Annotated in this window: 110 protein-coding genes, 1 tRNA gene and 1 pseudogene (1 of these 112 cut by a window edge); 49 read left to right on the top strand and 63 right to left on the bottom strand. The window is 63.2% G+C overall.

The features are described 5' to 3' along the window. Positions 1 to 22 precede the first annotated feature (22 nt). A pseudogene (locus tag C442_RS20955) lies at positions 23 to 160 on the top strand (phosphoribosylformylglycinamidine synthase I); the annotation flags it as partial. A gap of 14 nt (positions 161 to 174) precedes the next feature. On the opposite strand, the gene C442_RS12405 reads toward C442_RS20955, so the two are convergent. The 5 genes from C442_RS12405 to C442_RS12425 all read right to left on the bottom strand — a co-directional run bounded on the left by C442_RS12405 (position 175) and on the right by C442_RS12425 (position 4,625). Beyond that, positions 175 to 1,329, bottom strand: a complete 1,155-nt coding sequence (locus tag C442_RS12405) for an RNA-guided endonuclease InsQ/TnpB family protein (RefSeq protein ID WP_008310946.1) — start codon at positions 1,327 to 1,329, stop codon at positions 175 to 177. A gap of 2 nt (positions 1,330 to 1,331) precedes the next feature. Next, the gene (gene tnpA / locus C442_RS12410) at positions 1,332 to 1,721 is read right to left on the bottom strand and encodes an IS200/IS605 family transposase (RefSeq protein ID WP_008310947.1); all 390 of its coding nucleotides are present in this window, start codon (positions 1,719 to 1,721) and stop codon (positions 1,332 to 1,334) included. A 338-nt stretch (positions 1,722 to 2,059) separates the two neighbouring features. Beyond that, positions 2,060 to 2,875, bottom strand: a complete 816-nt coding sequence (locus tag C442_RS12415) for an ABC transporter ATP-binding protein (protein WP_008310948.1) — start codon at positions 2,873 to 2,875, stop codon at positions 2,060 to 2,062. Further along, a complete protein-coding gene (locus C442_RS12420; RefSeq protein WP_008310949.1) occupies positions 2,872 to 3,576 on the bottom strand; it encodes an ABC transporter permease in 705 nt (234 codons plus the stop codon). Before C442_RS12420 ends, C442_RS12415 begins: the two co-directional genes overlap by 4 nt. Before the next feature lie 5 nt (positions 3,577 to 3,581). Next, positions 3,582 to 4,625: a substrate-binding domain-containing protein gene (locus C442_RS12425; RefSeq protein WP_008310951.1), complete on the bottom strand. Its 1,044-nt coding sequence runs from the start codon at positions 4,623 to 4,625 to the stop codon at positions 3,582 to 3,584. A gap of 120 nt (positions 4,626 to 4,745) precedes the next feature. On the opposite strand from C442_RS12425, the gene C442_RS12430 reads away from it, so the two are divergent. Further along, positions 4,746 to 5,474: a TOBE domain-containing protein gene (locus C442_RS12430; RefSeq protein WP_008310953.1), complete on the top strand. Its 729-nt coding sequence runs from the start codon at positions 4,746 to 4,748 to the stop codon at positions 5,472 to 5,474. 33 nt (positions 5,475 to 5,507) lie between these two features. On the opposite strand, the gene C442_RS22175 is transcribed toward C442_RS12430, so the two are convergent. The 4 genes from C442_RS22175 to arcS form a co-directional block, all read right to left on the bottom strand. After that, positions 5,508 to 5,669 carry a hypothetical protein gene (locus C442_RS22175; protein ID WP_167320675.1) on the bottom strand — a complete coding sequence of 54 codons (162 nt, stop codon included), beginning with the start codon at positions 5,667 to 5,669 and terminating at the stop codon, positions 5,508 to 5,510. Positions 5,670 to 5,746: 77 nt separating this feature from the next. Beyond that, entirely contained in the window at positions 5,747 to 6,823 is a 1,077-nt protein-coding gene (locus C442_RS12435; RefSeq protein ID WP_008310955.1) for an archaeosine biosynthesis radical SAM protein RaSEA, read from the bottom strand. Between the two features lie 38 nt (positions 6,824 to 6,861). After that, positions 6,862 to 7,269, bottom strand: a complete 408-nt coding sequence (locus C442_RS12440; RefSeq protein ID WP_008310957.1) for a VanZ family protein — start codon at positions 7,267 to 7,269, stop codon at positions 6,862 to 6,864. An 80-nt stretch (positions 7,270 to 7,349) separates the two neighbouring features. Further along, positions 7,350 to 9,137 carry an archaeosine synthase subunit alpha gene (gene arcS / locus C442_RS12445; RefSeq protein WP_008310959.1) on the bottom strand — a complete coding sequence of 596 codons (1,788 nt, stop codon included), beginning with the start codon at positions 9,135 to 9,137 and terminating at the stop codon, positions 7,350 to 7,352. Between the two features lie 372 nt (positions 9,138 to 9,509). Here arcS and C442_RS12450 point away from each other — a divergent pair, with 372 nt between their 5' ends. Both C442_RS12450 and C442_RS12455 read left to right on the top strand, forming a co-directional pair. Next, positions 9,510 to 10,655, top strand: a complete 1,146-nt coding sequence (locus C442_RS12450) for an alginate lyase family protein (RefSeq protein ID WP_193363413.1) — start codon at positions 9,510 to 9,512, stop codon at positions 10,653 to 10,655. 61 nt (positions 10,656 to 10,716) lie between these two features. After that, positions 10,717 to 11,592 (top strand): NAD-dependent epimerase/dehydratase family protein, encoded by an 876-nt coding sequence (locus tag C442_RS12455; RefSeq protein WP_008310964.1) that lies wholly within the window; start codon positions 10,717 to 10,719, stop codon positions 11,590 to 11,592. Between the two features lie 27 nt (positions 11,593 to 11,619). On the opposite strand, the gene tgtA is transcribed toward C442_RS12455, so the two are convergent. From tgtA to C442_RS12470, 3 genes are all read right to left on the bottom strand, one after another. Further along, positions 11,620 to 13,092: a tRNA guanosine(15) transglycosylase TgtA gene (gene tgtA, locus C442_RS12460; protein WP_008310966.1), complete on the bottom strand. Its 1,473-nt coding sequence runs from the start codon at positions 13,090 to 13,092 to the stop codon at positions 11,620 to 11,622. 102 nt (positions 13,093 to 13,194) lie between these two features. Then, a complete protein-coding gene (locus C442_RS12465; protein WP_008310967.1) occupies positions 13,195 to 13,452 on the bottom strand; it encodes a hypothetical protein in 258 nt (85 codons plus the stop codon). Positions 13,453 to 13,496: 44 nt separating this feature from the next. Further along, the gene (locus C442_RS12470) at positions 13,497 to 14,042 is read right to left on the bottom strand and encodes an NUDIX hydrolase (RefSeq protein ID WP_008310969.1); all 546 of its coding nucleotides are present in this window, start codon (positions 14,040 to 14,042) and stop codon (positions 13,497 to 13,499) included. Positions 14,043 to 14,127: 85 nt separating this feature from the next. Between C442_RS12470 and C442_RS22910 the strand changes: the two genes are divergently transcribed. Beyond that, the gene (locus tag C442_RS22910; RefSeq protein WP_275039411.1) at positions 14,128 to 14,262 is read left to right on the top strand and encodes a hypothetical protein; all 135 of its coding nucleotides are present in this window, start codon (positions 14,128 to 14,130) and stop codon (positions 14,260 to 14,262) included. A gap of 15 nt (positions 14,263 to 14,277) precedes the next feature. Here the strand turns inward: C442_RS22910 and C442_RS12475 are convergent, their stop codons facing one another. Further along, complete coding sequence (locus C442_RS12475; RefSeq protein WP_008310971.1) at positions 14,278 to 16,395, bottom strand: hypothetical protein; 2,118 nt, start codon at positions 16,393 to 16,395, stop codon at positions 14,278 to 14,280. 128 nt (positions 16,396 to 16,523) lie between these two features. Next, complete coding sequence (gene trmY, locus C442_RS12480; protein WP_008310974.1) at positions 16,524 to 17,120, bottom strand: tRNA (pseudouridine(54)-N(1))-methyltransferase TrmY; 597 nt, start codon at positions 17,118 to 17,120, stop codon at positions 16,524 to 16,526. Positions 17,121 to 17,242: 122 nt separating this feature from the next. On the opposite strand from trmY, the gene C442_RS12485 reads away from it, so the two are divergent. Beyond that, positions 17,243 to 18,763 (top strand): hypothetical protein, encoded by a 1,521-nt coding sequence (locus C442_RS12485; RefSeq protein WP_008310976.1) that lies wholly within the window; start codon positions 17,243 to 17,245, stop codon positions 18,761 to 18,763. A 241-nt stretch (positions 18,764 to 19,004) separates the two neighbouring features. Next, positions 19,005 to 21,410, top strand: coding sequence for an extracellular solute-binding protein (locus tag C442_RS12490; protein WP_008310978.1), 2,406 nt, complete (start codon positions 19,005 to 19,007; stop codon positions 21,408 to 21,410). Between the two features lie 148 nt (positions 21,411 to 21,558). Here the strand turns inward: C442_RS12490 and C442_RS12495 are convergent, their stop codons facing one another. Together C442_RS12495 and C442_RS12500 are read right to left on the bottom strand one after the other, a co-directional pair. Continuing rightward, complete coding sequence (locus C442_RS12495) at positions 21,559 to 22,782, bottom strand: IS701 family transposase (protein ID WP_008310980.1); 1,224 nt, start codon at positions 22,780 to 22,782, stop codon at positions 21,559 to 21,561. Positions 22,783 to 23,144: 362 nt separating this feature from the next. Then, positions 23,145 to 23,217, bottom strand: a tRNA-Pro gene (locus tag C442_RS12500). A gap of 96 nt (positions 23,218 to 23,313) precedes the next feature. Between C442_RS12500 and C442_RS12505 the strand changes: the two genes are divergently transcribed. From C442_RS12505 to C442_RS12535, 7 genes are all read left to right on the top strand, one after another. Beyond that, positions 23,314 to 23,775 carry a GDP-mannose mannosyl hydrolase gene (locus C442_RS12505; RefSeq protein WP_008310982.1) on the top strand — a complete coding sequence of 154 codons (462 nt, stop codon included), beginning with the start codon at positions 23,314 to 23,316 and terminating at the stop codon, positions 23,773 to 23,775. 123 nt (positions 23,776 to 23,898) lie between these two features. Further along, on the top strand, positions 23,899 to 25,071 hold the full coding sequence (locus tag C442_RS12510; RefSeq protein ID WP_008310983.1) for an NAD-dependent epimerase/dehydratase family protein: 1,173 nt from the start codon (positions 23,899 to 23,901) through the stop codon (positions 25,069 to 25,071). Between the two features lie 2 nt (positions 25,072 to 25,073). Beyond that, positions 25,074 to 26,006: an NAD-dependent epimerase/dehydratase family protein gene (locus tag C442_RS12515; RefSeq protein WP_008310985.1), complete on the top strand. Its 933-nt coding sequence runs from the start codon at positions 25,074 to 25,076 to the stop codon at positions 26,004 to 26,006. After that, complete coding sequence (locus C442_RS12520; protein WP_008310987.1) at positions 25,999 to 26,994, top strand: NAD-dependent epimerase/dehydratase family protein; 996 nt, start codon at positions 25,999 to 26,001, stop codon at positions 26,992 to 26,994. The genes C442_RS12515 and C442_RS12520 overlap by 8 nt, the downstream gene beginning before the upstream one ends. A 48-nt stretch (positions 26,995 to 27,042) precedes the next feature. Further along, entirely contained in the window at positions 27,043 to 29,376 is a 2,334-nt protein-coding gene (locus tag C442_RS12525) for an STT3 domain-containing protein (RefSeq protein WP_008310989.1), read from the top strand. 69 nt (positions 29,377 to 29,445) lie between these two features. Then, positions 29,446 to 29,919: a hypothetical protein gene (locus tag C442_RS12530; RefSeq protein ID WP_008310991.1), complete on the top strand. Its 474-nt coding sequence runs from the start codon at positions 29,446 to 29,448 to the stop codon at positions 29,917 to 29,919. Then, positions 29,912 to 30,406, top strand: a complete 495-nt coding sequence (locus C442_RS12535; RefSeq protein ID WP_008310992.1) for a metal-dependent hydrolase — start codon at positions 29,912 to 29,914, stop codon at positions 30,404 to 30,406. Before C442_RS12530 ends, C442_RS12535 begins: the two co-directional genes overlap by 8 nt. A 5-nt stretch (positions 30,407 to 30,411) precedes the next feature. Here C442_RS12535 and aglM read toward each other — a convergent pair whose 3' ends face one another. Beyond that, positions 30,412 to 31,719 (bottom strand): UDP-glucose 6-dehydrogenase AglM, encoded by a 1,308-nt coding sequence (gene aglM / locus C442_RS12540; protein WP_008310993.1) that lies wholly within the window; start codon positions 31,717 to 31,719, stop codon positions 30,412 to 30,414. 88 nt (positions 31,720 to 31,807) lie between these two features. On the opposite strand from aglM, the gene aglF reads away from it, so the two are divergent. Together aglF and C442_RS12550 are read left to right on the top strand one after the other, a co-directional pair. Beyond that, a complete protein-coding gene (gene aglF / locus C442_RS12545; RefSeq protein ID WP_008310994.1) occupies positions 31,808 to 32,563 on the top strand; it encodes a UTP--glucose-1-phosphate uridylyltransferase AglF in 756 nt (251 codons plus the stop codon). A 249-nt stretch (positions 32,564 to 32,812) separates the two neighbouring features. Continuing rightward, on the top strand, positions 32,813 to 34,228 hold the full coding sequence (locus C442_RS12550; protein WP_008310995.1) for a sugar transferase: 1,416 nt from the start codon (positions 32,813 to 32,815) through the stop codon (positions 34,226 to 34,228). A 313-nt stretch (positions 34,229 to 34,541) separates the two neighbouring features. Here the strand turns inward: C442_RS12550 and glmS are convergent, their stop codons facing one another. From glmS to C442_RS12565, 3 genes are all read right to left on the bottom strand, one after another. Further along, positions 34,542 to 36,332: a glutamine--fructose-6-phosphate transaminase (isomerizing) gene (gene glmS, locus C442_RS12555; protein ID WP_008310996.1), complete on the bottom strand. Its 1,791-nt coding sequence runs from the start codon at positions 36,330 to 36,332 to the stop codon at positions 34,542 to 34,544. Then, positions 36,332 to 37,522, bottom strand: coding sequence for a bifunctional sugar-1-phosphate nucleotidylyltransferase/acetyltransferase (gene glmU / locus C442_RS12560; RefSeq protein WP_008310997.1), 1,191 nt, complete (start codon positions 37,520 to 37,522; stop codon positions 36,332 to 36,334). The genes glmS and glmU overlap by 1 nt, the downstream gene beginning before the upstream one ends. Positions 37,523 to 37,681: 159 nt before the next feature. Then, positions 37,682 to 38,542: a CheF family chemotaxis protein gene (locus tag C442_RS12565; protein WP_008310998.1), complete on the bottom strand. Its 861-nt coding sequence runs from the start codon at positions 38,540 to 38,542 to the stop codon at positions 37,682 to 37,684. A 165-nt stretch (positions 38,543 to 38,707) separates the two neighbouring features. Between C442_RS12565 and acs (C442_RS12570) the strand changes: the two genes are divergently transcribed. The 8 genes from acs (C442_RS12570) (at position 38,708) to C442_RS12605 (ending at position 47,882) form a co-directional block, all read left to right on the top strand. Next, a complete protein-coding gene (gene acs / locus C442_RS12570) occupies positions 38,708 to 40,651 on the top strand; it encodes an acetate--CoA ligase (RefSeq protein WP_008311000.1) in 1,944 nt (647 codons plus the stop codon). 140 nt (positions 40,652 to 40,791) lie between these two features. Continuing rightward, positions 40,792 to 42,483: a bacterio-opsin activator domain-containing protein gene (locus tag C442_RS12575; protein WP_008311002.1), complete on the top strand. Its 1,692-nt coding sequence runs from the start codon at positions 40,792 to 40,794 to the stop codon at positions 42,481 to 42,483. 70 nt (positions 42,484 to 42,553) lie between these two features. Next, entirely contained in the window at positions 42,554 to 44,548 is a 1,995-nt protein-coding gene (acs, locus tag C442_RS12580) for an acetate--CoA ligase (protein ID WP_008311003.1), read from the top strand. A 44-nt stretch (positions 44,549 to 44,592) separates the two neighbouring features. Next, the gene (locus C442_RS12585; protein WP_008311005.1) at positions 44,593 to 45,027 is read left to right on the top strand and encodes a DUF4212 domain-containing protein; all 435 of its coding nucleotides are present in this window, start codon (positions 44,593 to 44,595) and stop codon (positions 45,025 to 45,027) included. After that, positions 45,024 to 46,694, top strand: coding sequence for a sodium:solute symporter family transporter (locus C442_RS12590; protein ID WP_008311007.1), 1,671 nt, complete (start codon positions 45,024 to 45,026; stop codon positions 46,692 to 46,694). The genes C442_RS12585 and C442_RS12590 overlap by 4 nt, the downstream gene beginning before the upstream one ends. A gap of 4 nt (positions 46,695 to 46,698) precedes the next feature. Next, positions 46,699 to 47,172: a universal stress protein gene (locus tag C442_RS12595; protein ID WP_008311009.1), complete on the top strand. Its 474-nt coding sequence runs from the start codon at positions 46,699 to 46,701 to the stop codon at positions 47,170 to 47,172. A 54-nt stretch (positions 47,173 to 47,226) separates the two neighbouring features. Continuing rightward, entirely contained in the window at positions 47,227 to 47,442 is a 216-nt protein-coding gene (locus C442_RS12600) for a hypothetical protein (protein WP_008311011.1), read from the top strand. A gap of 215 nt (positions 47,443 to 47,657) precedes the next feature. Then, positions 47,658 to 47,882, top strand: coding sequence for a hypothetical protein (locus C442_RS12605; RefSeq protein WP_008311012.1), 225 nt, complete (start codon positions 47,658 to 47,660; stop codon positions 47,880 to 47,882). Positions 47,883 to 48,182: 300 nt separating this feature from the next. Here the strand turns inward: C442_RS12605 and C442_RS12610 are convergent, their stop codons facing one another. After that, positions 48,183 to 49,049 carry a CheF family chemotaxis protein gene (locus C442_RS12610; RefSeq protein ID WP_008311015.1) on the bottom strand — a complete coding sequence of 289 codons (867 nt, stop codon included), beginning with the start codon at positions 49,047 to 49,049 and terminating at the stop codon, positions 48,183 to 48,185. Positions 49,050 to 49,240: 191 nt separating this feature from the next. On the opposite strand from C442_RS12610, the gene C442_RS12615 reads away from it, so the two are divergent. Continuing rightward, positions 49,241 to 49,846 carry a DUF4382 domain-containing protein gene (locus C442_RS12615; RefSeq protein ID WP_008311017.1) on the top strand — a complete coding sequence of 202 codons (606 nt, stop codon included), beginning with the start codon at positions 49,241 to 49,243 and terminating at the stop codon, positions 49,844 to 49,846. A 22-nt stretch (positions 49,847 to 49,868) separates the two neighbouring features. Here C442_RS12615 and C442_RS12620 read toward each other — a convergent pair whose 3' ends face one another. Then, a complete protein-coding gene (locus C442_RS12620; protein ID WP_008311019.1) occupies positions 49,869 to 50,681 on the bottom strand; it encodes an undecaprenyl-diphosphate phosphatase in 813 nt (270 codons plus the stop codon). A gap of 89 nt (positions 50,682 to 50,770) precedes the next feature. On the opposite strand from C442_RS12620, the gene C442_RS12625 reads away from it, so the two are divergent. The 3 genes from C442_RS12625 (at position 50,771) to rnhB (ending at position 53,936) form a co-directional block, all read left to right on the top strand. Beyond that, positions 50,771 to 51,880 carry a mechanosensitive ion channel family protein gene (locus tag C442_RS12625; RefSeq protein ID WP_008311020.1) on the top strand — a complete coding sequence of 370 codons (1,110 nt, stop codon included), beginning with the start codon at positions 50,771 to 50,773 and terminating at the stop codon, positions 51,878 to 51,880. 84 nt (positions 51,881 to 51,964) lie between these two features. Beyond that, on the top strand, positions 51,965 to 53,242 hold the full coding sequence (locus C442_RS12630; protein WP_008311022.1) for a tRNA pseudouridine(54/55) synthase Pus10: 1,278 nt from the start codon (positions 51,965 to 51,967) through the stop codon (positions 53,240 to 53,242). A 58-nt stretch (positions 53,243 to 53,300) separates the two neighbouring features. Then, positions 53,301 to 53,936: a ribonuclease HII gene (gene rnhB / locus C442_RS12635; protein ID WP_008311023.1), complete on the top strand. Its 636-nt coding sequence runs from the start codon at positions 53,301 to 53,303 to the stop codon at positions 53,934 to 53,936. Between the two features lie 77 nt (positions 53,937 to 54,013). Here rnhB and C442_RS12640 read toward each other — a convergent pair whose 3' ends face one another. Continuing rightward, positions 54,014 to 55,648: a preprotein translocase subunit SecD family protein gene (locus C442_RS12640; RefSeq protein WP_049942971.1), complete on the bottom strand. Its 1,635-nt coding sequence runs from the start codon at positions 55,646 to 55,648 to the stop codon at positions 54,014 to 54,016. Further along, complete coding sequence (gene secF, locus C442_RS12645) at positions 55,645 to 56,532, bottom strand: protein translocase subunit SecF (protein ID WP_008311027.1); 888 nt, start codon at positions 56,530 to 56,532, stop codon at positions 55,645 to 55,647. Before secF ends, C442_RS12640 begins: the two co-directional genes overlap by 4 nt. A gap of 101 nt (positions 56,533 to 56,633) precedes the next feature. Here secF and C442_RS12650 point away from each other — a divergent pair, with 101 nt between their 5' ends. Further along, positions 56,634 to 56,948 (top strand): hypothetical protein, encoded by a 315-nt coding sequence (locus C442_RS12650; protein ID WP_008311028.1) that lies wholly within the window; start codon positions 56,634 to 56,636, stop codon positions 56,946 to 56,948. A 26-nt stretch (positions 56,949 to 56,974) separates the two neighbouring features. Here C442_RS12650 and C442_RS12655 read toward each other — a convergent pair whose 3' ends face one another. Together C442_RS12655 and C442_RS12660 are read right to left on the bottom strand one after the other, a co-directional pair. Continuing rightward, positions 56,975 to 57,442: a DUF5812 family protein gene (locus C442_RS12655; protein WP_008311030.1), complete on the bottom strand. Its 468-nt coding sequence runs from the start codon at positions 57,440 to 57,442 to the stop codon at positions 56,975 to 56,977. Positions 57,443 to 57,536: 94 nt separating this feature from the next. Beyond that, positions 57,537 to 58,085: a hypothetical protein gene (locus C442_RS12660; RefSeq protein WP_008311032.1), complete on the bottom strand. Its 549-nt coding sequence runs from the start codon at positions 58,083 to 58,085 to the stop codon at positions 57,537 to 57,539. Positions 58,086 to 58,211: 126 nt separating this feature from the next. Between C442_RS12660 and C442_RS12665 the strand changes: the two genes are divergently transcribed. The 3 genes from C442_RS12665 to C442_RS12675 are packed head-to-tail and all read left to right on the top strand — an operon-like array spanning position 58,212 to position 60,891. Continuing rightward, on the top strand, positions 58,212 to 59,522 hold the full coding sequence (locus tag C442_RS12665; RefSeq protein WP_008311033.1) for a hypothetical protein: 1,311 nt from the start codon (positions 58,212 to 58,214) through the stop codon (positions 59,520 to 59,522). 23 nt (positions 59,523 to 59,545) lie between these two features. Beyond that, entirely contained in the window at positions 59,546 to 60,688 is a 1,143-nt protein-coding gene (locus C442_RS12670) for a CPBP family intramembrane glutamic endopeptidase (protein WP_008311034.1), read from the top strand. A gap of 56 nt (positions 60,689 to 60,744) precedes the next feature. Beyond that, positions 60,745 to 60,891 (top strand): CopG family transcriptional regulator, encoded by a 147-nt coding sequence (locus C442_RS12675; protein WP_008311035.1) that lies wholly within the window; start codon positions 60,745 to 60,747, stop codon positions 60,889 to 60,891. Here C442_RS12675 and C442_RS12680 read toward each other — a convergent pair. Beyond that, positions 60,888 to 61,346 (bottom strand): NOB1 family endonuclease, encoded by a 459-nt coding sequence (locus C442_RS12680; protein WP_004518436.1) that lies wholly within the window; start codon positions 61,344 to 61,346, stop codon positions 60,888 to 60,890. The two genes, C442_RS12675 and C442_RS12680, sit on opposite strands and share 4 nt — an antisense overlap. Further along, a complete protein-coding gene (locus tag C442_RS12685) occupies positions 61,347 to 61,586 on the bottom strand; it encodes a PRC-barrel domain-containing protein (RefSeq protein WP_004518435.1) in 240 nt (79 codons plus the stop codon). It abuts the gene before it with no gap. A 178-nt stretch (positions 61,587 to 61,764) separates the two neighbouring features. Here C442_RS12685 and C442_RS12690 point away from each other — a divergent pair, with 178 nt between their 5' ends. From C442_RS12690 to C442_RS21540, 3 genes are all read left to right on the top strand, one after another. Continuing rightward, on the top strand, positions 61,765 to 62,298 hold the full coding sequence (locus C442_RS12690; RefSeq protein ID WP_008311037.1) for a plastocyanin/azurin family copper-binding protein: 534 nt from the start codon (positions 61,765 to 61,767) through the stop codon (positions 62,296 to 62,298). Between the two features lie 94 nt (positions 62,299 to 62,392). Then, a complete protein-coding gene (infB, locus tag C442_RS12695) occupies positions 62,393 to 64,198 on the top strand; it encodes a translation initiation factor IF-2 (RefSeq protein ID WP_008311039.1) in 1,806 nt (601 codons plus the stop codon). Positions 64,199 to 64,514: 316 nt separating this feature from the next. Then, complete coding sequence (locus C442_RS21540; protein WP_152418460.1) at positions 64,515 to 65,054, top strand: hypothetical protein; 540 nt, start codon at positions 64,515 to 64,517, stop codon at positions 65,052 to 65,054. A 74-nt stretch (positions 65,055 to 65,128) separates the two neighbouring features. Here the strand turns inward: C442_RS21540 and C442_RS12700 are convergent, their stop codons facing one another. After that, complete coding sequence (locus C442_RS12700) at positions 65,129 to 65,308, bottom strand: hypothetical protein (RefSeq protein WP_049942972.1); 180 nt, start codon at positions 65,306 to 65,308, stop codon at positions 65,129 to 65,131. Positions 65,309 to 65,520: 212 nt separating this feature from the next. Here C442_RS12700 and C442_RS12705 point away from each other — a divergent pair, with 212 nt between their 5' ends. Then, positions 65,521 to 66,078 (top strand): winged helix-turn-helix domain-containing protein, encoded by a 558-nt coding sequence (locus C442_RS12705; protein ID WP_008311041.1) that lies wholly within the window; start codon positions 65,521 to 65,523, stop codon positions 66,076 to 66,078. A gap of 118 nt (positions 66,079 to 66,196) precedes the next feature. Here C442_RS12705 and C442_RS12710 read toward each other — a convergent pair whose 3' ends face one another. Further along, positions 66,197 to 66,484, bottom strand: a complete 288-nt coding sequence (locus C442_RS12710) for a hypothetical protein (protein WP_008311042.1) — start codon at positions 66,482 to 66,484, stop codon at positions 66,197 to 66,199. Between the two features lie 69 nt (positions 66,485 to 66,553). Next, positions 66,554 to 67,813 (bottom strand): DNA cytosine methyltransferase, encoded by a 1,260-nt coding sequence (locus C442_RS12715; protein ID WP_080504309.1) that lies wholly within the window; start codon positions 67,811 to 67,813, stop codon positions 66,554 to 66,556. Positions 67,814 to 68,000: 187 nt separating this feature from the next. Here C442_RS12715 and C442_RS12720 point away from each other — a divergent pair, with 187 nt between their 5' ends. Further along, on the top strand, positions 68,001 to 68,882 hold the full coding sequence (locus C442_RS12720) for a helix-turn-helix transcriptional regulator (RefSeq protein ID WP_008311046.1): 882 nt from the start codon (positions 68,001 to 68,003) through the stop codon (positions 68,880 to 68,882). Positions 68,883 to 69,126: 244 nt separating this feature from the next. Then, the gene (locus C442_RS12725) at positions 69,127 to 69,321 is read left to right on the top strand and encodes a hypothetical protein (protein WP_008311048.1); all 195 of its coding nucleotides are present in this window, start codon (positions 69,127 to 69,129) and stop codon (positions 69,319 to 69,321) included. A gap of 53 nt (positions 69,322 to 69,374) precedes the next feature. Here the strand turns inward: C442_RS12725 and C442_RS12730 are convergent, their stop codons facing one another. The 6 genes from C442_RS12730 to truA all read right to left on the bottom strand — a co-directional run bounded on the left by C442_RS12730 (position 69,375) and on the right by truA (position 75,921). Further along, complete coding sequence (locus C442_RS12730) at positions 69,375 to 69,728, bottom strand: DUF5811 family protein (protein WP_008311050.1); 354 nt, start codon at positions 69,726 to 69,728, stop codon at positions 69,375 to 69,377. Positions 69,729 to 69,812: 84 nt separating this feature from the next. Continuing rightward, complete coding sequence (locus C442_RS12735) at positions 69,813 to 70,283, bottom strand: pyruvoyl-dependent arginine decarboxylase (protein WP_008311052.1); 471 nt, start codon at positions 70,281 to 70,283, stop codon at positions 69,813 to 69,815. Positions 70,284 to 70,325: 42 nt separating this feature from the next. Beyond that, positions 70,326 to 71,540: an outer membrane protein assembly factor BamB family protein gene (locus C442_RS12740; protein ID WP_008311054.1), complete on the bottom strand. Its 1,215-nt coding sequence runs from the start codon at positions 71,538 to 71,540 to the stop codon at positions 70,326 to 70,328. 251 nt (positions 71,541 to 71,791) lie between these two features. Beyond that, a complete protein-coding gene (locus C442_RS12745) occupies positions 71,792 to 73,102 on the bottom strand; it encodes a proteasome-activating nucleotidase (RefSeq protein WP_049942973.1) in 1,311 nt (436 codons plus the stop codon). A gap of 148 nt (positions 73,103 to 73,250) precedes the next feature. Then, complete coding sequence (gene pepF / locus C442_RS12750) at positions 73,251 to 75,041, bottom strand: oligoendopeptidase F (protein WP_008311058.1); 1,791 nt, start codon at positions 75,039 to 75,041, stop codon at positions 73,251 to 73,253. 52 nt (positions 75,042 to 75,093) lie between these two features. Then, on the bottom strand, positions 75,094 to 75,921 hold the full coding sequence (truA, locus tag C442_RS12755) for a tRNA pseudouridine(38-40) synthase TruA (RefSeq protein WP_008311060.1): 828 nt from the start codon (positions 75,919 to 75,921) through the stop codon (positions 75,094 to 75,096). 95 nt (positions 75,922 to 76,016) lie between these two features. Between truA and C442_RS12760 the strand changes: the two genes are divergently transcribed. Further along, complete coding sequence (locus tag C442_RS12760) at positions 76,017 to 76,523, top strand: GNAT family N-acetyltransferase (RefSeq protein WP_008311062.1); 507 nt, start codon at positions 76,017 to 76,019, stop codon at positions 76,521 to 76,523. A 61-nt stretch (positions 76,524 to 76,584) separates the two neighbouring features. Here the strand turns inward: C442_RS12760 and C442_RS12765 are convergent, their stop codons facing one another. Continuing rightward, positions 76,585 to 77,007 carry an SHOCT domain-containing protein gene (locus C442_RS12765; RefSeq protein WP_008311064.1) on the bottom strand — a complete coding sequence of 141 codons (423 nt, stop codon included), beginning with the start codon at positions 77,005 to 77,007 and terminating at the stop codon, positions 76,585 to 76,587. A 61-nt stretch (positions 77,008 to 77,068) separates the two neighbouring features. Continuing rightward, entirely contained in the window at positions 77,069 to 78,376 is a 1,308-nt protein-coding gene (hisS, locus tag C442_RS12770; protein ID WP_008311065.1) for a histidine--tRNA ligase, read from the bottom strand. Between the two features lie 247 nt (positions 78,377 to 78,623). On the opposite strand from hisS, the gene C442_RS12775 reads away from it, so the two are divergent. Beyond that, positions 78,624 to 79,289: an RAD55 family ATPase gene (locus tag C442_RS12775; protein ID WP_008311067.1), complete on the top strand. Its 666-nt coding sequence runs from the start codon at positions 78,624 to 78,626 to the stop codon at positions 79,287 to 79,289. Positions 79,290 to 79,327: 38 nt separating this feature from the next. On the opposite strand, the gene C442_RS12780 is transcribed toward C442_RS12775, so the two are convergent. From C442_RS12780 to C442_RS12795, 4 genes are all read right to left on the bottom strand, one after another. Beyond that, positions 79,328 to 79,945, bottom strand: a complete 618-nt coding sequence (locus C442_RS12780) for a DUF7411 family protein (protein ID WP_008311069.1) — start codon at positions 79,943 to 79,945, stop codon at positions 79,328 to 79,330. Further along, positions 79,946 to 80,290, bottom strand: a complete 345-nt coding sequence (locus C442_RS12785; protein ID WP_008311071.1) for a DNA-binding protein — start codon at positions 80,288 to 80,290, stop codon at positions 79,946 to 79,948. Between the two features lie 87 nt (positions 80,291 to 80,377). Then, positions 80,378 to 80,839, bottom strand: a complete 462-nt coding sequence (locus C442_RS12790; protein ID WP_008311072.1) for a 30S ribosomal protein S19e — start codon at positions 80,837 to 80,839, stop codon at positions 80,378 to 80,380. A 113-nt stretch (positions 80,840 to 80,952) separates the two neighbouring features. Then, positions 80,953 to 81,987, bottom strand: coding sequence for a lysylphosphatidylglycerol synthase transmembrane domain-containing protein (locus tag C442_RS12795; protein WP_049942974.1), 1,035 nt, complete (start codon positions 81,985 to 81,987; stop codon positions 80,953 to 80,955). Between the two features lie 95 nt (positions 81,988 to 82,082). Here C442_RS12795 and thiL point away from each other — a divergent pair, with 95 nt between their 5' ends. Then, positions 82,083 to 82,949 carry a thiamine-phosphate kinase gene (thiL, locus tag C442_RS12800; RefSeq protein WP_008311074.1) on the top strand — a complete coding sequence of 289 codons (867 nt, stop codon included), beginning with the start codon at positions 82,083 to 82,085 and terminating at the stop codon, positions 82,947 to 82,949. A gap of 30 nt (positions 82,950 to 82,979) precedes the next feature. On the opposite strand, the gene C442_RS12805 is transcribed toward thiL, so the two are convergent. Together C442_RS12805 and C442_RS12810 are read right to left on the bottom strand one after the other, a co-directional pair. Then, the gene (locus tag C442_RS12805; RefSeq protein WP_008311075.1) at positions 82,980 to 84,227 is read right to left on the bottom strand and encodes a site-2 protease family protein; all 1,248 of its coding nucleotides are present in this window, start codon (positions 84,225 to 84,227) and stop codon (positions 82,980 to 82,982) included. A gap of 175 nt (positions 84,228 to 84,402) precedes the next feature. Beyond that, complete coding sequence (locus C442_RS12810) at positions 84,403 to 84,651, bottom strand: DUF7123 family protein (protein ID WP_004518404.1); 249 nt, start codon at positions 84,649 to 84,651, stop codon at positions 84,403 to 84,405. 419 nt (positions 84,652 to 85,070) lie between these two features. On the opposite strand from C442_RS12810, the gene pyrH reads away from it, so the two are divergent. Both pyrH and lysS read left to right on the top strand, forming a co-directional pair. After that, positions 85,071 to 85,757: a UMP kinase gene (gene pyrH / locus C442_RS12815; protein WP_008311076.1), complete on the top strand. Its 687-nt coding sequence runs from the start codon at positions 85,071 to 85,073 to the stop codon at positions 85,755 to 85,757. Then, on the top strand, positions 85,758 to 87,395 hold the full coding sequence (gene lysS / locus C442_RS12820; protein WP_008311077.1) for a lysine--tRNA ligase: 1,638 nt from the start codon (positions 85,758 to 85,760) through the stop codon (positions 87,393 to 87,395). It begins immediately after the preceding gene. Between the two features lie 52 nt (positions 87,396 to 87,447). On the opposite strand, the gene C442_RS22180 is transcribed toward lysS, so the two are convergent. Both C442_RS22180 and C442_RS12825 read right to left on the bottom strand, forming a co-directional pair. After that, on the bottom strand, positions 87,448 to 87,624 hold the full coding sequence (locus C442_RS22180; protein ID WP_008311078.1) for a hypothetical protein: 177 nt from the start codon (positions 87,622 to 87,624) through the stop codon (positions 87,448 to 87,450). A 62-nt stretch (positions 87,625 to 87,686) separates the two neighbouring features. Further along, complete coding sequence (locus C442_RS12825; protein ID WP_008311080.1) at positions 87,687 to 88,583, bottom strand: universal stress protein; 897 nt, start codon at positions 88,581 to 88,583, stop codon at positions 87,687 to 87,689. A 96-nt stretch (positions 88,584 to 88,679) separates the two neighbouring features. On the opposite strand from C442_RS12825, the gene C442_RS12830 reads away from it, so the two are divergent. Then, entirely contained in the window at positions 88,680 to 90,446 is a 1,767-nt protein-coding gene (locus tag C442_RS12830) for a site-2 protease family protein (RefSeq protein ID WP_008311081.1), read from the top strand. 72 nt (positions 90,447 to 90,518) lie between these two features. After that, positions 90,519 to 92,258 carry an arginine--tRNA ligase gene (gene argS, locus C442_RS12835; RefSeq protein ID WP_008311083.1) on the top strand — a complete coding sequence of 580 codons (1,740 nt, stop codon included), beginning with the start codon at positions 90,519 to 90,521 and terminating at the stop codon, positions 92,256 to 92,258. A gap of 65 nt (positions 92,259 to 92,323) precedes the next feature. On the opposite strand, the gene C442_RS12840 is transcribed toward argS, so the two are convergent. After that, positions 92,324 to 93,115 (bottom strand): alpha/beta fold hydrolase, encoded by a 792-nt coding sequence (locus C442_RS12840; RefSeq protein WP_008311084.1) that lies wholly within the window; start codon positions 93,113 to 93,115, stop codon positions 92,324 to 92,326. Positions 93,116 to 93,258: 143 nt separating this feature from the next. Between C442_RS12840 and C442_RS12845 the strand changes: the two genes are divergently transcribed. Further along, complete coding sequence (locus C442_RS12845; RefSeq protein ID WP_008311086.1) at positions 93,259 to 93,945, top strand: helix-turn-helix domain-containing protein; 687 nt, start codon at positions 93,259 to 93,261, stop codon at positions 93,943 to 93,945. A gap of 67 nt (positions 93,946 to 94,012) precedes the next feature. On the opposite strand, the gene C442_RS12850 is transcribed toward C442_RS12845, so the two are convergent. Beyond that, a complete protein-coding gene (locus C442_RS12850; RefSeq protein ID WP_008311088.1) occupies positions 94,013 to 94,831 on the bottom strand; it encodes a MinD/ParA family ATP-binding protein in 819 nt (272 codons plus the stop codon). Between the two features lie 366 nt (positions 94,832 to 95,197). Here C442_RS12850 and prf1 point away from each other — a divergent pair, with 366 nt between their 5' ends. Then, positions 95,198 to 96,454, top strand: a complete 1,257-nt coding sequence (gene prf1, locus C442_RS12855) for a peptide chain release factor aRF-1 (RefSeq protein ID WP_008311090.1) — start codon at positions 95,198 to 95,200, stop codon at positions 96,452 to 96,454. Between the two features lie 11 nt (positions 96,455 to 96,465). Here the strand turns inward: prf1 and C442_RS12860 are convergent, their stop codons facing one another. The 13 genes from C442_RS12860 to ahaH form a co-directional block, all read right to left on the bottom strand. After that, positions 96,466 to 97,710 carry an RNA-guided endonuclease InsQ/TnpB family protein gene (locus C442_RS12860; protein WP_008311093.1) on the bottom strand — a complete coding sequence of 415 codons (1,245 nt, stop codon included), beginning with the start codon at positions 97,708 to 97,710 and terminating at the stop codon, positions 96,466 to 96,468. Continuing rightward, positions 97,710 to 98,117, bottom strand: a complete 408-nt coding sequence (gene tnpA, locus C442_RS12865; protein ID WP_008311095.1) for an IS200/IS605-like element ISHko3 family transposase — start codon at positions 98,115 to 98,117, stop codon at positions 97,710 to 97,712. The genes C442_RS12860 and tnpA (C442_RS12865) overlap by 1 nt, the downstream gene beginning before the upstream one ends. 202 nt (positions 98,118 to 98,319) lie before the next feature. After that, positions 98,320 to 98,712: a DUF6276 family protein gene (locus C442_RS12870; protein WP_008311097.1), complete on the bottom strand. Its 393-nt coding sequence runs from the start codon at positions 98,710 to 98,712 to the stop codon at positions 98,320 to 98,322. Between the two features lie 56 nt (positions 98,713 to 98,768). Then, positions 98,769 to 99,461: a V-type ATP synthase subunit D gene (locus C442_RS12875; RefSeq protein WP_008311098.1), complete on the bottom strand. Its 693-nt coding sequence runs from the start codon at positions 99,459 to 99,461 to the stop codon at positions 98,769 to 98,771. A gap of 108 nt (positions 99,462 to 99,569) precedes the next feature. Next, entirely contained in the window at positions 99,570 to 100,322 is a 753-nt protein-coding gene (locus tag C442_RS12880) for a bacteriorhodopsin (RefSeq protein ID WP_080504310.1), read from the bottom strand. Between the two features lie 93 nt (positions 100,323 to 100,415). After that, a complete protein-coding gene (locus C442_RS12885; RefSeq protein ID WP_008311102.1) occupies positions 100,416 to 101,834 on the bottom strand; it encodes an ATP synthase subunit B in 1,419 nt (472 codons plus the stop codon). A 2-nt stretch (positions 101,835 to 101,836) separates the two neighbouring features. After that, complete coding sequence (locus C442_RS12890) at positions 101,837 to 103,597, bottom strand: ATP synthase subunit A (protein WP_008311104.1); 1,761 nt, start codon at positions 103,595 to 103,597, stop codon at positions 101,837 to 101,839. Between the two features lie 2 nt (positions 103,598 to 103,599). Next, the gene (locus C442_RS12895) at positions 103,600 to 103,923 is read right to left on the bottom strand and encodes a V-type ATP synthase subunit F (protein WP_008311106.1); all 324 of its coding nucleotides are present in this window, start codon (positions 103,921 to 103,923) and stop codon (positions 103,600 to 103,602) included. After that, on the bottom strand, positions 103,920 to 104,993 hold the full coding sequence (locus tag C442_RS12900) for a V-type ATP synthase subunit C (RefSeq protein ID WP_008311108.1): 1,074 nt from the start codon (positions 104,991 to 104,993) through the stop codon (positions 103,920 to 103,922). The genes C442_RS12895 and C442_RS12900 overlap by 4 nt, the downstream gene beginning before the upstream one ends. After that, positions 104,990 to 105,574 (bottom strand): V-type ATP synthase subunit E, encoded by a 585-nt coding sequence (locus tag C442_RS12905; RefSeq protein ID WP_008311110.1) that lies wholly within the window; start codon positions 105,572 to 105,574, stop codon positions 104,990 to 104,992. Before C442_RS12905 ends, C442_RS12900 begins: the two co-directional genes overlap by 4 nt. Before the next feature lie 22 nt (positions 105,575 to 105,596). Continuing rightward, entirely contained in the window at positions 105,597 to 105,860 is a 264-nt protein-coding gene (locus C442_RS12910) for a F0F1 ATP synthase subunit C (protein ID WP_008311113.1), read from the bottom strand. Between the two features lie 218 nt (positions 105,861 to 106,078). Next, on the bottom strand, positions 106,079 to 108,331 hold the full coding sequence (locus C442_RS12915) for a V-type ATP synthase subunit I (protein ID WP_049942975.1): 2,253 nt from the start codon (positions 108,329 to 108,331) through the stop codon (positions 106,079 to 106,081). Continuing rightward, entirely contained in the window at positions 108,318 to 108,650 is a 333-nt protein-coding gene (ahaH, locus tag C442_RS12920; protein WP_008311117.1) for an ATP synthase archaeal subunit H, read from the bottom strand. Before ahaH ends, C442_RS12915 begins: the two co-directional genes overlap by 14 nt. Before the next feature lie 115 nt (positions 108,651 to 108,765). Here ahaH and C442_RS12925 point away from each other — a divergent pair, with 115 nt between their 5' ends. Further along, complete coding sequence (locus tag C442_RS12925) at positions 108,766 to 109,386, top strand: methyltransferase domain-containing protein (protein WP_008311118.1); 621 nt, start codon at positions 108,766 to 108,768, stop codon at positions 109,384 to 109,386. 185 nt (positions 109,387 to 109,571) lie between these two features. On the opposite strand, the gene C442_RS12930 is transcribed toward C442_RS12925, so the two are convergent. Next, positions 109,572 to 110,804 carry a DUF7096 domain-containing protein gene (locus C442_RS12930; protein ID WP_008311119.1) on the bottom strand — a complete coding sequence of 411 codons (1,233 nt, stop codon included), beginning with the start codon at positions 110,802 to 110,804 and terminating at the stop codon, positions 109,572 to 109,574. Between the two features lie 155 nt (positions 110,805 to 110,959). On the opposite strand from C442_RS12930, the gene C442_RS12935 reads away from it, so the two are divergent. Beyond that, positions 110,960 to 111,727, top strand: partial view of a helix-turn-helix transcriptional regulator gene (locus C442_RS12935; RefSeq protein WP_008311120.1) — the 5' portion only. It continues 327 nt past the right edge of the window; only the first 768 of its 1,095 coding nucleotides appear in the window; it begins with the start codon at positions 110,960 to 110,962; its stop codon lies off the right edge, out of view.

A 111,727-nucleotide genomic window follows, 5' to 3' on the forward strand; every position in this document is an offset into this window, starting at 1 on the left:
TCAGAGATGTGTATAAGAGACAGGCTCGAAACACAGCGTGGCCGGTGTCACCGGCGAGGACGACCACGTCGCCGTCATGATGCCCCACCCCGAGCGGGCGACGCTTTCGGACCTGGGCCGGACCGACGGCCAGGGCGTGCTCGAGGGCTTCGCCGACTGACATCCTCCACACGGCTAAAGCCGTGGGGTTCCCCCACTGGGGGTTGAATCCACGGAAACAGAGAGGTTCGCAGGTTCGTCGTCGCGTTGGACGATGACCTGCGTTTCGGACTGTGCCAGTACAGCCCCCGCCTCGGACAGCGGTTTCAAGAACTTGCCCAAGGCTCGTTTGCCGATATTCAGCGCACCGTTCTTGTCTGCGTTGTCATCAAGCCCACATTCGGGACACTCGAAACGCCCCTGCGTTGTTCGGACACCTTCGCAGGCACAGCGGTTGCACGTTTTCGACGTGTCGTATTCTTCGACCAGTTGCACGTCGATACCCGCGCCCTGGGCCTTGTACTCGATGTAGTTCAGCAAGCGAGCGAATGGCATCTTGTGGGTCTTGTCGTTGACGTATCGGCCCTTGTCGTTGTCCTTGCGAATCCCGCCAAGGTCGCCCACGACGATGACCGCGTTCCGTTCCTCGGCATCCTCTACAATCGAGCGAGCAATCTTGTGGAGACGGTCGTCTACCTTCCGTGCTTCGGCGTCCCCAATACGCTCAACCACCTGCTGTCCCTGTCGGGGTTTGGCTTTCCCGATGGACTTGCGCAGTTGCTTGTAGTGTTCGCGGATACGGCGCACTTCCTCGCCGTAGAACGTGGTTTTGCGGTCAGAGAGGAACGCGCAGGTAGCGACCCACCGTGCGCCCATGTCGATAGCCAGCACGTCGTCGTACTCGTCTTGGACGGTCACAGATCGCTTGACGACGAGATGCACGTACCAGTCACCGTCACGGCGCACCAGTTCGCTGTCTCGAAGATTCCCCTCACGGACGAGTTGTTCGTCTTTTTGTGGGACGTGGGCCGGACACCAGATGGAGTTGCCTTGTCCTTTCTCAGGGTCGTAGACAGGGACTTTCACCCACCACGACGAGAGAACGGTGTCTTCGTCGTAGGCCACATCGAACACGTCGTTGCGAAGGACGACAGGTTGTTCCGTACCGGGATTTGGGTCTTTCTGCCGTTGTACTTTCGACGCCTGCTGGTCGGTTGCAGAGTACAGGTCAGCGTCTCCACCGTGTACCTCAGTCTGGAACGCCTCATACTCACGGGCGAGCAAGTCAGTCTTCCTGTTTGTCAGTGAGTGGAGTTTAACCCGAACCGTGGTTGAGACGTTCCGTTTCATGGCTACTCACCTGCTTGGGCGTCGATGTACTCCTCGATGACTTCGCTGGATACGTCGCCCGCACTTGAGACGAAGTACGAGCGCGTCCACAGCGACGGCAAACCGAAGTCGAACTCGTCCCGAAGTCGGCGTGAGGAGTAGCCCTTGACCTGTTGCATTATCTTGTTCGGGGCGAGCGTCGGGTCGCCTGTGATGAACAAGTGTACGTGGTCGGAGCGAATCGCCAATTCCAGTATCTCTAACCCGAGCTCGTCGGCTTTCTCTTCGATGAGTTTTTCGAGGCGGGTACGTACCTCGCCCTCAAGCACCGATTTACGGTATTTCGGACACCAGATGAAGTGGTACTGGAGTTTGTGGACGCTGGTACGTTCCCTGTCGAACCCACGAGGCATCGTCAGTATATAGATACTACTCACCTAAAGATGTTAGGCAAACATCTAACCCCAGTCGTGGCTACGAGCGTGGATAGATTCCCAGTTGTCGGCTTCATCCCACGGCTAAAGCCGATGGGCTTTCGCCTCGCTACCGCTGTAACACCGGCAGCTTCGGCTTTCATTGCGGTGGTTTCACAGAAGATCTGACCCGGACGCGTAGTCGCATCGCTATCCGGTTTCGTTTCAAAGGGGAAGGGACCAGCGGAGCGTGTGACATAGTCCGGCGGTCCCTACTCCAGCTTTGTGGGTCAAGCCGTATAAGCACATGCTTACCGGAGTGTAAGTGAAATCGCCAGTTATGGGTCGGCTGTGGGCGACTGCGGCACGCGCGACCTCTCCCGGTCACCGACGAGCAGTTCGCCGTCGAGGAACCGTGCCGTCCGGGCGTCGGTGGGGTCCTCGAACAACTGCTCGGGCGGGCCGGTCTCGACCAGTTCGCCGTCGTGAAGGAAGGCCATTCGGTCTGAGATGCGTTTCGCCTGGTGCATGTCGTGGGTGGCGACGACGACGCCGACGCCGCGGTCCCGCGCCCGCTCGATGGCGTTTTCGAGCAGCGCCGTGTTGTGCGGGTCGAGGTTCGACGTGGGTTCGTCCAGCAGCATGACCGCCGGGTCGACGGCGAGCGCCCGCGCGAACGCGACCCGCTGGGCCTCGCCGCCGGACAGCGAGAGCGCGTTCTGGTCGACCGATTCCACAAGGCCGACCGTTTCGAGCGCAGAGACAACGGTGTCGGCGGGCCGTGATGAACCGACGAGTTCACCGAAGCTCCGACGGAGTCGGGCTTGCCAGGGTTCCCTGACCCGCAGGCCGTAGGAGACGTTCCGATGGACGGGTGCGTTGAACAGGCTCGGCTCCTGAAACACCATACTCACCTGCCGGCGGATACCCAGTCGCTCGTCGTCGGCCATCGCCCAGATATCGTCGCCGTCCCATGCGACCGTTCCATCGTCGGGTCGGCGGAAGGTCGCAAGCAGGCGCAACAGCGTCGTCTTGCCGGTGCCGGACGGGCCGACGACGGTGACGACTTTGCCCGGGTCGACCGCCAGCGAGACGTTCCGGAGGACGGTCGAGCCGCCGAACCCAGCGTTTACGTCGGTCACGGAGAGCGTCATACCGAGCGCTCACCCCGGCCCTGGTTCCGGAGCCACGACCCGAGCCCGTTGACGGCCAGCACGAGCGCGAGGAGTATCACACCGAGGACGAGACCGACCTCGTAGCGGCCCTGCCGAGCTTCGACCGTTATCGCCGTCGTCAGTGTCCGAGTGTAAGACTGGCCGTCGCTGTAGACGATGTTGCCGCCGACGATAAGTATCGACCCGACCTCGCTGATGGCCCGACCGAACCCGGCGAGAATCGCGGTGACGATGCCGAAACGGGCCTCCTTGATGACCGCCAGCCCCACGTCGACTCTGGTTCCGCCCATCGCATAGGCCGCGTCACGCACCGACTGGTCGACGCCCTCGACCGCCGAGAGGCTGACGCTCAGCAGGACCGGCGTCGCGAGGATGAACTGGGAGAGTATCATCGCCCGCGGCGTGAACGCGAGGTCGAGGCTCCCCAGCGGGCCGCTGTTGGACAGGAGGATGAGGACGACCAGCCCGACGACGACGCTCGGGAACCCCATGCCGGTGTTGACGACGGCCGTGACCAGCCGCTTCCCGCGGAAGTCGGTGAAACCGATACCGAGCGCGACGGGCAGGCTGAACAGCGTGCTAAGACCGACGGCGGTGAGGCTGACGTACAGCGAGACGGCCACGATGCTCACGACGTACGTCCAGCCGCCGTCCGGGAGCTGTGCTTGCAGTGGAATCATCGGGGTCAGTAGTCCGCCGGCACCTGCTCGTCGACCCAGTAGAGGTACTCTTTGTCCTGCGGTGAGAGGCTGCTGGCCTGCTGTGCCGTGTACCCCTGCGGGACGTACTGGCCGAAGTTCGGCTCCTCGGCGATGGCATTGGGGAAGAACAACTGCGAGCCGTTGGCAGTGTAGTCGGCGATCATCGACTGTCCGGTCGGACTCGTCAGGAAGCCGATGTAGGCCATCGCCGCCTCGTAGTTCACGTCGTCGTATTTCGCGGGGTTGACCGCCATCACGCCGTAGGGGTTTTTGAGGATGACCGGACCTCCTTGCAGCGGCCCCTGAACGTGAATCGCGAGGTCGATCTCGGTTTGCATCGAGAGGTAAGTCCCGCGGTCGGCGAGCGTATATGCGCCGGTCTGGCTCGCCTGCACGAGCGTATCGCCCATCCCCTTGCCGACGGCGCGGTACCACTCGCCGCTGGGGTCCGTGCCGGCCTCGTCCCAGACGAGCAGTTCCTTCTTGTTCGTCCCGGAGTCGTCGCCCCGCGAGACGAACGTCGACTCGCTCTCGGCGATGGTGGTGAACGCCTCGGTGGCGCTTTCCATCCCGTTGATGCCTGCGGGGTCGTCTTCCGGGCCGACGATGACGAAGTCGTTGAACATCACGTCCCGGCGGTTGACGCCGAAGCCGTCCTGCATGAACTTGTCCTCGGCGTTGCGAGCGTGAACGAGGATCACGTCGGCGTCGCCGTCCCGCGCCGTCCGGAGGCTCGCGCCAGTCCCCTTCGGGATGGTCTTCATCGTCACGCCGTAGTTCTCCTCGAACACAGGATGGAGCGCGTCGAGAAGTCCCGTATCGTAGGTACTCGTCGTCGTGGCGAGGACTAATTCACCGTCGCCGATCTGGCCCGAACCGGTCTGTGCCCCACCGGACTGTCCGTCCGCCCCGCCACCGGTCTGTGTCGCCGTCGAACCGCTGGGGTCGCTCTCGCCAGCACAGCCAGCGAGCCCGACCACGGAGGCGGCCCCCAGTGATGCGAGGAAGCGTCGGCGTTGCATCGACATGGACATAACGACGGCGGCAGGGTTCTTAATTGTTGATGGTGATGTCTGTCACACTGGTCCTCAGCGGGGTCGCAGGTCCCGCGCGGCAACGCCTTTGTGATGGCGCGGTCATGTGGCGGTATGGACGCGACCGCGGACGTCGAAGTGCAGTTGGGGCAGGGCGACGTGGCGCTGACTGCCCGCGACCGGACGCTCCTGCAGGCGGTCGCAGCCCACGGGTCGCTGAACAGCGCCGCCGACGCGCTCGGCCGGTCCTACGCCCACGCCCAGCGCCGAGTCGTCGAATTAGAGGACGCCTTCGGCCCGCTAGTCGACCGCAGTCGCGGCGGCAGCGGTGGCGGCGGCAGCGAACTCACGGACACCGCCGAGCAACTGCTGGCCCGCTTTCAGCGCCTTCAGGCCGAGTTCGACGGCGTCGCCACGGCAGCGGAGACGGTCCTCCGGGGGACCGTCGTGGACCGCGACGGCGAACTGGCGACCGTCGAGACGCCGCCGGGGACAGTCCGGGCCATCGTCGACACCGAAGCGAGCCCCGGCGACACCGTAGAAGTCGGCATTCGCGCCGACACGGTGACACTGAACGCGCCGCCCGAGGCTCCGGAGCCGACGGGGACGAGCGCGCGGAACCAGTTTGCGGGTACCGTCGAGCGTATCGACGAAGGTACCTCTATCGCGCTGGTCGCACTGGCAGTCGACCCGGACACGACGCTGTCGGCGGTGGTGACCGACACGAGCCTCGACAAACTCGATATCACCACGGGCGCAGAACTCGTCGCCTCGTTCAAGGCAACCGCGACCGTCGGCGTCATTCCCGCTATCGAACAGTCGTGGCCGGATGAGTCATCGTAAGCGAGTGAAACACGGTGGCTTCGAAGGGTCGCCTCAGAGACCCCAGTTAGACGGCAGCAGGTCGGACTGGCAGGCACTACAGGCAACCATCCCATCGTCGTCGATACACTGTCGCCGTTCGCCACACAGGTCACATTCCGTGACCGTCCCGCGTGTATTGAAACTGCGCCTGTCCTGGTCACCGTTCGGGGTCATATCGAACAGTCTTAGGCGCGAAAGACTGATAAACGTTGGTCGGCAGGCCGTCACACGGGTTCTCCGGGTCGAAGGGCCTATCGAGCGAGCGGAAGCGAGTAACTCTTCTCACGTTCGATGACGGCGTCCCACGTCGCCTCGCACTCGCAGCTCACCTGCTCAAACACCGACGGGTCCTGTCGGAGGTCGAAGTCCTTGATGGCGCGCTGGACCTTGTCGTCACACTCGCCGCAGTTGTGCGGGCCGCGGTCGCTGCCGTGGCCGACCGGGTCGGAGACGACGATGACATCCTCGTCGGCCGTCGATTCCAGCACGTCGGCGACCGACCAGAGCCACGGCGGCCGGTAGCCGCCGTCGTGGTACAGCTCCTCGACCATCGTGTAGCGCTGGACGTTACAGGGGTTCATCGACACAGTGTGACAGCCGTCGACGGCCGCACAGCGCCGCACGGACCGCTTCATATCCTCGACGGCCTCGGCTTCCGAGAGGAATGGCGGTTTCATCAGCAGATACGCCTTGACGCCGGCACCGGCCGCCTGGGCCGCTTCGGAGGCTTCCTCGAAGTCCGCGAACTCGAAGTACTTGTTCACGCAGTCGTGGCGCACGCGGTCGGTCGCTGTCTCCAGACCCACTGCCACGTCCGTCTCCAGACCCACATCGACGAAGTCGCCGACCGTCTCCTCGTCGACGAAGTCCGGCAGCGACTCGACGACGATGCGCTCGCGGTCGGCGAAGGTTTCGGCGATGGCCTGCCGTGTCTCCGCCGGCACTTCGCGCTCGTCAAGGAAGCTCCCGGAGGTGTAGATCTTGATGAGGCCGCTCTTGTCGTCACTGTTCTCCGCCTCGTGGTCCAGGCAGTGCTGGATCTGGGCCATGAGGTCCTCGTGGGCGACGGTCCCCCCTTCGACGCTCTCGGCGACGTAGCCACACATCGTACAGCCGCCGGCGCGCGCCCACCGGCAGCCGCCGGTGTTCAGGATGATGGTCAGGCTCTGGTAGACGCCGTCCGGAGTGTTGTCCTCGTCGAGCCACACGCGAGTCGGCTCACGAGGGTCGTACGTCGAGTCGTTGCGCGACCGGATGTCACGCATCACGGAGTTGTGGGCGTCCATGCCCTTGCCCTCCTCGTAGACTTCAGGACTGGGCTTGCTCATTGGGGCGAGGTAGCCGATGAGTGCGTAAAGCCGCTTCGTTACTGCCGGGATCGTGGGTCGGTCTGGTCCGAAAGCGCACCAGTTCGGTGAGCCGCGAGCCACGACAGTCCGGCAAGGACGGCCCCGACCGCGTTAGCCACGAAGTCAGCGCCGCTCACACCGCGTGACGGGACGAGCCCCTGTAGCAGTTCGACACCCGTCCCGTAGCAGATAGAGACGGTCACGAGTGCTGCAACTGTGGTGACATCACGGGCCTGTCGGCCCCACGCGAGCAGTGCCGCCAGTATCCCGTAACTCGCCGCGTGAACCCACTTATCCAGCGTAAAACCGAGGAGCGCGGGGACTTGCTCTCCCGCCCCCTCGGGAACTGGGAGAAGCGAGGTGACGAGTAACAACAGCGAAAACCCGACAGCGGGCAGGTAGCGGCGGAATTCCGACCAAGCCATACTGACGGTTCTCCCGTTCGGCAGATAAGTCGCGTGGTCAGGCGCCGCACAGTCTAATCCGGTGACCGGCAAAGACGGCCCTACTGCTCGTCGACGTGACGCATCTGGACGGCGATGCCGCGAGTCGATGACTGCATCTCCGGGCCGCTCATCTGGGCGCGACCGACGCCGAAGGCCGCGTCGCCCCGAATCACCACGTCGTCGCCGACGCGGATGTCGTCGCTGGCGTCCGTGATTCCCGGTGCAAGCACCGAACCGTGGGGGACGAACGGCTCGATTTCGACCGTTTTGGTGTGAACGTCGCTCTCGACCCAGCGGCGCGCCCCAGCGGTGGTCAGCGAGAGGACCCCGTACTGCTGGGCCAGCGCCGCAAGCTGCTCGCCGTCGGCGTCGTCAGCCCGCAACTGCGGATACCGGCCCTGCGTCGACAGGTCGTCGAACAGTTCGTCGCCCGCGCCCGCGCCGAACTGGTAGTCAGCGACAGCACGGATAGTGTTGTGTTCGCGCTCCCGTTTCGGATAGCGGTCCCAGCCTTCCAGTTCGGCGGCGAGGTTCCCCAGCGAGTCCGCCGTCGTCGGGTGGTCGGTGACCGTGTAGGTGAACTCCCGGCCCAGCGAGTCGGCCACGCGCTCGCAGATGTCGCGGTAGCCTTCGCCGGGAATGTGGGCGATAATCTCCGGGTAGTCGGTGCCTTCTAAATAGCGTTCGAGCACGCGGCTGACGAACTCGATTTCGGTGGCGGTCCAGTTGCCCGTGACCACGGAGTCGTAGTGCTGTGCGGGGTAGGTGAGTTCGAGTTCCTGAGGCACGACGCCGATGGGCGAGGTCATCGAGACGACGTGGGCGCGCCACTTGATCGCGTCGTGGTACTGCTTGTGGCTCTGGGAATCGCTGTAGGGTTTCCGTGCCGAACACGGCACCAGCACGAGCGGGCGGTCGTCGAAGCGCGGCACGTAGCGGTCGGTGACGCGCTCGGCGAAGCGCTGGATCTCGACACGGCGCAACGAGTCGTCGCTGGCCGCCGAGAGGTCGGCCCGCCGGATGAGCGGCGTGCGCTCCTCCAGATAGCTGTACTGCTGGTCCAGTCGCCGGAAGGTCGCGGTGAGCCAGTTGTCCTGTCTGGCCTGTCCCTCGATGTAGTCCCGAAGCCTGCCGTCACGAATCCGGCGGCGAACGCGCCGAAGTTCCGCGGCGAGGGCATTGACGTTGTGTTCGACGCAGTCCTCGCGGTCGAACTCATCGCGTGGCTGCTGGCAGGCCGGGCACGCACACGGCAGTTCGTCGAGGTCTTCGAGGAAATACGCCTCGTCGGTCGTGAGATACCGGCCCTCAGTCCCGCGGACGACGGCGCGGTCGGGGTCCACGAGGTCGACGCCGGCGTAAACGAGCGTCGCGACGTTTCGCGGCGTGGCGACGCCAGGCAGGTAGAGCGCGGTGTCGGCGGGGATAGCCTCCCGGACGGTCGAGACGGCATCGACGAACGCCGACGCGTGCCCGACGTAGCCGGGCGCACCAGCGAGCACGTAGGCGTCGCTGCCGTGGTCGGTCGCGGTATCGGACGAGACGACGGCCGCGCTCGGGAACGACACGTCGGGATAGTCGACGGCGAAGGCCTCGGCGACTTCGTCCGGCGTGCCGGCGGGGAGTCCGCGGTGGGGCAGGACAGTGAGCAGCGAGTCGTCGCCATCGGGGGCGTCTTGCTCGGTGGGCCAGCGGCTTCCGGCGTCGTCGAGGACGTGCCGGCAGTCGCCCGGCGTTTCTGTGTCCACGTCGTCGACCAGCGCCGGCGTCGTCACGGAGTCGGCGAGGCGTAACTCACCCACTCGCGCGGCGCTGTCGCGCTCGTGGATCTCGAAGTAGTCGGTCATGCAATGGCGTCAGCCACGCGCGACCAACTATCTTGCCTTTGTACCAGCACCGGCCTCGGTGGCGACCGAAGGTGCGTTCAAACTCAGCATACTTCGTTCCGGTCGACAGTTATGTGGCCATGATTATCGCGGACAGGTCGCTATCCGCTGATTAGCTGGGCCCTAACTAAATCTATAGGGGACGACTGACCGTTCGTGCAGCGACAGACACGACGAGACGTGTTGCTCGCCCTCTCGGGGACAGCCGTAGCGCTGGCGGGCTGTTCGACCGGCCTCTCCTCAGGGGACTCGGACGCGAGGGCCGCGTCACACGAGACGGAGCCGACACCGACGGAACAAGTAGCCGAGTCAACAGTGGAAAGCGGGCCCGCAATGTTCGTCCATCTCGATACACTGGCTGCGATACAGTCCCGTGTCGAGAATGGAGACAGCCCGTGGACAGGGGCCCACGAAGCCTTCATCGACGATGTCCGCGACGCGATGGCAGCGGATCCCGAGAGCGTCACGGACAACGGCGACGGCCACGAGTTCAAAACGAAGGGCCCCGAGGACCCCGAAGCGCGCAAGGACTACGTTGCCGCCATCAGAACAGGAGACAGAATACGGGATCTGGGCCTCGCCTACCAGTACACCGGCGCGGACCAGTACGCCGAGAAAGCCGTCGAACTGCTAGACCACTGGTTCCTGAACTCGGAGACCTATATGGCACCAGTAAAAACGAACAGCATCGAGCAGTTCATCACGCTCCCCAAAATGTGGTGGGGTGCGGAACTCGTTCGCGGCCACGAGGCGTGGAACGACGACAGCGTCGGCACGGAGGCCGACCTGCAGGAGTGGGTCCGGACGTTTCTGGACGACGTGGGCCACGGTATTCCGACCGAGATGGGACAACAGAACATCTTCAACTGGCAGGAGATGACCCACGCCGCCGGTTCCGTGTATCTCCGGGACTGGGACCGGTTCCGGAAGGCCATGCAACGGAACCGCGAGACCGGCTTCAACCAACTCCGCGAGGACGGCCTGCTGGAAAACGAGATTATTCGTGCGTCGAGTCTGGCGTACTCGCTGTACGCGGCGAAGGCACTGGTCACCGCCGCGGAACTCAGCCGACTCTACGCCGACAAACTCGACGGCCCCACACTGTACGAGTACCAGAAGTTCGACGGTGACAGGGGTGCCATCGAACGTATTCTCGACGCCCACGCGCCGTACGTGGCTGACCCGGAGGCCTGGGAAGCGATGGGTGAGGGCGACCCCGACCGGTTCGTCAACAACGACGGCTTCCCCGCCAGAAAGCAGGAGGCTGCGTCCTCACTGTACGAGGTGGCCTACTCGTACTACGAGAAAGACACCTATCTGGAAACACTCAAACAGAGTGGACAGCCGGTGAAGAACGTCCCGACGTACGTCTCGGCCCAGCAGGCGGCAATCGACAACCCCGACCGACCGCATCGCGACGAGCGCATCCTCGGCTGGACGACGTTCACGCACGGCGAGCGGTTCCGGCTCGACACATAAAGTAGCTGGCACCAACGACGCACACCGCCACGCTTTGGATGCCAGCGGCCACAGAGCAGCTATGGATGTTGTCGTGACCGGCGGCCGGGGCAGTTCCGGACGCTGGATCGTCGACCGACTCGCCGGACCGCACGACGTGACAGTGCTCGACCGCCGCCTCCCCGACGATGGGGGGCATCCGGCTGTCGGGTACCGAGCGCTCGACCTGACGGACGCTGGGAGCGTGTTCGACGCGCTCACCGCCATCGACCCAGATGCAGTGGTCCACTGGGCGGCGATTCCGGTCGCTGGGAACCACCCTGGGGTAGACCTGTTCCAGAACAACACCCTCGCGGCACACAACGTGCTCTCGGCGGCCGGCCGCGTCGGCGCTGACGTGGTGCAGGGCTCCTCGGACGGTGCGTACGGCTTCTTCTTCGCCGAAGAGACGCCGGTACCTGACGAACTCCCGATTACGGAACAGCACGCGCTTAGGCCGGAGGACGACTACGGGCTCTCGAAGGTCGTCACCGAGGAAATCGGGAAAACGATTGCTCGCCGGGATGACGTCTCGGTGGCGTCGATTCGTCCCTCATGGATACAGATCCCCGGGGAGTACCCCTGCCGGGCCGAGGAGTACGTCGACGACCTCGCGGCCGGGGCGGGCAACTACTGGTCGTACGTCGACGTGCGGGACGTGGTCGACCTCGTGGAGGCCGCGCTCACGGGCGAGGTTTCGGGCCACGAAGCGTTCAACTGCGTCGGCCCGGACAACGCGCTGGGCCGGCCGCTGGTCGAACTCATGCGTGAGCAGTACGGTACTGTCCCGGACGACTGCACGGTCGAAGGGGACGACGCGGCGTACTCGACGGCCAAAGCCACGGAACTGCTGGGCTGGGAGCCGACCCGTTCCTGGCGCGAGGCGGCCGACGAGAACGTGGCCGTGCCGACGGTCTGACCGGCAGCGGTCGAGACAACTGCGCCGTCAGTCGCGAGCGTGCAGGTCGCGCAGACGGACGCCGTCCGGCACGCGGTCCAGCGCCGTCGCCGGCCAGTCGTCGTAGACCAGCGTGAAGGACACGTCGGGATGGAGTTCGACGAGTCGCCGGACCCCTGTGGCCGCGGCCTCGTAGGCCGCTCGGTCGGTCCGGTCCGGAGTTTCGGCGGTCAACGGATAGGTGTCGGCCAGTTCGCGCGGATACGGGCCAAACGGCGGCAGGATACCCCAGGTTTCGTCGTACTGCGCGCTGGAACTCCCTTCGGTCAGCAGCACCTCGTCGCCCTCGACCGGGAGGCGCTCCAGTCGGTTCTGATGGCGGCGGACTTCGGGCCGGCGAGCGCTTTCATTTGAAGTGTAAAAGAAGGCGTCCTTCGAGACCGGGTCGGTCCGTTCGAGTTGCTCGGCGTGGTCAAGCAACGCTCGATAGCCGTCGAGCATCGCCGGGTGGCCGCGGGCGCGACTGTCGACCAGTTCCATGAGGTTACCCGAGCGAATCGCCTGCTTCACTGTCCGGATTTCGCCGTAGGTGACATGCAGGTTGTGCCGGGCGAGCAGCTCTTCGCGCTGGTCGGCGTCCATCGCGTCGAGTTCTGCCGGCGTGTGGTCGGTACAGACCGGGCAGTGACACGGGAAGTAGGTCAGTTCGTCGAGCAGTTCCGTCCCCTGGACCGTGAGATACCGGTCGTCGCGGGCGTACAGCGCGTACGCCGCGGAATCGAACAGGTCACAGCCCAGCGCCGCCGCCATCGCGAACATCATCGGATGGCCCGCGCCGAACAGGTGGACCGGGCCGACCTCCCCCAGCCCGCGCTTGCAGGCCGCGACGACATCAGCGAGGTCGGCGTAGCGATACTCGTTCATCAGCGGGACAACGGCCCCGAGCGGGAACACGTCCAGCCCGGTGGTGACGGCGTCCGCGGCGGCGCGCTCACGCAGGTCCGGATAGGTCGACCCCTGGACCGGCGCGCTGACGAGCATCTCGCCAGTGTCGACGGTAGTGGCGTGTTCGAGCCGCTCCTGGGTCGTTTTGAGTTCCTCTGTCGCTCGCTCGCGGTCCACGTCCGGCGGCGTCGGGATGTCCACCGGCGTGCCGATGTCAGAGCCGATTTCGTGCTGGAACTCCAGAATCTCCTCGGTAGTCACGTCGATGTCGCCGTATTCGGCGAGCTGGAAGGACCCCGAGTCGGTCATGATAGCCCCATCGAACCCGAGCAAGTCGTGGAGGCCCTGCTCCAGCACCGGCTCGCGGAGGTCGTCGGAGCCGTGCAGGATGTAGCTGTTCGTGATGAGTATCTCCGCGCCGAACTCCGACGCCAGCGTCGCCGGTGCGACCGTCTGGACGTGCGGATTGACCACCGGCAGGATAGTCGGCGTCTCGACGGTGACGCCGGCCCGCGGCACCGTTAGCTCGCCCAGCCGGCCCGCTGCGTCGTACTGGCGGACCTCGAAATTCGTCATTACACGTCGTCGTCGGTCGGCGTGCCTAAGGGTTGTGTTCCCACAATCGTCGCCCGAGAAGTGTCTGAGAGCGGAACAGACGACCCGACCGGCGACCCGCCGCTATTCGTCGGACCGCTCAGGCCCGCCGGGCACCAGTTTGCGCTCGGGACGGTGGACGGTCCCGGAGTCCTCGTCGGCGACGTACGCCTGTGACGTCCGGAACATATCGACCACCTCGTCACGGGACCCGTAGGCGTCCTCGACAAGCCGTTCGAGCAACTCCGCCCGCGAAACCGGCCGGCCGGTCCGACGGCGGACGGCCGCGCGCAGTTTATCCAGCCGGCGTTCCGTCTGTTCGTCGAGTGCAATCGAGGCCATATGCGTAATGGTACCATTCCGCAGAGTTTCAAACTGTCGTCAGTTCAGCGCTCGAACAGGGCATAGTACATGATACCGACGGCAGACCGACTGTCACGGAGCGTCCCGTCGCGCACCGACTGGACCAGCGAGTCGAAGTCGGCGGTGTCGACCCGAATCGATTCGTTGTGGTCCAGATCCTGGTCGGCCGTGGCCACACACCCGCGTGCGACGTAGTAGTGGAACACGTAGTCGGTGTTGCCGTTGGCCGGTTCGCCCGTGTAGAGGTGGTCGAAAGCGTCGGCCTCGTAGCCCGTCTCCTCGCGGAGTTCGCGGGCGGCGGCGACGGTCGGGTCGTCGTCCTCGCCCTCCATCGTCCCGGCCGGCAGGCCGCGGTTGACCCGGCGAACCGGCTGTCGCCACTCCTCGATGACGACCACGTCGCCATCAGCGGTAAACGGGAGCACGATGACGCTCTCGCCGTGTTGCACATAGTCGAACTCTCCCTCGGTTCCGTCGGGGAGGCGAACGGCCTCGCGAATGATATCGAACCCCGGACAGGCGTAGGCGGTTTCGGCACCGAGCGTCTCCCAGGTGAGTTCCTCGTCCATATCAGCAGTGTGGCCCGCACTGGCAAAACCGGCACGGGTCCACGAATATGCAGGCACCAGACCGATACGACGTGGTGCGCTACGTGTGGCTGGAATGAGAATATCGACGCTCGGCCTCCTGCTCGGTGCCGTGTTGTTCGTCCTCCCGGTCCCCGGAACGTTCATCGCCGGGGGACTGGTGCTCGTCGCTGGCGCGCTAGCCCGCTGGGGCGGGCTCTAAGCGCAGAGGAAGAACTTATAGTTTGTCGGCGGCCTGGGCCTGCTCGGTCCGCCGCTCGGCCTGATCGAGGCGCTTCCGGGCTGCGTTCGACAGCGGGTCGGACAGGTCGTCGCTGGCGTCCTCGATTCTGGTCGCGACGCGCTGGAGTCGGTCGGCGACGGCCTGGAGTTGTTTGTCAGCGTTCCCGCGGTCGCCGGCTTCGGCGCGTTCCGTCGCCCGCTTGGCGGCCTCGACGACAGCCGCAAGCGCCCGTTCGAGACCCTGGATAGCGTTCTCGGAGCCACCGCTGCTCCCGGGGTTGTCGTCATCGTCGTCATCGGTGTCACCGTCGTCGCCGTCGTCGTCCATCTCGTCAAGCACCGATTGTCGCGTCTCCTCGGCGATGTCGGCGAGGAACGACGCCAGCGACGCCTTGCCAGTTCGGGGCTCGTCGATTGTTGCGGCAGTCTCGGCTTCGGGGTCCGGGTTGACGCGGAACGCGCCGATCTCGTCGTCGCGGTCCCGGACCTCCGTCGTGTACGCGCCGCCGCCGTGGACGTACACGGCGTCGGGTTCCGAAAGCGGTGCGTCGTACAGCCGGCCGGCGAAGTCGTCCTCCACGGCGAGGTCAGTGAGGTCGCTGTCGGCTCCCGACGGATCGACTTCGAGGCGGGTCGCGTTCTCCCGGGCGACCAGGGGGAGTTTTCCGTCGACACCGGCTCTGGTCGGCCCGTCAGCCGACTCCGCGTCGGGGACCGACACCGTCTCGCTGTGTGGTGCGACACCGGCCCCGTTGACCGTGAATCGGTGGTCGCCCGCGGGCACGTCCTGAACGACGGCTAGCCCAGAAAAGGTCGGGACGGCCTCGGGGTCACTCTCCAGCAAGGCGACGGACTCGACGGACGTGTCCTCGGTCGTGAGCCCATCGTCCTCGGGCGCGTCGTCGTTCGAGACGGCTTCCGAGAGGCTGGCAACGACGGTGCGTATCTCCGCCGGTGCCCCGATGGCGTCGTAGCGCTCGGCCAGCGCCGCCCGGTGGTTCGGCTCAGAGATGTCCGCGGCGGGGTTCTCGTATCGCGGCTGGTTCCAGGGCGCGCCCGTTGTCGTGATGTGGCCCGAGACGGCGTCCTCGACGAACTCGGGCACGGCGAACTCGAAGCTCAACTGCGGGCCGGTGAAATCGGCGATGTACTCCAGTTCGCTGCTCGGCACGAGATCGTACTCGATGTCCGGGTCGGCCTCGCCGCGGTCGGTGTGCTGGAAGACGAGCCCCGTCTCCCGCGTCGGCAGGTCCGTCGGTGGTTGGGTGAGACTGTCGAACGAACGGATCGTGAGCGACTCCGAAATGAGGTCCTCGCGGCTGACCGACGGGAGCCGCTCGTGTTCGTACAGCGGCGCGCCCTCGTACTCCGGAACGAGGTAGGGGAGCCGGGACCCCTCGTCGCGCGGGAGCCCGTAAGCGACGGGGATCTCCGCGAGGTCCTCGATGGTTTCGACGGCGCTGTTCGTGATGTCCGCGAACCGGTCGCCCTCCGGCAGCCGGGTGAACCGGTCGCGAGCGTCGTTGACCGACAGCGCGCTAGAGTGTGACCCCAGTTCCGAGAGGATGCGTGGGACCATCTCCGGGTCGGGGTCGAGGAACTCGTTGTTGGGTACCTTCCGGGAGTGCGAGCTGGCGACGTACAGTTGCGGGTCGCCCGTCCCCGTGTCGACGAACACATGCAGGACCTCCCAGTCGTGCCAGTGGAAGTTCGTCGTGAACTGGTCGAACGCCGAGTAGAACCAGAACTGGACGACGGCGAGCGGCGAGTTCTCGTACTCGACGACGTTGTAGAACGCCGTCGGGTCCGGCGGCTCCCCTTCGGTCATTCGCTCGTGATACCCGTCGAAGGCGTCGAACCCGTCGACGACGGTTTCCCCGTCCTGTTCGCTGGTGTACGGCCGCGGGTCCGTCGGGAACCACGGCTCCGCCTGATCGAAGTACAGCGTCGGCGCGAACCGGCGCGCGAGTTCTTCGGCCCGCTCGCCCTCGACTGTCGAGGCCGCATCGTCGCTCCCGTCTTCGAGCGCCGAACAGCCGGCGACAGACGCGAGGCCGGCCCCGGCGACCGTCTGCAGGACCGCACGGCGGGACAGCGCGTCCCGGTCAGTCATCGATCCCTCGTCGCTTCCATACGTCGTCCGACAGCGCGACTCGTCGCTGTCTCCGAGCCCAATAATCCCATACACTATTCAGCGAACCGCGGAGGAAAACCCTTCTGGCAGTCGCCCAGCGTGCCCCGTCAGTACTGCTCGAACCCGTCCGTATCGAGGTAGTTGTGCGCGACCGTGATCGAGTGGTCAGCGTGGAGGGCCTTCGGCCCGAGCGAGACACACTCGTCCGCGTGGTCGGCCAGCAGCGTCGCTTCCTCGTCCCGGAAGTCGTGATGGTCCGAGAGGACGAACACCGGGTCCGACGGCGGTGCAACGTCGACGATGGGATCGCCGTCCTCGTGCAGTTGGACGACAGTTCCGCGGCTCGCCGCGTCGTCGAGCGTCCCCTCGAACCCCCGTCGCGTGAGCGACACCCCGGGCGACGTTTCGACCGGGATGTGGCCGATAGCTTCCTCGCGCTCTTCCAGCGCCTTGCGGATCAGCGCCGCCGTGGACCGTTCGTCCGGGTTCAGTCGGCGGAGGTCACTCCCATCGAACGTGACGGTGTACTCATCCGCCAGGATGAGGTGGACCCGCACGTCTTCCCGGATGGCGTGGCTCAGGAAGAACGCGCTGGTGACACACCGACAGAGCACGTCGAGCCGGCCGGCCGCGCCGGCCAGGTCGTCGAGCGAGAACTCCGGCGTCGTCGGGGCGTCGTGGCCGATGATGACGAACTGGCGCATACTGACTCGTCACCCCACGGCGATTTACGTCCGTCGACTGCTGTCAGTACCGATACGAAAGACGCTACAAACGCCGTCTGAGCGTCCAGAAAGGGTTTACCGGGTGCGACGAATCGCGGACTATGCGCAGACGTGCCCTCCTCGCGTCGATCCCGGGTGCGCTGGCCGGACTCGCCGGCTGTTCGTTCGGCACCCTCGGCTCAGACGAGACCGCAGACGTAACGCCCGCACCACGCCCGACACAGTCACCGACTGATCCAGATGACAGCGGGACAGGGACGCCGACAGGCACTGGCGACCCGCCCCGACCCGAGAATCCGACGACCGTCATCGAACTGGAAACCGGGCCGCGAACCTACGCCCTCAGTTCGCCAGGACTCCACACCGCCGACAGGGCGCGAGTCGGGCTCTGGTTCGACCAGACGGCGACCGACGACCATCCGGCCACGCTTCGGGGCTGGCTCCAGAACAGCAACGAGTTCGAGAACACGTTCAGGGTCAAGTGGATTCCAGGAGTCGGACAGACACACAGCCGCCAACCTAGCGGCTACGACCACGAAGCGCGCCTCCATCTCGCACCCACGGACAACAACGACCTCGCCGACGAAGTGCCCCCACTCGGCCGAACAGACGAGGGGTACTGGCGCGTCGACGACGTCGGTCCGTGGATGCCAGAGACGTACCGGTTAAATCCCGGTGAATGGGTCAAACTGGAGTACGCCCTCGTCGGCGAACCGGGCCAGTCCGGGCGGCCGACCGGCACCTACGAGTTCCGCGGTCAGGCCGGGTCCCTCTCGGTCTCCGTCTGGGACACGCGAAGTCCCGGTCCGGAAACCGACTCCCGGTTCGCCGGCCGGTCGCTCCCGCCGTTTCCCGGCGACGGCGGCGTCCAGTGGTACCACGAAGCAGACAGGGCGACTCCAGCCTTTGTTCGACCCAGTACCGAGCGCGCAAAGCTTGATACGCAAGTCGGCTTCGAGATGGTCAACAACAGCCACGAGCGACTGCAATGCGGCCACTGGGACCTCTACAAGCTCGTCGACGGCGAGTGGTTCCACGTCGCACCAGCAGCCCACACCGCCGACTGTCGGCTCCTAAAACCGGGCAGTCAGGAGCAGTGGGGCCTCCGGGCGTTTAACGGACCAGCTGTCGGTTGTGGTACCGGTGACTGCCATTGTGATGGTCTCACACAGGGCTATCTCGGCGGCGGCGAGTACGCCATCGTTGCTGGCTACGGCCACGCGACGAACGAGAGTGCTGCTCTGGTTGCGCTAGTCGGTGACCGTGCTGCAGTGACCCCGACTGACGGCGTGCCGACAGCGCGCGACGGCGACACCGTCAGGGTGACGACCGACCGCCACGGCGACGGCGAACGGCCGACCGACGCGACGTTCACGCTGACTCGCACTGACAACGCGAGCGAGCGAGTCATCGCCGAACAGGTGATGGCACACGGTCAGTTCGCTATGTCCGACGGCGGGCTTCGCAACGCCATCCCGTTCCTGATCGACGATGTGAGCCGCGTCGTCGTCGAAACCGACGAGCATGCTGTGGACGGCGTACTCGGGTACGATACGAGTCGTCGGCGATTCCAGTTCCGCGGGCAGGCGTACGAAGTCACCCGGGGCCGGAGCGCAGACTGATGCTCGGCGTGGAGAGGGTCGTGTTCTGGAATACCGTGAGATAAACGGCCGATGTAGTCGCTCGGAGAGAGGGCGCGTCGGGAACGATGGGACGAAGCTCTGGATTACCGCAGACAAGCACACGTACGGGGTACACTGCAGGTTGGCGGTATCATCGCTGAAAATCTCTGGGTTGCATTGATGTACGTGTGATGTAGTAAGCTCACCTAGATGCCCATAGCGCATCCTACTGAGTATCAAAATGAGCGATAATGAGTATGAGCCGGTCGAGAAGGAAGTGGAGAAAATCAAACAGTTGCGTAAAAGCATGGCTGATGCGGCGGACGGGGATCTCACAACTCGTGTCGACGTGACATTTGAAAACGCCGAGTTGAACAAATTGTCTACGCAGTACAACGAGATGCTATCACGGCTTGAGTCACAGCAAGCCGAAATCTGGTCTTTTGCTGGTGGGGTTCGGTCTACTGGCGACACGGTGACCGGCGACAGTTTAACAGTAGACTCGGCGACAGACCGAATTACGGCTGAATTCGATGACGTTACCGACAGGACGGAGGAGCAGAAAGAGCGACTACGAAATGTCTCTGACGAAGCGGATCGGTTGTCAGCAAGTATTGAAGAAATCGCGTCTGAAGCAACGGAAGTGGCAGAGCGGGCGAACGAGGCAGCAGAGCGTGGCTCTGAAGGACGACAGGCGGCAGAGCAGGCCATTGAGCAAACAAGTGAGGTCAAGGACATTAGTGAGTCAACAGTTGCGCAGATTACTGAACTCCAGTCAGAGATGGAAGACGTAGCCGAGACTGTTGACCTCATCTCAGATATCGCCGACCAAACCAATCTGCTTGCACTCAATGCCAGTATTGAGGCTGCAAGGGCCGGTGAGGAAGGGAACAGCTTTGGCGTGGTTGCTGACGAAGTCAAGCAGCTCGCAGAGGAAGCACAACAATCTGCAGACAAGATTGAGTCAGTCGTCAACACAGTCATACAGGAGACCGAAGAAACAGTCACAGAGGTGCGTAGGGCAAACGAATCAATCGGGGAGAGCACACAGACAGTACAAGAAGCACTGGCAGCGTTCTCCGACACCGTCGATTATGTTGAAGACATAAATTACTCTATTCAAGAGATATCAGATGCGACAGACCAACAGGCACAGTCAAACAGTTCAGTTGCCTCAGAAGTTGATGAGGTCTTAGATCTGAGTCGTGCAGTTAACGAGCAGATCGAATCTGTTGAAGATGCAACAGAAAATCAGGCACGGCTTGCAGGGCAGATATCTTCACAAATGTCGGGTCTACAGAGTGATGTGACCAGTCTTGAATCCTCACTTGAGACATTTGCTATCAATGACTGGGGACAGCGAATTAACGAACACTGTCGGTCTGCTGGCATAGACTGGCGGCAGTGTGAGGGGGACTCAATAACGTTTGTTATGTCGGATCATATGTTTACGCAGGCGACGCAGCCGTTCCTCGATTATTTCACCGATCTTACCGGCATAGATGTTACATATGATATTTATCCTGAAGAAGAACTGTTCTCACAGATCGAACACCAAATGCGAACTGAGCGGAGCTCATTTGATGGGTTTTTGCTTGGACTCTGGGCAGCCTCAAACTACAATCAGAGCGGGTGGGTGAAAGACCTCAATCAGTTCAGAAGTGATGCATCACTAACAGATGCTACGTGGTATCACATGGAGGATTACCCTGATAATATTATAGAAAAGCTCAGCTACGGCCGGAACGACCTGATTGCATTGCCTGTTGTCATCGGTTCCTACGGGTGTGTGGCCTATGACCGACCGACGTTTGAGCAACTCGGAATAGAAGAACCGACAAATTTTGAGGAACTGACACACGCGGCAAAGGTCATTCACGAATCGGACAGTGTTGATCGGTGTGGTATCAGTTCACGCGGTAGCGCCGACCCAGTGTCGACTGCAAACTGGTCGACACTGTTCAAGTCATATGGCGCAGACTGGGTCGACCGCCGCACCGGTGAAGCCACGCTGAACTCCCCTGAAGGGGTGGCATCGCTTGAAAAATATGCTGAGCTGCTACGCTCGTACGGACCGAGAGATGCGACAGAATTGAACTGGTATCGTGCAAACGAAACCTTCGGTAGAGGGGACGCCGGTATCCTATACCACTCACCAGCAACCGCTGGAGTGCTGACTGATGAACAGTACAACCGGACGAAGTGGCTACCGCCTCTAGATGGCCCCGGTGGTAAGACGCAGGCAGGAGTCTGGACGTGGTCGCTTGGAATCAATCAGTTTGCCCCTAATCCAGAGGCAGCATGGCTGTTCCTCCAATGGGCTACGTCTCGCGAAATGAGTCTCCTCCTCTCAACCCGGCAGTGGGAGGGGCATGATAGTGCTGGGTATGCGCGAACGAACTGGATCCCAGACCAGCAGGAGTACGCACAACGTGGCCAAGCCAGTTCCTGGGATGACGCATTCAATCAGGCTGTTGACAGCGTCCCATCAGACCCTCCGCCAGTGCCACTTGATCTGCCACAGAACATGGAGCTCATGGATGTTGCAGCCGAAGCGATGAATACGACAATTCGAGGAGATAGGACTGCACAGGAAGCGCTTGACACCGCTGCTTCTGAGATGAACAGGCTATTGAACGAGTCATAGGGAAGAGCGTGACTGTCTTCCAGTCCTCCGCATGACCGCAGAACGAGTCTGTTTAGTACTCAGCTTTGCACGTTAGCTTCAGCAGTTGAGTGAACAAAGAGATGATCGATCTCTTCCATGAGGTCATCAACGCCTCGGTCATCGTNACTCAGCTTTGCACGTTAGCTTCAGCAGTTGAGTGAACAAAGAGATGATCGATCTCTTCCATGAGGTCATCAACGCCTCGGTCATCGTTGTCCCGAACCCACGAGAGGAGGTTGTAGACGGCTTCTTTCAGGGAGTGTTCGAGGTTCGCTCGAAGCGATGACGCTTTCGAGCGAACTGTTCCCAAGGCGCTCGAGTCAGGATCAAGACGAACGAGACTGTAGGCAGCCATGAGAAGGTGCCAGTGCCGACTGGCACCTTCGTCTGTCTGCATCTCGCAGTCTCCCAGGCCGAGATCCTGCTTCGAGTCCTCGAAGAATGTCTCGATGCGCCACCGCATCCCGTAGGAGCGAATCACGTGCTCGGTCGGTGCGTCGATTTTGTTCGTGGCGAGGTACTTGACCGGATTCTCTTCGTCTTCATCGGTTTCCTTCTCGGCGATGACCAGCTTCACGTCTCCCAGTTGGGAGACGGGAAGCTTCTTCGTCCAGATATGATAGGTGTCGTCCTCGATGTCACGCTCAACCATGTCGATGCGCTCTGCCAGCGCATCGACGCGGAGCTCTTCACCGGTGTAAGTTACCTTGCGATTGCTCCGGAGCGGGCCGATCCAGTCCTTGCCGTAGGATTCGATGTGGTCAGGAAGGCCAGAATCGTGAGCGAACCACGAGTCGAAGAGGTAGGTGTCCGCAGGCACACCTACCTCTTCTTCGAGTTCNGTGACGATCTCTCGGGCGAGATCGTACTTCGTATCGTGGTCGTCGTCTTCGTCGTCTTGTTTTTCGTAGAGGCGGAAGGTGAGGGGGTAGGCGGTTTTGTCGTCAGCGTAGAAGGCGTAGATGAGGTCTTGGCCCCAGACAGTGTCATTTTCGGCGTGATCGTAGAACCGACCGACGCCGGGGACTTCGTCCCCGGCTTTCTCGGTGATCGTGTCGTCAAGGATGATGTAGCCATCCTTCGACCAGCGCGTTTCACCGTGTTTCTGAAGTTCTTCGAGACGTTCGTGGTTGAACTGCTGTTCGTCCCAGTCGTACTTGGTGAGGAACTTGTTGAGAGCACGTTTACCGCTGGCTGGAAGCACTTCGCGTGCGATGCCCGCCACGGTCTTGTTGCTGGCCGCAACAAGACCTGTGGCGTAGGTTTTCGCGTGACGTCGTTGTGCCGGTGACAGCGAGTCGAACTCGTCGAACACGCGCGTACACGAAAGGAAGTCCGTGATCGGCATCATCCTTCTTTGTCAACGCCTACGTCACGCTACCACTTCAACGTGCAAAGCTGAGNCGCGTACACGAAAGGAAGTCCGTGATCGGCATCATCCTTCTTTGTCAACGCCTACGTCACGCTACCACTTCAACGTGCAAAGCTGAGTTTAGTAATTACCTTAGGCCCAAGCAGAGGGAGAACTCACGCGGGCATCTCGCAAAGGGGTCTAACTGTCATGGGCCGTCGAAAAGGCGGCATACCTGGTGGGTCGGCGCAAATTCGAATCAGGCCCAGACGTGCTCGCTCCGCTGCGGGCGTCTTGTCTACATTGAATTCTCACGGCGGCAGACGACACGCGGCGTTCGTGAGTGAGCGCCACAAGAAGTATGGGCCGGCGCGAATTCGAATCGCGGTTACGGCCACCCGAAGGCCGAAGGATACCAGGCTACCCCACCGGCCCGTGCGATAGCAATCGGATAGAAGACAGGGTCAGTTTTAACGGTTGCGAAACGGCGGGAAGCGGAGCGGTTTCACCGGCGGCCCGCAAGCGGGAGGTATGGACCGCCACGACGAACGCATTCCGACGGAGACGTTCGCGACCTGTCTCGACAATATGCCCCAGCCCTGTGTCGACCTCGTCGTCGAGTACGAGGGTGGTATCTTGCTGACACGGCGGCAGAACGAGCCAGCCAAAGGCGAGTGGTTCTGGCCGGGGAGTCGCCTCTACAAGGGCGAGCGGCTGGACGACGCGGCAGAACGCATCGCCCGGGAGGAACTCGGCCTCACATCGGTTGCGACGGAACGGCTTGGCGTCAGCGAACACTTCTGGGACACGTCGTCAGTCGACGGTGTCGACTCCAGACACACGATACCGATTGTCTACCGAGTCGTGCCCGACGGCGGAGCGGAGATTACACTCGACGACCAGCACGACTCGTATCGCACCGTCACGGAGCCACCGGCAGATGCAAACCAGTACGTCACGGAATACTTCGAGCGATTCGATATCGGCCAGTAGCGGGTGAACAGTGCTGTTTTGCGGACGAATACGTGTCTCATGAGCAGTCAGGCTGGACGAGACTAGCAGGCAACTGAACAGAAGATTGATTACGCATCGCAGTTACTCACTAACTGAGTAACTATGACCATCCTCATCACTGGCGGCGACGGCTACGTCGGGTGGCCGGCCGCACTGCGAATCGCGGACCGAACGGACGACCGAGTGCTGCTCGTAGACAACTTCGCCCGACGGGAGTGGGTCGAGGACGTCGGCGCGACGAGCGCGACACCGGTTGCCAGCATCGACGAGCGCCTCGATGCGGCTCGCGAGGTCCACGGCCTGACGAACCTCTCCTTCGTCGAGGGCGACCTCGCCGAGAAGGCCTTCGTCGACGAACTGCTGACGGTCCACGAGCCGGAGGTCGTCGTCCACACCGCCGCCCAGCCCTCCGCGCCGTACTCCCAGATCAACGGCGAGCGAGCGAACTACACTCAGCACAACAACCTACAGGCGACGCGGAACCTCCTGTGGGGCCTCGAAGAACACGACCTCACGGACACCCATTTCGTCGAGACGACGACGACGGGCGTCTACGGCGCGCCGGAGTTCCCGATTCCGGAAGGCGGCGCGGCGATGGAGAACCAGGGCGAGCGCGACGACGTGCCGTTCCCCAACATGGGCGGGAGCTGGTACCACGCGACCAAGGGCTTCGACGCACAGAACATGCGCCTGGCCCACACGCAGTTCGACATCCCGATTTCGGACGTGCGAACGGCCATTGTCTACGGTACCGAGACCGAGGAGACCCGCGAGGACGACCGGCTGAAGACCCGCTTCGACTTCGACTACTACTTCGGGACGGTCACGCACCGCTTCTGTGCGCAGGCCGTCGCGGGCTACCCCGTCACCGTCTACGGCAAGGGCGAACAGCGCAAGCCGTTCATTTCGCTGGAGGACGCCGTCGAAGGGCTGGCCGAAGTGGCCCTGACTGATCCCGACGAGCGCCCCGAGGGTCTGACGGTGTACAACCAGGTCACGCGCGCCATCAGCATCGTCGAAATCGCCGAGACCATCGCCGACGTGGGTAGCGAGTACGACCTCGATGTGGACGTCGAGCACTTCGAGAACCCCCGCGACGAGGACGAGACGCACAAGATGGAGATCGAAAACGACCGCTACGCCGACCTCATCGGCGGCCAGTCCCAGTCCTTCGAGGACGGCGTCGGCGACATCTTCGGGACGCTGACGCGGTACGCCGACACCATCGAAGCCCACGAGGACCGGTTCCTGCCGGGCGTCCTGAGCGAGGACTGACGATGGACGTGCTGGTCACCGGAGCCTGTGGCTACATCGGCAGCGCGCTGGTCCCGCTGCTGCGCGCGGACGACCGGGTGGATAGCGTCGTCGTCTTCGACGACCTCTCCTCGGGATCGCCGCGTGCGCTGCTCGGGACGCTCGGGGACGGCCTCGAATTCCGCCGCGGCGACGTCCGCGAGTACGGCGACGTGGAGAGCGCTATGCGCGGCGTCGACCGCGTCATCCACCTCGCGGCTATCACTGGCGCGTCGAGCACCCACGAGCGCCGCGAAGAGACGTTCGCCATCAACTACGACGGCACCGAGAACGTCCTGACCGCGGCCGGCAAACTCGGCGTCGACCACGTCGTCTTCGCCTCCTCGTGTAACGTCTACGGCCGCGCGACCAGCACCGACATCGACGAGACAATCGATCCGGACCCGATAAACCCCTACGCGGAGACGAAACTCCAGTCCGAGACGCTGCTACGGGAGTACTGCGAGGAGTTCGACATGACCGGCACCGCCTTGCGGATGGCCACCAACTTCGGCCACTCGCCGGGCATCCGGTTCAACCTCGTCGTGAACTACTTCGTGTTCCGCGCGCTCACCGACCGCCCGCTCACCGTCTACGGCGACGGGTCGAACTGGCGGCCGTTCATCCACGTTCAGGACGCTGCCCGCGCCTACGCGGAGGCGGCGTGCGATCCCGAGTCCTGGGACGAGTTCGTCTATAACGTCGGGTCGATGGAATCGAACTACCAGATCTCGGAAATCGCCGATATCGTCGCCGACGAGGTCGCCCCGGTCGACGTGACCTATCTCGAAGACGAGCATCCCGGCCCGTCGTATCACGTCAACTTCGACCGACTGAGTCAGACCGGCTTCGAACCATCGTGGACGCTCCGTGAGGGCGTCCGCGACCTCGCAGAGAAATTTACCACCAATGCCTGAGACAGAACCCACAGACAACACGCCCCACATCGCCGTCACCGGCGGTGCGGGCTACATCGGCAGTCGCGTCATCTACGAGCTACAGCAGGCCCACCCCGACTGGGAGATCACCGCCATCGACAACTTCTATCTCGGCACCGTGCGGTCCGTCGGCGATGTCGACATCGAACACGTCGATATCCGGAACCGGGACCGACTGGAAGCGGTGCTAGACGGGGCCGACGTCGTGATGCACCTCGCCGCGGTTTCCGGCGTCGACGACTGCGAAGAGAAGCAGGACTTGGCCTACGAGGTCAACGTTCAGGGGACCGACAACGTCGCCTGGTTCTGCCGCAAGACCGGCGCGGCGCTGATCTTCCCGTTCTCGATGGCCGTTATCGGCGACCCACAGGAGTTCCCCATTACGGTCGACCACCCCCGAGACCCGCTGAACTGGTACGGGCGGACGAAACTGCTCAACGAGCGCGACATCGAGACGTACGCCGAGGGCGCGTTCCCCGCCCACCAGTTCATGATCTCGAACCTCTACGGTAGTCACGAGATAGACGGTCAAACCGTCTCAAAGGGGACTGTCATCAACTTCTTCGTGAACCGCGCGCTCGCCGGCGAGACGCTGACCGTCTACGAGCCCGGGACGCAGTCCCGGAACTTCATCCACGTCAAGGACGTGGCCCGGGCGTACGTCGACAGTTGCGAACGGCTGTTGGAGCAACTGGACCGCGGCGAGACCGGCGTCGAGAAGTACGAAATCGCCAGCGACGAAGACCCGGGTGTTCACACCGTCGCCAAACTCGTCAAGGATATCGCCGCCTCGGCCGCCGACATCGATGCCGACGTGGAACTGGTCGAGAACCCGCGGGGCGACGACGAGACGCTCGTCGATTCGTTCCCGGTCGACACCGGCCGAACGACCGACGTACTGGGCTGGACGCCGAAACACGACGTGGAATCGGCGGTTCGAGCGGCGCTAGAGTCGGCAAACACGTAGACGGCGAGTCCCGATGGATTTATTCGCCAGACCGGAAAGAGAGGATACATGAGCGATACGCCCGGGGCGGGAGCGGTACTCGATGACCGACCCGAGCTACGAGACGCGACAGCGGCGGTTCTGGCCGTCGACGACGAACAGGACGGCTGGACGTTCGACGACATTCCCATCGATTCGGGCCAGTTCGGTGAACTCGTCTCAGCGGGCATCGTCGAGAAAGACGGTGACGAGTACCGCGTCGCTGATCCCGACACTGTGCGGGCCGCGCTCAACGATGACTCCGCGGTTGGTAGCGACAGCGAGAGCGGGACGGCTCTCGGTGACGCGCTACGGTTCGATTTCGACGCGCGAGCAACTGGCCTGCTCGTCGCCGCTCTAGCGGTCGTGTTCGTTGCCCGAACGTACGTCATCGGGTCGATCTACCGCGGCGACGACATCGTCCTGTCGAGTAACGATCCGTATTACTACAGATATCACGTCGAGCAGGTCGCGGCAAGCGCTGGCGGCCCGGCCGATTTCGGAGCGCTCTCCGTGATTCCGGATGTAGTAACTAACGGGGAGCCACTCACGGTCGCGACGCTCTGGTGGGTCGCCAGCCTCTTCGGCGGGAGCAAAGCAGTTATTGGCCACGTTCTCGCTTGGTATCCGGTCGTGTCGGCACTCGTCACGGGCGTCCTGCTCTATCTACTCGCGGTTCGGGTGTCCGGCGATCGGCGTGTCGGTCTCGCATCGGTCCTCTTCCTGGCGTTCATTCCCGGCCACGCCTTTCGGACGAGCCTGGGTTTCGCAGATCACCACGCCTTCGACTATCCCTGGCTGGGACTCACCGCGCTTGCACTCGTGGTCGCACTAACGACGGCCACGAACCGAACGTCGCTTCGGCGACCCCAGCCGTGGATCGCCGCGGTCGGTATCGGTGTCGGGATTGCCGGACAGGTACTTGCGTGGGAAGCCGGGCCATTGCTTGTCCTGCCGGTCTGTCTGGTGGTGCTGGGACAGACACTGCTGGATGGCTCAAACGACCGGTCGGCACTGGTCAGGAACGCGCCGGTCCTTGCCGGCGTTAGCCTCGGCGCGATACTCGCCTGGAGTGTTCATACTGTCACCGGCTGGCAGACTGCGCTCGTCGCTAGCACGCCAGCACTGCTGACGCTGGGCACTGTCGTCGTCATCGCGACAGCAGAAGCGGCCAGACGATTCGGTGGCACTGCCAGACAACTGGCTGTGGTCGATGTCGGACTTGGCGTCGTCAGCCTCCTCGTCTTTCGTTTCGGCTTCACAGAACAGTGGGGCACGTTCGACAGGCGGCTCGATACGCTGTTTCGGTCCGACGCGATCGCCGAGACGTACGGACTGTTCAGCGCAGACGCCTTCGGCTTCCTGTTCCTGCTCGGCCTGACGCTGTTCCTGGCGCTTCCAGCAATGGCGTGGGGAATCGACCTCGCTCGGAACGACCGAAGCGGCTGGCTCGTCGCCAGTAGCTACGCCTGGGTGCTGTTCGCTCTCGCCGTGATTCAGGTCCGTTTCGTCGGCGAACTGGCCCCGTTTCTCGCACTGTTCGCCGGCCTCGCGTTCGTCTGGGCCGCCTCGTGGGTCGATCTCGCCCGACCGGTGCTGACGACTGGCGACAGCGACCTTCGAGACGTACTCGTTCCCGACAGCCGGGCAGTTGCATCGCTGGTCGTGTTGTTTCTGTTGTTCGGGGCCCTCGGAATGGTGCAGGTTCCAGTCAAAACGAGCCAGGTGCTCGTCGAGGACGGGACCTACAGTGCAGCGACTGCAATCGAGGCAGACGCCGCCGATCGCGGGCTCGATTACCCCGAAAACTACGTCCTCAGCCGCTGGGGACAGAACCGCGTGTACAACTACTTCGTCAACGGTGAGTCACGGAGCTACAGCTACGCCCGCCAGACGTACGGGCCGTTTGTCGCAGCAACGGACCCTGATGAGGCCCACAATCGGATTTCCGGTCGAGTCGGATACGTCGTAACGACAGAGATGGAACTGGAGGAACCCAGCACGATGTACACTCGGTTACACCAGCACTTCGGAAGCCAGAACGGAGATGTGGACGGACTGGCCCGCTACCGGCCGCTCTTCACGAGCGAAGACGGGAGCCACAAGGCGTTCGCGGTCGTTCCCGGTGGAGAGATCCGGGGGACTGCAGCCCCGAATTCGACCGTCTCGGTCGCAACGACAGTCGCCGTCTCAGACAGGGAGGTCGACTACGAGCGCCAGACGACAGCCGACCGGAACGGTGCGTTCACTGTTACCGTCGCAAACCCCGGGATATACACCGTGACGACCGATAGCGGAAGTGAAACGACCGTCGAAGTCACAGAACAGACAGTGTACGACGGCGGCAACGTCACTGTCGAGTGATTTTCGGAGACAGACACGCTGTGGTTCTGAAGCGAAACGACCATTGTACCCACCGAAAGAACAGAGAGTGTGCGCGTCTGGGTTCGTGCCGTCATCGTACTTGTGCTGTGTCTGATACTCGGTGGACTGTTCGTCCACGCGGCAGTTACAGAAGAGCAGCGGTCCCCGTATCCAGATGCTGCGGACCTTTCGACCGGGTACGAGTCGTACGTCGGACAGCACCTCATGGTGTTTGGAACAGTGACGGAGACCGGCGATGGCGGAATGGCAATCAGGGTCGAAAGCGACGGGACGGCAATAACGCTCAGGGTCACTGGGACGGAAGCGGCCGTCGAACCCGGTGGCGTCGTTCAGGTGTACGGAACGCTTGAGCCAGATCGGGCGATAGCGGCCGAGCGCGTCGAAGTCGTCAACAGCAGTCGGTGGGCGGAGTTCTACAAGTACGGTGCCTCGGCTGTCGGCGCGCTTGGATTCCTACTCCTGTTCTTCCGCTATTGGCGTGTCGACCGAGATACGTGGACACTGGAGGCCCGCGATGGCTGACCTGCTGACTCACCTGCTCGTACCATACATCCTCCTCACGGTCGCGAGCTGGCGCGTCGACTGGCTCGATCAGCGCTGGGTCATCGTTGGGATGGGCGGTGCGGCGATTCCCGATCTGATAAAACTAGAAATCGTCCTTGAGGAGAAAACGGTCGAATCTATACTTGGACACCCGTTTTCGTACGATCCACTCTCCACACTCGGTGGAGTTCTGCTACTGGCCGGTGTCATCACCGTCGCATTCGAGAGACGCCACTGGCGGCGCGTGTTCGGCCTCGTAACCTTCGGCGGCCTCACGTCGCTGCTGCTCGATGGGATACGAGTGTACGCCGACGGGCGAGCGAGTGTCTGGCTGTATCCGTTCACGAACTGGCGGCCGCCGACGCCGAGCCTGTACGTGTCTTCGGACCCGACCGTGCTCGTTGTGGCGCTACTCGCTGCCGGCACGGTAGCCGTCGTCGACAGGCGAATACAGGCAAGTAACTGACCGCGCTACCAGGTCAACCCTTCGTAGGTGATGCCCTCGCGCCGCTCGATGATGCGTCGGCCGTCGACGACGACAGGGTCAGCCATCTCGTCGAATTCAGTATCAAGCGCGGCGAACTCATCCCAGTCTGTGACGACGACAGCGCCTGACGCACCCGCAAGGGCGGCCGCCGCCGAGTCGGCGTACTCGATGTCGGGATAGCGCTCGCGCATGTTCTCGGTGGCAACGGGGTCGTAGGCGACGATTTCCGCGCCACGTTCTTTGAGTCCCTCGATGACCGGAACCGCGCGCGTGTTCCGGATGTCGTCCGTTCCGGGTTTGAACGCCAGGCCGAGAACGGCGATGCGTTTGCCGGACACGTCGACGTGGTCGTCAAGTAGGGAGAGGAGGCGCTCGGGCTGGGCGTCGTTCAGTTCCACGGCCGCCGAAAGGACGGCGGGGTCGTAGCCCTGTTCCCGCGCAGCGGCGATGATGGCATCCGTGTCCTTCGGGAAGCAACTGCCGCCCCAGCCGACGCCGCTCCGGAGGAACTGCTCGCCGATGCGGTCGTCGAGTCCGATGGCATCGGCGACCTCGTAGGCGTCGACGCCGAACTCCTTGCAGATGTTCCCGATGTCGTTGATGAGGCTGACTTTCGTCGCCAGAAACGTGTTGTTGGCGTACTTTATCATCTCGGCCTCGGCGATACCGGTCTCGACGACCGGCACGTCGCCGTCAGCGGCCTCACGCAGTGGTGCGTAGAGGTCATGGAGAAGGTCCGTCGCGCGGTCGTCGTCCGTCCCGAAGACGAGTTTGTCGGGGTTCAGGAAGTCCGCGACGGCCGTCCCCTCGCGCTGGAACTCGGGATTGGACGCGACGAGGAAGTCCGTCCCGCGTTCGAGACCGGCGTCGGCGATACGGGGGGCGAGCCGGTCCTCGGTCGTGTTTGGGACGACAGTCGACTTCGTGACGACGAGGTGTGGATCCGTTGCCGCGTTCTCGGCGCCGGCCAGCGCCTCGCCGACGGATGCCGCACCGGCTTCCATGAACTGGAGGTCGATGCTCCCGTCGTCGTTCGAGGGCGTCGGGAGCGCCAGCATCGTCAGTTCAGTATCGAGGATCTCGTCGTAGTCGGTACTTGCCCGAAGTCGACCGCCGCCGTGTTCGGCGACGAGTTCGTCGAGGCCAGGTTCGTGTATCGGCGGCCGGCCGTCGTTGACCGTGTCGACGATGTCCTCGTCGATGTCTATCGTTACCACTTCGTGTCCGAGATCCGCAAGACACGCCGCGACCGTCGTCCCGACGTATCCGCTCCCGACAATACTGACGTTCATCGGGCGGCAGTAGTCGAGGGGCGGATATTATAATTCGGATCTTATAATTCGACAAGAGTTTTATCGGACGGCCAACGAATTGAGATATATGAAAGCTGTCGTACTCGCCGCTGGTGAGGGGACCCGTCTCCGCCCGCTGACCGAAGACAAGCCGAAGGGAATGGTAGAGGTCGCGGGGAAACCGATTCTGACCCACTGCTTCGAGCAGTTGATCGAACTAGGCGCTGACGAACTGCTGGTAGTTGTCGGCTACAAGAAGCAGGCCATCATTAATCACTACGAGGACGAGTTCGAAGGCGTCCCGATCACCTACACCCACCAGCGCGAGCAGAACGGCCTCGCACACGCGCTTCTGACCGTCGAGGAGCACGTCGACGACGACTTCATGCTGATGCTCGGCGACAACATCTTCGAAGCGAACCTCCGAGATGTCGTCAACCGTCAGGCGGAGGAACGTGCCGACGCCGCTTTCCTCGTTGAGGAAGTCCCATGGGATGAGGCCGGGCGGTACGGTGTCTGTGACACCAACAAGTACGGCGAGATCACCGAAGTCGTCGAAAAACCGGAGGAGCCGCCGTCGAACCTAGTGATGACCGGGTTCTATACGTTCACGCCGGCCATCTTCCACGCCTGCCATCTGGTACAGCCCTCCAACCGCGGCGAGTACGAGATCAGTGACGCGATTGACCTCCTGTTGCACTCCGGGCGGACGATCGACGCGATCCGCATGGACGGCTGGCGGAACGATATCGGCTATCCAGCTGACCGCGATCAGGCCGAGGAACGGCTACAGGGCGAGATTGACCCGGAAATGGCTGCCGAGAATATCGCTGCAAGCGAGTGAGGGGCCACACAGGATAGCCTGGTCAGTAACCAGTGAGGACCACACAGTCACGTAGTTGGATCGACGTTGTGATAGCCGATACGACTGCGCTGGTACGTTCGTCGTGGGTGCGTCAGTACGCAAACAGCTCTCGTGCAAGACTGGCTCTCAGTAGCACACCGTCTATTCAGGGCGGTTTGACTACAGTAGCTTCAGTATTTGAGTCCCGGGACGCAGGACTTATCCCGGAACTCGGCAATCACACTGATAATGGATAGTGGCTGGCGGTACCGGGTCGCAAGTGTAGCCGGCGTCGTCGTGCTGACAGCAGCCGCCGTCGCACTTGTTAACAACGCTACCATCCAGTCGATAGCGACAACCATCCCGGTGTTCAATCGGCTACCGACTGACCCCCCAACTGGGTCGGAGTTCACGTTTGAACTGTTGGTCACAATCGCAGTCGTCGTTAGTGTGTTCCTCCCACTGTACAAACCCCGCCCGCGAAGAATTCTCGACGCTATAGCACTGGCCCAGAAGCGGGTGCTCGTAGCAGTTCTTGTTCTGGCGACAATCGGCTACTTCGACTACACGTACCGATTGCCGCGCTTGACGGTCGTGTTAGTAACTCCCTTATTACTGGTCGCACTGCCCGCATGGTTCGTGTGGATTCGCAAGCGGCCGTCGTCGAACGGCGAACGAACCATCGTCGTTGGGGACGACCTCAAGGTGATAGAAGAAGTGGCAAGTGAAGTCGACGGGACGCTCCTGGGCTATCTCTGTCCAACGAGTGTCATTACGACAATCGAACGGACCGAAGCCATCGCTGACGGCGGCACTAACCCGAGTGGGTTGGAACGGTTAGGTGGCCTCTCGCGAATCGAGGACGTGCTCGTCGAGTATGATATCGATACGGTCGTGCTGGCGTTTGAACATGCCGACCGGGCGGAGTTCTTCGGCGCTCTCGACGCCTGTTACGAGTACGGTGTCAACGCGAAAGTCCATCGCGACCATACAGACTCTGTGTTGACCGCCAGCGGTGGCGTCGGAACCCTGATCGACGTGGAGATCGAGCCATGGGACATACAGGACTATATTCTCAAGCGCGCGTTCGATATCGCGTTTGCATCGGCTGGGCTGGTCGCGCTATCGCCCGTGATTGTTGGGATCATAGTCGCGATAAAGCTGGACGATGGCGGCTCAATACTGTACCAGCAAGACCGGACAGCAGTTTTCGGTGAAACCTTCTCCATCTACAAGTTCCGGTCGATGATCGAGAACGCCGAAGACGAGACCGGCGTGAAAATTAGTGACGAGGATGCGGGTGGGATCGATCCACGCGTGACATCGGTTGGCCGAGTGCTGCGACAGACGCACTTGGATGAGATACCACAGCTCTGGTCGATACTACGGGGTGATATGAGCGTCGTCGGCCCACGGCCCGAACGGCCGGAGCTGGACTCGGATATCCAGAGCGGTGTCGTTGACTGGCAGAAACGATGGTTCGTCAAGCCAGGCCTGACCGGACCTGCCCAGGTTAATCATGTGACTGGAAAAGAGCCGAGCGAAAAGCTGCGATACGACCTCGAATACGTGCGTGACCAGTCGTTTAGCTATGATATGAAGCTTGTTTCAAGGCAGGTCTGGAGCGTTCTTATTGACCTCGTGATGGCATACAGGAATCGGTGAGAACTGGCAGGCCATTGTACGACCCACTTGCTCCAGTATCGGCCGGAGTACACCGTTCGTAGTGAACTCACGTATCTCGGAAAAACGCTCCAGCAGATGGTATCGCGGCACAAACCCTGGGAAGCATACGAGTTATACACTCTATGCTCGGTGCTGTCACATCTTGAGTTGCGAGACCCTAGAGAAATTCTGCCCCCACCTCTGTAGCCTGCTCTGGAAAAGCGAGCCGCTCCGGTTCAACAACAGCTAAATTAGTGGCAACCCCGTTCCGATAGAGCTCCCAGAGAGCCGCAAATAGCCAGCTACGCGCTGCTCACTCGACTGTCACGCTTTTCGCCAGGTTTCGCGGCTTGTCGATGTTCCGCCCCAGCAACGCGGCCGTGTGATACGACACCAGTTGCAGATGCGTGTTCGCCAGCACCGCAGCGGCTCGCGGATGGGTTTCCGGAATCTGGAGCACATGGTCGGCGTACCGTTCAACGTCGCTCTGTCCGTCCGTAATCGCGACCACCGGCGCGTCCCGTGCTTCGACCTCTTTGACGTTCCCGATCGTCTTGCGGGTGCGCTCGTCGTCACCAGTCACGATAGCGAACACGGGCGTGTTCTCGGTCACCAGCGCCAACGGGCCGTGTTTCAGCTCACCCGCAGCGAAGCCCTCGGCGTGCTTGTACGTAATCTCCTTCATTTTCAGCGCGCCTTCGAGCGCCACGGGATTCTGATACCCGCGGCCGATGAAGAAGTAGGCGTTGGCGTCTTGATACAACTCAGCGACCTCCTGAGCGGCAGATTCGTCGAGAACCTCCTGAACGTGACCGGGGAGGTCACGGAGTGCGCTGATGACCTGCCGGGCGTCGCCGGTTGTGGACGTTCCGAGTGCGAGCAGGTTCAGCGCGGCCAGTTGTGAGGCGAAAGTCTTGGTCGCGGCGACGCCGATTTCCGGCCCAGCACGGATGTACAGCGCGTGATCGCACTCGCGGGCCGCGGTAGAGCCGACGACGTTGGTCACAGCCAGCGTTCGCGCGCCGCGGCGGCGAGCCGCCCGAAGTGCCGATAGCGTGTCCGCAGTCTCGCCGCTCTGTGTGACGCCGACGACGAGCGCGTCACCGATGGGTGGCGTGGCAGTGGCGTACTCGCTTGCGAGGAACGCCTGGGCGGGGATACCGGCTTCGCGGAACAGTTGCGCGCCATGCAGGGCGGCGTGGTAGGAGGTCCCGCAGGCGACGAACTGGACGCCGGTCGGGGAGAGATCTCCGAGGTCGCCGATGTCGACCGTCCCGGCGAGTTCGTCGACGCGGCCGCGGAGACACTGCCGGAGCGCACGAGGTTGCTCGTGAATCTCTTTGAGCATGAAATGGTCGTAGCCGCTCTTGCCGGTCTCTTCGGGGTCCCACTGGATAGTGTCGATGTCTTTCTCGACGACATTGCCGTCGGTGTCAGTCACAGCCCACCCATCACCGTTGAGTCGGGCGAACTCGCCGTCAGCGAGATAGACGACCTTGTCGGTGAAGTCCCGGAAGGCGGGTACGTCACTGGCCAGATAAGTCGCATCGTCGTCGATGCCTAACACGAGCGGCGAATCGTTCCGCGCAGCGAACACCGAGTCACAGCCGGCGATGACGACGGCGACGGCGTAGCTGCCTTCAAGTCGGCTGACCGTCTCTCTGACAGCGTCTTCGGGGTCGGCTCCGGCGTCCAGCGCGTCCTCGATGAGATGGGGGACGACCTCCGTATCGGTGTCAGATGTGAAGGTGTGGCCGGCGCTCACGAGTTCGTCTCTCAGGGACTGGTAGTTCTCGATGATACCGTTGTGGACGACCGCGACCTCACCGGTGCAGTCCTGATGGGGGTGGGCGTTCTCGTCGGTCGGCGGGCCGTGCGTGCTCCAGCGGGTGTGGCCGATGCCGACCGAGCCCGAGAGCGTCCGTTCCGACAGCGCGTCGCGCAAGTCGGCGATTTTGCCGGAGTGTTTGCACAGGTCGATGTGGCTGTTCGCCAGTGCGACGCCGGCGGAATCGTACCCGCGGTACTCCAGTTTCGAGAGGCCGTGGACGAGCGTGTCGAGCGTCTCGTCGCCGCGGCCGACACAGCCGATGATACCACACATCAGCGGACCACCTCCGCGCCCTCGCGGACGGTTCCATCGACTGTCACGCCAGTGGCGAGCCGAGCGTTGGGGCCCACGAGCGATCCGGAGACGAAGCTCACGTCACCGAGTGCAACAGCACGGTCGGCGATAACGGCACCGAGCCGCTGGTCCTCGAACACTTCCGTGCCGACCTGGACATCGGCCGGGCCGCCGGGGACGACCGTATTGACACCCAGGTTCACGTCCTGACCGGTGACAGTATCGACGAGGGTCGAACTCGGGTCGACACGCGTATCGGCGTCGAGGACGGTGTGCTGGACGACGCTGTTGGCCCCGATAGTGGTGTTACGGCCAAGCGCGACGTTCGGACCGATGACAGCGTCCGGTCCGACCTCGCAGTCCGGGCCAATGACGACCGGCGACTGGAGGGTCGCCTCGTCGTGGACGCGTGCGGAGTTGTCGACCCATACCTGCTCGTCGCGGGCCGATTCGACGACCCGACCCCGGGCCAGTACCTCGCGCGCGACGGTCAACAGGTCCCACGGGTATGTCGCGTCGACCCACATGCCGTCGACCTCGACTGCCTGAATGCGGTCAGATTCGAGCAGGAGTTCGATAGTGTCGGTCAGTGCCAGCTCGCCGGCGTGCCGCGTCGTTTCGTCGATAGCCTCGAAGATGTCGCCGTCGAAGGCGTACACGCCGCCGTTGATGAGCCTGAACTCGTCGTGTTGGGGCTTTTCGACGATGTCGACAATATCGCCGTCCTGTACCTCGACGGCACCGTACCGACTGGTGTCTTGTCGTTCGATGACAGCGATGCTTGTGTGCCCAGTCTCCGCGTAGGAGGTATCTACCGACTCGATAGTGGCCGCGTCGACGAGACGATCACCGTTCATCACCAGAACCGGGCCGTCGACGACGCTCCGCGCCTGGAGGAGCGCGTGCCCGCTACCGAGCTGTTTCGTCTGGCTCACGTAGGAAATAGGAATACCACGGTACGTCGGCCCGAAGTGGTCCTGAACGCGGTCGCGCTTGTAGCCGACGACGGCGACCAGCTTCTCGATGCCTGCCTCGACTAGTGCGTCGAAGACGTGTTCGAGGATCGGACGGTTCGCGGCCGGAAGCATTGGTTTTGGCCGGTTTCGCGTCAACGGCCGGAGGCGAGTCCCTTCACCCGCAGCGAGGACCACAGCCGTATCGATGTGCATACCTGTTGCAGACGGAGGAGGGGCTTCAATATGGCGGCCTTACCGAGATTGGTCGGCGTCTACTCGCCACGCATGTCCAGTTTGTGGCGTCGAAACCGAACGGGAGGGAGCGTCCGAGACAGTCGGTCCTCGCGACGCTTCACTGGTTCCGGGTACGGACTACTGCTCGCCCATCCGCTCGCCGGCGACCCGACGGCCCTTCGTCGTCAGATTCACTTCCGTCCGCTCCCGGAGCACGCTTATCACGTCGAGTTCGATCAGTCGGTCGAAGATTTCCTCGGTTTTCTCAACGTCAATGCCGACGAAGTTGGGAATGTCGAACGGCGACACGCCGGAGTGTAGCGCCATGATTACCCGCTTCTCAGTCGAGCTCAGGTCCAGATCGGCCTGGTTCTGTTCGGCGCTCTCTTCGAGCATCGTCCGGAGGACGGTTGCGTGGAACTCCTCGCCCGCGAGATGTGTTTCGACGCTGATGTCGTCCTCGCTGTGCTCGACCTGAATGACCGTCCGTTCCTCGCCGCTGACCTGCTTCTCTTCGACATCGAGGTCACCGATGTCGGCGCGGTCGATGACAACGGCTTGCCCGTCAGCCATCGCGAGTTTCAGCGCCTCGTCGGTCACTTTGAGGCGCCCCTTCGTCCACTCGGCGGACTGGACGACGCCGCCTTTCAGTGCAGGGTGTTGAACCAGCACGATTGCGCCGTCAAGACTCGCCCGGTAGAAGTCGGTCTCGAACGTCCTGTGGTCCGATGCCGACACGAGGATAACGTCCTCGCCGACGTAGAGCGCGACGTAGTCGGAGACGCCGGCGCTCTGCTGGTTCACGTCGAACCGGTCGGCGATACGGTCGATGTCGGTCAGTGAAATCTGTCGCTTGTCGTCACCCAGCAGGGCGACCCGCTCGGTGGTAAGGATAATGCGACAGTTTCGCCACTCGGCGTCGGTGAGGCGCTGGCCCTGTGAGACCGCCTGAAGGAACTGCCCCTTCGTATCGGCGATCTTCTTTTCGGTGTCGCTCATACCCCGTACCGGCCTCTCGTACACTCGTTGACCGCAGGACTCAATATAAGTTCCGTCGCCAGTGTCGAAAGTGAGAACGGCCGACTGCACTGGTGAGCCACTCACAGCGGAATCGTGCACAATTAGATAGGATATTTTTTGAGTACGGCGGTGTACTGTCAACTGATGACACGGGGTGACGAACCGGATCGGGGCCAGTCCCAGACGGGGCGAGAGACAGTCGAACCACCGGACTGGTTCGTCGAACAGGCGAACGTGACGGACCCGGCCGTCTACGACCGCTTCGAACGGGAGTGGCCCGATTGCTGGCGCGAGGCCGCCGCGTTGCTCGACTGGGAGGAGCCGTTCGAGACGGTGCTCCGTGGAACAGACGGGCCACCGTTCGAATGGTTCCCCGGCGGCCGATTAAACGCCGCATACAACTGTCTCGACCGGCACCTCCCCGAGCGGAAGAACCAGCTCGCACTGGTCTGGGAGGGGCACCTCGGCGAGTCCCGCACCTACACCTACCTCGAACTGTACCGGGAAGTCAACGCCTTCGCCGCGGCGTTGCGCGAGCGCGGCGTCGGACCGGACGACGTGGTGACACTGTACCTGCCGATGGTGCCCGAACTCCCGGTCGCAATGCTGGCCTGTGCGCGCCTGGGCGTGCCACACAACGTCGTCTTCGCCGGGTTCTCCGCGGACGCACTGGCGACGCGAATGGAGCGAGCCGACTCGGAGTACCTCATCACCTGCGATGGCTACTACCGCCGCGGTAGCGCCGTCGCACAAAAGAACAAGGCGGATAACGCGCGCATCGCCGTCGACCACGACGTGTCGGTCGTGGTGCTCGACCGGCTGGGCCGTGATGTGCACTTAGGCGACGACTACGACGACTATCACGACCTGCTGGCGGCCCACGAGGGCGAGGAAGTCGAGCCGGTTTCGCGGGCGGCGGACGACCCGCTCTTTCGCATCTACACCTCGGGAACGACCGGGCAGCCGAAGGCCGTCACCCACACGACCGGCGGATATCTCGCACACGTCGCCTGGACCGCTCGGTCAGTTCTCGACATCAAGCCCGAGGACACGTACTGGTGCTCGGCCGATATCGGCTGGATTACCGGTCACTCCTACATCGTCTACGGCCCGCTCACGCTCGGCACGACAACAGTACTGTACAACGGTACGGCGGACCACCCGAAAAAAGACCAGCTGTGGGAACTCATCGAGAAGTACGCTGTCGACGTGTTCTACACCGCGCCGACAGCCGTTCGGGCGTTCATGAAGTGGGGCGAGGAGTACCCCGACCGACACGACCTCTCCAGCCTTCGCCTGCTGGGTACGGTCGGCGAACCGATGGATGCTCGCGCATGGGAGTGGTATCGCGAGCACATCGGCGGCGGCGAGTGCCCCATTGTCGACACATGGTGGCAGACCGAAACCGGAGCGGTGCTCGTATCGACGTTGCCCGGCGTCGACGAGATGAAACCCGGGGCCGCGGGAACGCCGCTGCCGGGAATCGAGGCGTCCGTCGTCGACCGCTCAGGCGCGGCGGTCGAGCCGAACACGGCCGGCGAACTCGTCGTGACGCGCCCCTGGCCGGGGATGCCGCGCGCGTTACTCGACGGAACGGACTGGGGCAGCGTCCCGGACAGCGCCGGGGAGTGGCGGTACTACCCCGAAGACAGCGTCTCGGTCGACGACGACGGTTACATCACCTTTCTCGGTCGGATCGACGACGCGATCAACGTCGCCGGCCGGCGGTTCAGCACCAAGGAACTGGAGTCGACGGTCGCCGGCGTCACCGGCGTCGCCGAAGCCGCCGTCGTCGGTGCCGACGACGAGACGACCGGAACAGCGGTGTACGCGTTCGCCTCCCCGGAGGACGGCTACACCGAGAGCGAACTCCGAGCAGCCATCGAAGACGCTATCGTCAACGCTATCGGCGGTATCGCCCGCCCCAAGGAGATCGTGTTCACGCCCGACCTTCCGAAGACGCGCTCGGGCAAAGTTATGCGCCGCCTGCTGACCGCAGTGGCGAACGACGAGGAACTGGGCGACACCAGCGCGCTACGTAACCCCGAAATCCTCGGGGAGATCCAGTCGACGACGAGAAGGGAGTGAGATATTTCGTATTTTTCTATATCACCGAAATGTTTTGTCGACAATAATGTCTTTAGTGACTGTTTTATTGGTCTCTTCCCAGCCATCCCCACGATATGACCGCAATACTTATTTCGGTATTCTCTGATTTTCCGAAGCATATGGACGGAGCAGCGGACCACATCGGTGAACGAGGGTACGAACAGCTCCGGCGTGCGGCCGAGACACACCGGTCCGACCTCGTGCTGCGGCTCGGCGCGGAGGTCGGACTCCGTCCGGCGGAGATGACGGCTGTTCGGCTGGCCGATATCACCGAGTTCGAGGGACATCGCCTGCTTGCCGTTCGGGACGGCAACGAGGTTGTCCGTGAGACGTACCTTCCGGACTCGGTCGAACACGACATACGGAAGTACGCGAACGCGGCCGGAACGGACGACGACGAGCCGCTGGTTTCCGTCTCCCCGCGTCGGCTCCAAATGCTCGTCAGTGAGGTGGCCGACCGTGCCGCCGACGCGGCACCGCACCTGCAGGAGGTTTCCACGCGGGACCTCCGGTGGCGGTTCGCTGCGAGTCTGCTGGACGACGGCGTCCCGCCGGACGTGGTCTGCGCGCTCGGCGGCTGGGACCGGCTCACCCGGCTGGAGCCGCTGCTTGACGAACCGGACCGCGAAACCATCGTCGCGGCCGTTGACGGGTCCGACGAGCGGGCGGCCCCGAGCGAGTCTCGGCGAGCCCTCGACTGGATCACGACGGTCAGCGAGGCGCTTGCGGCCGCCGCGACCGGCGAAGCAATTGCGACGGCAGTCTGTGACCACCTGACCGAGACGGCGGGCTTCGAGTTCGCCTGGCTCGCCGAGCGTACCGGCGACGGGCTGACACTGCGCACGACGACAGAGATCTCGGAGTCGGCCGTCGAGCACCAGATTCACGAGCATATCGAGTCGGTCACCGCGCCGCTAGACGTGGGCGAGGTTCGTGTCGTCGACGACAGCGCCGGACCGGTTGCGCTGGTCCCGCTCGTCAGGGAAAACACCGTCTCCGGTGTCATCGGGGTCGGTTCCAGGGAGGGGCTTACCGACGCGGAACGCGCCGTACTGTCCGCGCTCGGGGTTCAGGTCGGCCACGCACAGGTCGCCGCCGAACGCAAGCGACTCCTGCTTGCCGACACGGTGACCGAGTTGGAGTTCCACTGTGCGGACGAGCGGACCTTCACCGCCGGGGTGTCCGGGGCGTTGCAGTGTACGGTCGAACTGTCCGGCGTCGTCCCCGTTGCGGGCCAGTCGCTGCTGTACTACCTGATGGTCGACGGTGCGTCGGCCGAGTCGGTACTGTCGTACGCGGACGCCGACGACGGTGTGACAGACGCCAGACTCCTCGAAGAACACAGCGACGGCCTGCTACTGGAGGTCGTAGTCACCGACACGCCAGCGCTCCAGTTGGTCGAGAGCGGTGGCCGCGTTCGCTCTGTGACGGCCACCGACGGCGTCGCGACTATCGCAGTCGAACTCCCCAGTGAGGCCGACATCAGACCGACGGTCAACGCCGTCACCGACGCCTACCCGGAGACGTCGTTAGCGGCGAAGCGAGAGACGGAACGGCCGGCCGAGACGGAGACAGGGTTCCGCGACCGACTGACAGACACGCTCTCCGACCGGCAGGAGACCGTCCTCCAGGCGGCCTACCACAGCGGCTACTTCGAGTGGCCCCGCGGGTCGACCGCCGAAGAGCTGGCGGACTCGCTGGACGTCTCGTCGCCGACGTTGCACAATCACCTCAGGAAAGCCCAGCAGAAGGTCCTGACCGCGTTTTTCGACGACCGGCCGACCGAACCGCGACAGCCGACCGACAACTGAAACCCTGTTTCATGTTATCGTAGTTAGACCCCCCGTTTATATGGCCGCTGTGAAATATCGATGATAGACCATGTCAGATGAAGATGTCCAACTCGAAGCACGGCTCGAAGAACAGGAGGTTTTCGAGCCCCCGGAGTCGTTCGTCGAGCAGGCGAACGTCACGGACGAGGGTATCTACGAGGAGTTTACCGAGAACTGGCCGGAGTGCTGGGAGGGGGCCGCCGACCTGCTCGACTGGGAGGAGGATTACGATCAGGTACTCGACGACTCGAACCCGCCGTTCTACGAGTGGTTCACGGACGGGAAACTAAACGCCTCGGCGAACTGTCTGGACCGCCATTTGGAGGAGCGCGGCGACGAAGCCGCTATCGAGTGGGTGGGTGAGCCGGTCGAGGAAGACAACGTCACCTACACCTACGAAGAACTTCACCAGAAGGTCAACGAGTTCGCGGCCGGCCTGCACGAGATGGGCGTCGGCGAGGACGACGTCGTGACGATGTACATGCCGATGATCCCGCAGCTGCCGATCGCCATGCTGGCCTGCGCTCGTATCGGCGCGCCCCACTCCGTCGTGTTCGCCGGCTTCTCCGCGGACGCGCTCGCGACGCGGATGAACTCCGCCGACTCGGAGTATCTGGTCACCTGCGACGGCTACTACCGACGCGGGGACCCGCTCGACCACCTCGACAAGGCTAACGAGGGGCTGAGCGGCGTCGACCACGAGGTCGAACGCGCCATCGTCGCCGAGCGGCTGATGGACGGCGACAGCTTCGACCACGACTACGCGGACAACCAGATCGCCTTCGAGGACGTCGTCGCCGACAACGAGGGCGAGACGGTCGAGCCGGTCGACCGCGACGCCGAGGACATGCTGTTCCTCATGTACACCTCCGGGACCACCGGGAAGCCGAAGGGCGTCAAACACTCCACCGGCGGCTACCTCGCGTGGGCGGCCTGGACCTCCCAGGCGGTGCTCGACATCAAACCCGAGGACACGTACTTCTGTTCGGCCGACATCGGCTGGATTACCGGCCACTCCTACATCGTCTACGGCCCGCTCGCGCTCGGGACGACGACGATGATGTACGAGGGGACGCCGGACTACCCCGACAAGGACCGCCTCTGGGACATCGTCGAGGAGTACGAGGCCGACCAGCTCTACACCGCGCCGACGGCCATCCGCGCGTTCATGAAGTGGGGCAAGCAGTACCCCGAGCAGCACGACCTCTCCAGCCTGCGCCTGCTGGGCACGGTCGGCGAGCCGATCAACCCCCGCGCCTGGAAGTGGTACTACAAGCACATCGGCAACGAGGAGTGTCCCGTCGTCGACACCTGGTGGCAGACCGAGACCGGCGGCATGATGATAACGACGCTGCCCGGAATCAAGGACATGAAACCCGGGTCGGCCGGGCCGCCGCTGCCGGGCAACGACGTCCGGATCGTCGACACCGAGGGCGAGGAGGTACAGCCCGGCCGCGCCGGCTACCTGACCGTCGACAAGCCGTGGCCCGGCATGCTCCGGACGCTGTACAAGAACGACGAACGGTTCATCGACGAGTACTGGGCCGAGTACTCAGACACCGACAGCGACGACTCCGACGACTGGGTGTACTTCCCCGAGGACGGGGCGAAAATCGACGACGACGGGTACATCACCGTGCTGGGACGGGTCGACGACGTGATCAACGTCTCCGGCCACCGCCTCGGGACGATGGAGATCGAGAGCGCTATCGTCGGCGTTGAGGGTGTCGCGGAGGCTGCCGTCGTCGGTGGCGACCACGACATCAAGGGCGAAGCGGTGTACGCCTACGTCATCACCGAGGACGGCTACGAAGAGGACGAAGAACTCCGCAGTGCGATCATCGACGGCGTCGAGGACGCTATCGGGCCGATTGCCCGACCGGAAGCCGTCATCTTCACGCCCGAACTGCCGAAGACCCGCTCCGGGAAGATCATGCGCCGCCTGCTAGAAGACATCGCCAACGGCGAGGAACTGGGCGATACGAGCACGCTGCGAAACCCTGACGTCGTCAGTGATATCGAGACAAAAGTCCAGGGTGACTGAGCCGTAGCGGCGAACAGCACCACGAATTTTCAACCTATCAACCCATGTCAAGAGACACGCCTGCGGACCGAGAAGAGTCAACTATCCAACCAGATGGCGGCACGGAGGCCGCCCACGAAGACATCGACTACCTCGACAGGGAGGTGAACCTGTTACGGCCGAGCACGCCGTTTATGCGCGACCACCTGAAGATCATCTGGAGCAGTTTCGTGCTCTGGGCGCTGGTCGTGTTCGGGCCGGTGACGATGACCGCTATCGCGCCGGAGATGATGACCGTGGGGACGCCCATATTCGGCTTCCCGCTGCACTACTTCCTCGTCTCCCTTGGCGCGCCGACGGGTGCGCTCATCCTTGCAGTAGTGTACACGCGCTACCGGGACCGACTCGACCAGAAGTACGGGATCGACCCCGACTCCGTCGAGAGCGCGGCGACCGAGGCTGGCGAAGCGACAGCCGCTGACGGGGGTGTCGAGCAGTGACGGTCCCGCTACAGGCGGAAGCGCTGGATATCTCGTTCAAACTCGTCCCGGCGATCATCGTCTTCCTGATGATGGCCTCGTTCCTCGTTATCGGCTACGTGTTCAAGGTGGCCGACACCGAGGGGATGTGGGTGGCCGGCCGCGGCATCGGGAACATCGAGAACGGGATGGCCATCGGCGCGAACTGGATGTCCGCCGCCTCGTACCTCGGACTGGCCGGGCTGGTCGCGCTCTCGGGCTTCTACGGCCTGGCGTTCATCGTCGGCTGGACGACCGGCTACTTCATCCTGCTCATCTTCCTGGCCGCGCAGATGCGGCGGTTCGGGAAGTACACCGCGCCGGACTTCGTCGGCGACCGGTTCAACTCGCCGACGGCCCGCGCGCTGGCCGCGTTCACCACGCTGCTGATCGCGTACGTCTACTCCGTCGGCCAGGCCCGCGGCATGGGGCTGGTCGGTCAGTACGTCTTCGGCCTCGACATCATCCCGATGATCGTCGTGATGATGACCATTACCGTCGGCTACCTCGCGCTCTCGGGGATGCTGGGCGCGACGAAGAACATGGCCGTTCAGTACACGATCCTCATCGTCGCGTTCCTCGCGGGCGTGTACGTGGTCGGCTTCTCGCAGGGCTATTCTACGGTGCTCCCGCAGATCGAGTACGGCGCGCTGATCGCCGACCTCGGCCGCGAGTTCTCCGCACCGTTCGTGAACCAGCCGTTCTACCTCTGGATCGCGACGGCGTTCTCGCTCATCGTCGGGACCTGCGGCCTCCCGCACGTCCTCGTCCGGTTCTACACGGTCAGAAGCGAGCGCGTCGCCCGCTGGTCCTGCGTGTGGGGGCTGTTCTTCATCCTCCTGCTGTACTGGGCGTCGCCCGCGATGGCGGCCTTCGGCGTCGACCTCTTCCAGGCGACGACCGGCGCGAGCGCCTACGCCGCAGAAGGCGGCATGTCCGGCGCTGAGGGTGACGTGATCGTCGTGCTCGCCGCGCAGTTCGCGAACCTCCCGACGTGGTTCGTCGGCCTCGTCGCGGCCGGTGCGATGGCCGCCGCTATCGCGACGACTGCCGGGCTGTTCATCACGGCCTCCTCAGCGGTCGCACACGACATCTACACCGAACTGATCAACCCCGACGCGACCCAGCGCCAGCAGGTGCTCATCGGTCGCGGGACGATCATCGGCATGGGCGCGCTGGTGACGGTGACCGCGTTCAACCCACCGGCGCTCATCGGCGAACTGGTCGCCTACGCGTTCTCGCTGGCCGGCGTCGTGCTGTTCCCGATGTTCTTCCTCGGCCTCTGGTGGGAGAACACGAACCGTCAGGGCGCACTGGCCGGGATGGTGCTCGGCCTGCTCATCTGGATCACCTCGATCATCAACAGCGTCCTGCCGAACTACATCGGCGCGCTCGGAGCGGCCGCCGGAGAGAGCGGCGCGATCGTCCCGATATACGCCCAGTACGTCCCGCCCATCGGCGCTGCGCTGATCGGGACGCCGGTCGTGTTCATCGTCACCATCGCCGTCTCGCTGGCGACGCCCGAGCCGCCCCTGGAGACGAAGCAGATGGTTCGACAGTGTCACAGCCCCGAACCGATGGGGCAACAGGAGACCGCCGCAGACGTCGTCGGCGACAAGACCAGCGGCGGCACCCCCGCAGACGACTAAACCCATGTACGACAACATTCTCGTTCCGACTGACGGCAGCGAAACCGCGGAAAACGCGGTCGACCAGGCAGTCGACATCGCCTCGAAGTACGGCGCAACGGTCCACGCGCTGTACGTCGTCGACGTCGACGCCACCAGCTACTCGCTGGGGACAGAGCAGGTCGACCGCATCCGCCAGGGGAACCTGGAGGAGATGACCGACATAAAGGAAGACGCCGACGAAGCCACCGGCTACGTCCGCGACCGCGCCGCCGAACACGGCGTCGAAGTGGAAGAGCACATCACCGCCGGCGAGCCCGCGCGCGCCATCCGGAAGTTCGTCGAGGACAACGACATCGACCTCGTCGTGATGGGGTCCCACGGCCGCTCGGGGCTGAAACGCGTCATCCTCGGCAGCGTCACGGAGAAAGTGCTCCGCCGGACCCGACTGCCGGTGCTCGTCGTCGACGTCCACGGCGAGACGGACGTTGAAGACTGACAGTACCATGGCACTGAATCGACTCCAATCGCTGCGGACCACGCGAGGCCGCCGATGAGCGTCGTCGACACCCTCCGCAACCACGTCCGCGACCACAAGCGAGGGATGTTCGTCGACCTCGTGTTCGCTATCGCCTGGGTGACTGCCGTGAGCGTCATCTTCGACCTGCTGTCGGCTCCGCAGTGGGTCTACTACCTGACGCTCGCCGGCGGCGTCGTCGCGTACTACGGTTTCTTCTGGTCGCTTGAGCTGGCGATGGAACAGCAGTAGGTCGGGCTCCGTTTGTCACGGTGGCGACGGATTCAGAGCCAGTTCACGAGGCCTTTGTGAAATATACACATATAGTGGCTGAATCACCGCCGTACCCGGGTCATCCAAGCACCCCTCTATTCTCAAGGCCGTCGAATTTCGCTCTCGCCGGTACTAATAAGACCATGTAGATGCATTGACTCTTTCGACGGCAGCAGACGCTGTGGAGTTCAGCAATGATATACGAAAGTTCGACGGGAGAGTACTACAGTGGTCTCGACATCTGGATGCGCTTCGAGTCGGGGTTCTGGGAACCACACGATTGGAGTCAAGCGACTGGACAGGAGTGGGTACAGACCGAGGCGGGTGACGTCCTCACCCTGACGCCGGTCCCGGAGTCCGACCTTCCGGATGGAGTATCGGTGACAGAGGCTGAAGACGTCGAATACCTGGGTGAGTGAAAACGGCAAGACCGGGGCAGGCCACGGGTCCGTCTGGGCTGCCTGTGCCACAGCAAGACCGGCAGGGAAACCGCCACTGCGGGTCACATTACCGTACCGCTCGTTCAGAGGGGCGTAGCGCCTCTCTACTGCTCACGGGTCGCTAACGCTCCCCGTTCGCTATTCGAGACCCCTCGCTTCGCTCGGGCTCTCGCTACTCACGGCATCGCCGTTCGTTCGTGGCGCGTAGCGCCACGCCGCTCACGAGTCACTGCGTTCCTCGTTCGCTATCCGAGGGCCCTCCCTCCGGTCGGCCCCTCGCTATTTCTCACTCATTGCCTCACTCGCCATATTCCGCCCCTGCGCGTTCAACGCGACCTCGGTCCGAACCCGGACCTCGTCAACCGCCCCAATATCAAGCAGTTTCTGATAGATTTCCTCGACTTCGTCGGGCGTCGTTCCGACGAAATCGGACATCTCGAACGGTGAGACACCGGAGTACAGCGCCATCAACACCTGGCTCTCCATCTCCGAGAGTTCGTAATCGTCCTCGCGGTCCTCGATAACGCGGGTGAACAGCGTCTTCAGTGCCCGCGTGTGGTGGTCCATCCCCGAGATGTGGGTCTCGACGCTACGGTCCTGGTCGTCAGTGTGTTCGACCTCGATGACCTCCCGCTCCTGGCCCATCACGGTACTGGTCCCGGTTTCGATGGTTCCGACGTCCTCGATTTCGAATGACATGCTCTTGCCGCCGGGAAACTGGAGGCGGATGATGTCATCGTCCAGTTGAAACCGTGCCTTGCTCCACTCGGCGTCCTCCTGAACGACGCCGCCGACGACCGCCTGCTGTCGAGCGAGGATGACCTCGCCCTGTAGCGTGGCGCGGACGTACTCCGTCTCGAAGTCGTCCAGGTTCGGCGTGTCGACGAGCAGAACGTTGTTGCCGACCTCCAGCGCGGTTGCGCCGCCGGTCCCGCCGTCGGGGACCAGATCGTCGGGGTTCGACGGGAGGGTGATGTTGGAGTGGGGAATGGGCTGTTTCGAGCCGTTCGTCGCCAGAATGAGTCGCTTGTTGGTGACGATGAGTCGACAGGAGCGCCACTTCGGGTCGGTCACCGTGTCGCCATCGCGGACGACGTACTGGAAGTCCCCCGATGTGTCGACTAGTTTGCGTTCGTCACCACTCATGGCCGCTGGTACTACAGATTTGATGCCAAGGGATAAATAACTTCCATCGTCGCCAGCACGGCACTGGTCGATACCACCCGGTCTGTGTCGACCCGGAAACCGTTCACTGCCGGCAAATCGGGCGAAACTCGGCTGAACTCGGCCTGACTATCTGCCGGCTCCTTTACCCTGGGGCGGCTGTCGAACAGTGTATGCACGATCCACAGCAGTCAGGAACGACGTCTCGGCGCGACTATCTGAAAGCCGCCGGTGGCCTCGCGGCAGCGAGCACGGTCGGTCTCGCCGGCTGTTCCGGGAGCGGCACCGAAACAGGCACGCTCGCGACACAGGTGACCGACCAGCCGGGCGACATCGCTGATTTCGAATCGTGTGTCATCACGATGGCCGGTATCTGGGTAAAGCTAGTCTCAGAGGAGGACACAGCGACCGAGGAATCGACGACAGCGGACACGAGCGACGCCCGCGAGTACCACGAGTTCGACGAGCCCCAGGAGGCCGACCTGGTCCAGCTCCAGGACGGCAACACCTCGCTCATCGACGAGACCGAACTCGACGTTGACACCTACGAGTACCTCCAGCTCGACGTGACAGGCGTCGACGGGACGCTCGCAGAGGGCGGTGACGCGACGGTCGATACGCCCGGCGACGCGCCGCTACAGTTCACGCAGGAGTACGAAATCCGCGCGGACACCCGTACCGTGTTCACGGCCGACTTCACCCCGGTCAAGCGTGGCCAGACAGGCGAGTACATCCTTCAGCCGGTCGCCAGCGGCACCGAAGTCGAGTACGAGGAGTAGGCCGCTCGTCGTTTGCCGGACGCTACAGCGCGACGAGCAATCCGCCCACGACACCAAAGCCGCCAAAGACCGTACAGACCGCCCAGAACGGGACCTGCCGGACCAGTCGGACCAGCGCGCCGACAGTGAGATAGCCGACGACGGCGCTCACGATGAGTGCGACGACGGCCGGCAGCGGGTCGATTGCCGGCACGCCGTCATCGATGAGGACCAGCGCATTGGCTGCAAGCGCGGCCGGAATCGACAGCAGAAACGAAAGTCGAAGCGACGACTCGCCCTCGTGGCCCCGGAGCAGCAGGGCACTCACCGTCGTCCCGGATCGGGAGACACCGGGAAGGATAGCCAGCCCCTGTAACACTCCAACGAGGACAGCATCGATCCAGTCCGGAACCTCGCGCTCGCCCAGCGACAGCGCCGCGGCGAACCGCTGGAGCAGGCCGGTGATGACGAGCAGGCCGCCGACCAGCGCCAGAAAGAGTCCACCCTCAAGATTTGAGACAGCCGCGTCGAGCACCAGATACGCGGGAAGACCAGTGACGGCGGTCGCCGCCGTCGCGATGACGATAAACGAGAGGTCCGCCGTCTCGTCGGCGAACGGACGGCGGGAGAGTTCCCGGATCGAATGCAGGATGGTTCGAACTTCAGTGCGGTAGTAGGCCGTCGCCGCGACCGCCGTCCCGGCGTGGAGAAAGAGCGCGAGGCGGGTCGCGGCGGCCGGGGAGACGCCAGTGGCCACCGTCGAGGCGAGCGCGACGCCGCCCTCGCTGGAAACCGGAATCCACTCCAGCACCCCTTGCAGCAAGCCCAGCAGAATAGCGACGAGAATCGGGTTCATACCCACGGAGCGGACGCCGCGGGACAAAGGCCGTTCGGTTCGGGCCGTCGACGTGGCAGTATATATAGCGCTGGTGTCCAAACGGGGGTATGCAACTGGGAAGCGGGGTGGTAGACCTGCTGTCGGGGCTGCCGGCCTGGCAAGGGTTTGTGGTGCTCGTCGGCAGCGGAGTCGCGCTCGCGCTGGCCATCCGTGTCCTCGGAGACCGACTTCTCAGGCGGGTCACACCCCACATCGAGGGCGACGTCGACGACATCGTCTTCCGTGGAATCCACACCGCCGTGTACGTCACAGTCGGCCTCGGCGGCGCGTACGCGGGTGCACAGATTTACGACGTTCGCCCAGCCGTCGCTGTCTCGCTAGAAGCCGGGACGCTCTCGCTGGTCGTCATCGTCTGGATGGTGATTCTGCTGCGTATCGGCCGCCAGGCGTCAGCCCTCGCGACGGATTCGGCGTACATCGACCGCCAGATGGTCCCTATCCTCCAGAACGTCTGGAGCGCGCTCATCTCCGGCGGCGGCGTCCTCCTCCTACTGGTCCTCTGGGACATCGACGTGACGCCACTGCTTGCCTCGGCGGGGATTATGGGCATCATTGTCGGGCTGGCGGCCCGAGACACGCTGGCGAACTTCTTCGGCTCGCTGTCGCTGTATCTCGACGGGACGTACGCGGTCGGCGATTTCGTCGTGCTGGAAACCGGCGAACGCGGCCGCGTCGAGGACATCTCCGTCCGCTCGACGGTCATCCGCACCCGGGACGACATCCTCGTTACTGTGCCGAACTCGAAGCTCAACAACGCCGCCATCATCAACGAGTCGACGCCGAGACGCAAGCGCCGGATTCGCGTGCCTGTCGGCGTCGCCTACGGGACGGATATCGACCACGTCGAGGAGATTCTCCTTGAACTGGCTGAAGCCGAGGATCTCGTCCAAGACCGCCCGAATCCGCGGGTCCGCTTCCGGGAGTTCGGCGACTCCGCGCTGAACTTCGAACTGCTGTGCTGGGTCAGCAACCCGGCTCTGACAGCCCGCGCGACACACGAACTCAACAGCGCGATTTACAAGCGATTCCGGGCTGAGGACATCGAGATCCCGTTTCCCCAGCGGTCCATCTCCATCTCGATCGAAGAGATCCCGGGCGACCTGTTCGACCAAGCGGCGACGAAGGGCACAGACGACGGGAGCGTGGCCGGTGAATGAGAGTGAGCAAGGTCGCAGGGCCGACTGACCCGAGTGATCGAGAGGTCGAAACGCAGTTACGGGGTCGCCGCGTCGGCTCAGGCAATGAGCATACTTGAGGACGCCCGTGCGGCGCTTGCGACCGGGCCGCTGTGTGATTCCTGTCTCGGCCGGCTCTTCGCCGACCGAAGTTTCGGGCTGGCCAACGCCGAACGGGGCCACGCCCTGCGGGTGACGGTTGCGCTCGCAGACGACGACCCCTTCGAGGCGGGCGAGGACTGCTGGGTGTGTGAAAACGAATGCGACCGCTTCGACTGGTGGGCCGAACAGGCCGCGAGCGCCGTCCGCGGCTACGACTTTGACACATACCAGGTCGGAACGAAAGTGCCGCCGCTACTCGAAGAGAACGACGAACTGCTCCGGGAAGATGTGGGGCTTGAGCCCGATGCCGGCGAAGCGCTGAAGACCGAACTCAACCGAGAGGTCGGCAAACGGATCGGCGACCTGACCGGCGCGGAGGTCGAGTTCGGCCGTCCGGCGGTCCAGCTTACGCTCGACCTCGCAACGGACGAGGTAGAAACGCACGTCAACTCGGCGTTCGTCTACGGCCGCTACCGCAAGCTCGAACGCGATATTCCACAGACGAAGTGGCCCTGCAACGACTGCAACGGGACCGGGCTGTGGCAGGGCGAGCCCTGCGACGGCTGTGGCGGTAGCGGCTACCGCTACGACGAGAGCGTCGAGCAACTGTCCGCGCCTGTCGTCCGCGAGGCGATGGACGGCGAGGAGGCCGTGTTCCACGGTGCCGGCCGCGAGGACGTCGACGCCCGGATGCTCGATTCGGGTCGCCCGTTCGTCATCGAGGTGATGGCACCCCGCAAACGCGACGTGGACGCCGACGAACTCGAAGCCGACATCAATGCCTTCGCCGACGGGAAGGTCGAAGTGACGGACCTCCATCTGGCGACCCACGAGATGGTCGAACGCGTCAAGGAGTTGGACGCCTCGAAGACCTACCGCATGGACGTGGAGTTCGGGGCACCGGTCGACGCCGACGCACTGCAGGACGCACTGGCGGAACTAGACGGGACGACCATCCAGCAGGAGACGCCCCAGCGGGTCACCCACCGACGCGCCGATATCACCCGGACGCGGACGGTGTACGACGCCGAGGGCGAACTGACCGACGACCGTCACGCCGAACTCCGCATCCACGGCGAGGGCGGCCTGTACGTGAAGGAACTCGTCTCCAGCGACGAGGGCCGCACGGAGCCGAGCCTGGCTGGCCTGCTCGACACCGACGCCGTGGTGACGGCGCTCGACGTAATCGACGTGCAGGGCGAGGACGAGCCGTTCGCGAAAGACGAGTTCCTCAGAGAGTAACGCGCCGGGCCGCCGTCCAATCGGAAGCTGTTTTTGCAGCGCCGTCCAGAGGATAGTCATGCGATTCGGCGTCGATGAGGCCGGGAAAGGGCCGGTCCTGGGGTCGATGTTCGCCGCCGCCGTCCGGGCCGACCCGGAAGTCCTGCCCGATGGTGTCGGCGACTCGAAGGGCATCAGGCCGGAGCGCCGCGAGCGACTAGCTGGCGAGATACGCGAGTCGGCCGACGCCGTCGGTGTCGCCGAGATTCCGGTCGAACGCATCGACGCCGACGGGACAGACATGAACACGCTGACCGTCGACGCGCAGGCAGAGGCTCTATCGGTAGTAGCCCGTGACGGCCTGCCGGGCACGGTCGACGCCGGCGACACCGACGCGGCGCGGTTCGGTCGCCGGGTCGCGGACGCGGTCAACGCCGACGTGACGGTGACTGCGGAACACGGCGCAGACGAGACGGACCCACTGGTCGGTGCAGCCTCGATTATCGCGAAAGTCGCCCGTGACGAACACGTCGCAGCGTTGGCCGAGGAGTACGGCGACGTGGGGTCGGGCTACCCCAGCGACCCGACGACGCGGGCGTTCCTGGCGGACTACGTCGACCGCCACGGCGAGCTGCCGGCGTGTGCCCGCCGGTCGTGGTCGACGTGTGACGACGTGCTGGCGGCGGCAGAACAGGCGTCGCTGGGCGACTTTTGAACGGGAACAGTTCGACAGCGAACTTGGAGTGCGTGAACCCGGCCAGTACTGCGTAACAGGCAGAAAGCGGGAGCCGCTCAGTCCTCGTCCAGCACGAGGTGGCGGAGGATGTCACCGTATGCCGGCCGCGTCACGAGCACGCCGATGAGGACGCCCACGATGGTAATGATGGCGAACCCGGAGAGGTCGCCGAGTGGCAGGACCATCAGCGGACTCATCGCCATGATAGTCGTCGCCGCGGCCGCGCCGATGACCCAGAACGCCTTGCGGAAGCGGCTCTGGAACACGCGTCCGGTCTCGACTTCCCCTTGCTGGAGGATCTCGTCGGCGATGATGATGAGGTCGTCCACCCCCGTACCGATGACTGCGATGAAGCCGGCCAGATGCGAGAGGTTCAGCGGATACTGGACGAAGGCGACGAACCCGAGGAGGATGAACACCTCCGACAGCGCCGTGACGACCATCGGGACGACAACCTCAACCCGTTTGTATCGCACGTAGACCACGAGACTGACTGCGAGGACAGCCAGCAAACCGGTCAACAGCGAATTCTGCTTGAACCGCTCGGCAAGCGCCGGGTCGAGTGACGAGCCGGAGTCTTCAGAGAGGTCGAGCGGTGCCGGAAGCTGTCCGGCCCGGAGGTTCAGTTCGATTTCACTGGCCGTTTCAGCGGGGTTGTCCGAGCTTCCAGTTTGCATTACGTACACAGGGTCGTTAGCGAACTCGCCACTGGCGAAGCTCTCGCCGAGGCCCGGCGTCACGCCCCGGGCTGTGACAACCTCTCCGTTTAACGTATGGACCAAGCAGCCAGGTTCATCGTTTGCAAGTGCAGGGTCGGCCGACCCACCGGCGGTCGTTTGCTGAATATCCGAATGGTTGTAGTTTCCACACGGGGCCCCGTCACCGAACCCGGCATCGACCATTCGCTGTGAGAACTCGTCGGCGGCATCCGAGCTGACTGTGATGTACACAGCCCAACCGACGCCTTCCCTGTCCGCAGCCGAGATATCACTCATCTGGGAGCGCTTGAGCACTTCCTCGCGGACGAAGGACCCGTTTTCACCGCCGGGATACACGGCGTATATTTTGACGGTCCCGCGCTCGTTCAGCAGGTCGACGAGCTCTTCTCGGTCCCGATCTGGGGCGGTAATACTGACGAAGTGTTGGCCACCGGGAACGTTGACAACCTGGACTGACGCACCGCTGAGCGCTGAGGTCCGGAGTTTCTCGTCAACGGCTTCGACCATCTCTTGGCGCGTTTCCGGCGTCACGCCGTCACGTACGGTGGTCGGCTGATACCCGTTGTTCTCGAGTGCCGTTCGGAGTTCTTGATGCGTGACGTCTTTTGTAACGACCTCGACAGCCCCCGCGCTTCGCTCAGAGGTGACAGGTCGGACCCGGACGTCTATTGTGTCGAGGTCGAGTTCGTCGGCCACTGTTTGCTCAAGTTGAGATGAATCCGCCTGCGTCACGTTGACGTTCTCGGCAGTGATGCCGACGATAGGGGCGCGAAGGCGGGTTCCACCGCTGAGCTGAATACCGTAGTTGAGGTTCGTCAACTGTTCGGATTCACTCGCTGCAGGACCGGACTCGTCGGCCGGTCCATCAGCACTCGTTCCCGGCGGAACTCCGGGAACGAACAGTGCGATGGCACTGGTCAGGAGAAGCACGACCAGTAAAACGACTCGCCAATTGTCTCGAAGGGTACTCATCGGTTTACCCCCTCGTACTTGTACCAGCGAAGTAGCGTAACGTTGAGCAAGTACGTATTCATCAGGTCAGCCGTCAGTCCAAGTACCAGTATCAAGCCGATGTCGGCCATCAGGCCAATCCCGAATAGTGTCGCTGCGACCGCCATCACTGTCATCGCTGCAATAGAGGTCAGCGTCATCGTCACACCGGTTCGCATCGCACGGTACGTCGATTCGTAAAACCCGCCTGAACGTCTGAGAACATGGTTATTCAACAGAATATCCGAGTCGACAGAGTACCCGATCAGCATGAGAAGCGCTGCGACGATTCCCAGTGAAAGCTTGATTCCAAGGAGGTTCATTATCGCGAGCGGAATCATGATATCGGAAAACGCCGAGATAACAATGGCGATACTCGGGACGAATGTGCGGAAGAAGGCGAACGCGAGCAGGCTCATTCCAACGAACGCAACTCCGACACCGATGACTGCGAGACGCTGGTTTTGCCCGCCAAACAGCGGCGATGTCGTTCCGCTCCCCAACAGTGTCAGTTCCTCCGCCGACTGGGCAGCGGACCGAACCGAAGACACGTTGGCCGAATTGTCGAACGTGACGACGTATTGATTCTCGTAGGTGGATTCCGAAGTCGTCGTGATACCCTGCACCGAAACAACCGGCTCGTCGAATGTGGCTTCGATTTCTTCGTTTGTGAGCGTCGCGTTTGTCCCTATCGTTAATTCCGTCCCGCCAGTAAAGTCGATGCCCCGGTCGACTGGTGCCCCGGTGACAGCCCACCAACCACCGATGACCGCGAGCGAGAGCGCAAGCACCACCAGCGGAACCGCCACCAGCTGGCGGTTCGAATACTGGGTGTAATCGACTTCCGGGACCTCGAACTCGAACATGACGGAACGGTGTGAGACGGGGGCGAATAAGCCTTCTCAATCACTGGCGCTGACATCCGCCGTGCCGTACATCTATGGCAGTTTATCACGTATATCCGGGTATGCCCGAAAGCGCAACCAGGGTCGAACTCTCCTACCCGGCGGACCTCAGCGGCTGGGGTCGCGACAAAATCGACGGCTCGCCGTTCCGCGCGTACCTCCGGAAGACACACGACACCGCCGCGCCGGGCGACGTGTGGACGGAGTTCGTCGGCGTCGGCTGCTGTGGCGACACGCTGGATTTCCCGCTTCAGATCGAATCCGTCGAGGGTGGGTCCGCGGTGACCGAAGACACCGCGTTCGTCTACACCGAGCGGGAGGCCTGCGGAATCGCCGGCGGCTGGCAGGTTCAGAGCGCCGCCGGACCGACCGAATAGGAAACTGGAGCGGACGAGAGAACGCGTCAGTCCGGCAGGTAGCGCACGCTGACGACGCCCTCTGCCGTCCGGACTTCGACGCGGTCGACGCCGAGCCTGGCCGCCCGCGAGAGGGTGGTTTCGTCCTCGACGACATCCGCCGCAGCCTCGTCCGTCTCGTCGTCCGGGACCGTCAGGACGTGAACCTCGCCCTCGCCGGCGCGTTCGACCGTCGTTAGCTCGCCGGGGGCCTGTTCCGCCGCGATTTCGGTCGTCTGTGCCGTCGGCGCGAGGTCGACCCTCTCGACGGGAATGCGTCGCCGCTCGGCGACTTCGGTGACGGTGTACGTGACCTCCATGGGCGGCTCCGGTTCGACTGTCCCCTCCACTACCTCGCCGGCCTCGACACCGGGGTTGTCCGACAGTGTCAGTACCTGCGAGTCCGCGACGTTCCGAAGCGTCGCCGACGCGTCGTCGGCGTTCGTGACCAGAAATGTCCCTTCAATCGCTGTCATAGACACAGATTCGTGTCGGGCGTTCTTGCCCGTTTCGACCCGGGAACGGACCACAGTATCGTCCGGTAGGAGTGGGGGCCGTGGGACGGCGGCGCTACTTCAGCAGCCGGTGGGTCAGATAGATCACCAGCGTCGCGAGCAGCGGCGGGGCCAGGCCCGCAAGCGGCGGCAGCGAGTAGAAGAACCCGACGACGGCGCTCTGTGTCGGCTCGCGAAGCTCCGCCGGGGCGGAGGTCAAGAGCGCGAGGTATATCGACCCGATGAACAGGAACGCCGAGAGCGCGAGGGCGCGGTCGTAGGCGACCGAGGACGCGGTCCGTCGGTGACGGCGCGCGACGGAGAGCACTGGGGCCAGCAGCGGCGCGACGAGCAACAGTCCGATGAACAGGAAGAAGCTCCGCGAGAAGGTGAACGTGCCGCCGCGGACGCTCCCGGTCTCGGCGAGTTGCGTTATCAGCCCGAGCGAGAACACGAGCGTAATCGCCACAGACAGCAACAGCGCGACCGGGACGTAGGCTTTGAACAGCAGCGAGTCGCTGGCCCGGAACGCGTACGGGAACGCACCCGGCAGGCCGTTGTACGGTTCGGGCCGGTCGTCGTCGGCGTCAGCTGTGACGGACTGCTCTGCCGTCGCGTCTGTCATACCTGTGGGTTAGGCGAGCGCGTGGTTAAGCGCGGTGTTGTCCGACCAGCGGTGAGAGCGGAGCCACGTCTGCGGCCTGCCATGCCGTCCGGGAGTTGTTTGTACCCGCCCGTCGACACCCCCAGTATGCACGTCGATATCGGAGCCGCGCTTGCCAGTGCCGCCGACCCGGGCGTCGAGCGAGCGACGCTGGACGACCTGGACGAGCGGGTGGCCGCGGCCCACGAGCGAATCGAGCAGGGACGGGACGACGGCGAGTTCGGCTACGCGTCGCTGAACCTCCCCGAAGCAACCGACGCCGAGACCATCCGCGACGCCGTCGCGCCGGTCGCCGACGCCGACTCGGTCATCACCGTCGGGATCGGTGGCTCCGCGCTGGGGGCGAAAACAATCACGGAGGCGCTGGCCGAGGACCCGGACAGCCACGTCGTCCTGGACAACGTCGACCCGGAGCACGTCCGGCGGACGCTCGACGGCCTCTCCCTCGCCGACACAGCCATCAACGTCGTCTCGCGTTCTGGGACGACGGCGGAGACGCTGGCGAACTTCCTCGTCGTCCGCGAGGCCTACGAGGACCGCGGCGTCGACTGGACCGAGCGCATCGTCGTCACCACGGGCGAGTCCGGCCCGCTCCGGGCGCTCGCCGACCAGCACGACCTGCCGACGCTGCCGGTACCCGAGGGCGTCCCCGGGCGTTTCAGTGCCCTCTCGGCGGTCGGGCTCGTCCCGCCGGCGATTCTCGGTATCGACATTGAAGGGCTGCTTACCGGCGGCCAGACAGCGGCTGACGACCTCGCGCCGTCGCTGTACGACTCGCCGGCCTATGCCTACGGCGCGATGGCCTACGCACTCGAAGAGGAGGGCGCGACGGTCAACGCCGTCATGCCCTACGCCGAGCGCCTGGAGTCCTTCGGCGAGTGGTTCGCACAGCTCTGGGCCGAGAGCCTGGGCAAGGACGGGCGGGGCCAGACACCGGCGCGTGCACTGGGCGCGACCGACCAGCACTCCCAGCTCCAGCTGTACCGCGCCGGCCACCGCGACAAGGTCATCACGTTCGTCCGGCCGCGCGAACGCGCCGACGTGGCGATTCCCGATCCGGACCACGAGGACCTGTCGTATCTCGCCGGCACCGACCTCGGCGGCCTCATCGACGCCGAGTACGAGGCCACGGTAGCGAGCTTGCCGGCGGCTGACCGGCCGGCGCTGGAAGTTGAGATCGACCGCCTCGACGCCGAGAACTTGGGGGAACTGCTGTACGCGATGGAGGCGGCCTGCGTCCTCGTCGGCGAACTCGCGGAGGTTGAGACGTTCACCCAGCCTGCCGTCGAGTGGGGCAAGAACGCCACGCGGGCGCTCATCCGCGGCGAGTCGACGGACGAGACGGCGGTTATCGACGAGCGCGAGCGGCTGCGGATCGGCGAAACGGAGTCCCTTTAGGCCGGCGCAACGGACTGCCGATAATGGACGACACTGCCGCGAACTGGGGTGTTCTCGCCGCTGGCCTCGGTCTCGTCGTACTCGTCGCCACCGAAACCGGCGTCGTTAGCTGGATGACACCGGCGACGACGGCCGGTCCGGTCACCGCTCGCCAGGTCACCGCCGCCGGCTTCGTCGTCGCCGCGCTCGCCTTCTCACTTGTCCGTCACGGCGCACTCGACCGTCGTCAGGCAGGTCTGGGCGCGACAGGCGCAAGCGTCATCGCAACGCTCGCGACGCTCGTCGCCTTCTTCGGGCCGGAGTTCCGTCCCGGCGTCGAGGCGACTGTCGGAATCGCCGTGTATCTCGCGGTGCTGGCCGGCGGCGTGACGATTGCGCTGGGCTGGGCGCTGGCGGCCGACGTGGCAAACGACCGGCTGTACACGGTCGCCAGAGCGCTCTCGGTCGCGACGGGAATCGGGCTGGCCGGCTTCCTCGTGGGCACGCTGTTCGCCCAGTTCGTCGTGCTCGGAGCCGCGGCCGCAGGGCTTGTCAGCGCCGCGGCGCTCGACGGCGGGACTGTCACCGGACCGATGTACATCACGCTCACTATCGGTATCGGCGTCGGCTTCGTCGGTTTCGGGGCGGCCGTCGCCAACCGGCTAGACCGGACCTGGGCTGATCTCGATTTGCGGCGACCCGGTCTCCGTGATATCGGCTACAGCGTCGGCGGCGTCGCCGTCCTCATGGTCGCGCTGTTTGGCTTCAGTTACCTCATCCAGGCGCTTGGACTCGAAGCGGCCCGAAGCAGCGTCGAAGAGCTAGCCAACAGAGACCCCTCGTTCCTGCTCGTGATGGTCCCATTGGCGTTTCTCACTATCGCGCCGAGCGAGGAGTTCATCTACCGAAACATCATCCAGAAGTACCTCTACGACGATTTCAGTGATCTGCAGGCGATTATACTCACGAGCGCCGTCTTCGGCGTCGTCCACTTCGGGCAGTACAGTACTGGGACGCCGACACAGACCGTCCTCTCGCTGTTACTGGTGTTCGTCCTGTCGACGCTGCTGGGCCTGAGCTATCTCAAGACCGAGAACCTGCTCGTCCCCATCTTTATTCACGGGGCGTTCAATGCCATCCAGTTTCTCACATTGTACATCGAGATTACAGGAAATCCGGCAGTTTGAGGCGTCTGACTGCTGTCTGACGGGTGTTTATGCGAACTACCGTTGTAGGCGATGGCATGACTCGGCGGTTCACCATCGTCTGTGATGACGACCAAGCGCGGATCATCGAAACGCTTGCGCGGCGCTACGGCATCACAGAGGAGGAAGTGCTTTCGCAGTTGGTCGAGCTCGGACTCGAAGCCCGGGACGAACAAACCGTCTAAGCCGGGTTCTTCCGCGATAGCGAGCTGCCACAGATGGGACAGCGGTCGCGGTTCTCGTCGAACTCACGGCCGCAGCCGGCACACTGGAACAGCCACTCCCGCTGTTCGGAAATCCCTTCACGGGCGATGACTTCGACCGCCACGTCGAGTTTCTCCGCGACGTTCTGCATCGCGTAGTCGTCGGTGACGAGTCGGCTGTCGAGTTCGAACGCGGCCGCGATCAGCCGGATGTCGGTTTCCGAGAGTTCCGCGAGGTCACCGGTCTCGCTGGCGGCGCGTTCGATGCGCTCGACCGTGTTGTCCTCGGGGATGTGAAGGTGCATTCCCGAGCCTTCGAGGGCGTCGAAGCGATAGGCGGCCTCGTCCTCCAGTTCCTCTCTGACAAGCGGAATCGTCGCTATCTGCTCGTCAGTATGATACTCGTTGATAAATGCCGAGGAGTCAAGAACGTACATCTAGCGTTTGACGATCATATGGTCTTTCACCGCCTTGACCCGCTCAACTGGGACAAGCAGGCGGCCCTGGTCACTGTACTCGAAGTTCGTGTTGCGGAGCGACTCCGCAGGGTCGATGACGAGATTGTGCAGCGCGCCCGAGGAAAAGTCCATCGTGATGTTGTAGAGACTGCCGATCTCCGCGCCGTCAGTCCCCATCACGTCTTTCCCCGACAGGTTTTCTGCGAGTATTGCAGCCATACCCCCTTGTTCCGAACGAGGTTACATAAACGCCACGGGGATGTCCGACAGGTGAGCTGCGATGTGGACCGATGGATACCGGTATCGGCGGCCATGGTGCCGTCTTCGACCTTCCGACGCGCCCCGGAACATCTACAGCGAGCCACAACCCTATGCGAGAGGCGGCCGACGGGTACGCATGGACAGTAACAGGCGTCAGTTTCTCGGGGGCCTCGCGGCCGCCGTCATCGGGGCCGTGGCAGGCTGTAGTAGCGGCGGCGACGGAACACCGTCACCGACAGCCACCGCCACACAAGCGCCGACTCGAACCGCGACGGCAACTGAAACGGCGACACCGACGCCGACTGAGTCGCCGACACCGACTGCCACGGCCGCCCCGACCGAGACAGCGACGCCCACGCCGACCGGAACGCCGGTGGACGCCGACCAGGAGGTCGCCGTCGCGCCGGGAAGCTTCAGTTTCGACCCGGAAACCTTCGAGGTCCCCGTCGGTAGCACCGTGCTGTGGGTCTGGAAGGCCGGCGGCCACAACGTCAAGCCGACCGCGACGCCGGAAGACAGCGACTGGTCGGGGACGCCCGGCGACGATGGGACGACGTACAGTTCGGGCTACGAGTACGCCTACACGTTCGAGGTCCCCGGCGAGTACGAGTACCACTGCGTCCCCCACCAGAGCGTCGGCATGACGGGGTCGTTCACTGTAACCGAGTGACGCCCGCTTAGCCCCACGTTCGGTCGCGCGCGTCTGATGACGACGAACTTAACTGCCACCGACGACTCGGTTCTGACAACTTCTGGAGCCATCTATGTCTGACACGGACCCCACCACAGCCACCGACGACACCCTGCGGACGCCCATCGTCGCCGTTCTGGGCCACGTCGACCACGGGAAGACGAGCCTGCTCGACAAGATCCGCGGCTCGGCCGTCACCGCCGGCGAATCGGGCGCGATTACCCAGCACATCGGCGCGACGGCAGTCCCACTGGACGTGATTTCCGAGATCGCCGGCGACCTCGTCGACCCGACTGACTTCGACCTGCCCGGCCTGCTGTTCATCGACACACCGGGGCACCACTCCTTCTCGACGCTTCGCTCTCGGGGCGGCGCGCTCGCCGACATCGCCATCCTTGTCGTCGATGTCAACGACGGCTTCCAGCCCCAGACGCTGGAGGCCATCGACATCCTCAAGCGCACACAGACGCCGTTCATCGTCGCCGCGAACAAGATCGACACTGTCCCCGGTTGGAATCCCAACGAGGGACAGCCGGTCCAGCAGACGATGGACGCCCAGTCCGACCGCGTCCAGTCCGACCTGAACGAGAAGCTCTACGAGATCATCGGCGAACTCTCGGACAACGGCTTCTCGGCGGACATGTACTGGCGCGTCCAGAACTTCCAGGCTAACATCGGCGTCGTGCCGGTCTCGGCCGAAACGAGCGAGGGCATCCCTGACCTGCTGACGGTGATGATGGGACTGTCCCAGCGGTACATGAAAGAGGAGATGGAGATCGACACCAGCGGTCCCGGTGTCGGGACCGTCCTCGAAGTGAAAGACACCCAGGGCTTTGGAACGACGCTCGACGCTATCATCTACGACGGGACCATCCGCAACGACGACACCATCGTCGTCGGCGGTCTGCAGGGCCCCATCGTCACTGATGTCCGCGCGCTGCTTCGGCCGCGCCCGCTCGAAGAGATCCGGACAGAGCAGGAGTTCGAGCAGGTCGAGCAGGTCGCCGCCGCCGACGGTGTCAAGATCGCCGCGCCGGACCTCGGCGACGCGATGGCCGGCGCGCCGATCCGCGTCATCCGCGACCGCGACCGCAGCGAGGTCATCGCCGAAGTCGAGGAGGAACTCGCCGAAATCGAGGTGACCACGAAAGAAGAAGGCGTCGTCATCAAGGCCGACACCCTCGGCTCGCTGGAAGCCCTTTCGAGCACGCTCGAAGAGGAAGAGATCCCGGTTATGCGCGCCGAGGTCGGCGCGGTCGCCCCGCGGGACGTGCGAGTCGCCGAAACGGCCGGCGAGCCGACCAACCAGGCGATTCTCGCCTTCAGCGTCGAGGTCCTCGACGACGCGCGAGACCTCGCCGAACAGGAGGACGTGGAGCTGTTCGAGGACGACGTCATCTACCAGCTCGTCGAGTCCTACGACGACCACGTCACCGCCATCGAGGAGGCCCAGCAGGAGCAGATTCTGGAGAACATCACCCGACCCGCGAAGTTCCGGATTCTGCAGGACCACACGTTCCGCCAGTCAGACCCCGCCGTCGTCGGCGTCGAAATCCTCTCCGGTGAACTCCGCCGGAACGTCAACGTCGTCAGATGGGAGAACGGCGAGGCAAACCGCGTCGGGACCCTCAAGACGATCCAGGACGAGGGCGAGGACGTGGACTCCGCCCGCGCCGGCGAGCGTATGGCCGTCTCGATCCAGGGGCCGACCGTCGGCCGCCAGATCGAGGAAGGCGACGACCTCTGGGTCGAAATCCCCGAAAAGCACGCGAAGATTCTGGAACAGGAACTCAAGGAGGACATCTCCGTCGACGAGCGCGAGGCGCTGTCGATGTATCTGGAGAAACACCGGAACCGGGACCCCTTCTGGGGGAAGTAGGCGTTTTGTGTAGCCATCTGTTTACACAGATTCAATGGCAGTAACCGACACTCGGGGTCAACCCCGCCGAACCACTCTGCTAATCTGATAGGTGGCCGATTCGCTACTGTTCCCGCGCTTCGCTCGAACACGACCGTCACCACCCGCTACCCCGCCCCGTCAAGATTACAGGGCGGACGGGTCCCTACCTGCGTAGGTGTAGGGGTGGGTGAGCGCGGAGGATCCGTCGTAATATCGCTCTATTGACGTCCCTGTTGTAGATGAGACTATCTATCAATCCGATAGAAAAATTAGCCTTGGATGAACAGTCCAATCTATGCCTATCACTTCGATGGACGGTCTCCCGCAAGATGTTCAAGATCAGGAGAGTTCTACGTTCGATTTTGGTAAAGTGAGATCTATACTGATAGCGGGATATTATCGTGGTCCAGCAGTTCATAAGGACGATTCCAAAGCGGGCATGAGAGCAAGCGCTCTGAGGGGCGACCCAGGGAATTGGAGAAAAAGTATCCTCAGGAAAGCTACAGATACGGATTTGCTCAAAGAGACTCCAAAAGGGTATTCCACAACACCACGAGGGTACGACCTACTGGAACAGATGACCGTCTGTGATGATTGTGGGAATCAGCAAGAACCATATGGTGCTGTAATTAGGACGGGGAAGTATCGGGGATACTATGCTGTAATTCCCCAATGCCCTCACTGCGACGATCCGCTTTCAGCAAGCAACGTAGAAAAACACGTTCGTGATGATGATGAGTTAGAGGAAGCAGTTGAAGTAATGGAATCCCACGATGTTGTTTGCTATTTAAACGGCAAGTCAATTGATCAGGTGAAGGAAGACCTTGGCCTATAGAAGGCCGAAGGTGGAACAATTGTCATATCTTCAAGCCTGAAGGGCTGAAAAGGTGCCCGTGATGCAGGCTGGTTTTATCTGCGACCCATCGACTTCAGCCGAATCGCGGTGACGATGAGGCCTATCACGATGAAGAACACTCCCCATAGCCCCAAGTTTGCGTTGAGGTGTGGGGAGAGTTGGGGGCTTGCGACGTTCAGCACAAAGCCGAATATCAGAAAGCCCCCGCCGATTGCCAGCGCCTCCTCAGCCATGTTGGACACCCCGTGGGTGGTGGTTCGTCTGCGGTTCTCGCGCGGTCGGTCTGGTATGTGGTCGAATCATACCAGTTAGTCCCAGGCACCGAGTTGAGATTTAAGTAGGAGCGAATGTCCATGTTAGGACAGTAACTTGCCACTGGCCGCATGGGGACACCCCCTTGTCCTCGGGCGGACAGAGGCGATGTCCGCCTAAAGACACCAGACATATGACAGAGTCAGAAACGGAGAAGGAGGGCGATTCGCTCCCAGACCCCCATCTGAAGGAACAGGATAAGGGAATTATCGAAGCGTTCGCCCGAGAGGACCACAATGTGCTAACGAATAGTGAGATCGCGGAACACGTTTCGGTTCATCCTCGAACGGTGCGCCGCCGCCTTGATGATCTTGCAGATGAGGGGATAATTGGAAAGCGAGTAGTCAGTGGTGTGAAATTGGCATGGCTTGAGGAGAACGTGAAAGAACCAATCACCGTTCAATATCCTCTCCTCAGATACGTACGGGATCATACCAGTATCCAGTTATCCCTAATCGGGATAGCAGGGGGTATCGTCTCGGTCCTTATTCTTCTTGCCGCGGCAATTTCCTTAGGCTATGGTATCCCAATCTGGTTCATAAACCGTGAGCAGCTGCTCGTATACGGCGTCCTCGCAGCCGCCGTTTCGGCAATATTCCTTATTGTGGCCGTCATGTTCGCCGTTATTGAGTGGTTGCTACGATATTACGAGGTCGACATTGAATCTCGAATAGAAAGGCTTAGAGACTGATCGACCTCGGTACTCTGATTCCTATCTCCTGTCACGGCCATGGCTTGCGCGCGTGGGCGGTCAAGAGGCGGAATATTATGTTAACTCTCGCGCTAACTCTCGATAGGGACCATGGCACTCATTGACCCACCTCCCTCCAGTAGTGTGGAGCGTCAAACCCGTGGGTCATCAACATCTGCACGTCGCTGTAATCGTCCTCGTAGTAGAGTTGAACGAGCGCCTTCCCTGCTTCAAGTTCAGACACACCCGCGTCATCTGCGACTTCAGCCGCCGTTGCTCCGAACTTCACGGCGATAGCGTCCCTGTCCGCCCCCTCGAAGCCTTCTTCCACCACGGGTAGTGCGCCGTATACATCGGGAAACACCTTGTTAGGGATACCACCCTGGGAAAGCATGGTGTCGTGCATGTTCTCAAGGCGGTCCTTCTAATCAATTTCGACCCGAAATGTAGGGTTTACCCAGATAAACAGATTCAGTTAGATACTAACTGTTCGTTGGTCCTTCTTCTCAGTAACACAGGCAACATAGTCGGTCTCATACGAATCATCATACATTCCGAGAGTATGCTCGGCCAACACACGACCGAGTAGCGGAGGTACGGCGTTACCGATCTGCTCCACAATATCACTTCGACTACCAACAAATTCGAAGTCATCAGGGAAACTCTGTATCCGAGCACCTTCTCGTGGAGTTAGAGCTCGGTCTTGGTACGGATGGATACATTTGTTCGAAGCAGGATGGATGAAGTTCATCGTAATCGTAACCGATGGAAGGTCTGGGTCCAGACGAGAATAGCTTGAGCTATAGCCACTACTTATGTAATCCTCAACATCGTCTACCTCATCAGACGCTTGAAGATTCTCTATTGTAGCTTCTTTATTTGGACCGCTATGCCTAATGATGGTCATCATTTTCGACTGGTGCTTCGTCGCCTTATGTAGAGAGAGCTCGTTCGAATTCTTCCGCATAGTCTCTTGATATTCGTTCTGCGCTGGCTTGGTGTACTCTGTTACTTCCTCTCCAGCCTCTAATTCAGGTAAATCATCGATAGCGTCCATAATAGTACGGCCTTCTGGTAGGGAAGTCCCAGCACGGAAATTATCAAGAGTCGGCTGAGCTGTGATTACCTTAGACTCGTCCTTGTAGCCAATAGTTCGCCCATTAGCTTGATGAGTAGGTCGTGGAAATTCGATAACTCGGTCATCTCCCGAACCAATCATAATCAGGCGTTCACGCCTCTGGGGAAGTCCGAAGTTAGCGCCGTTAACAATTCGCCAGTCAGCACTATATCCGATATCCCGTACACTATCGATAATCTTCTGAATCGTTATTCCGTCGTTGTGAGTGGCAAGACCCACTACATTCTCCATAATGAAGAAGTCAGGTTCAAAGAAATCGACATAATTCACGAAGTCTGTATAGAGGCCGTTCCTCTCGTCTTCAGCCTCAGTTCCGCGGTCTGGGCGGATTGAAGAGAAGCCTTTGCAGGGTGGGCCGCCTACAATCACATCCACATCATCAGGAGAAATGTCCTTCTCTGTAGCAGTTTTCTCAGCAGGCCACTCTCGGATATCTTCATTAACGACGCTAGCTGAAGGATGGTTTTCTTTAAAGGTCTCTGTAGCTGCTCCTTTTTTGTCGAGCCCAAGGAGAACCTCAAACTCATTTGATGGGTGAGTCTTGAACCCGTATGTGAATCCTCCCGTTCCACAAAACAGATCGATTACACCTACCATAGGTTGTATGAGACAATTGTCTCATTTCTTTTTAAATATTCTTGGTTGGAACTCTCGCTCATTAAGATACTGTGTCGCTATACGCACTTAATAATCTTCACGACCCACGTTCAGAAGAAACAGTCAATACGGTAATGAGACAATTGTCTCGACCATTCTTAAATCGGTCGGTCTCTCTCAATATATTATGGACGATGAGTTCAAGTCGGAGCTTGGTAATCGAATAAAGGAACTTCGTGAACTACACGAAAGCTCGCTTGAAGAAGTTGCCGAGGCTGCTGATATACATCGGACTACTCTGGGAAAAATCGAGAGAGGTGAGAGAGAGCCGAGTTTGTCGATTGCTATGCGGATTGCGGAAGCATTAGATATCACAATAACGGAACTCACAAATCCCGAATCATTCAGGACAGCAAACAGGGAATACGTTATAGAAGATGCAGACATTCTCGAAGAAGTTCCGTTTGATAGCTCTGCGATTCTCAATGGTGTCGAAGAGATTTATGAGAACCTGGACACGATTGATTTCGCACTACGCCGTCGAGGTCTCGACCCGCTCGCAGAACAGTTCGATGAGTATGCGGCTCTATCAACAGTTATTGGAGAATTCTTCGCATCTGGTGTAGCTGGAGCATCTGATGGATTGTATCGGGTGAACGCAGGGAACTTCCCCGATTTAATCAGTAGCGGGAAGCAGAGCGGTGTTCCCGGTATTGAGGTCAAGATGGCTATGGAAGATAACCAACCAAAAGGCCATATCGCTAAGCCCGGTATGTACGTCGTCGTACGATATGTCCTCGGCGGGAGAGACAGAAGCTACGAACGAGGTGAGAGAAAGGATACACCTTGGGTTTGGGAAGTTCGTATGGGTGAAATGGAAAAAGAACAATTCAACGAAAGCGATACTGAAGGTGACTCTGGAAAAACTGCAACATTTACTGCTGATGCTCTATGGGACTTTGATTGTCTATATCTTGACCCAGAACTAATTCCCTATACCCGGAGTTATTACAAAAAGAAGAATGGGGATGTTCTGAGGTCAGTTATGAACCAACAGCAATTATCCTGATTCTGCGTACGTGCGTGTAAGGAGCAATTCCCCGATTCAACTGCTGTGTAGAGCGTTTCGTTGAGTTCTCTGCGTACGATCTCCACGGACTTGCGAGAGTTGTAGTAGTAATACGCAGTTCCGTCACCCCCGTAGTGCGGTTCAGAATTCGGTTCGTAGTTCTGGTGGAAGTAGGCGGTGGGCAGCGCACCGTTTGCACGAGTAATAATATTTAATTAGCAGGCGTGTCTCTGTAGAGACACGAATGTCCGGCCGCCCGTCGATGCCTGACCTCGTGCTCGCCAGCATCGCCCTCTCGATGCTGCTGGCGTCGCTCGGCGCAGTCGTCACCTCCATCAGCCTCGTGACTGCGCTGAGTGCCGGCAGTCTCCCGGCCAGCGGCTCTATCGGCTACGCGCTGTTCTATAATCCGCCAGTCGCCAGTGATGGCCACGCCTGATTTCGGCGTCTCCGCTCCGCGACTGTCCCGGCGAAAACTGAAAACGACAGTCGTTACTGCGCCGTCGGCGAGGTGTCGTCGCCCATCACCTGCTTGACCTGCAGGGCCGCAGAGGCAGCGATGCCCTGCGCGAGGTCGTCGCGCTCGGCGTCGGAGATGCTCGCGCTTTCCGGGTCCTCGGGCGTGTAGTCGGCGCTGACGACCGATCCGACGGGTGGCTGGACCGCGATTGTGGCCCGCGGTCCAGTCGTGCTGTTGCTGATTTCCGAACCGACGACGAACTCGCCGGGCAGGAGTTCGCGGGTCCGGGCGGCGACGCTTGAGAGGTCCCGTCGGAGGTCCTCACGCTGTTCCGCGGTCAGCGTCACTTCTTCCGTCTCCCCACCAAACGACGTATTACCGTACATGAACGTTCTCTGTCTCTATGGGGGGGAGGACTAAAAACCCAGGGTCGAACACAGTTCTGACCGGAACCGTCGGTGCAATGCCGCTTACACGACGGGGTGGCTCTCGCCGTAGGTGGCGAGCACGACGGCGCTGGCGTACTCGGCGTCGTCGGACGCCGACTCGACGTACACGTTCTCCTCGACGAACTCCCAATCCCGGAGGTCCCGGCCGGCGGCCAGCCCTTCGCGGATTTCCATCCGGACCGCGTCCTCGCTGCCCCCGTCGACCTCGTAGAAGATGCCCGGCCCGTCCTCGCTGCGGGCCCAGCCGATACCAGCGGCCACGCTCTCACCAGGCTCGGCTGTCGCCGAGGACTGGACGACCTCTAGCGCTTCGCCGGGCGGCCCCAGGTCCGGTGCCGTCTCCGTCACCTCGATAGCCGGCTCGGTAGGAATGACAGAGGAAAGCGAAATGAGGTTGTAGTTGTGGACGCCCGCCTCGGCGAGTGCCGCGTCGTACGCGGCCAGTGCGGTCGGGCCGGTCGCAGTCCCCCACACGACCCGGATAGTACTCATAGGCGACAGTCGACGGTCCGCGGGGTAAGGGGTTTCGCTTCGTTATGCCGGAACGAGTCTGTAGCACATTCCCGGTCGGTTCGGGTCGCCCTCGACCGCGCGCTCCGTGTAGTAGATGGCGTCGGTGGTCACCAGCGGAGCACTCGTCACATGGCCGCGGTTGTCGGTGGTCCAGACCCTCGCTCCCGAGTCCCGCTCCAGCGCGTACAGTCGCCCGTCGTAGGACCCGACGAGGACGTGGCCTCGGGTGGCGACGACGCTCCCGATAATCCACCCGCCAGTGTCGTAGCGCCACTGCTCCTCGCCGCTTTCGAGGTCGAGTGCGTACACCCGGTCGTCGTGGCTGCCGACGTAGACGGTGCCGTCGTGGACCGCCGGCGCACACATCACGTCGGCGTCGGCCTCGAAGGTCCACTGCTCCGAGCCGTCGGTCACGTCGACGGCAGTGACCGTCTCGGCCCACGACGGCACGATAGCGGTCCCGTCGGCGACGGCGATGGGGGCTTTCACGTCGCCGCCGGTGTCGTACCGCCACACCTGTTCCAGACCCGGGAACGACCACGCGTAGCAGTAGCCGTCGTTCGAGCCAAACAGCAGACGATTGTGCTCGCGGTCCAGCGCCACCGTCGAGTGCGGATGGTCGGTCGGTCGACTGTCGCGCCACTGCACGTCGCCGGTGGCAGCGTTCACGGCGACGACGCTCCCGCTCGGTGCCGCGTGCTCGACAGCGACGTACAGCGACCCGTTGTAGTAGGTCGGACTTGCGCCGATGGCATCACCGAGTTCCGTCCGCCAGCGCCGCTTTCCGGTTTCGAGGTCCAGCGCCGACAGCGCGCCGTCGTAGGCCCCGATGTAGACGGTGTCGTTGGCGATAGCCGGCGTGCCGTGGCTCCCCCGGGTGGCCTGCGTGATGGTCGTCGCCCACTGGACCTCGCCATCAGGTGCGATGGCCCGCACGCGGCCGGTGTCGTCGGCCAAAATCAGGTCACCGGTCGGTGCCAGCACGGGACTCCCCTTCGCCGCGGTGTGGTCCCCGCGGTTGGCCGGCAGTTCCCAGGCCCGCTCAACAGCGTCCGGTATCGACGCGTCCTGATATCCCTGGTTCAGGAGCCCCTGCCGGAACTGTGTGGCGGCGTGTTCGTCAAGCGCCGTCGATGCGAGCGGATCGAACTGTGATTGGCACCCCGCAACTGACCCGACCGTCGTCGCCGCGAGCGTCCCCAGAAACGCCCGCCGCGTCCGTCCGCGCTCTGTCACGGGCACTGATACCGGGCGGTGTGGCTTAAATCGCGTGGGGACGGGCCGCGTGGTCAGATTAGACCATACACCGCTCAGCGTTCGTGTCGACTATCAAGCGGCGAGGCTAAGGATAGCATCCGCGAGCGTAGCGAGCGGTTCACCGCGCTCGAACACCGTGAGAGCGCGGCTTTTTTCACCCACGTTTTTGCAAGCAGGGGGGCCCGCAGGCCGCACCGCGGCCGAGGACACCCCTCGCAGTAAAAAGGTGGTTAGGCGAACGCGACCGGAACGCTGCTGGCGTCGTCGTCGGCTTCGATTTTCTCGTAGGCGTCGTGGAGGTCGGACTGCTTGACCGTCGTCCGGCCGTCGCGGATGGCGAACATCCCGGCTTCAGTCGCCAGCGAGGCCAGTTCCGCGCCGGAGAGGCCGTCGGTTTCGGTGGCAAACGCGCCTAGGTCTACGTCGTCGTCGAGGTTCATCTCCTCGGTGTGGATTTCGAGGATACGCTCGCGGCCCTCGACATCCGGGTTCGGGACTTCGATGAGGCGGTCGAAGCGGCCGGGTCGGAGGATGGCGCGGTCGAGCATGTCGAAGCGGTTCGTCGCCGCGATGATGCGGATTTCCCCGCGCTCGTCGAAGCCGTCCATCTCGGAGAGCAGTTGCATCATCGTCCGCTGGACCTCGGCGTCGCCTGAGGTCTTCGACTCCGTTCGCTTGGCCGCGATGGCGTCGATTTCGTCGATGAAGATGATAGCCGGTTCGCGCTCGGCGGCGAGTTTGAACAGGTCACGGACGAGTCGCGCGCCCTCGCCGATGAACTTCCGGACCAGTTCGGAGCCGGCCATCTTGATGAACGTCGCGTCGGTCTCGTTGGCGACGGCCTTCGCCAGCATCGTCTTCCCGGTGCCGGGCGGGCCGTGNTCGGAGCCGGCCATCTTGATGAACGTCGCGTCGGTCTCGTTGGCGACGGCCTTCGCCAGCATCGTCTTCCCGGTGCCGGGCGGGCCGTGCAGCAGGACGCCGCTCGGCGGTTCGATACCGACCTCGCGGAACTGTTCGGCGTTGACCAGCGGCTCCTCGACGGCTTCCCGGACCTCGCGGATCTGCTCTTCGAGGCCGCCGATATCGTCGTAGGAGACGTCCGGCGAGCCGTCGACCTGCATCGCCTGTGCGCGGGCGTCAGTCTCGGGATCGAGAATCTGCTTGACGCCGAAGGAGTCGTTGATGGCGACGCGGTCGCCGGCCTCCAGCCCGTCGCGGATGGACGGCGAGACTTCGGTCAGGACTTCCTGATTGTTGCCGTGCTGTTTGACGACGACGCCGTCGTCGGTCAGCTCCTCGGCTGTCGCGATATACAGCGAGGACGTCTTGAGCGTCTCGTTTTCCCGTTCAAGCTGGTCGACCTCGTCCGTGAGGTCGTGTTGCCGGTCACGGGCGGCGTCAAGCTGCTCGGTCAGCTGTTCGTTGACCTGTACTATCTCTTTGAAATGTTCCCGGAGTGCCTCCAGACGCTCGTCAGGCGTCATATCGGGATCAAGTTCCAACCGTGGTCGTTCCGGAAGCGAGGGACTGCGCGACATTTGGATGGTCGGTACTATACGGTTGAGACACAAAGTGCCTTCGGGTCACAGGGGGTGAAAGGGTTATCCGTGTCGGGACGGGGCTGTAGCGTTCGGTTAGACCGGTGGCTCGAACAGCCAGACAGGCACCGGATAGCTACTGGCCGTCCTACAGCAACTCGGCGAACTCGTCGAGATACTCACCGTACGTCGAGAGCGCGGACTCGACGGGGTCCGGACTGGCCATGTCGACGCCCGCATCGCGAAGCAGTTCCAGCGGGTACTGCCGCGACCCGCTCCGGAGGAAGTCGATGTACCGCTGGGCGGCTGGCTCGCCCTCATCGAGGATGCCGTCGACGAGCGCGACGGCCGCCGAGATGCCGGTCGCGTACTGGTAGACGTAGAACGCCCGGTAGAAGTGCGGGATGCGCATCCACTCGCGGGCGATGCGGTCGTCGAGCACCGCCGGCTCGTAGTAGTCGCCCTTGAGGTCCCGATAGAGGTCATCAAGCCGGTCGGGGGTCAGCGGCTCGCCGGCCTCGGACATCTCGTGGGTGCGGAGCTCGAACTCGGCGAACATCGTCTGCCGATAGAGGGTCGACCGGAACCGTTCGAGATACTCGTTAAGGATGTGTCGGCGCAGACGCTCGTTCTCGACGGTGTCCAGCAGATGGTGGGTCAACAGGGTCTCGTTGACCGTCGAGGCGACCTCGGCGACGAATATCTCGTAGCCGGAGTAGACGAAGGGCTGCTCCTCGCTGGTGTACTCCGAGTGCATCGAGTGACCGAGTTCGTGGGCCAGCGTGTACATCGACTCCACGTCGTCCTGGTAGTTCATCAGGATGAACGGCTGGGAGTCGTAGGTCCCACCGGAGTACGCGCCGGACTGCTTGTGCTCGGTCTCGTACACGTCGACCCACCGCGAATCCAGCCCGTCGGCGAGCCGGGACTGGTAATCATCGCCCAGCGGTGCGACGGCTTCGGTGACGTATTCGCAGGCCTGTTCGTACTCGATTTCGGGCGATTCCTCCTGCACAAGCGGGACGTAGAGGTCCCACATCCGGAGTTCGTCGGCCCCGATTGACTGGCGCTTGAGGTCGGCGTGGCGGTGGAGCGTGTCGAGGTTGTCGTGGACGGTGTCGACGAGCGTGTCGTACACCTCGACGGGGACGTTCGGGCCGTCCAGCGCGGCCTCGCGGGCGGTGTCGTAGTCCCGTGCGTTCGCCATCTTCACGTCCGTCTTGACGGCGTTCTTGTAGGCCGTGCCGACGGCGTTGCGGACGGTGTCCCACTCGTCGTAGAACGCCTCGTAGACGCGCTGGCGGAACTCTCGGTCGGGGTGTTTCTGCAGCGTCGTGAAGTTGTTGAGCGTGATGGGCTGCTGGTCGCCGTCGGGGTCCTCGACGGTCGGGAACGACATGTCGGCGTTGGCCAGCATGTTGTACACCTCGCCGGGCGCACCGGTGACCTCACCGAGTTCTGCAAGGAGATTCTCGACCTCGGCCGAGCGGGTGTGGTCTTTCATCCGGAGCACGTCGTCGAAGTAGTGCTCGTAGGGCTCCAGCCCCGGCTCCGCGTCGATCATCGCCTCGATGTCGTCGTATTCCAAATCCTGCAGTTCCGGGTCGAGGAACGAGGCGGCCGAACTGGCCTCCGACGAGAGAGACTGCGAGCGGGCTGTCAGCGCCTGGTACGTGTCGTCGGTCGTGTCCTCGTCCCGGCGCATCCGGGCGTAGGCGGCGACGTTCGACACCGTCCGCATCAGTTCCTCATAGGTCTCCAGAGTTTCTAACAGCGTCGCAGCGTCCTCGGTGGCGCGCCCCTCGTAGGCGGACAGGTCCTCGATCAGTTCCTCCGCCTCCTCGTAGGCGGCTTCCCAGTCCTCGTCGCTGGCGTAGAGAGAATCGAGGTCCCACTTGTACGCCTCGTCGATGTCGCTCCGTGCGGGTACCGAACTCATAGCCCGCTCTTGGGACGGGGCCGAAGTAAGCCTTCGTTTCAGCGACGGGGAACTACAGCCCGTCGGTTATGTGGTCGGCAACCCGCGCTGTCGTGTGGGCGTTCGCGCGTCGGTGCTCGAAGACCGTCCGTGCGTCCGCAGCGGCGTCCTCGTCCCGACTGAAGGCAACGTCCGGGTAACGAACGTCGGTCAGCACCAGCGGTTCGGGCGGGGCCGGCGGGACGCCGTCGGGGCCACTGACGGACTCCGGCGAGAGGATACGGTCAACCTTCGACAGCTGGGCGGAGCCGTCCGCGACAGTCGCCGCGAGCGAGACGAGCCGACGAACCAGCTGGCGGCAGAACCCGCCGGCCGTGAGCCGAACGACGAGGAACTGGCCGTCCCGCGTCCAGTCGATGTCGACGGTTCGCTCGGTTCCGGTGTCGTCGGCCGTGAGATTGTGGAAGTCGTGGGGACCAGCGAGCGCGTCGACGGCATCGGCCCACCGTTCGTCGTCGACGGGTCGGTGTCCGGGCCGGTCCGTGTCCGTCGGCGCGTACAGATAGTAGGTGTACGTGCGTTCGGCGGCGTCGTGGGTCGCGTGGAAGCCGTCGGGGACATCGGCGCTGGCCCACACACGGATGTCGTCCGGGAGTTCGCCGTTGAACGCCGCCGGTGAGAGCCACGCCGGCGCGTCGAAGGCGACAGTCTGTGCTCGCGCAGAGACGCCAGCATCAGTCCGACCGGCAGCCGCGTAGCGCTCGGGCAGGCCGTCGCCGCGCTCGCAGACGCCGAGGCGGACGAGCGCCGAGCGCAGTCGCCCCTCGACGGTGTCGACGTCGGGCTGGCGCTGGAACCCGTGATACGGTCGGCCGTCGTAGGCCACGCGATAGGCGCGCATACCGATTTGTCGACTGCGAGCCACTTGTCTCACCCGAATCTCAGTCGCTGGGAAGGATAGACGAACTTAGGCATGCTGAGAACAAAGGTGGGAGTATGTCCAACGCCGCCGCGGCGGATCACGACTTCCCCCGCCCGCCCGAAACGTTCACCGACCACGACGGGCGGACGGTGACAATCGAGGCCTACGACGGCGACATCGACCCACTTGTGGAGATGTATGCTGACTTCGGGCCCGACTCCCGGTCACAGGGCGTGCCACCACGGACTGAGGCGGATATCCGCGACTGGCTGCCGAATCTCGTCGAAGACGGCCTGAACGTCGTTGTCTGGCACGAGGAGCAAGCCGTCGGCCACGCCGTCCTCGTCCCGTATCAGGACACCTCGGAACTGGCGATTTTCGTCCATCCGGACTACCAGCACGGCGGCATCGGCTCACAGCTCATCCGCGTGCTCCTCGGATACGGGCAGGAGAACGGGCTCGACCGCGTCTGGCTCTCCGTCTCGAACACGAACCACGTCGCCCGAGCGCTGTACGAGTCGGTCGGCTTCGAGACGATCGCCAAGGAGCGCGTGGAGATGGAAATGGAGCGGGCGCTCTGACCGGCCTGCCTCACAACGGCTTCACGCAGGGGTAGTGGCCACGCGGCAGTAGTGTCTTCCGTCACTCGGTTTCGAGGCTGACTTCCCTATCGACCTCACCGGCCGTGTTCTCTGCCTCGCTGTTCGCCGAGAGCGATTCGGTCTCCAGCAGGCGGTCCAGCCGCCGCTCGAACTCGCTGTCTGTCAGTTCACCGCGGGCGTACCGCTCCCGGAGCTGGTCGACCGGATCTACCGTCGGTTCCGACGCCGTGGTCATCTCGGTTTCATCCGAGTCCGGCTCGGCCGCCGGCGATTCAACCATCGGTAGTTTCGATCCCAGAAGGGCGACAAGCGGAGCCAGAATGAACCAGCCGAGGATGATAAATATCGGAGCAAGCACGTTTCCGAGGCCGGCCGCACCTGCGAGCATGGCAAAGCCAGTCGACAGTATCGCGATGGTCGCGACGAGCTTCCACCTCGGGAGGGCGATGGAGGGGAGCTGCATGTCGAACAATCAACACGGCGGTCGCAAAAAGTTACTGTCACAATCCGACCGTTAGGTGGCGCTACTCCGCGAAGTCCTCGAACGTCGGCCGGTCGTAGTCGCCGGGGAACGCCGAGAGCGGGACGCTGATCTGCTCGCCGTCGTCCATCTCCTTGAGCGTCACCTCGTCGTTTTCGAGGTCCTGCTCGCCGACGATGACGACCGTCTCGGCGTTGATGCCGTCGGCGTAGCCCATCTGCGCGCCAAAGGACCGGTCGGCGACGTCGCTCTCGACGACGTGGCCGCGCTCGCGCAGGTCACGGGCGATTCGGGCCGCGGTCGGGCGCGTGTCGCCGACCTGTAGGACGTAGTAGTCCGTCGACAGCTCCTCGGCGGGCCAGACGCCGGCGCGCTGACAGAGGAGTTGGAGCGTGGCGTGGCCGGGCGCGAACCCGACGGCCGGCGTCGGCTGGCCGCCGAATCCCTCGATGAGGTCGTCGTAGCGGCCGCCGCCGAACACCGAGCGGGACACCTCGCCCGTCGAGTCGAAGCACTCGAAGACGACGCCGGTGTAGTAGTCCAGCCCGCGCGCGGTCGTCAGCGAGACGGTGAGGTGGTCGCGGACGCCGAAGTCCTCGGCCGCGTCGAGCACTGCCTGCAGATTGTCGGTCGCCGCGCGGACATCCTCGGAGCCGGTGAGGTCCGCGAGCGTTTCGATTTCCTCGGCGTCGATCTGGAGCATCTCGTCGAACTTGTCGGCCTGGCCGTAGTTGAGCCCCGCTTCGACGAGCGCGTCGAGGTAGTCGTCGTGGTCGACCTTGGCCCGCTTGTCGACCGCACGAATCGCTTCGGGCACGTCCACGTCGGCCCCGAACGACTCCAGCACGCCCGCGAGGATGTCCCGGTGGGAGACGCGAATCTCGAAGTCCTCGCCCGTCAACCCGAGGTCGGTGAGCATCTCCACGGCGACGGCCAGAATCTCGGCGTCGGCCGTCGGCTCCGCCGACCCGAAGATGTCGACGTTGGTCTGGTAGAACTCACGGAACCGCCCCTGCTGGGGCTCCTCGTAGCGCCAGAACGGTCGCGTCGACACCCACTTGATCGGCTTCGAGAGTTCCTGTTGCTTGGCGACGAACATCCGCGCGACGGTCGGCGTCAGCTCCGGCGTGAGCGCGACCTCGCGCCCGCCCTTGTCCTCGAAGCTGTACAGCTCCTCGACGATCTCCTCGCCGCTCTTGTCGACGTACATCTCGGTCGGTTCCAGCGCCGGCGTGCCGATCTCCCGGAAGCCGTAGCGCTGTGCGACATCTTCCAGCGTGTCCATGGCCCACCGCCGAGCCTGCATCTCCTCGGGGTAGAAATCACGAAAGCCCTTGACGGAGTCGTACATACCCGCGTCTACAGCGAGGGCGCGCTTGAACCTGTTCGTTCACGCTGACCGTGACCAACGAACCGTGCCCAGTAAAGACTCACTAAAACAGGGGCTCGCTGCTGCTTTCGACAGTAGTCCGTCCGTGACAGACGGGCGTGGCCGGCACGCGCTGGCGTCAAAAGGGCTAGTGGCCGGCTACACGGGGAACGGTCCGTGTTAGAGAGGGGACAACAAAGACGCGGTCTATCGAGGGTGGCCCTATGGGATGGGCAAGGCACCGGTTGACGCCGCGCGGGGTGAGACAGTGACACAGCGATTCGAGACGGGGGTTCGAGCACTCGACCGGAAGCTCGACGGCGGCATTCCGACTGGGAGCCTCGTCACGCTGCTCGCCGAACCGGCGAGCCAGGCGGAGCTGTTTCTCTCCGAGTTCGTCGCCCAGCAGGAGACGGTGTATCTCTCCGGCGAACAGGCACCGACCACAGTCACGTCGGCGCTGCGGTCCCAGCGGGGGACCTACGACGACCTCGCAGTCAGCCAACTGGACCGCAAAGCCCCGATCAGCGACGCGCTCGCCCACGTCGAGGGAGTTACGGAGGAGTCGCTCCTCGTCGTCGATCCGGTCGAACCACTTGAGCGCGCCGACACAGGGGAGTTTCGGGCCTTCCTCGAAACGCTGCAATCCAGACTTACACAGACCGACAGCGTTGCGGTTCTGTACGCGCTCAAACACGGCGCCACGCCGTCACAGCGCCACCGGACAGAGTACACGAGCGACATCGTGTTCGATCTCGAAACGAAGCGAAACGACGACGCCATCGAAAACAGGCTCTTCGTCCCGAAGTTCCGCGGGGGCCGAGCGCTCACTGAACCGATATTCCTCGACCTCACCGACCGGATCAACGTGGACACCAGCCGGGACATCGCCTAGCCTGACCGGAACACGCACGAGACCCGCCCCACCGACGGCTACCGCAGGCCCCGCACGCGTGACTGCGTGTGCTCGGGGAACACGTCGGTCACGGCACCCTCGCCGTAGCGCTCCCGCAGGAGCGCGCGGAGTTCGACCTCGTAGTCGGCCTTCGGAATCTCGGCGCTGGGGCCGCTCTCGACCACGAGTCGGTTTGCGGCCATCGCGTCGATAGCGCCGCGGCCGATACCCGCAAGCGGCGCGAGGTAGTCCACGCCGAAGCGGTCCTCAACGCTCTGTGCGAGCGGGCGCTCGATGGTCGGCACCCGGTCGTCGCGGCGGGTGCCGTCGGCGACGGCCGTAAGCGAATCTATGCCGTCGGCGCCGGCAACCCAGTCGCCGCGAGCAACTGTTTCGACGGCGTGTTCGTGGACCCGCTGGATGCCGTTGCGCGGGTAGCCGTCGTCGCGCATCTGCTCGACGGCGTCGTGGGCCACGTCCGGGTCTAGATCGACCGTCGCGTGGTCGAAGCCGACAGCCGACGCGCTCTCCCGAGCGGGGTCGGTGCCACAGACGCCGAAGGAGCCGCTGACGAGCGTCACATCGTAAAAGGGGTCGAGCAAGAGCGCCGCCAGCGTCGAGTCCTTGCCCCCGCTGTACAACAGGGCACACTCCATCTACCGGCGCTTGATGTCGAAGCTCTTGGAGTCCGGCGTCAGCTCCGAGAGGAGTTCCTTCATCTGGTCCTCGTCGATCTGGCCCTGCACGCGGCCGCTCTGGGCCAGCGCGACGACCTGCTGTTCGATCTGCTCGCCGACCTGCGGTTTCGACATCTTGACCGTGTTGAGCCGCTTGCGTGCGCCGTCGGTGAGGTTCTGCTTGAGGACTGCCTGCTTCTGGGCGTCGGCCTGCTGCTTGGCCGCCTCCTGCGCCTCGCCCTCGTCGCCCTGCTGTTCCTTGAGCTGCTCCATCTTCTGTTTCCGGAGTTCTTCGAGCTCCTCCTCGCTGGGGTCGCCACTCATAGTTGTATTAGAGTACTGGAGTCGGTCGGAAAACGATTTCGGAGCAGGAGCTACGGGCCGGCTGAAAAACAGCGAGAAAGGCGTCAGTTACGCGTAGCGTTCGAGCTCCGGACGGTCGAGTTCCGTCAGGAGGTCGCCTGCGGTGTCGTCGAGGAGGCTGCGGCCGTCACCGGTGACACGGCGGCCGTCGTTCTCGCTGGTCTCGACGTAGCCGGCGTCTTCGAGCTGCTGGAGCGCCGTCCGGATGATGTTGCCCGAGCCCTTGGTCTTGTGGTGGGGGCGGACGCGGTAGCGGGTCGTTCCCTGCTTCGAGGTGCCGTACTCGGAGCGGAGGGCGTTGACGCCGACGGGGCCGTCGACGGCGACCTTTCGGAGCAGGCTGGCCGCGCGTCGCGCCCAGAAGTCTTCCTGCTCGGGTGGGAGTTCGCGGTCGACGCCGGTCTTGGTGTACTCGGCCCAGTCCGGCGCTTCGATGTCGTCTTCGTCTGCGAGCGTCTCCGTAAGTGCCTCGATGAGTTCCTCGGGGGGAACGTCGTAGAGTGTAGCCATTGCAGATTTCTTTCCGTCGCCGTCATTTAAACGCGTCGTTCGCAGTCGGCGGGCGTGAACCGTTCACTCGCCCATAGGGCAGCGATGCTCTCGCCCGTCGGGAACCGCGAGTGTCACTCCTCGGGCGATGCGACCCGGTCGACACTGAGCGCAGCGGCGACGCCGCCGCCGATAACCGTCGGCAGCAGGTAGCTCCCGACGCGGTGGATCAGCACCGCAGAGGTGGCGAGGGCGGCCGAAACCGAGGCCGTCGAGACCAGCAGCGTCACGAGTACCGTCTCGATAGCGCCCGACCCGCCGGGAAGCGGGACGACGCTGGCGATGCTCCCGACGGGAACGACAAGCAGGACGACTTCGACCGGTACCGGTGCCCCAACGGCGTACAGCGACGTCCACAGCGATGCCGACAGGCAGATCCAGCCAAAGGCCGAGAGCCCGAAGGTCTGGAGGACTGTCCGCCGGTCGGTCGCGATGCGTTCGATGGCCGAAAAGAACCCCGCGATTCGCGTCTCGATGTTTTCGGCGGACGGCGGTGACCATCGGGGCACGACGGCCGACAGCGCGGCGAGAGTCGGTACAACACCGCGGATGATTGCCGCCTGAACGCGGTCCCGGTGTCGCCAGCCCAGGACAGCAGCAGTGGGGATACCGACCGCGAGTACCGCGACAGCACCGGCGGCAAACGCCAGGTTTCGGGTCAACTGGACCGCACCGGCGGCGACGAACGTGAAGCCGACGATGGCATACCCGACAGACGGCAGGAAGTGGACCGTGTCGACGGTGGCGATAGCCGCCAGCCCGGTCTCGTACTCGGTGTCGGCGGCCGTCGATATCAACAGCGCGCTCACGGGCTCGCCGCCGGCCTGGCCAAAGGGCGTGACGTTGTTCGAGAACACGGCGGCGACGAACACGAGAACGGCAGTGTGTGGCGCCACCGGTGCGCCGAGCGCTCGGAGGACCGTCCACAGCGCCAGCCCCCACGAGACGAGCCAGAGCATGGCGATGCCCGCGACAGCGAGAAGCGCCCACGGGTCCGCCGTCGTGAGCGCGTCCAGCGTCTCGTCGATGCCGACAAACCACACCAGCCCCCCAAGGACGGCCAGTGCTGCCGCGAACCCGACGACCGTCGCCATCCGGTTCCCATCCATGTAGATGGGATTGGCAGTCTCCGGTTTCAACCCACCGACCCTGTCCCGCCGACCGATACCCCGAGGGTTTTGCCCCGGGACACCGACGACCGGGTATGGACGAGCGGGCTGCACTCGCCGACCTCGCCGACCGGCTTCCCGACGCGGGCGACGACTGCGCCGTCGTGGACGGGCAAGTCATCACGACGGATATGCTCCACGAGCGGACGGACTTCCCAGCGGGGACGACCCGCTACACGGCCGGCTGGCGGGCCGTCGCCGCCTCGCTGTCGGACGTGGCCGCGATGGGAGCCGCCGCGACAGCCGCGGTGGCCGCGTACGGCGCGCCGTCATTCGAGGCGGGTGAACTCGCGGCGTTCGTCGACGGCGCACAGGACGTGTGTCACGCGGTCGGCGCAGAGTACGTCGGTGGGGATTTAGACAACCACGACGAGTTCACCGTCGCGACGACGGCCATCGGGGCGGCCGCGGACCCGATCCGTCGCTCGGGCGCGTCGCCCGGCGACGCAGTCTGTGTCACCGGCACGCTGGGCCGGTCAGCCGCCGCGCTCGAACTGTTCGACCGGGGTGACACCGACCGGGCGAACGAGCTGTTTCAGTTCGATCCCCGCGTACGTGCGGGCGTCGCGCTCCGACCGCACGCGACGGCGATGATGGATTCGAGCGACGGGCTGGCCCGCTCGCTGCACCAGTTAGCCGAAGCCAGCGGCTGTGGCTTCGCTGTCGAAGAGCCGCTCCCGATAGACGCGCAAGTCGACGCGCTCGCGGAGACTGAGCAGGAGCGGAGAGAGCTGGGCGTGTTCTTCGGCGAGGACTTCGAACTGGTCTGTACGCTGCCCGAATCGGACGTTCCCGAAGCCAGAGACGCCGTGCCGTGCCCGCTACAGCGGATCGGAACGGTCACCGAGCGCGGGGTCACGCTCGACGGCGAGACGCTTCCGGACCGCGGGTACTCACACTGAGAATGTCCCGGCCGCGACGCGGGCTGACAGTTAGACCGCGCTGATCTCGAACGGAACCGGCGTGAAACAGGCCAGCCCCAGTAGGAACGTAAACAGGCCGAGCAGCGCCCGCCGTCGGTCGAGTTCTGTGTCTACTGTCGGTCTGGCCGGACCAGCATACGCGAGTCCGGTGGCGAACAGGCCCCAGAACACCCACAGGCCCCAGACGCCGAAACCGACCGGCGGCGGGTCGCGGGTGAAATACAGGTAGCCGGCGAGTGCAAACAGCGCGCCGGGAACAGCGGCGGCGACGGTCTCCTGCCGCTGTCCGACGATGGACCGCACGATGTGACCGCCGTCGAGTTGCCCGACCGGGAGCAGGTTCAGGAACGTGAAGAACATCCCGGCCCAGCCGGCGAACACGATCGGGTGGACCGATTCGCCGGGCCCAATCTCGGTCCCGAGTCCCAGCGCGTTCACCAGCGCTTCCAGCGCCTGGAACAGGAGCGGATAGTTGAACGTGATGATGACGCCGGTGTCGCTGTTTGCCACGCGTTCCGGAACCGTAATCGGGTCTATCGAGAGGCCGATAACGGTAACGACCGTCGTCGCGACAAGTCCGGCGAGCGGGCCGGCGACGCCGATGTCGAACAGCGCCGTCCGGTCGGGGATGCGTCCGCGGATGTTGATGACCGCCCCCATCGTCCCCAGATACGAGGGGAACGGGATGAAATACGGAAGCGTCACGTCGACGCCGTGATGGCGGGCCGCAGCGTAGTGGCCCAGTTCGTGGATGCCGAGCACGCCGAGCATCGCGACCACGAACGGCCAGGCCTCGAAAACGCGAACCGGGTCCTCAGCGACCGGGATGTAGTACCAGGCGCTCGCGCCGACGTAGAGGGTCGACGCGATAGTCGCGAGGAGGAGCCCGATGTTGAGCCACGGGATACCGCCAGTGTCCGTGTCGGCAGGCTCCGCGACCAGTGCGTACTGGTCCGGGCGCGGGTTCAACGCACCACCGGTGGCGGTCATCGAGTCACCGGCGCCCGGACCGCCGACGACAGTAGTGCCGCCGTTGCTCGTAGTGGCTGCTGCATCGCCGGATTCCGGGCCGAGTTCTTCGAGTCGAACGTCGTAGCCCCGCTGTCGAAACAGCGGCCTGAGTTGCTCGACAGCGGCGGCTGGTAGCACTAGCGGGTCGCCGATATACTGGACGGTCCCATCCGTCCGCCGCACTGACGAGACGGAGAACACGCCGGCCAGTCGATCAGGCGATGGCGGGTCCGCGGAGCCACTCATCAGCTACTCGTAAACGATGCGGGCACAAATACTCCGCGAACGATCACACAGCTATAGTAGCCATTGAAAATCAATGCACACCTGATCGCACGATGGCAGTGAGATCAGTGTGTAAATCGTTTCAATTGTTATAGCAGGTACTATCGTCCAAGAACTGTACGCGGGGACCGGTCGTCTACGCCGGCTCGATACGCCAGGTGGTCGCGCTCGTGTACGACCACTTCTCGACATTGATCTCGGACGCGCTGTCCTTGAGCTTGACCATCAGGGCACCGATCTCCTTCGGGGAGAGACCGACTTCGTCAGCGATGAACTTGCTCTTGAAATACATCTCGCCGTCACTTGCCTTCTCTGCGAGGAACGACTTCAGTCGCTCTTCTTTGGAGGGCTCTTCCTCGCCGGAGGGCGTTGCGGTAGCGCTCATCTTTGTCACCTCACTTCTTCGTAACCCCGCCGGGAGTATATAAAGGAAGGAACCTTCAGGTCACTTCGGTCACTTTCAGGACAAATCGAGCTAAAACGCATTTTTTACGACCGTTTCAGATTCTTTTAGACATTTCACAAAGCCTTCTTAGACCGTAAATCGGCGCAAGTTTCGTGGTGTTTTGAGCGGTCTGTGAAAGAGAGATATCACCATCTGTAGCGCCAATATGCGGCGAATTTCACCGTTAGTTTCCCAGAAGCGTCAGACACGCGTCAGCACGTCGGGCACGCGTCAGACGGACATTCTCGCGGGGACGCGACCGACAGCAATCGCTGTGGGAACCAGAAAGGGCCGACTAGAGAGACAGCAGTCAGTGGCCTTGACAACCCTTAAGAGTGCATCGCGGTTACGGCGGGCTAATGAAAGTCGTCGTCTCCATTGGCGGAAGCGTACTGGCCCCGGACCTCGACGCGGACCGGGTCGCCGACTACGCCGACGCCATCCAGTCGCTCGATGCACAGGGACACACGCTCGGGACCGTCGTCGGCGGCGGACCGACCGCACGCGATTACATCGGGACCGCCCGCGACCTCGGCGCAAACGAAATCGAGCTCGACCAGCTCGGTATCGCCGTCACGCGGCTGAACGGCCGGCTACTGATCGCCGCCCTGGACGACCGCGCCGCGCCGACACCCGCCGAGAGCTACGACGAGGGCCGGGAAGCCATCCGTCGCGGGGACATCCCCGTCCTCGGGGGCATCGTCGCCGCACAGACCACCGACGCCGTGGCGGCCGCCTTTGCGGAGTACGTCGGCGCGGACCTGCTCGTCTACGCCACGTCTGTCCCGGGCGTCTACAACGCCGACCCGAACGAAGACGACGACGCGACGCGGTTCGACGAACTCGGTGCGAGCGAACTCGTCGACGTGATCGCCGACATCGAGATGGACGCCGGCAGCAGCGCGCCCGTCGACCTGCTGGCCGCGAAAATCATCCAGCGGTCCGGCATCCGGACGATAGTGCTCGACGGTACCGACCCCGAACACGTCGTGCGCGCGGTCGAAGACGGCGAGTTCGACGGGTCCGAGATTCTTCCGGAGGCATAGATGGCGGAAGACCCCTACGAGGTCGGCCGCGGCGGCGGCCGAGCCTTCTGGGCCGACTCCGTCGCCGACGCTATCGAGGCGCGCGACCCCGACGACCCAATCGTCATCAAGGGCGGCGTCTCCCCGTCTGGCGTCCCCCACATCGGTCACTTCAACGAGATAATGCGGGGCTACTACGTCGCCGAGGCCCTGCGGGACCGCGGCCACGAAGTCAGACAGGTGTTCACCGCCGACGACAAAGACCGGCTTCGGGCGGTTCCCCGTCAGCTCGCCGACCTCGACTGGAACGTCGTCGGCCTCGGCGAGGTCGACGCCGGCGCGCTCGGGCGGAACCTCGGGAAGCCGTACACCGACATCCCGGACCCCTTCGGCTGCTGTGACTCCTACGGTGCCCACTTCACGACGCTCCTGCGGAAAAGCGCCGATCTGGTCGGTGTTGACGTGGAGTTCGTCTCGAACACCGAGCTGTACGCCGACGGCGAGTTCGAACCCGTGACCCGCCGCGTGCTCGAACGCGCCGACCGGGCCCGCGACGTGCTCGCCGAGTACCAGAACAAGGTCGGGGACGACTACGTCCCGTTCCTGCCCCAGTGCGAGGAGTGCGGCAAGCTCACCGAGGGCGTCACCGAAGTCGACCTCGACGCCGGCGAGGTCGAATACGTCTGTGAGGACGTCGAGGCCGGCGACCAGACCATCGAGGGTTGTGGCCACGAGGGGACAGCGACGCTCCGGGACGGAAAGCTCCCGTGGCGCTTCGAGTGGCCCGCCCAGTGGGAAATTCTGGGCGTCGACTTCGAGCCGTTCGGCAAGGACCACGCCGAGGGCTCCTGGCCCTCCGGCGAGGACGTCGCCGAGAACGTGCTGGACATTCAGCCGCCGGTCCCGATGGTGTACGAATGGTTCACGCTCGACGGCGAACCGCTCTCCTCCTCCTCGGGCAACGTCATCACCGTCGACGAGGTGCTGGACATTCTCGAACCGGAGGTGTTCAAGTACTTCTTCGTGAAGGATCCGCGGAAGCAGCGGGACTTCTCCGTCGAGAACGTCGACCAGCTCGTCGACGAGTTCGACCGGTTCGAGCGGCGCTACTTCGGGGAAGTCGAGGCCAGCGAGGACGACGCCGAACTCGCCGAGCGGGCCTACCCGATGGTCGTGGACGAACCGCGTGAACAGCGCGTTCGGATCCCCTACACGTTCGCAGCCGTGCTCGGGATGACCGACGACCCGGAACAGCGGGAGCAGATCGCCCGGAAGGAAGGCCATATCCCCGACGATGCGCCGGAGTGGGCCGTCGAGCAGGCGCTCGCCCGCGTCGAGCGCGCCCAGGAGTGGGCCAGCCTGACCAACAACGAGTTCAACTACGAACTCAAGCGCGCCGAGATTCCCGACGTGTCCTTCGACGACGCGACGGCGGCCGCGCTGGACGAGCTGGCCGATTTCATCGCCGAAGGCCACGATGGCGAGGCGATTCAGGCCGAAATATACGAAACGGCGAAGCGAAACGACATCGACATCGGCGAGTTCTTCTCGGCCGGCTACCGGCTGCTGTTCGACGACACCGAAGGCCCACAGCTCGGAACGTTCATCGCGAAACTGGATCAGGAGTTCGTCGTGGATCGCTTCCGTCGGAACGAGTAGGGCGGAGTAGGAAGGTCCTACCTGTCCGTAGCAGCCTATTCAGGGGATTCTCTCAGGGCGACTGTTCCTGCGTGTCGACCCGCTCGAACATCGGTCCGAGACGCTCGTCGTAGCAGTCCTGACAGACGTACGCGTCGATGACGCCCGTCTCGCTGTGAGTGTGAATCATCGCGTGAACCGTGGCGTCGAACGGAACGGTTTCACCACAGATACCGCAGGTTTCTGGCATTGTCCAGCACCGTCTTGCGATACGTTCCCACGATACATAGAACGGGTGGTTCGTCCACCCGCTCAGGTCGAACGGGGCGTCACTAGCACGGGGACATCGACAGTTCGGAGCAGTTGGGACGTAACACTGCCGAGCAACTGGCGTTTCAGGTTCGAGCGGCCGTGTGACGCCATCACGACGAGGTCGATGTCCCGATCGGAGACGTACTTGCGGATGCCAGCGGCGACGCCATCGAGCGAGTCCGTCCGTTCCACGGCGGTTTCTACCGCTACGTCCGAAGCCGCCGTTTCGAGTTCGTCGGCGGTTGCTGCGACGGCATCACGCCCGTCCGCTTCCAGTCGTTCGATGAACGCCTCGTTCAGCCCGCCAGCGTTGAACGCTCCGCCGGCGGCCTGGATATCGACGACATTGAGAACGTGAACCAGAGCGTTGTACTGGTCTGCAACCGCCGCGACGTGTCGCGTCGCCGTGTTTGCGGTCTCGCTCCCGTCAGTTGTGACGAGGACTCGTGAGTAGTCGAATTCGTTCCCTTCCGCCTGTGTTCCGTCCGAAACGACGAGCACGGGCACCGCAGTTCGATGCAGGAGCTGTTCGGTGACACCACCGAGGAGTCGCTTCCCGAGACCGGTCAGTCCCTGTCGACCGAGGACGATGAGCCCTGCGTCGGTTTCGCGGGCGTACTTGTCGATCTGCACGCTCGGTTTCCCCTCCAGCAATTTTGTCGTGACGGGCTGGCCGATATCGTCGGCGAGCGACTCGATGTCCGCGAGGACGGACTCGCCGTGTTCGCGGAGGCGTCCGCTCTCGCGGTCCGTTCGCGTGAGCCTGCGCGCTCGCTGGTCAACGACGTGAACCACCTCGGCAGTCGCGTTGAAGTCCTTAGCCAGTGCGAGGCCACGCCGTGCGGCTGCCGTGGCTTCGTCGCTCCCGTCGACGGGAATGAGAACGTGGTCGTACATTGTGTGGTCGTTTGCGGCGCGGTCACTTCACCGTTGGCTGCTGACGGTGTGTCCCAAACCAAACCCTCTTGCTTGGCTAAACCTAGTTTCGGGTAAATGGTGAGTACGCTGACGTGGGTCCTCGCGGGCCTTGTCGCTTACACCCTCCTCGCGATGGCGCTACGGACCCGCGGCGTTGTCCCCGAGTATATTCGTTTTAGCGGCCCGATTACGACGATTCACACGCAGAAGGGCAAAGCTGTCCTCGACTGGCTCGCACGGCCAAAGCGGTTCTGGCGGGCCTGGGGGAACCTCGGCGTCGGGTTCGGACTCGTGGTGATGGTCGGCTCCTTCCTCCTCGTTGCGCTCGGGGCCTACCAGGCGCTCGTCAACCCACAGCCCTCCGCACTGAACGAGCCGCGGAACGCGCTGGCGATTCCCGGCGTCAACGACTTCCTCCCGCTGTCGGTCGCACCCGAAATCGTGCTCGGGTTGTTGCTCGGCCTCGTCGTCCACGAGGGCGGCCACGGGCTCTTCTGTCGCGTCGAGGACATCGACATCGAGTCGATGGGGCTGGCCTTGCTGGCGATCATCCCCATCGGCGCGTTCGTCGAACCCGACGAAGACGAACTCCTGCGCTCCGACCGCGGCGCGCAGGCCCGGATGTACACGGCCGGCGTGACGAACAACTTCGCGCTCGCGATCATCACGCTCCTGTTGCTGTTCGGGCCAGTCGCCGGCGCTGTCGCTGTCGTCGACGGCGTGCCGGTCGGGAGCCCGATCAGCGGAACCCCCGCCGCCGATGCGGGTATCGAGTCGGGCGACGTCATCACGGCCGTCGACGGCCAGTCGGTCGAGAACCAGCAGGAACTCGAAGCGGTGCTCGCAGAGAGCGACGCACAGACCGTCGAAGTGGCTCGGAAGGATGCCGAAACCGTCTCTGTCGAGCGGTCCGTCGTCGTCTCGGCGGCCCTCGAGAGTGCGCCACTTGGAACCGGTGAGACGATTGTCTCTGTCGACGGGACTGCGGTGGCTACTCGCAGTGAGTTCGAACAGGCAGCCCGAGAGCATCCCGTCGCGACGCTCGAAACCGAATCCGGGGAGACGGTCACGACTGCCCTCGGCGCATACGTGCTGGTCGCCGAGGACGGCCCGCTCGCCGGGGAAGGAGCACCGAGCGGCGAGGGCATGATAATCACCGACGTCAACGGGGAACGAACACACAGCGGGGCAGCGCTAATGCAGGCCCTCGAGGGCGGCGAACCCGGTGACCGGGTGTCGGTCACCGGCTACGTCGACGGTGAACGCGAGACCTACGAGGTGACGATGGCCGAAAGCGAGCAGGTCGACAACGGTATCATCGGCGTCAGCATCCAGCAGGGTATCAGCGGCATTCAGGTCAGTGACTTCGGCATCGACGCCTATCCCGCCGCCGCATTCCTGGAATTCCTCGGCGGGTCGCCTGACACCCCCACGTCAGTCTCCGAGTTCTCGTTCGCCCAGCGGATTTTCAGCACGCTCTTGCTCCCCTTTATCGGCGTCGCCGGCGGCTTCGGCTACAACTTCGCCGGCTTCACCGGCATCGCGACGAACTTCTACACCGTCCAGGGACCGCTCGGGGCGCTCGGAACGACGCCGGTGTTCCTGCTCGCGAACGTCCTGTTCTGGACCGGCTGGATCAATCTCGTCATCGGCCAGTTCAACCTCATCCCGACGTTCCCGCTCGACGGTGGCCACATCCTGCGGGCGTCGACCGAATCGTTCGTCTCGCGGCTGCCCGTCTCTGACGGGCGGCGGGTGACGACGGCCGTCTCCATCGCGATCACGGTGTCGATGATCGGCGGCCTCCTGTTGATGGTGTTCGGCCCGCGGCTCCTGACCTGAGACGGACAGGAGTCCGTCTGAGACGGCCGGGGTTTCGTTACCCATTTACTCCCCGCCGCGAAAGCCCGGCGTATGTTCCTGCAGCTCCGTGCGGAGGTCGAGGACGCCCTCGCCGACGCACTCACAGCCCTCGACCTGCCGGCCGAGGACCTCGGTATCGAGGAACCACCGGAGGACGTCGACGCCGTGTTAGCGTCGAGCGTCGCCTTCCGGCTGGCCGGCGAGGTCGGTACTGCGCCGCCGAACGTCGCCGGCGACATCGCCGAGGCGATTGACACGGACGACCTCACCTACGTCAGTGCTGTGACGACACAAGGGCCGTACGTCAATTTCCTCCCGAGCGAGGCGTACTTCGACGAGACCCTACAGTCAGTCACGGAGAGCGAGTTCGGGCGGCTTCCCGACCGCGACACCAGCGTCGTTGTCGAGCACACCTCCGCGAACCCGACCGGCCCGGTCCACGTCGGACGAGCGCGCAACCCTATCATCGGCGACGCCGTCGCTCGGGTGCTCGATTACGCCGGCTACGACGTCGACCGCCACTACTACGTCAACGACGCGGGCCGCCAGATCGCCGTGTTCACCTGGGCCTACGAGACGTTCGACGAGTCCGACCTGCCCGAGCCCGAGCGGGAGTCCCCGGAGTACGAGATGGTCCGGTACTACCGCAAGGGCAACACCGTCCTCGAAGAGGGCGACCCCGACGAGGTTGAGGAGGCAGAGGCAGAGATTCAGTCCATTCTACAGGGCCTCGAAAACGGCGACGAGGAGACCTACGAGCGCGTCGCCGAGGTCGTCGACACCGTGCTGGGCGGGATGCAGACCACGCTCGGCCGCCTCCCGGCGGAGTTCGACGAGTTCGTCAAGGAAACGCGGTTCATGCGCAACGGCGACACGGACGACCTGGTCGACCGGCTGAAGGAACTCGACTGCGCCGTCTACGAGGAGGATGCCTGGCAGTTGGACCTACCAGACTTCGAGAAGAACCTCGTGTTCCTGCGTTCCGACGGCACATCGTTGTACACCACCCGCGACCTGGCCCACCACGAGTGGAAGTTCGATACCTACGACCGCGCCGTCACGGTGCTGGGTGAGGACCACAAACTCCAGGCCGACCAGCTCTCGGCGGCCCTGGAACTGCTCGACAACGACACCGACCAGCTCCGGCAGGTGTTTTACTCCTGGGTGAACCTCCCCGAAGGCGGGATGAGCACGCGCGAGGGGACCGGTATCGACCTCGACGACCTGCTCGATGAGGCTATCGACCGCGCGCGCGAAGAGGTCGAGTCCCGGCTGGACGACCGGACCCGCGGCGACCTCGACGAGGACGACATCGACCGCATCGCTCGCCAGGTCGGTATCGGAGCGGTGCGCTACGACATCGTCTCGAAACAGCCGACCAAGGGCATCACCTTCGAGTGGGACCGCGCGCTGGACTTCGAAGCCCAGTCCGCCCCCTACGTCCAGTACGTCCACGCGCGCTGCTGTGGTATCCTGGGTGACGTGGAGGCCGACATCCCCGAGGAGCCCGACTTCGGTCCGCTGTCAGAACCGGAAGAACGCGATCTGCTTCGCGAACTGGCCCGGTTCCCCGCCGTCATCGAAGCAGCCGCGGACGACCTGACGCCCCACACAGTCGCCACCTACACCCGCGACCTCGCCGAGACGTTCAACGCCTTCTATCGAGAGTGTCCCGTGCTCGATGCCGACCCCGAGACCCGCGCCGCGCGGCTGGCGCTCGTCGACGGGACCCGGACGACGATTGCGAACGCACTCGACGCGCTGGGCGTCGAAGCGCCGACCTCGATGTAGGAGCGGTCTGCGTCGGGAATCCGATGTGACAGGCGCGATTGCCGCGAAAAGTCCGTCGAGCCGGCCTAATTCTGCAGGAACGCGTCGACTTCCGCCGCGATTAGTGCAGGTGCCTCAGCGGGGCCGCTGTGGCTGACCCCGTCGAACTCGACGAATCGGCTGTGGGGGAGTGCGTCGTGAACGGCCCGGGCACTCTGCCGGAGGAAATCCGGCCCGTCGGTGCCGGACAGAACGAGCGTTGGGGCGTCGACATCGAGGCGGTCGGGGAGCCGGTACTGCTCGACGGACCAGTTCATCCGAACGACCTCCTCAGCGAGGGCCACGCAGTCGGGCCAGACGGGCCACTCCGCCAGCCAGGCGTCGAGGTCCTCGATGCCGTCGGGGTGGAGGACCTGTTCGATGTAGCGTTTCACCGCTTCTTCTGGCTCCCCGTTCTGTACGAGCGAGTCCATTCGGTCCGCGAGGTCAGCATCCGCCCGGTAGTCGGCGGGAAGTACCGCCGGTTCGTACGCGATGACAGCCTCGACTTCTGTAGCCGTCGCGGCCTCGATAGCGGTGAGCGCGCCGTAGGAGTGCCCGAACAGGATCGGCTCGCCGTCGACAGCGTCGGCAAGCGTCTGGACGTACTGGACTTCGCGGTCCAGCACCTCGTCTGCGCTCGTTTCTGCGGGGGAGTCGAGACAGGTCCCGAACCCCGGACGCTGGGGGACGACAGCACCGTAGCCCTCGAACTCTGGGATAACCGGTCCCCAGTACTCAGTGGGGGCCATCCCGCCGTGCAGGAGGAGAAGTGGCTGGCCATCGCCGTAGCGCTCGAACTCGACTTCGGTCTCGTCTGCGGACTGTGTCGGCTGCATACAACATACGGTCGAACGCAGTCGGGCTAAGCCGTTCTCTCAGTGATTGGGCCGTTTAAGTAGGGGTGTCAAGAGCAGGACCGACAGCCACGCCGATGCTCTGTTTCGACAGGCGCTTCAGCACTGGCAGCGAGCGATGCCGTATGGGGCTTATCGCAGAATTTCAGATCGATTGCGACGCGTTGCCGCTCGTGTCGGTCGCGGCTGCGGTACCCGAAGCGACGATCACCCTCTCGCTGCAGTACAATCACGGTCGCCGCCCGCTGTTTATTGGGACCGTGACGGGTGGTTCCGAGCAGGCCATCGAGCGGGCGTTCACTGATGCCCACGATATCGAGGAGTGGACGCGTATCGGGACGGCCGGCGATACCCGTCGGTATCAGGCAGTGCCGGCGCTGAGTTTCGAGGAACAACTCGGTGGCCAAATCAATGACTTGGACGGACTCGAAGCACTCGCCACGGCAGACGCCATCATCGAACGGATAACCGTGACCGCAGACGGGTGGGAGCAACTGGGATGGTTCGCCGACCGAGCGGCGTTCACCGAGTTCGCCTCGTTCTGGCAGCGGAACGCGGACTTCGGACTGGAGCGGCTGACCCGGGATGCGGAGCCGAAGTCGCCCGGGAACGGGCTCACGGACCGACAACTGGAAGCGCTACGGACGGCGTACGAGATGGGGTATTTCGAGATTCCGCGGCGCACGTCGCTGGACGCCGTGGCCCAGGAACTGGACATCTCTGCATCGTCGCTCTCGGAGCGACTGCGCCGGGCACAGACTCAACTCATTCAGGAAACGGTCGCGACGCTGTGGCCGCCGCTTCCGGAATGAGTCAGAGACAGCGAGATGTGGTCGGAGCGGCGGGCTGAGACCGGACCGGCTGGCGGGTACAGAGCCGTCAGTTGAAGAGGCCGAACACACCGCCGGAGTCCTCGTCGTCGTCGACATCGGAGTGATCCTCAGTGTCGTCGAGGAACCACTCGTCGTCGAGTATCGTCTCGATATCCGTTTCGGGGCTCTCGCCGCGGAAGAACACACCCTCCAGCGCCTCGGTCAGCCGCTGATAGGCGTCGGCAGCCGTGCTCTCAGGGGCGTTGAGCACGAGCGGTTCCTCTGTCGTCGCCTGCGGGTCGTCCGGAATGACCGCAAGCAGCGGGAACTCCATCTGCTCGGCGATGGCCGCGACGTCAGTGTGTCGGGTCGCGCGGTTGATGATCGAACCGAGAACGGTCCCGTCGATCCGGTTCGCTAGCTGGGCCGTTTTGACCGTATCGCCCACCGCAACGTCGTCGGGGGTCGTGACGAGGACGATTCCGTCGGCCAGCCCAAGCGGCACGGCGACTTCGTGGCTCAGTCCAGCCCCGGTATCGATCAACACCACGTCGTAGGCATTTCGGAGCGTCTTGATGACTTTCCTGAGCTTTGCGGGATCAGCGTCCGCAAACGCCTCCAGCGACTGTTCACCCGGAATCACCGTGAGTCCGCCCGGCGCATCAGTCAAAGCCTCACTCACGGCAGCCTCACCGGCCAGAATCTCGTGGAGGCTCTTTTCGGGCTCTACAGAGAGCATCGAGCCGAGGTTCGCCATCCCCAGATCCGCGTCGACGACGGCGACATCGTAGCCCATCTCCTGAAGCACAGCCCCGAGATTTACCGCGGTCGTCGTCTTTCCGACGCCGCCCTTGCCGCCCGCAATCGTACACACGTACCCCGCCATAATCTGATTGCTTGGGTACAATGCAGGCAGTCATATAAATGCGACTGTCATTTGTTGGATCGCGACGGGCCAGGCGACGTTCAGAGTAGGTGGTTTCACCGCTAGTCAAATAGCTCGGTTGTCACGTCTGTCGTATCGGCCTCACGGCTTTGCCGCTCGGGCACGAGGGCCGCTCACTCCGTTCGCGCCCCTCGCTGCTCACGGGTCGCCTCCCCGCTCGCCCGTCCTGCGATTCGAGTGAAGCGAGAATCGCACTGGCTTCCTCCGCGGCTCTCTTCGGTCGCCGCTCCGGTACGAGGGCCGCTCACTTCGTTCGCGCCCCTCGCTGTCAACAGGTTCTTACGCCACCTCGGCCAACAGAGAGTAATGAGCGAGCAGCAGGAACAGGAACAATCTGACAAGCAGAAATACGAGTTCCGAAAGGTCATAGAGGAACTCAAGGGGTACCAGGGCTCGGGAACCCAACTCGTCTCTATCTACGTGCCCGAGGACAAGCAGATCAGCGACGTCGTCGCCCACGTCACCCAGGAGCACTCCGAAGCCTCGAACATCAAATCGAAGGACACCCGGACGGCGGTGCAGGACGCACTCACCTCAATCAAGGACCGCCTCCGGTACTACGACGTGCGACCCCCCGAAAACGGGCTGGTCGTGTTCTCGGGTGCATTCGACACCGGCGGCGGTCGGACCGACATGGTAACGAAGGTACTCGAATCCCCGCCGGACCCCATCGAATCGTTCCGCTATCACTGTGACTCGGAGTTCCTCACCGAGCCCCTGGAGCACATGCTGGCCGACAAAGGACTGTTCGGCCTCATCGTGCTCGACCGGCGCGAGGCAAACGTCGGCTGGCTGAAGGGCAAACGGGTCGAGCCCGTCAAGTCCGCCTCCTCACTGGTCCCGGGCAAACAGCGAAAAGGTGGTCAGTCAGCCCAGCGTTTCGCCCGCCTCCGGCTGGAAGCCATCGACAACTTCTATCAGGAAGTCGCGGGGATGGCGAACGACCTGTTCGTCGCCGACCGCCACGAACTGGACGGCATCCTCGTCGGCGGTCCCTCACCGACGAAAGACGAGTTCCTCGACGGTGACTACCTCCACCACGAACTCCAGGACATGGTGCTGGGGAAGTTCGACGTGGCCTACACGGACGAGTCAGGGCTGTACGACCTCGTTGACGCGGCCGATGACGTGCTGGCCGAACACGAGATGCTCCGGGACAAGGAGCTCATGGAGGACTTCTTCAAGCAGCTCCACAACGGGGACAAGGCCACCTACGGGTTCGACCAGACCCGCCAGAACCTCAACATGGGCGCGGTCGAACAGCTGCTCATCTCCGAGGACCTCCGGAAGGACGTGGTCGCCTACACCTGCGAGAACGGCCACGATGAGTACGACCTCATCAACAGCAGCGCCGGGACTGACGACCACGAGTGCTCCCGCTGTGGGGCCACCGTCGACGCCGAGGACGGCGAGCGCGAAGACGCCATCGACCACCTGATGGAACTGGCCGATCAGCGCGGCACCGAGACGGTGTTCATCTCGACGGACTTCGAGAAGGGCGAACAGCTGCTGACTGCTTTCGGCGGCGTCGCCGGCCTGCTGCGCTACTCGACGGGCGTGTGAACTACCCTACCCTACTCGCTCACGGCTGACGCCGTTCGCTCCTTGAGGGTAGGGCTTCCTGTTTCCACGACGCGCTTTACAGACACCGAATCGGTGTCCGTAGGGAGCGCAGTCTCCACAGGCGTTGATTCGGAGTATCCCACTCCTACATCTTGTAGACCGCGAGAAAGAATGTTCCACGCCGCGTTCGCGTCCCTGTCCGCCTCAAACCCGCAGGCGGGACAGGAGTGTTCACGGACCCACAACGGCTTCTCCGTCGAGACGCCGCAGGACGCACACTCCTTGGTCGTCCCTCTCGGGTTGACTGCCACGAAGTGCGTCCCCTCGCGCTCACACTTGTATTCGAGCAACGAAAAGAACGTCCGCCATGCTGCCGACGCGGTGTTTCGGCTGTTCGACGGCGACTCCATCATCCCCTTCACATTCAGGTCTTCGACCGCCACGAGGTCGTACTCCCGAGCGTAGTAGTTCGAGAGTTTATGGAGAAAATCACGGCGCTTTCGTCGGAGATCGGCGTGACACTCCGCGACGCGACGCCGTTGCTTCTCGTAGTTGTTCGACCCGTGTTGCTTCCGCGAGAGTTTCCGTTGCTCACGCTCCAAGCGTTCACGCTCGTCGGAGAGATCGAGCGACTCGACCGCCGTGCCGTCGGTGTCGTGGGCGTACTTGAGAATCCCCACGTCAATTCCGACGCATTTCTCGGGATTTTCGGTGGGTTCGGGTGGTTCACGGTCCATTTGGGCGCCGAACGTGGCGAACCACTCGCCCGTCGGTTCTTTCTTGACCGTGACCTGCTTGAGGTTGGCGTCGTCGGGGATGGCGCGGTGGAGTCGTATCGGAATGTCCGCAAGTTTCGAGAGTGACAGCACAGTCTGACCGCCCTTCTTGTCGAGCTTGAAGCCAGACTGGTTGTACGTGAAACTGCGGAACTCCCGTGGCGGCTTCCACTTGAGTTGACCGACGCCGTAGCCGTTCTCCTTGAGTTTGGAGAGGCCTTTGAGGTTGTCGAACAGGCGTTCCACGACGGTTTGGAGAACCTTCGAGTACACGTCGGAGAGGCCGTCCCACCAGTTCTTGAGGTCGGGGAGTTCCGACCGTAACGTAGTCATGGACGGTAGTTCGCCGTGTTCGTCTTGGTACTCGTTGAGGCGGTAGAGCGTGTGGTTGTAGAGTTGCCGACAAATATCGCGGTGGCGGTCCAACTCCTCTCGGTGGGCGTCGGACGGCTTGAGGCGATACTTGTAGGCGTAGTACATCAGCTCTCCCGCTGGTCTTCGACATACTGTTTCAGCACATCCAGCGACACCTGCCCCGTCGAGATAAGACAGTACGAGTCGTTCCAGAACGAGTCGCCCCACAGTTCGGTCTTCAGCTCATCCTCGTACTCGTTTCGGATACGGCGAGCAGTCGCGCCCTTGACTGTATTAATGAACTTCACGAGGTTTGTGGTGGGTTTCGCTCGGAACAGGATGTGAACGTGGTCGTCCTCTCCGTCGAGGTTCGTCAGTTCGACGCCGTAGTTGTCCGTGAACCCGCTGATGACCTCGTGAATGAATTGGGTTCGCTCCTCGGTTAGCACTCCGCGCCGATACTTCGTGGTGAGTATCAGGTGGTAGTGTAGGGAATACGTCGAGTGCGCTCCCGAATCGAGGTCGTACTCCATTGGGTTCATACTGTAATACAATACCCAAATGTAAAATCATTACGACAGCGTTGGCCTGTGGGCCTGTAACCGTATCTTCAGATGAACAAGTGATGACGGCGCTGTATCCCCACCCCACTCCGCTCCCTTCGGTCGCTCCGTTGAGGGTGGGGGCTTAGCGCCTATATTAAGCTAACGCGTGTCGTTCGCACGTTCAGTTCTGTTATAACAACTGTTCCAGTTGCCGACGACGACGGCCGAGGTCGACATGGGCCGCCTCTCCGTAGCTGGCGTCGAGGCGGTCCAGTACCAGTAGCGGGTCGACGCCCTCGCGCTCGATTCGTTCCAGCAACGCAGTGATCTCCTCCCGGTGCATCGCCAGCGAATCGAGCAGGCCGACGAGCAACACCAGTGGGACCGCAACGCCGTCGTTATCGGGAATCGAACTGTCGAGACCAGTAAAATCCGGGACAGCAGTGGGCGGCTCCGTTTCCGGTTGGAGGGCTAAACAGGACCGGCAGACGCTGGCTCCCGGTGCGTTCCCGGGGAGGAACTGCTGGAGGTCGGCCGGGACTGGGAACGAAACGAGGTCGCCACCGCAGTCGGGACAGGACATACTCAAGCACGGACGGGAAAGCGCAAAAACGATACCGGTCAGGACGGACTCCCCGATCAGTCGTCAGCAGTGACCGCTTCGGGCTCTTCTTCCGATTCTTCTTCGGCCGCGAGCGCGTCCTCTTCCTCTTCCTTCTTGGCTTTGATCTTCTTCATGCGGAAGATCTCCTCACGCTCCTGTTCTTCGAGTTTCTGCTCGATGTACTCCTGATTGTCGTAGAGGTCGGGCAGGAGCTTGAATTCGAGGGCGTTGACACGCCGCTTCGTCGTCTCGATCTCTTCGAGCATCTTCTTCATCGCCGTCTCGACTTCGGCGGCGAGGATGATGTTCTCGAGCAGTTCCTCGTAGGCCTCGGCGGCCTCGTCGATGCGGGCCGAGGTCCCCATGACGCCGTAGCCGCGTTCGTCCAGTGACTTCCGGACCTTGCTGGACTCGATCTGCGGGACGACGACGCCCATGATGTTTTTCGACTGGGTCGTCAGTTCCGGGTGTTCTTTCAGTGCTGCGGCGGCCCCGCGGACGGCCACGTCGCCTTCCATCGCCCGGGCCATGTTGATCGCGCGCTGGGCCCGTTCGTAGGAACCGTCGAGGTCTTCACGGACGTCCTGGGCCTGGTCCAGAATGTCCATGAACTCCATGATGAGGCCGTCACGCTTCTTCTCCAGCGTGTCGTGCCCACGCTCGGACAGCTCGATGCGGTCCTCGATCTGCATCAGATTCTTGCGCGTGGGTTTGACGTCCTTAGCCATTACGGGTCTTTTTTCGACGTAGGCAGTTAACGGTTTCCAGTTATTTCGGTTCGAGCGCCGCCGCTTCCGGATCGACACCCAAAAAACGAAGTCGGCGAACGGCAGTCGTTAGTCGTCTGCAGGCGTTGCGCCGGTGCTGGTCGACTCCGCAGCGCCGTCAAGCACGCCGTGGCTACGGAGCAGGATGATACCGAAGCCGACCTTGGCGACGAGGTCGATGACCATGAAGCCGGCCGTCTCGATCCCAATACCGACGAGGCCGAGTCCTTCACTGCCGACGAGCCACCAGACCGGGTAGACCAGCCACACGACCGTCACGAGGTTGCGCAGCGTCTTGAACGTGCTCCGCGTGTCACTGGGCAGGTCTGCGACCCGGCCGGACAGCGAGGCGAACAGGAAGTACAGCAGGACCAGCAGGAAGGCGGTGCTGATACCCCACCAGACCAGCCGTTCCGCGCCGGCCGACAGCACGCCGCTCCCTGCGCTTAGCGTCGCGACCACACCGGTACCGATCATCAGCACGTCGAGGCTGACGAGCGAGGCGATGGTGTTGCGGTCTGCCCCTGCAAGCAGTCCGAGGTCATACAGCAGTAACGGCGTCGTGAACAGCCAGTCGGTGTATCGCGCCCAGTAGATGGGGTGTTCCGACCCGCCGAACTCGATGAACGTCAGGCCGAACCCGAGTGCCATCGCGAGGTAATTCACGAACGCGATTGCCGTGATCAGTATTGTCGCGATGTAGAACTTCTGGCGTCGGGTGTCGGTTTCACCCCAGCCACGCGCGATGAAGTATAGCATGCCGAGGAACATGCCCGCTGTACCTAACCACAGCCATATCGCTTCACTCCCTGGTTCTGGCATAGTGCACGCTAGTATAGGAGGTCAACGCTAAACAGTCGCGTACCCAAAATATGTGGTAAAAATTGCGAACGGCCGTGAGATATAGGGCCGTTGTCAGGCTTCGGCTTCGACAGTTTCGGCGGCCTCGTCTTCGCGGTAGTGCTCCTCGATGAGGTCCTCGTCGATGCGGTTCAGCGCATCCTTCGGGAGCATCGAGAGCAGGTCCCAGCCGAGTTCGAGCGTCTCGTCGATACTGCGGGCCGTGTCGGTCCCCTGGTCGACGAACTCCTCCTCGAAGCGGTCGGCGAAGTCCAGGTACTTGTTGTCCAGTTCCGACAGCGCCTCGCGACCGACGATGTTCACGAGGTCGCGCAGGTCCTCACCTTCCGCGTATGCGGCGAAGATCTGGTCTTTCACGTCGGCGTGGTCGGCGCGAGTCAGCCCCTCGCCGATACCGTCGTCCATCAGCCGCGACAGGCTTGGCAGGACGTTGATTGGCGGCGAGATACCCTGGCTGTTGAGGTCGCGGTCGATGTAGATCTGCCCTTCGGTAATGTACCCGGTAAGGTCCGGAATCGGGTGCGTGTCGTCGTCGCCCGGCATCGTCAAGATCGGCAGCTGGGTCACGGAGCCTTCGCGGCCCTGAATCCGACCGGCGCGTTCGTACAGTTGCGCCAGGTCGGTGTACATGTATCCGGGGTAGCCACGCCGGCCCGGGACCTCCTCACGCGCGGCACCGATCTCGCGCAGTGCCTCGCAATAGTTGGTCATGTCCGTCAGGATGACCAGGACGTGGTAGTCCTTCTCGAAGGCAAGGTACTCGGCGGTGGTCAGCGCCAGCCGCGGTGTAATCGTCCGCTCGACGGCCGGGTCGTCCGCGAGGTTCATGAAGACGACGGAGCGTTCCAGCGCGCCGGTGCGCTCGAAGTCGTCCATGAACTCGTTTGCCTCTTCGGCCGTGATACCCATCGCGCCGAAGATGACAGCGAACTCGGAGCCTTCGTCGTCGCCGCCTTCCTCCTCTTCCGGCACTGTGGCCTGTCGCGCGATCTGCAGCGCCAGGTCGTTGTGTGGCAGGCCGGAGGCGGAGAAGATCGGCAGTTTCTGGCCACGGACGAGCGTGTTCATGCCGTCGATGGCCGAGACACCGGTCTGGATGAACTCCTCGGGGTACTCCCGGGAGTAGGGGTTGATCGCCTCGCCGACGATATCGAGGCGCTCGTCGGGCACGATTTCCGGGCCGCCGTCGATCGGCTGGCCGGTCCCGTCCATGACCCGCCCGAGGAGGTCCTCGGTGACGGGCATCTTCATCGTCTCGCCGAGGAAGCGAACCGAGGCATCGCGGTCGATACCCTCGGTCCCCTCGAACACCTGGATGGCGACGTAGTCGCTCGCGGATTCGAGCACCTGGCCACGGCGGGTCTCGCCGTCGCTGAGCTCGATTTCGACGATGTCGTCGTAGCCGACCGGTTCGTCGGTCTCGACGAACACCAGCGGTCCGCTGATCTCCGTGATTGTCTGATACTCTTTCATTGTTAGTACAGCTCCCGCAGTTGAGACTCGATGTCGTCTTCGAGGTCGTCGATGTACTCGTTCCAGTCCTCTTGGACGCCGATACGGTTGAGCCGCGGCGCGGCGTCGATGTCGGTAATCTCCTCGACGGGGACACCAGCATCCAGCGCCTCGAAGGCCGCATCGTTGTACGTCTTGGCAGCGTCCATGATGCGGTAGGTCTTCTCGGGCTCACAGAACGTGTCCACGTCGTGGAAGGCGTTCTGCTGGAGCCACGCCTCGCGCAGGTAGCGGGCGATCTCAAGCGTCAGCTGCTGGTCCTCGGGCAGCGCGTCCTTCCCGACGAGCTGGACAATCTCCTGCAGTTCCGCTTCCTCGTCCAGCGTGTCGATGGCCCACTGGCGCGTCTCCGGCCAGTCGGCCCGGACGTTGTCCTCGAACCACGGGTCGAGCTGGTCGCGATACAGCGAGTACGACTCGTTCCAGTTGATAGAGGGGAAGTGCCGGCGTTCGGCCAGGTCAGCGTCGAGCGCCCAGAACGTCTTGACGATACGCAGCGTGTTCTGGGTGACCGGCTCGGAGAAGTCCCCGCCAGGCGGCGAGACGGCCCCGATGACCGAGACGGACCCCTCGGTGCCGTTGATGTTCTCGAAGTAGCCGGCGCGCTCGTAGAACTCGCTCAGTCGAGCGGAGAGGTACGCGGGGTACCCTTCCTCGCCCGGCATCTCCTCGAGTCGCGAGGAGATTTCACGCATGGCCTCGGCCCACCGGGAGGTGGAGTCGGCCATCAGCGCCACGTCGTACCCCATGTCGCGGAAGTACTCCGCGATGGTGATCCCCGTGTACACGCAGGATTCGCGCGCCGCGACGGGCATGTTCGACGTGTTGGCGATGAGGCAGGTCCGGTCCATCAGCGCGTTGCCGGTGGTCGGGTCCTCAAGCTCCGGGAAGTCCTCAATCACTTCCGTCATCTCGTTGCCACGCTCACCACAGCCGACGTAGACGACGATGTCCGCGTCGGCCCACTTGGCGAGCTGGTGCTGGGTGACCGTCTTCCCCGAGCCGAACGGGCCGGGGATGGCGGCCGTTCCGCCCTTCGCAATCGGGAACAGGCCATCGAGCACGCGCTGGCCCGAGATGAGTGGTTCCGTCGGGGTTTCCTTCTCGACGGTCGGTCGCTGCTGGCGCACCGGCCACTCCTGGTGCATCTGGATCTCCTCGCCGCTGTCCAGTTCGACGACCGTCTCTTCGACGTTGAAGTTGCCCGATTCGATGGCGACGACCTCGCCGCCCTCGGAGTCGGGCGGGACCATCACCTTGTGGTCGATACTCGGCGTCTCGGGGACGGTGCCGACGATGTCGCCGGCCTCGACCTCGTCGCCTTCCGCGACTTCAGGGGTGAACTCCCAGGTCTTCTCCAGGTCGATACCCGGCGCGTCGACACCGCGGTCGAGGAACGCCGACCCCATCTTCTCTTCGAGCACGTCGAGCGGGCGCTGGACACCATCGTAGATGGCGTCGAGCATGCCCGGCCCGAGGTCCACGGAGAGGGGCGAACCTGTCCCTTCGACGGGTTCGCCGGGGGAGACGCCGGAGGTCTCCTCGTACACCTGAATCGTGGTGATGTTTCCTTCGATCTCGATGACCTCGCCCATCAGCCCTTCCGAGCCGACGTAAACGACGTCGTTCATCCGGGCGTCGAGGTCCCGAGCCGTTACGACCGGTCCCGAGACGCTTTCGATAATGCCGTCCTCGCGGACGTCTGTGTCTGTTGCTTGACTCATGGTTAGTCCTCGTCCATCAGGTCGATACCGATGGCTCGCTTGATCTGTTCACGCAGTCCGCCGCTCCCAGTGCCGCCGCCGAGCGTGACCATCACCGGCTCGACACTCGTCTCCGCGTCCTGCCTGACACCGCGTGAGAGATGCGACAGGTCGTCGTCGTGCATCACGACGATGCCGACGTCGTCGTCGTTGAGCATCTCCTCGACGGCGTCGTCGAGCTGCTCGTCTTTCTCGTCGGCAGGCACGTCCGCGAACTTGCGGACGCCCGCCAGCCGGAAGCCCGTCGTGAACTCCGGGCTTCCGATGACAGCGATCTCCTGGCTCATAGGATCACCAGCTCCTGTTCGATTTCGTCGGGGCCGAGGCCGGCCTCGCGACCGCGGGCGATCGCCCGGATGTTGTCGACCTCGCGCTCCTTGGCGAGGACGTAGGACAGCACCGGACAGACCGACAGCGGATAGCGGTTCGAGAGCCGGTCGGCGTATTCGAGCAGCGCCGCGTCCAGCGCCCGCTCGAAGTCGATGAGGTTGTCGGCCTCCTCAAGCGCCGACAGTGCCTGATCGAGGTCGTCGCCGTACTTGCTCTCGCGGACGGCACTGACCAGCTGGTCGAGGTTCGTCGACAGCTGTGCGACCTCCTGTGCGTCGAACAGCTGGCCGCCCTCGATGAAGTACTCCGAGGGGTCGATATCCGCGCCGCTGCGGGCCAGCCGGAGCGCGTTCCGGAGGTTGCGGAAGTCGACTTCCGTCTCCAGGAACTCGACGTACAGCCCGGTCGGGCTGTCGATCTCCGGATTGTCCGGTAAGCCGGACAGCAGTGTTTCGTAGAAGGCGCGGTCCAGCGCGTTCTCAAGTGGCACGAGAACGCCGCTTTCCTCGTACACGTCGAACGCTTCGGCCAGCGTGTCACCGAAGATGGTGTCGTCGAGCAGCTCGACGACCTCCTCGATAGAGCCGGCGTTCAGCAGGTCCTCGATACGTCGGTCGGTGAACTCGCCGGCCCGGATGAGGTCGTCCTCGACCTCGGTCCGCTCCGCGTCCGAGTAGAGCCCGCGAATGACGGTCTTGACGTTCCACACGTCGAACTTCCGCAGGTAGCGGGCGATGTAGTCGTACAGCGCCCCCTCGGACCAGCGAAGCAGGTCGTCGAAATGTTTCGCGAGGTTGCGGTTCAGCGAGTACTCGACGAGGTCGACGCCGTCGTACCGGGAGCCGAGCGCGTTCATTTCGGTCTCGTACTCCGTCTCCTCCATGAAGCGGGCGATTTCGCCCGTCCCCATGCGGACCAGCTTCCGGTAGTCGTCATCGTCGAACAGGGACGCGCTGCGGGCACGAACCCGTGCGATGACGTACTCGTAGTTGCTTCCCTGGCCGCTCGTTCCCGTTCGCGAACTCATTGGTCTTCGAACAGGCGGTCGCTAATTGCTTTCAGGTTGTCCTCCCAGACGTCCTCAAGGATGGAATCGAACGTGTTGTTCACACGGACTCGTGACTCGCCGCTCTCGACGACGACACCGCCGAGGCAGTCCCGCTCACCGGCGTACGTCGCGCCGTCGTAGTCATCGAGTACATCCTCGAGAAGCGACTGGTCCGACGCACGGCCGTACACCGACAGCTCGTCGCTGTCGTCGAATTCATCGACGGCGGCGTCAAGCAGTGCGCGTGTCAGTTCCTCTCGTCTATCCCCTTCGAGGGCCGCAAGCGCGTCCTCTACGTCGCCGTGAACGTCTTCGAGGATGTCACGCCGGGCGTTGAGTCGAGCCTGTTTGGCCTCGAGCTTCGCGGAGGAGAGTCGCTGCTCTCGCTCCTGCTCGATGGTCCGCTCGACCTCGGCCTCGCGTTCCTCGTGGATCTGCTCGGCGTCGGCCTCGGCGTCGGCGATAATCTCCTCGGCACGTTCGTCGGCCGCGTCGCTAATCTCCTGAGCACGCGCGCGGGCCTCGTCGCGGATATCCTCTACGACTGTTTGAAGGCTCATTATTGGAAAAGGGAGAGAGTGGTTAACCGAGGATGAAGACGACGACCAGCGCGAGAATGACGAGCGTTTCCGGCAGGACTGTCAGGATGAGCCCACGGCCGAACATGCTCTCGTCTTCTGCGATTGCGCCGACGGCGGCGGCCCCGATCCCACGTTCCGCGTATCCCGAACCGAGCGCAGCCAGCCCGACAGCGAGGGCTGCAGCAGCTTCTCCCGGGATAGCCGGAGCAGCGGCGCCACCTTCTTGCAGTACAGCGTTGACAACGAGTGCGATAGTTTCTATCATGTTGTTGAGATCCTCTCTGAGGTTGCTCGTGTCCGAACAGGCGTATGTGACTCCACGGACTTCATAAAGCTTCCCAAAACACTTCGTCAAGATGCTGTTCCGTGGGTTTAGCCGCGCTCTCAACCACGGTTGTCATCTGGTACCAGCCCCCGAGTACGCGACGGTAGGGCAGTAGCTACCGGAGTACCGACAAATATCGGAAGTAAGGTCGATAGCGGTCAGTCGTCAGTGGTGTAGGTCCGCTCGTAGCCGAACGGGTTGTACCGCTTGCCGCCGCCCTCGAAGAACTTGCCGAAGAACTCCACGTATTCGAGACGCACACCCTGTAGTCCGGCACTGGTGATACCCAGTACGAGGACGAGGAGGTGCCCCAGCACAAGGACGAGCAGTCCACCGACGAGACCAGCGATGCCCGAGTGCATCAGGCCTCCGAACATGACCTCTGTGACTTCGTGGCCGTGGTAGACGCCTTCCTCGAGGTAGTAGCTCGGTGCGTGACTGATACCGAAGTGCCACGCTCCGTCGTCCGTGACGAACACACCGAAGAACAGCAGATTGACCACGAAGGCCATCCCGGCCTTCGCCAGGAGTACTGCTGCCAGTCGCGTGTACGACAGCACGTTCACGAACACGTTGAGGAACTCGACGACTTCGATGGGGTCAGCGAGCGCCAGCAACACGAGGCCAGCGAAAAACACCAGCAACCACGCTGATATCGGGAACCCACCGACACTGAACAGGTCGATAGCCGGGAGCCCGGCGAAGCCGAGCGGGAACGGGTTCCCGGCAAAGATGCCTTCCTCAGCGGTGTAGAGGAAGTCCGGTGCCGAGCCCGCTGCGCCGGAGAACACCCAGGCCCAGAGGCCAAACAGCATCAGGAGCCAGGAGCCGCTCTCGGTGACGGCGTCCCAGAGGCCGTGGTTCAGGTTCTCGATGAAGTCGAACGTCCAACCCACAGCGAGGTGGAGCATCCCGGCCAGCAGACTCAGCGTCAGCCACCCGATCGCGTACTCGCCGTACGCCGGCTGCAGTCCCTTGTGGAACGGCGCCCCTTCGAACCCGAGGGCAGGCCACACGACGTTCGAGATTGTGTGCAGGCCGAAGATCTCGCCGTACAGCAGGCCAAACAGCATCGTGAATCCACCGGCCCACATTCCGACACCCCCGAGGCTTTTCAGCACATCGCTGTCAACCGCTGAGTACAGCCCGTAGCCGAGCGCGAGGTACAGCAGTCCATACCCGACGTCACCGATCATGAACCCGAAGAAGGCCGGGAACGTCAGGAAGAAGGCGACCGTCGGGTCGAACTCGCCGTACTTCGGCCGGTTGACGACCTCGACGAGGTCCTCGAACGGCTTGACGCCTTTCGGGTTGTCCTGAATGACTGGCGGCGCGTCGTCACCCATCGTGATGACGCCACCGTCAGCGACGGTTTCCTGCGGTTGGCGCTCGCTCTCCGGTTCGGGAGCATCGACGGAGCTTCCGACGGGTTCGCCGCCGTTGCCGCCTTCCCGCTCGACTTCTTCGTGGGACTCTGCGTGCCCCTCGCTGTCGTACTCGGCGATTTCGATCCTGTCGATGTCGACGGTATCGCCGACGGCGCCTGAAAGGGCCCGCTCGAATGCCTCAAAACGATCGTTCGGAATCCAGCCCTCAGCGATGAAGGCGTTTTCCGTCGTCGCGAAGGTGAGCGGCGCTTCGCCCTTCTGGGCCTCGATAGCCAGTTTCTCCTCGGCCGCGAGCAGGAACCCGGCGTGGTCGAGACGGAGTTCGTTGAGTTCGTCCTCGACGGTCGAGAGCTTCGATTCGAGCTGTTGTTTCTCGTGTTCCAGCTCTTCGAGATACGCCGTCGGGTCGCCGTCGCCCTCTGGGATTTCGAGTCGGGAGAACGTCGCCCCGACGAGCGCGTCTTGCAGGGCGTCTCCGTCGGCCTGTGCGAACACGGCGACGACGCCGTCCTCGGTGAACAGCTCGAACGTCTCAACGTCGCTATCTGCGAGGACAGCCTCGATCTCGTCGCTGTCGCCCTCGCCGACGACGACGGACAGCGAGTCGTAGCCACGGAGCAGGTCGAGGTCGATGCCGAGCGTGACGAACGGCGCCATCGTGTTGATACGGTCCTCGACGGCCCGGAGTTCGTCACGGACCTCGTCGCGCCGGTCGTCGAGTTCGTTGACCTCGGTTCGGACTGTTTCGAGTTGGTCCTCGATCGCGTCGTCTGTGACGACCCGCGTCGGACCGGCGTCCTCATCGCTGACACCGAGAATGGACTGCAGCGAGCGGACCGTGACGAGTTTATCGGCGACCTCGTTGGTTCCGTCGAGCGAGTTCCCGGGTTCGAATCCGTCCCAGGAGCCGTCGTACTCGGTGACGTGGAGCATATCGAGGTCGTGGACGGCCTCGATAGTTTGCTCCATCGCGCGTTTCGACCCCGTCACCGAGACGCGGCACATCTTCTCAGGTCTGAGCATGCACCGCCTCCTCGAACAGGTCTGTGACGTATTCGACTACCTCGTCGATCTGTTCACTGGCCTGCTGTTCGAGGTCGTCGCGAGCGCTCTCGCCGTCTTCGATGATCTGCTCGCGCTCGGCCTCGATCTCTTCGCGAGCCGCTTCGAGACGGTCCTCGGCGGCCGTCTCGGCCTCTTCTCGCGCGGATTCGCGGATCTCCTCGGCCTCCTCGCGAGCCTCCGCGATGCGGTCTTCGCGGTCTTGTTCGGCCTCTGCGACGATCTCGTCGGCCTCCTGCTCGGCCTCCTGTATCCTGTCAAGAACTTCTGGCCGTGGCATTCTCTAATCATGTGAGCGTTGCCAGAGCGGCTATTTGGTAGTTGCGAAGTTTCCCCGTGTGATAGAGCGGCCAAAATCCGGGGAATTATGACCGCCAAGTCCTAAGCCGGCAGTAATGGGAGTCCTCGAGAACAAGGCCCGCGCGCGGACGTTCTACAAGTATCTCTCGAAGGTGTACGACCAGATCAACCCCTTCATCTGGGACGAACGGATGCGCGACGAGGCGATCGCGATGCTCGATCTTTCGCCCGACGACAAGGTCCTCGATGTCGGCTGTGGCACCGGCTTCGCCACCGAAGGGCTGCTCGAACACGTCGATACGGTGTACGGGCTCGACCAGAGCCCCCACCAGCTCTCGAAAGCTTTCGAGAAGTTCGGCAAGTTCGGCGACGTACGCTACCATCTCGGTGACGCCGAGCGACTCCCGTTCAAGGACGACAGTTTCGACGCGGTGTGGTCCTCGGGGTCCATCGAGTACTGGCCCAACCCCGTCGACGCGCTGGCGGAGTGTCGCCGACTGACCAAACCCGGTGGCAAGGTCCTCATCGTCGGCCCCGACTACCCGAACTCGACTGTCTTCCAGAAGATGGCCGACGCCATCATGCTGTTTTACGACGAAGAGGAAGCCGACCGGATGTTCACTGAGGCCGGGTTCGAGGAGTTCGAACACCACATCCAGCAGTCCCGACCAGGTAGTCCCCGAGCGATTACGACGATTGCAGAAGTACCAGAGTAAGCCCTTCGGCCACGAGCGAAGCGAGTGGCCGCTTTTTCGCCCACGTTTTTGCGGTGAGCGGTGACCGAAGGTCACCCGAACCCGAAAAAGGTGGTCCGGCAGTCCCGACCAGGTAGTCCCCGAGCGATTACGACGATTGCAGAAGTACCAGAGTAACAGCGACCATAGAGCCGCTTTCTTCCGTGCTACGCCGATCCACTGACGGGAACCTGTACTCGGTCGCCGTCCTGTGTGGTGACGGTAACCGTGTACTCTCCGCGGGGTTCGACAGTCCAGAGAGAGCCGTCTGTACCGGTCGTCCCGATCCGTTTACCGTTTATCCTGACAGTCGCATCCGCCGTGGATCCCGTACTGTTGTCGCTGACCGTGACGAGCAGCGGTCCGGACTCGAAGGACTGCTCGACTCGGACGCGAACTGACTGGTTCACGTTCGTCGCTACTTCCGACCGGTCGACTGTCGTCAGTTCGAGGTGCTGGGTTTCGTAGAAGACATTCGTCGTGCCGCCGTCGAGATAGGCCGTTAGCTGTCCGTTCGAGTGATCGGCCTGAATCTGGTAGATGGCACTCCGGCCGTATGTCTGAACGGACGGGTACTGCTCGCTGTAGAGCCACGGGTAGAGGGTCTCCGCCCGCGTGTTGACCGCACCGAGAGAGTCGTTGGTCTGGGTGAACTGATCGACTGCCGTCTGTTCGCGGTCCTGTCCCAGATACGTCTCACGCGTGTACTGGCCGTCCGCGACTGTCGACAGCATGTACCCCTCAGATGAGACCTCAACGTACACCGCGTTCGGCTCAGCCTCACCGGCGGTTTCAGCACTGATACGCTGGCTTATCGGGCCGCGATACGTCTTGAGCACGCCTCTGTTGTTTTCCAGCCGGAAGCGCTGGGCCGGTGAGAGTGAGTAGTCCGGTGCGGTGCCGGCGGTCGCCCGAATCCGGTCGAGTCGGGTTGCCAGTTGACGTGACTCTGCGTCGAGCAGCGCCCGCTGTCGCAGGAACTCCCTAGCGGTTATCACACCGCTGGCGTACTGCTGGATTGCGGCCTGATTCCGTTGTTCCAGACTCGTCCGCTGGCTGTCGATATCAGTCAATGTCTCGTCGACGAGGCGGTCGCGGGCGGCCTCGCTGTCCTGCTGGAAGAACTTCCGTTCGAACGTCGTCGTCGCGTAGTCGCTCCGCAGGTCACTGGATCCGGCTGCAACCGCGACGCCGACATCGATCGACGATTGGTTGTACGTCGTCGACCTGACGTCGCTGGCCGGGATAGTGAGATGGTTCGTCGTGTTGTCGACAACCGTGACCTGTGGCAACTGATCGCTGCCGTCAGCGGTCTGAGACGGCGAGGCGAACCCAGTCACTGGGGCAGCCACGGAGACGACCATGAGGAGGATCACACCGACTGCGGGGAGGGGACGCATTCAGCATCGCATACTCGCCCACCGTACAAAAATCTCCCCATTCTCCATGTATCAATAATGACCTGAGAAGCCACGAGACCTTTCAAAGCGCCCGCTGACGTTTTATTCTCGGATGGAAAGGGTTTTGCCCCCAGAACGTTCATCGGTGAACGAGAATGACCCCGCGGGTATCAGGTGCCCTCCTCCTTGTCCTGTTTGCCCTGTTGGCGACCCCGCCGCTTGCGACAGCGGCGGCAACAGATACCGTCCCCGCCCAGCAGACGACCGGGACGCCGGCACCGGTCGCGGAGAACACGACGTTCGCTCTCCAGATCCAATCGAACGGCGATGCCAAGTGGACGATAACAGACACCTACGCGCTCGACGAATCCGAAACTGAGTCGTTTAGAAACACCGGTGAGCAGTTCGCCAGCGAGGACACCGAGGCAGTGTGGCTGCCGTCGTTCCGGGAGGCGAGCGACGAGGCCAGTGCCGTCACCGGCCGCGAGATGGAGATTACCGACGTCGACCGTCGGTACGAGGTGTCAGACCGCAAGGGGCAACTGATCCTCGAGTTTACGTGGACGAACTTCGCAGTCGTCACCGGCGAGAACATCGTCGTCGGGGACGCGTTCAATTCAACGGACGGTACGTGGTTCGGGACGCTAACTGCGGACCAGCGACTCGTTATCTCGCCACCGCCTGAGTACGGGGTGGAGAGCGCCCCGAGCGCCGTCGACGACGGAAAGCTGATTTTCGAGGGGCGACGGACGTTCGAGCCGGGGTACCTGTCCGTCGTTTACACTGGCGAACAACCGACTACCCAGACGCCGGCAGAAACCCCTGGATCGATGTTCGGCGGCGTCGACTCGACCTGGATCGGCGGGGTCGTGCTGATGGTGCTGCTCGTCGGGGCCGTCGGTTACATGTTCAAGACCGGATAC

It is taken from the genome of Haloarcula amylolytica JCM 13557, from assembly GCF_000336615.1.
GTDB classification, from domain to species: domain Archaea; phylum Halobacteriota; class Halobacteria; order Halobacteriales; family Haloarculaceae; genus Haloarcula; species Haloarcula amylolytica.

Excerpts from the sequence above, each read along its gene's own strand:
- C442_RS12785 (WP_008311071.1), bottom strand. The coding sequence starts at position 80,290 with ATGAGTGGCGACCCCAGCGAGGAGGAGCTCGAAGAACTCCGGAAACAG.
- C442_RS12720 (WP_008311046.1), top strand. The coding sequence starts at position 68,001 with ATGGACGATGAGTTCAAGTCGGAGCTTGGTAATCGAATAAAGGAACTT.
- C442_RS12685 (WP_004518435.1), bottom strand. The coding sequence starts at position 61,586 with ATGGCTGCAATACTCGCAGAAAACCTGTCGGGGAAAGACGTGATGGGG.
- acs (WP_008311003.1), top strand. The coding sequence starts at position 42,554 with ATGTCAGATGAAGATGTCCAACTCGAAGCACGGCTCGAAGAACAGGAG.
- truA (WP_008311060.1), bottom strand. The coding sequence starts at position 75,921 with ATGCGCGCCTATCGCGTGGCCTACGACGGCCGACCGTATCACGGGTTC.
- C442_RS12550 (WP_008310995.1), top strand. The coding sequence starts at position 32,813 with ATGGATAGTGGCTGGCGGTACCGGGTCGCAAGTGTAGCCGGCGTCGTC.
- C442_RS12430 (WP_008310953.1), top strand. The coding sequence starts at position 4,746 with ATGGACGCGACCGCGGACGTCGAAGTGCAGTTGGGGCAGGGCGACGTG.
- C442_RS12915 (WP_049942975.1), bottom strand. The coding sequence starts at position 108,331 with ATGCTCAGACCTGAGAAGATGTGCCGCGTCTCGGTGACGGGGTCGAAA.
- C442_RS12870 (WP_008311097.1), bottom strand. The coding sequence starts at position 98,712 with ATGTCCTGTCCCGACTGCGGTGGCGACCTCGTTTCGTTCCCAGTCCCG.
- secF (WP_008311027.1), bottom strand. The coding sequence starts at position 56,532 with ATGTTCGAGTTCGAGGTCCCGGAAGTCGATTACACCCAGTATTCGAAC.
- C442_RS12850 (WP_008311088.1), bottom strand. The coding sequence starts at position 94,831 with ATGGCGGGGTACGTGTGTACGATTGCGGGCGGCAAGGGCGGCGTCGGA.
- C442_RS12450 (WP_193363413.1), top strand. The coding sequence starts at position 9,510 with ATGTTCGTCCATCTCGATACACTGGCTGCGATACAGTCCCGTGTCGAG.
- C442_RS22180 (WP_008311078.1), bottom strand. The coding sequence starts at position 87,624 with ATGCCAGAAACCTGCGGTATCTGTGGTGAAACCGTTCCGTTCGACGCC.
- hisS (WP_008311065.1), bottom strand. The coding sequence starts at position 78,376 with ATGTACGACTCCGTCAAGGGCTTTCGTGATTTCTACCCCGAGGAGATG.
- C442_RS12520 (WP_008310987.1), top strand. The coding sequence starts at position 25,999 with ATGCCTGAGACAGAACCCACAGACAACACGCCCCACATCGCCGTCACC.
- argS (WP_008311083.1), top strand. The coding sequence starts at position 90,519 with ATGTTCCTGCAGCTCCGTGCGGAGGTCGAGGACGCCCTCGCCGACGCA.
- trmY (WP_008310974.1), bottom strand. The coding sequence starts at position 17,120 with ATGCGCCAGTTCGTCATCATCGGCCACGACGCCCCGACGACGCCGGAG.
- C442_RS12435 (WP_008310955.1), bottom strand. The coding sequence starts at position 6,823 with ATGAGCAAGCCCAGTCCTGAAGTCTACGAGGAGGGCAAGGGCATGGAC.
- C442_RS12425 (WP_008310951.1), bottom strand. The coding sequence starts at position 4,625 with ATGTCGATGCAACGCCGACGCTTCCTCGCATCACTGGGGGCCGCCTCC.
- C442_RS12660 (WP_008311032.1), bottom strand. The coding sequence starts at position 58,085 with ATGACAGACGCGACGGCAGAGCAGTCCGTCACAGCTGACGCCGACGAC.
- tgtA (WP_008310966.1), bottom strand. The coding sequence starts at position 13,092 with ATGACGAATTTCGAGGTCCGCCAGTACGACGCAGCGGGCCGGCTGGGC.
- C442_RS12615 (WP_008311017.1), top strand. The coding sequence starts at position 49,241 with ATGCACGATCCACAGCAGTCAGGAACGACGTCTCGGCGCGACTATCTG.
- C442_RS12510 (WP_008310983.1), top strand. The coding sequence starts at position 23,899 with ATGACCATCCTCATCACTGGCGGCGACGGCTACGTCGGGTGGCCGGCC.
- thiL (WP_008311074.1), top strand. The coding sequence starts at position 82,083 with ATGGACGAGCGGGCTGCACTCGCCGACCTCGCCGACCGGCTTCCCGAC.
- tnpA (WP_008311095.1), bottom strand. The coding sequence starts at position 98,117 with ATGGAGTACGACCTCGATTCGGGAGCGCACTCGACGTATTCCCTACAC.
- C442_RS12405 (WP_008310946.1), bottom strand. The coding sequence starts at position 1,329 with ATGAAACGGAACGTCTCAACCACGGTTCGGGTTAAACTCCACTCACTG.
- C442_RS12415 (WP_008310948.1), bottom strand. The coding sequence starts at position 2,875 with ATGACGCTCTCCGTGACCGACGTAAACGCTGGGTTCGGCGGCTCGACC.
- C442_RS12775 (WP_008311067.1), top strand. The coding sequence starts at position 78,624 with ATGGGCAAGGCACCGGTTGACGCCGCGCGGGGTGAGACAGTGACACAG.
- C442_RS12535 (WP_008310992.1), top strand. The coding sequence starts at position 29,912 with ATGGCTGACCTGCTGACTCACCTGCTCGTACCATACATCCTCCTCACG.
- C442_RS12885 (WP_008311102.1), bottom strand. The coding sequence starts at position 101,834 with ATGAAAGAGTATCAGACAATCACGGAGATCAGCGGACCGCTGGTGTTC.
- C442_RS12585 (WP_008311005.1), top strand. The coding sequence starts at position 44,593 with ATGTCAAGAGACACGCCTGCGGACCGAGAAGAGTCAACTATCCAACCA.
- prf1 (WP_008311090.1), top strand. The coding sequence starts at position 95,198 with ATGAGCGAGCAGCAGGAACAGGAACAATCTGACAAGCAGAAATACGAG.
- ahaH (WP_008311117.1), bottom strand. The coding sequence starts at position 108,650 with ATGCCACGGCCAGAAGTTCTTGACAGGATACAGGAGGCCGAGCAGGAG.
- C442_RS12675 (WP_008311035.1), top strand. The coding sequence starts at position 60,745 with ATGACTCGGCGGTTCACCATCGTCTGTGATGACGACCAAGCGCGGATC.
- C442_RS12845 (WP_008311086.1), top strand. The coding sequence starts at position 93,259 with ATGGGGCTTATCGCAGAATTTCAGATCGATTGCGACGCGTTGCCGCTC.
- aglF (WP_008310994.1), top strand. The coding sequence starts at position 31,808 with ATGAAAGCTGTCGTACTCGCCGCTGGTGAGGGGACCCGTCTCCGCCCG.
- infB (WP_008311039.1), top strand. The coding sequence starts at position 62,393 with ATGTCTGACACGGACCCCACCACAGCCACCGACGACACCCTGCGGACG.
- C442_RS12730 (WP_008311050.1), bottom strand. The coding sequence starts at position 69,728 with ATGTACGGTAATACGTCGTTTGGTGGGGAGACGGAAGAAGTGACGCTG.
- C442_RS12715 (WP_080504309.1), bottom strand. The coding sequence starts at position 67,813 with ATGGTAGGTGTAATCGATCTGTTTTGTGGAACGGGAGGATTCACATAC.
- C442_RS12765 (WP_008311064.1), bottom strand. The coding sequence starts at position 77,007 with ATGCAGCTCCCCTCCATCGCCCTCCCGAGGTGGAAGCTCGTCGCGACC.
- C442_RS12690 (WP_008311037.1), top strand. The coding sequence starts at position 61,765 with ATGGACAGTAACAGGCGTCAGTTTCTCGGGGGCCTCGCGGCCGCCGTC.
- C442_RS12525 (WP_008310989.1), top strand. The coding sequence starts at position 27,043 with ATGAGCGATACGCCCGGGGCGGGAGCGGTACTCGATGACCGACCCGAG.
- rnhB (WP_008311023.1), top strand. The coding sequence starts at position 53,301 with ATGCGATTCGGCGTCGATGAGGCCGGGAAAGGGCCGGTCCTGGGGTCG.
- pepF (WP_008311058.1), bottom strand. The coding sequence starts at position 75,041 with ATGAGTTCGGTACCCGCACGGAGCGACATCGACGAGGCGTACAAGTGG.
- C442_RS12880 (WP_080504310.1), bottom strand. The coding sequence starts at position 100,322 with ATGCCAGAACCAGGGAGTGAAGCGATATGGCTGTGGTTAGGTACAGCG.
- C442_RS12640 (WP_049942971.1), bottom strand. The coding sequence starts at position 55,648 with ATGAGTACCCTTCGAGACAATTGGCGAGTCGTTTTACTGGTCGTGCTT.
- C442_RS12910 (WP_008311113.1), bottom strand. The coding sequence starts at position 105,860 with ATGATAGAAACTATCGCACTCGTTGTCAACGCTGTACTGCAAGAAGGT.
- C442_RS12470 (WP_008310969.1), bottom strand. The coding sequence starts at position 14,042 with ATGGACGAGGAACTCACCTGGGAGACGCTCGGTGCCGAAACCGCCTAC.
- C442_RS12875 (WP_008311098.1), bottom strand. The coding sequence starts at position 99,461 with ATGGCTAAGGACGTCAAACCCACGCGCAAGAATCTGATGCAGATCGAG.
- acs (WP_008311000.1), top strand. The coding sequence starts at position 38,708 with ATGACACGGGGTGACGAACCGGATCGGGGCCAGTCCCAGACGGGGCGA.
- C442_RS12760 (WP_008311062.1), top strand. The coding sequence starts at position 76,017 with ATGTCCAACGCCGCCGCGGCGGATCACGACTTCCCCCGCCCGCCCGAA.
- C442_RS12825 (WP_008311080.1), bottom strand. The coding sequence starts at position 88,583 with ATGTACGACCACGTTCTCATTCCCGTCGACGGGAGCGACGAAGCCACG.
- C442_RS12625 (WP_008311020.1), top strand. The coding sequence starts at position 50,771 with ATGCAACTGGGAAGCGGGGTGGTAGACCTGCTGTCGGGGCTGCCGGCC.
- C442_RS21540 (WP_152418460.1), top strand. The coding sequence starts at position 64,515 with ATGCCTATCACTTCGATGGACGGTCTCCCGCAAGATGTTCAAGATCAG.
- tnpA (WP_008310947.1), bottom strand. The coding sequence starts at position 1,721 with ATGCCTCGTGGGTTCGACAGGGAACGTACCAGCGTCCACAAACTCCAG.
- glmS (WP_008310996.1), bottom strand. The coding sequence starts at position 36,332 with ATGTGTGGTATCATCGGCTGTGTCGGCCGCGGCGACGAGACGCTCGAC.
- C442_RS12840 (WP_008311084.1), bottom strand. The coding sequence starts at position 93,115 with ATGCAGCCGACACAGTCCGCAGACGAGACCGAAGTCGAGTTCGAGCGC.
- aglM (WP_008310993.1), bottom strand. The coding sequence starts at position 31,719 with ATGAACGTCAGTATTGTCGGGAGCGGATACGTCGGGACGACGGTCGCG.
- C442_RS12735 (WP_008311052.1), bottom strand. The coding sequence starts at position 70,283 with ATGAGTACTATCCGGGTCGTGTGGGGGACTGCGACCGGCCCGACCGCA.
- C442_RS12595 (WP_008311009.1), top strand. The coding sequence starts at position 46,699 with ATGTACGACAACATTCTCGTTCCGACTGACGGCAGCGAAACCGCGGAA.
- C442_RS12705 (WP_008311041.1), top strand. The coding sequence starts at position 65,521 with ATGACAGAGTCAGAAACGGAGAAGGAGGGCGATTCGCTCCCAGACCCC.
- C442_RS12810 (WP_004518404.1), bottom strand. The coding sequence starts at position 84,651 with ATGAGCGCTACCGCAACGCCCTCCGGCGAGGAAGAGCCCTCCAAAGAA.
- C442_RS12665 (WP_008311033.1), top strand. The coding sequence starts at position 58,212 with ATGCACGTCGATATCGGAGCCGCGCTTGCCAGTGCCGCCGACCCGGGC.
- C442_RS12680 (WP_004518436.1), bottom strand. The coding sequence starts at position 61,346 with ATGTACGTTCTTGACTCCTCGGCATTTATCAACGAGTATCATACTGAC.
- pyrH (WP_008311076.1), top strand. The coding sequence starts at position 85,071 with ATGAAAGTCGTCGTCTCCATTGGCGGAAGCGTACTGGCCCCGGACCTC.
- C442_RS12630 (WP_008311022.1), top strand. The coding sequence starts at position 51,965 with ATGAGCATACTTGAGGACGCCCGTGCGGCGCTTGCGACCGGGCCGCTG.
- C442_RS12490 (WP_008310978.1), top strand. The coding sequence starts at position 19,005 with ATGAGCGATAATGAGTATGAGCCGGTCGAGAAGGAAGTGGAGAAAATC.
- lysS (WP_008311077.1), top strand. The coding sequence starts at position 85,758 with ATGGCGGAAGACCCCTACGAGGTCGGCCGCGGCGGCGGCCGAGCCTTC.
- C442_RS12610 (WP_008311015.1), bottom strand. The coding sequence starts at position 49,049 with ATGAGTGGTGACGAACGCAAACTAGTCGACACATCGGGGGACTTCCAG.
- C442_RS12805 (WP_008311075.1), bottom strand. The coding sequence starts at position 84,227 with ATGAGTGGCTCCGCGGACCCGCCATCGCCTGATCGACTGGCCGGCGTG.
- C442_RS22175 (WP_167320675.1), bottom strand. The coding sequence starts at position 5,669 with ATGACCCCGAACGGTGACCAGGACAGGCGCAGTTTCAATACACGCGGG.
- C442_RS12780 (WP_008311069.1), bottom strand. The coding sequence starts at position 79,945 with ATGGAGTGTGCCCTGTTGTACAGCGGGGGCAAGGACTCGACGCTGGCG.
- C442_RS12860 (WP_008311093.1), bottom strand. The coding sequence starts at position 97,710 with ATGTACTACGCCTACAAGTATCGCCTCAAGCCGTCCGACGCCCACCGA.
- C442_RS12930 (WP_008311119.1), bottom strand. The coding sequence starts at position 110,804 with ATGCGTCCCCTCCCCGCAGTCGGTGTGATCCTCCTCATGGTCGTCTCC.
- C442_RS12605 (WP_008311012.1), top strand. The coding sequence starts at position 47,658 with ATGATATACGAAAGTTCGACGGGAGAGTACTACAGTGGTCTCGACATC.
- C442_RS12710 (WP_008311042.1), bottom strand. The coding sequence starts at position 66,484 with ATGCACGACACCATGCTTTCCCAGGGTGGTATCCCTAACAAGGTGTTT.
- C442_RS12485 (WP_008310976.1), top strand. The coding sequence starts at position 17,243 with ATGCGCAGACGTGCCCTCCTCGCGTCGATCCCGGGTGCGCTGGCCGGA.
- C442_RS12420 (WP_008310949.1), bottom strand. The coding sequence starts at position 3,576 with ATGATTCCACTGCAAGCACAGCTCCCGGACGGCGGCTGGACGTACGTC.
- C442_RS12505 (WP_008310982.1), top strand. The coding sequence starts at position 23,314 with ATGGACCGCCACGACGAACGCATTCCGACGGAGACGTTCGCGACCTGT.
- C442_RS12600 (WP_008311011.1), top strand. The coding sequence starts at position 47,227 with ATGAGCGTCGTCGACACCCTCCGCAACCACGTCCGCGACCACAAGCGA.
- C442_RS12890 (WP_008311104.1), bottom strand. The coding sequence starts at position 103,597 with ATGAGTCAAGCAACAGACACAGACGTCCGCGAGGACGGCATTATCGAA.
- C442_RS12565 (WP_008310998.1), bottom strand. The coding sequence starts at position 38,542 with ATGAGCGACACCGAAAAGAAGATCGCCGATACGAAGGGGCAGTTCCTT.
- C442_RS12700 (WP_049942972.1), bottom strand. The coding sequence starts at position 65,308 with ATGGCTGAGGAGGCGCTGGCAATCGGCGGGGGCTTTCTGATATTCGGC.
- C442_RS12440 (WP_008310957.1), bottom strand. The coding sequence starts at position 7,269 with ATGGCTTGGTCGGAATTCCGCCGCTACCTGCCCGCTGTCGGGTTTTCG.
- C442_RS12655 (WP_008311030.1), bottom strand. The coding sequence starts at position 57,442 with ATGACAGCGATTGAAGGGACATTTCTGGTCACGAACGCCGACGACGCG.
- C442_RS12790 (WP_008311072.1), bottom strand. The coding sequence starts at position 80,839 with ATGGCTACACTCTACGACGTTCCCCCCGAGGAACTCATCGAGGCACTT.
- C442_RS12670 (WP_008311034.1), top strand. The coding sequence starts at position 59,546 with ATGGACGACACTGCCGCGAACTGGGGTGTTCTCGCCGCTGGCCTCGGT.
- arcS (WP_008310959.1), bottom strand. The coding sequence starts at position 9,137 with ATGACCGACTACTTCGAGATCCACGAGCGCGACAGCGCCGCGCGAGTG.
- C442_RS12905 (WP_008311110.1), bottom strand. The coding sequence starts at position 105,574 with ATGAGCCTTCAAACAGTCGTAGAGGATATCCGCGACGAGGCCCGCGCG.
- C442_RS12575 (WP_008311002.1), top strand. The coding sequence starts at position 40,792 with ATGGACGGAGCAGCGGACCACATCGGTGAACGAGGGTACGAACAGCTC.
- C442_RS12900 (WP_008311108.1), bottom strand. The coding sequence starts at position 104,993 with ATGAGTTCGCGAACGGGAACGAGCGGCCAGGGAAGCAACTACGAGTAC.
- C442_RS12455 (WP_008310964.1), top strand. The coding sequence starts at position 10,717 with ATGGATGTTGTCGTGACCGGCGGCCGGGGCAGTTCCGGACGCTGGATC.
- C442_RS12465 (WP_008310967.1), bottom strand. The coding sequence starts at position 13,452 with ATGGCCTCGATTGCACTCGACGAACAGACGGAACGCCGGCTGGATAAA.
- C442_RS12650 (WP_008311028.1), top strand. The coding sequence starts at position 56,634 with ATGCCCGAAAGCGCAACCAGGGTCGAACTCTCCTACCCGGCGGACCTC.
- C442_RS12725 (WP_008311048.1), top strand. The coding sequence starts at position 69,127 with ATGTCCGGCCGCCCGTCGATGCCTGACCTCGTGCTCGCCAGCATCGCC.
- C442_RS12925 (WP_008311118.1), top strand. The coding sequence starts at position 108,766 with ATGGGAGTCCTCGAGAACAAGGCCCGCGCGCGGACGTTCTACAAGTAT.
- C442_RS12620 (WP_008311019.1), bottom strand. The coding sequence starts at position 50,681 with ATGAACCCGATTCTCGTCGCTATTCTGCTGGGCTTGCTGCAAGGGGTG.
- C442_RS12895 (WP_008311106.1), bottom strand. The coding sequence starts at position 103,923 with ATGAGCCAGGAGATCGCTGTCATCGGAAGCCCGGAGTTCACGACGGGC.
- C442_RS12830 (WP_008311081.1), top strand. The coding sequence starts at position 88,680 with ATGGTGAGTACGCTGACGTGGGTCCTCGCGGGCCTTGTCGCTTACACC.
- C442_RS12795 (WP_049942974.1), bottom strand. The coding sequence starts at position 81,987 with ATGGATGGGAACCGGATGGCGACGGTCGTCGGGTTCGCGGCAGCACTG.
- glmU (WP_008310997.1), bottom strand. The coding sequence starts at position 37,522 with ATGCACATCGATACGGCTGTGGTCCTCGCTGCGGGTGAAGGGACTCGC.
- C442_RS12515 (WP_008310985.1), top strand. The coding sequence starts at position 25,074 with ATGGACGTGCTGGTCACCGGAGCCTGTGGCTACATCGGCAGCGCGCTG.
- C442_RS12475 (WP_008310971.1), bottom strand. The coding sequence starts at position 16,395 with ATGACTGACCGGGACGCGCTGTCCCGCCGTGCGGTCCTGCAGACGGTC.